102 protein-coding genes and 2 pseudogenes (2 of these 104 running past the window's edge) are annotated in these 114,517 nt (G+C 73.6%); 73 read left to right on the top strand and 31 right to left on the bottom strand.

The genetic code is table 11. The annotated features are described in order from the left end of the window. The 5 genes from opcA to tkt form a co-directional block, all read right to left on the bottom strand. On the bottom strand, positions 1-31 hold the start of the coding sequence (opcA, locus tag ACQP0T_RS19335) for a glucose-6-phosphate dehydrogenase assembly protein OpcA (RefSeq protein ID WP_433869354.1). It extends 926 nt beyond the left edge of the window; only the first 31 of its 957 coding nucleotides appear in the window; its start codon is at positions 29-31; its stop codon lies beyond the left edge, outside the window. After that, positions 28-1,509: a glucose-6-phosphate dehydrogenase gene (gene zwf / locus ACQP0T_RS19330; protein WP_433873775.1), complete on the bottom strand. Its 1,482-nt coding sequence runs from the start codon at positions 1,507-1,509 to the stop codon at positions 28-30. The genes opcA and zwf overlap by 4 nt, the downstream gene beginning before the upstream one ends. A 53-nt stretch (positions 1,510-1,562) precedes the next feature. Further along, a complete protein-coding gene (locus ACQP0T_RS19325) occupies positions 1,563-3,191 on the bottom strand; it encodes a glucose-6-phosphate isomerase (protein WP_433869353.1) in 1,629 nt (542 codons plus the stop codon). A gap of 208 nt (positions 3,192-3,399) precedes the next feature. Continuing rightward, positions 3,400-4,506: a transaldolase gene (gene tal / locus ACQP0T_RS19320; protein ID WP_345362039.1), complete on the bottom strand. Its 1,107-nt coding sequence runs from the start codon at positions 4,504-4,506 to the stop codon at positions 3,400-3,402. A gap of 14 nt (positions 4,507-4,520) precedes the next feature. Further along, positions 4,521-6,620, bottom strand: coding sequence for a transketolase (tkt, locus tag ACQP0T_RS19315; RefSeq protein ID WP_433869352.1), 2,100 nt, complete (start codon positions 6,618-6,620; stop codon positions 4,521-4,523). 438 nt (positions 6,621-7,058) lie between these two features. Here tkt and ACQP0T_RS19310 point away from each other — a divergent pair, with 438 nt between their 5' ends. Both ACQP0T_RS19310 and ACQP0T_RS19305 read left to right on the top strand, forming a co-directional pair. Then, entirely contained in the window at positions 7,059-7,985 is a 927-nt protein-coding gene (locus ACQP0T_RS19310) for a heme o synthase (RefSeq protein ID WP_345362033.1), read from the top strand. Positions 7,986-8,249: 264 nt separating this feature from the next. Further along, positions 8,250-9,182, top strand: coding sequence for a DUF2157 domain-containing protein (locus ACQP0T_RS19305; RefSeq protein ID WP_433869351.1), 933 nt, complete (start codon positions 8,250-8,252; stop codon positions 9,180-9,182). A gap of 36 nt (positions 9,183-9,218) precedes the next feature. Here the strand turns inward: ACQP0T_RS19305 and ACQP0T_RS19300 are convergent, their stop codons facing one another. Further along, positions 9,219-10,187, bottom strand: coding sequence for a quinone oxidoreductase family protein (locus ACQP0T_RS19300; protein ID WP_433869350.1), 969 nt, complete (start codon positions 10,185-10,187; stop codon positions 9,219-9,221). 115 nt (positions 10,188-10,302) lie between these two features. Between ACQP0T_RS19300 and ACQP0T_RS19295 the strand changes: the two genes are divergently transcribed. The 3 genes and pseudogenes from ACQP0T_RS19295 (at position 10,303) to ACQP0T_RS19285 (ending at position 12,044) form a co-directional block, all read left to right on the top strand. Then, positions 10,303-10,620 carry a hypothetical protein gene (locus ACQP0T_RS19295; RefSeq protein WP_433869349.1) on the top strand — a complete coding sequence of 106 codons (318 nt, stop codon included), beginning with the start codon at positions 10,303-10,305 and terminating at the stop codon, positions 10,618-10,620. Next, positions 10,617-11,506, top strand: a pseudogene (locus ACQP0T_RS19290) (ATP-grasp domain-containing protein). The gene ACQP0T_RS19295 and the pseudogene ACQP0T_RS19290 overlap by 4 nt, the downstream one beginning before the upstream one ends. Before the next feature lie 43 nt (positions 11,507-11,549). Beyond that, positions 11,550-12,044, top strand: coding sequence for a GbsR/MarR family transcriptional regulator (locus ACQP0T_RS19285; RefSeq protein WP_345362018.1), 495 nt, complete (start codon positions 11,550-11,552; stop codon positions 12,042-12,044). Positions 12,045-12,321: 277 nt separating this feature from the next. Here the strand turns inward: ACQP0T_RS19285 and ACQP0T_RS19280 are convergent, their stop codons facing one another. From ACQP0T_RS19280 to mptB, 5 genes are all read right to left on the bottom strand, one after another. After that, positions 12,322-13,227: a COX15/CtaA family protein gene (locus tag ACQP0T_RS19280; protein ID WP_433869348.1), complete on the bottom strand. Its 906-nt coding sequence runs from the start codon at positions 13,225-13,227 to the stop codon at positions 12,322-12,324. A gap of 133 nt (positions 13,228-13,360) precedes the next feature. After that, the gene (locus ACQP0T_RS19275; RefSeq protein WP_433869347.1) at positions 13,361-14,209 is read right to left on the bottom strand and encodes an SCO6745 family protein; all 849 of its coding nucleotides are present in this window, start codon (positions 14,207-14,209) and stop codon (positions 13,361-13,363) included. A 108-nt stretch (positions 14,210-14,317) separates the two neighbouring features. Next, on the bottom strand, positions 14,318-15,124 hold the full coding sequence (locus ACQP0T_RS19270) for an ABC transporter permease (RefSeq protein WP_433869346.1): 807 nt from the start codon (positions 15,122-15,124) through the stop codon (positions 14,318-14,320). Beyond that, positions 15,121-16,056, bottom strand: coding sequence for an ABC transporter ATP-binding protein (locus ACQP0T_RS19265; protein ID WP_433869345.1), 936 nt, complete (start codon positions 16,054-16,056; stop codon positions 15,121-15,123). Before ACQP0T_RS19265 ends, ACQP0T_RS19270 begins: the two co-directional genes overlap by 4 nt. 11 nt (positions 16,057-16,067) lie before the next feature. Continuing rightward, entirely contained in the window at positions 16,068-17,651 is a 1,584-nt protein-coding gene (gene mptB / locus ACQP0T_RS19260) for a polyprenol phosphomannose-dependent alpha 1,6 mannosyltransferase MptB (protein WP_433869344.1), read from the bottom strand. Positions 17,652-17,738: 87 nt separating this feature from the next. On the opposite strand from mptB, the gene ACQP0T_RS19255 reads away from it, so the two are divergent. From ACQP0T_RS19255 to ACQP0T_RS19225, 7 genes are read left to right on the top strand one after another with little or no spacing between them, the layout of a single operon-like run. After that, positions 17,739-18,560 carry a helix-turn-helix transcriptional regulator gene (locus ACQP0T_RS19255; RefSeq protein ID WP_369774591.1) on the top strand — a complete coding sequence of 274 codons (822 nt, stop codon included), beginning with the start codon at positions 17,739-17,741 and terminating at the stop codon, positions 18,558-18,560. Then, positions 18,557-20,008 (top strand): Fe-S cluster assembly protein SufB, encoded by a 1,452-nt coding sequence (gene sufB, locus ACQP0T_RS19250; RefSeq protein ID WP_345362003.1) that lies wholly within the window; start codon positions 18,557-18,559, stop codon positions 20,006-20,008. Before ACQP0T_RS19255 ends, sufB begins: the two co-directional genes overlap by 4 nt. A 1-nt stretch (position 20,009) precedes the next feature. Further along, on the top strand, positions 20,010-21,188 hold the full coding sequence (sufD, locus tag ACQP0T_RS19245; protein WP_433869343.1) for a Fe-S cluster assembly protein SufD: 1,179 nt from the start codon (positions 20,010-20,012) through the stop codon (positions 21,186-21,188). A 53-nt stretch (positions 21,189-21,241) separates the two neighbouring features. Continuing rightward, complete coding sequence (gene sufC, locus ACQP0T_RS19240; protein ID WP_433869342.1) at positions 21,242-22,015, top strand: Fe-S cluster assembly ATPase SufC; 774 nt, start codon at positions 21,242-21,244, stop codon at positions 22,013-22,015. After that, a complete protein-coding gene (locus ACQP0T_RS19235; RefSeq protein WP_433869341.1) occupies positions 22,012-23,328 on the top strand; it encodes a cysteine desulfurase in 1,317 nt (438 codons plus the stop codon). The genes sufC and ACQP0T_RS19235 overlap by 4 nt, the downstream gene beginning before the upstream one ends. A 23-nt stretch (positions 23,329-23,351) precedes the next feature. Further along, entirely contained in the window at positions 23,352-23,810 is a 459-nt protein-coding gene (gene sufU, locus ACQP0T_RS19230) for a Fe-S cluster assembly sulfur transfer protein SufU (RefSeq protein WP_345361991.1), read from the top strand. Continuing rightward, the gene (locus ACQP0T_RS19225) at positions 23,807-24,235 is read left to right on the top strand and encodes a metal-sulfur cluster assembly factor (RefSeq protein ID WP_345361988.1); all 429 of its coding nucleotides are present in this window, start codon (positions 23,807-23,809) and stop codon (positions 24,233-24,235) included. Before sufU ends, ACQP0T_RS19225 begins: the two co-directional genes overlap by 4 nt. Before the next feature lie 317 nt (positions 24,236-24,552). Here the strand turns inward: ACQP0T_RS19225 and ACQP0T_RS19220 are convergent, their stop codons facing one another. Then, a complete protein-coding gene (locus ACQP0T_RS19220; protein WP_433869340.1) occupies positions 24,553-27,198 on the bottom strand; it encodes a LuxR C-terminal-related transcriptional regulator in 2,646 nt (881 codons plus the stop codon). Between the two features lie 161 nt (positions 27,199-27,359). Between ACQP0T_RS19220 and ACQP0T_RS19215 the strand changes: the two genes are divergently transcribed. Beyond that, positions 27,360-28,025: an esterase/lipase family protein gene (locus ACQP0T_RS19215; RefSeq protein ID WP_433869339.1), complete on the top strand. Its 666-nt coding sequence runs from the start codon at positions 27,360-27,362 to the stop codon at positions 28,023-28,025. Here ACQP0T_RS19215 and ACQP0T_RS19210 read toward each other — a convergent pair whose 3' ends face one another. Beyond that, positions 28,026-29,774 carry a GGDEF domain-containing protein gene (locus ACQP0T_RS19210; protein WP_433869338.1) on the bottom strand — a complete coding sequence of 583 codons (1,749 nt, stop codon included), beginning with the start codon at positions 29,772-29,774 and terminating at the stop codon, positions 28,026-28,028. Positions 29,775-29,947: 173 nt separating this feature from the next. After that, on the bottom strand, positions 29,948-31,144 hold the full coding sequence (locus tag ACQP0T_RS19205) for a lycopene cyclase family protein (protein ID WP_433869337.1): 1,197 nt from the start codon (positions 31,142-31,144) through the stop codon (positions 29,948-29,950). A 100-nt stretch (positions 31,145-31,244) separates the two neighbouring features. On the opposite strand from ACQP0T_RS19205, the gene ACQP0T_RS19200 reads away from it, so the two are divergent. The 6 genes from ACQP0T_RS19200 to ACQP0T_RS19175 all read left to right on the top strand — a co-directional run bounded on the left by ACQP0T_RS19200 (position 31,245) and on the right by ACQP0T_RS19175 (position 36,838). After that, positions 31,245-32,816, top strand: coding sequence for a deoxyguanosinetriphosphate triphosphohydrolase family protein (locus tag ACQP0T_RS19200; RefSeq protein ID WP_433869336.1), 1,572 nt, complete (start codon positions 31,245-31,247; stop codon positions 32,814-32,816). After that, on the top strand, positions 32,813-33,481 hold the full coding sequence (locus ACQP0T_RS19195; RefSeq protein ID WP_433869335.1) for an acVLRF1 family peptidyl-tRNA hydrolase: 669 nt from the start codon (positions 32,813-32,815) through the stop codon (positions 33,479-33,481). Before ACQP0T_RS19200 ends, ACQP0T_RS19195 begins: the two co-directional genes overlap by 4 nt. A 178-nt stretch (positions 33,482-33,659) precedes the next feature. Continuing rightward, the gene (locus tag ACQP0T_RS19190) at positions 33,660-35,288 is read left to right on the top strand and encodes an ABC-F family ATP-binding cassette domain-containing protein (RefSeq protein ID WP_433869334.1); all 1,629 of its coding nucleotides are present in this window, start codon (positions 33,660-33,662) and stop codon (positions 35,286-35,288) included. Positions 35,289-35,453: 165 nt separating this feature from the next. After that, positions 35,454-35,714, top strand: a complete 261-nt coding sequence (locus ACQP0T_RS19185; protein WP_433869333.1) for a hypothetical protein — start codon at positions 35,454-35,456, stop codon at positions 35,712-35,714. After that, entirely contained in the window at positions 35,702-35,911 is a 210-nt protein-coding gene (locus tag ACQP0T_RS19180) for a helix-turn-helix domain-containing protein (protein ID WP_010310662.1), read from the top strand. The genes ACQP0T_RS19185 and ACQP0T_RS19180 overlap by 13 nt, the downstream gene beginning before the upstream one ends. Before the next feature lie 132 nt (positions 35,912-36,043). Then, positions 36,044-36,838 (top strand): enoyl-CoA hydratase/isomerase family protein, encoded by a 795-nt coding sequence (locus ACQP0T_RS19175; RefSeq protein WP_433869332.1) that lies wholly within the window; start codon positions 36,044-36,046, stop codon positions 36,836-36,838. Between the two features lie 46 nt (positions 36,839-36,884). On the opposite strand, the gene ACQP0T_RS19170 is transcribed toward ACQP0T_RS19175, so the two are convergent. Beyond that, positions 36,885-37,628 carry a sugar isomerase domain-containing protein gene (locus ACQP0T_RS19170; protein ID WP_433869331.1) on the bottom strand — a complete coding sequence of 248 codons (744 nt, stop codon included), beginning with the start codon at positions 37,626-37,628 and terminating at the stop codon, positions 36,885-36,887. Between the two features lie 151 nt (positions 37,629-37,779). On the opposite strand from ACQP0T_RS19170, the gene ACQP0T_RS19165 reads away from it, so the two are divergent. Together ACQP0T_RS19165 and ACQP0T_RS19160 are read left to right on the top strand one after the other, a co-directional pair. Beyond that, a complete protein-coding gene (locus ACQP0T_RS19165; protein WP_433869330.1) occupies positions 37,780-38,406 on the top strand; it encodes a TetR/AcrR family transcriptional regulator in 627 nt (208 codons plus the stop codon). Positions 38,407-38,576: 170 nt separating this feature from the next. Beyond that, complete coding sequence (locus ACQP0T_RS19160) at positions 38,577-39,293, top strand: Imm1 family immunity protein (protein ID WP_345361952.1); 717 nt, start codon at positions 38,577-38,579, stop codon at positions 39,291-39,293. Positions 39,294-39,507: 214 nt separating this feature from the next. Here the strand turns inward: ACQP0T_RS19160 and ACQP0T_RS19155 are convergent, their stop codons facing one another. Next, positions 39,508-40,335 carry a M55 family metallopeptidase gene (locus ACQP0T_RS19155; protein ID WP_433869329.1) on the bottom strand — a complete coding sequence of 276 codons (828 nt, stop codon included), beginning with the start codon at positions 40,333-40,335 and terminating at the stop codon, positions 39,508-39,510. A 159-nt stretch (positions 40,336-40,494) separates the two neighbouring features. Between ACQP0T_RS19155 and ACQP0T_RS19150 the strand changes: the two genes are divergently transcribed. The 4 genes from ACQP0T_RS19150 (at position 40,495) to ACQP0T_RS19135 (ending at position 45,801) form a co-directional block, all read left to right on the top strand. Next, complete coding sequence (locus tag ACQP0T_RS19150; RefSeq protein ID WP_433869328.1) at positions 40,495-42,213, top strand: ABC transporter substrate-binding protein; 1,719 nt, start codon at positions 40,495-40,497, stop codon at positions 42,211-42,213. Between the two features lie 65 nt (positions 42,214-42,278). Continuing rightward, a complete protein-coding gene (locus ACQP0T_RS19145; protein WP_369774592.1) occupies positions 42,279-43,325 on the top strand; it encodes an ABC transporter permease in 1,047 nt (348 codons plus the stop codon). After that, the gene (locus ACQP0T_RS19140; protein ID WP_345361943.1) at positions 43,322-44,218 is read left to right on the top strand and encodes an ABC transporter permease; all 897 of its coding nucleotides are present in this window, start codon (positions 43,322-43,324) and stop codon (positions 44,216-44,218) included. The genes ACQP0T_RS19145 and ACQP0T_RS19140 overlap by 4 nt, the downstream gene beginning before the upstream one ends. Next, positions 44,215-45,801, top strand: a complete 1,587-nt coding sequence (locus ACQP0T_RS19135; protein ID WP_433869327.1) for a dipeptide ABC transporter ATP-binding protein — start codon at positions 44,215-44,217, stop codon at positions 45,799-45,801. The genes ACQP0T_RS19140 and ACQP0T_RS19135 overlap by 4 nt, the downstream gene beginning before the upstream one ends. A 342-nt stretch (positions 45,802-46,143) precedes the next feature. On the opposite strand, the gene ACQP0T_RS19130 is transcribed toward ACQP0T_RS19135, so the two are convergent. After that, positions 46,144-46,767, bottom strand: coding sequence for a uridine kinase (locus ACQP0T_RS19130; RefSeq protein ID WP_345361937.1), 624 nt, complete (start codon positions 46,765-46,767; stop codon positions 46,144-46,146). Positions 46,768-46,829: 62 nt separating this feature from the next. Continuing rightward, positions 46,830-47,756: a S66 peptidase family protein gene (locus ACQP0T_RS19125; RefSeq protein WP_433869326.1), complete on the bottom strand. Its 927-nt coding sequence runs from the start codon at positions 47,754-47,756 to the stop codon at positions 46,830-46,832. Between the two features lie 213 nt (positions 47,757-47,969). On the opposite strand from ACQP0T_RS19125, the gene ACQP0T_RS19120 reads away from it, so the two are divergent. From ACQP0T_RS19120 to ACQP0T_RS19105, 4 genes are all read left to right on the top strand, one after another. Next, the gene (locus ACQP0T_RS19120; RefSeq protein WP_345361931.1) at positions 47,970-48,536 is read left to right on the top strand and encodes a DUF3090 domain-containing protein; all 567 of its coding nucleotides are present in this window, start codon (positions 47,970-47,972) and stop codon (positions 48,534-48,536) included. A 6-nt stretch (positions 48,537-48,542) separates the two neighbouring features. After that, positions 48,543-49,337, top strand: a complete 795-nt coding sequence (locus ACQP0T_RS19115; RefSeq protein WP_433869325.1) for an SCO1664 family protein — start codon at positions 48,543-48,545, stop codon at positions 49,335-49,337. 278 nt (positions 49,338-49,615) lie between these two features. After that, entirely contained in the window at positions 49,616-50,542 is a 927-nt protein-coding gene (locus ACQP0T_RS19110) for an MBL fold metallo-hydrolase (RefSeq protein WP_433869324.1), read from the top strand. 22 nt (positions 50,543-50,564) lie between these two features. Beyond that, complete coding sequence (locus ACQP0T_RS19105) at positions 50,565-51,380, top strand: SDR family oxidoreductase (protein ID WP_433869323.1); 816 nt, start codon at positions 50,565-50,567, stop codon at positions 51,378-51,380. Positions 51,381-51,690: 310 nt separating this feature from the next. Here ACQP0T_RS19105 and ACQP0T_RS19100 read toward each other — a convergent pair whose 3' ends face one another. After that, positions 51,691-52,929 carry a serine hydrolase domain-containing protein gene (locus ACQP0T_RS19100; protein ID WP_433869322.1) on the bottom strand — a complete coding sequence of 413 codons (1,239 nt, stop codon included), beginning with the start codon at positions 52,927-52,929 and terminating at the stop codon, positions 51,691-51,693. 106 nt (positions 52,930-53,035) lie between these two features. Here ACQP0T_RS19100 and ACQP0T_RS19095 point away from each other — a divergent pair, with 106 nt between their 5' ends. The 3 genes from ACQP0T_RS19095 (at position 53,036) to ACQP0T_RS19085 (ending at position 56,839) form a co-directional block, all read left to right on the top strand. Then, the gene (locus ACQP0T_RS19095) at positions 53,036-53,548 is read left to right on the top strand and encodes a nitroreductase family protein (protein ID WP_433869321.1); all 513 of its coding nucleotides are present in this window, start codon (positions 53,036-53,038) and stop codon (positions 53,546-53,548) included. A 66-nt stretch (positions 53,549-53,614) separates the two neighbouring features. Next, positions 53,615-54,853: a cysteine--1-D-myo-inosityl 2-amino-2-deoxy-alpha-D-glucopyranoside ligase gene (gene mshC, locus ACQP0T_RS19090; protein ID WP_433869320.1), complete on the top strand. Its 1,239-nt coding sequence runs from the start codon at positions 53,615-53,617 to the stop codon at positions 54,851-54,853. Positions 54,854-55,042: 189 nt separating this feature from the next. Further along, entirely contained in the window at positions 55,043-56,839 is a 1,797-nt protein-coding gene (locus ACQP0T_RS19085; RefSeq protein WP_433869319.1) for a C69 family dipeptidase, read from the top strand. 53 nt (positions 56,840-56,892) lie between these two features. Here ACQP0T_RS19085 and ACQP0T_RS19080 read toward each other — a convergent pair whose 3' ends face one another. After that, on the bottom strand, positions 56,893-57,780 hold the full coding sequence (locus tag ACQP0T_RS19080; protein WP_433869318.1) for a PAC2 family protein: 888 nt from the start codon (positions 57,778-57,780) through the stop codon (positions 56,893-56,895). Positions 57,781-58,425: 645 nt separating this feature from the next. Between ACQP0T_RS19080 and hppD the strand changes: the two genes are divergently transcribed. The 10 genes from hppD (at position 58,426) to ACQP0T_RS19030 (ending at position 70,027) form a co-directional block, all read left to right on the top strand. Next, positions 58,426-59,541 (top strand): 4-hydroxyphenylpyruvate dioxygenase, encoded by a 1,116-nt coding sequence (gene hppD / locus ACQP0T_RS19075; RefSeq protein ID WP_433869317.1) that lies wholly within the window; start codon positions 58,426-58,428, stop codon positions 59,539-59,541. Positions 59,542-59,659: 118 nt separating this feature from the next. After that, complete coding sequence (locus ACQP0T_RS19070) at positions 59,660-60,682, top strand: prenyltransferase (RefSeq protein ID WP_433869316.1); 1,023 nt, start codon at positions 59,660-59,662, stop codon at positions 60,680-60,682. A gap of 58 nt (positions 60,683-60,740) precedes the next feature. Then, a complete protein-coding gene (locus tag ACQP0T_RS19065) occupies positions 60,741-61,757 on the top strand; it encodes a polyprenyl synthetase family protein (protein WP_433869315.1) in 1,017 nt (338 codons plus the stop codon). Beyond that, the gene (locus tag ACQP0T_RS19060) at positions 61,754-63,415 is read left to right on the top strand and encodes a hypothetical protein (protein ID WP_433869314.1); all 1,662 of its coding nucleotides are present in this window, start codon (positions 61,754-61,756) and stop codon (positions 63,413-63,415) included. Before ACQP0T_RS19065 ends, ACQP0T_RS19060 begins: the two co-directional genes overlap by 4 nt. Beyond that, positions 63,416-64,675 carry an FAD-dependent oxidoreductase gene (locus ACQP0T_RS19055; protein WP_433869313.1) on the top strand — a complete coding sequence of 420 codons (1,260 nt, stop codon included), beginning with the start codon at positions 63,416-63,418 and terminating at the stop codon, positions 64,673-64,675. Beyond that, positions 64,666-66,048 (top strand): NAD(P)/FAD-dependent oxidoreductase, encoded by a 1,383-nt coding sequence (locus ACQP0T_RS19050; protein WP_433869312.1) that lies wholly within the window; start codon positions 64,666-64,668, stop codon positions 66,046-66,048. Before ACQP0T_RS19055 ends, ACQP0T_RS19050 begins: the two co-directional genes overlap by 10 nt. Continuing rightward, positions 66,045-66,848 (top strand): SAM-dependent methyltransferase, encoded by an 804-nt coding sequence (locus tag ACQP0T_RS19045; RefSeq protein ID WP_433869311.1) that lies wholly within the window; start codon positions 66,045-66,047, stop codon positions 66,846-66,848. The genes ACQP0T_RS19050 and ACQP0T_RS19045 overlap by 4 nt, the downstream gene beginning before the upstream one ends. After that, positions 66,841-67,662, top strand: a complete 822-nt coding sequence (locus ACQP0T_RS19040) for an SAM-dependent methyltransferase (RefSeq protein WP_433869310.1) — start codon at positions 66,841-66,843, stop codon at positions 67,660-67,662. Before ACQP0T_RS19045 ends, ACQP0T_RS19040 begins: the two co-directional genes overlap by 8 nt. Next, complete coding sequence (locus tag ACQP0T_RS19035; protein WP_433869309.1) at positions 67,659-68,831, top strand: cytochrome P450; 1,173 nt, start codon at positions 67,659-67,661, stop codon at positions 68,829-68,831. Before ACQP0T_RS19040 ends, ACQP0T_RS19035 begins: the two co-directional genes overlap by 4 nt. After that, positions 68,831-70,027 (top strand): cytochrome P450, encoded by a 1,197-nt coding sequence (locus tag ACQP0T_RS19030; protein ID WP_433869308.1) that lies wholly within the window; start codon positions 68,831-68,833, stop codon positions 70,025-70,027. Before ACQP0T_RS19035 ends, ACQP0T_RS19030 begins: the two co-directional genes overlap by 1 nt. Here the strand turns inward: ACQP0T_RS19030 and ACQP0T_RS19025 are convergent. Beyond that, the gene (locus tag ACQP0T_RS19025) at positions 70,014-70,997 is read right to left on the bottom strand and encodes a helix-turn-helix domain-containing protein (protein ID WP_433869307.1); all 984 of its coding nucleotides are present in this window, start codon (positions 70,995-70,997) and stop codon (positions 70,014-70,016) included. The genes ACQP0T_RS19030 and ACQP0T_RS19025 overlap by 14 nt on opposite strands. A 489-nt stretch (positions 70,998-71,486) precedes the next feature. Between ACQP0T_RS19025 and ACQP0T_RS19020 the strand changes: the two genes are divergently transcribed. The 5 genes from ACQP0T_RS19020 to ACQP0T_RS19000 all read left to right on the top strand — a co-directional run bounded on the left by ACQP0T_RS19020 (position 71,487) and on the right by ACQP0T_RS19000 (position 75,448). After that, the gene (locus ACQP0T_RS19020) at positions 71,487-72,170 is read left to right on the top strand and encodes an HAD family hydrolase (protein WP_433869306.1); all 684 of its coding nucleotides are present in this window, start codon (positions 71,487-71,489) and stop codon (positions 72,168-72,170) included. Next, positions 72,167-73,129, top strand: a complete 963-nt coding sequence (locus ACQP0T_RS19015; RefSeq protein ID WP_433869305.1) for a homoserine dehydrogenase — start codon at positions 72,167-72,169, stop codon at positions 73,127-73,129. Before ACQP0T_RS19020 ends, ACQP0T_RS19015 begins: the two co-directional genes overlap by 4 nt. Positions 73,130-73,196: 67 nt before the next feature. Beyond that, positions 73,197-73,460 carry a phosphoribosyl-ATP diphosphatase gene (locus ACQP0T_RS19010; RefSeq protein ID WP_345361866.1) on the top strand — a complete coding sequence of 88 codons (264 nt, stop codon included), beginning with the start codon at positions 73,197-73,199 and terminating at the stop codon, positions 73,458-73,460. 31 nt (positions 73,461-73,491) lie between these two features. Then, positions 73,492-74,340, top strand: coding sequence for an ATP phosphoribosyltransferase (gene hisG, locus ACQP0T_RS19005; protein ID WP_345361863.1), 849 nt, complete (start codon positions 73,492-73,494; stop codon positions 74,338-74,340). Positions 74,341-74,602: 262 nt separating this feature from the next. Beyond that, entirely contained in the window at positions 74,603-75,448 is an 846-nt protein-coding gene (locus ACQP0T_RS19000) for a VOC family protein (protein WP_433869304.1), read from the top strand. Between the two features lie 39 nt (positions 75,449-75,487). Here ACQP0T_RS19000 and ACQP0T_RS18995 read toward each other — a convergent pair. After that, positions 75,488-76,377, bottom strand: a pseudogene (locus ACQP0T_RS18995) (RecB family exonuclease). Positions 76,378-76,466: 89 nt separating this feature from the next. Here ACQP0T_RS18995 and ACQP0T_RS18990 point away from each other — a divergent pair. Beyond that, the gene (locus ACQP0T_RS18990) at positions 76,467-77,609 is read left to right on the top strand and encodes a site-2 protease family protein (RefSeq protein ID WP_433869303.1); all 1,143 of its coding nucleotides are present in this window, start codon (positions 76,467-76,469) and stop codon (positions 77,607-77,609) included. Positions 77,610-77,715: 106 nt separating this feature from the next. Continuing rightward, complete coding sequence (locus tag ACQP0T_RS18985) at positions 77,716-78,546, top strand: tRNA (adenine-N1)-methyltransferase (RefSeq protein WP_433869302.1); 831 nt, start codon at positions 77,716-77,718, stop codon at positions 78,544-78,546. Between the two features lie 54 nt (positions 78,547-78,600). Here the strand turns inward: ACQP0T_RS18985 and ACQP0T_RS18980 are convergent, their stop codons facing one another. Together ACQP0T_RS18980 and ACQP0T_RS18975 are read right to left on the bottom strand one after the other, a co-directional pair. Further along, positions 78,601-79,341 (bottom strand): Rv0361 family membrane protein, encoded by a 741-nt coding sequence (locus ACQP0T_RS18980; RefSeq protein ID WP_433869301.1) that lies wholly within the window; start codon positions 79,339-79,341, stop codon positions 78,601-78,603. A gap of 42 nt (positions 79,342-79,383) precedes the next feature. Beyond that, the gene (locus ACQP0T_RS18975; protein WP_433869300.1) at positions 79,384-80,019 is read right to left on the bottom strand and encodes an Rv0361 family membrane protein; all 636 of its coding nucleotides are present in this window, start codon (positions 80,017-80,019) and stop codon (positions 79,384-79,386) included. A 486-nt stretch (positions 80,020-80,505) separates the two neighbouring features. On the opposite strand from ACQP0T_RS18975, the gene arc reads away from it, so the two are divergent. After that, positions 80,506-82,287 (top strand): proteasome ATPase, encoded by a 1,782-nt coding sequence (gene arc, locus ACQP0T_RS18970; protein WP_345361845.1) that lies wholly within the window; start codon positions 80,506-80,508, stop codon positions 82,285-82,287. A 112-nt stretch (positions 82,288-82,399) separates the two neighbouring features. After that, a complete protein-coding gene (locus ACQP0T_RS18965; RefSeq protein WP_345361842.1) occupies positions 82,400-83,347 on the top strand; it encodes an aldo/keto reductase in 948 nt (315 codons plus the stop codon). Position 83,348: 1 nt separating this feature from the next. Here ACQP0T_RS18965 and ACQP0T_RS18960 read toward each other — a convergent pair whose 3' ends face one another. Then, complete coding sequence (locus ACQP0T_RS18960; protein ID WP_433873774.1) at positions 83,349-83,786, bottom strand: NUDIX domain-containing protein; 438 nt, start codon at positions 83,784-83,786, stop codon at positions 83,349-83,351. 180 nt (positions 83,787-83,966) lie between these two features. Between ACQP0T_RS18960 and dop the strand changes: the two genes are divergently transcribed. The 4 genes from dop (at position 83,967) to prcA (ending at position 87,621) form a co-directional block, all read left to right on the top strand. Next, positions 83,967-85,466 (top strand): depupylase/deamidase Dop, encoded by a 1,500-nt coding sequence (dop, locus tag ACQP0T_RS18955; protein WP_433869299.1) that lies wholly within the window; start codon positions 83,967-83,969, stop codon positions 85,464-85,466. A 147-nt stretch (positions 85,467-85,613) separates the two neighbouring features. Beyond that, complete coding sequence (locus tag ACQP0T_RS18950) at positions 85,614-85,805, top strand: ubiquitin-like protein Pup (RefSeq protein WP_345361836.1); 192 nt, start codon at positions 85,614-85,616, stop codon at positions 85,803-85,805. 146 nt (positions 85,806-85,951) lie between these two features. Continuing rightward, positions 85,952-86,812, top strand: coding sequence for a proteasome subunit beta (gene prcB, locus ACQP0T_RS18945; protein ID WP_433869298.1), 861 nt, complete (start codon positions 85,952-85,954; stop codon positions 86,810-86,812). Between the two features lie 71 nt (positions 86,813-86,883). Continuing rightward, on the top strand, positions 86,884-87,621 hold the full coding sequence (gene prcA / locus ACQP0T_RS18940) for a proteasome subunit alpha (protein ID WP_433869297.1): 738 nt from the start codon (positions 86,884-86,886) through the stop codon (positions 87,619-87,621). 43 nt (positions 87,622-87,664) lie between these two features. Here prcA and ACQP0T_RS18935 read toward each other — a convergent pair whose 3' ends face one another. Further along, a complete protein-coding gene (locus ACQP0T_RS18935) occupies positions 87,665-89,203 on the bottom strand; it encodes a bifunctional phosphatase PAP2/diacylglycerol kinase family protein (protein ID WP_433869296.1) in 1,539 nt (512 codons plus the stop codon). A gap of 67 nt (positions 89,204-89,270) precedes the next feature. On the opposite strand from ACQP0T_RS18935, the gene pafA reads away from it, so the two are divergent. After that, complete coding sequence (pafA, locus tag ACQP0T_RS18930) at positions 89,271-90,629, top strand: Pup--protein ligase (protein ID WP_345361824.1); 1,359 nt, start codon at positions 89,271-89,273, stop codon at positions 90,627-90,629. A gap of 1 nt (position 90,630) precedes the next feature. Here the strand turns inward: pafA and ACQP0T_RS18925 are convergent, their stop codons facing one another. Continuing rightward, positions 90,631-91,329, bottom strand: a complete 699-nt coding sequence (locus tag ACQP0T_RS18925; protein ID WP_433869295.1) for an SDR family oxidoreductase — start codon at positions 91,327-91,329, stop codon at positions 90,631-90,633. A 247-nt stretch (positions 91,330-91,576) separates the two neighbouring features. On the opposite strand from ACQP0T_RS18925, the gene ACQP0T_RS18920 reads away from it, so the two are divergent. From ACQP0T_RS18920 to ACQP0T_RS18880, 9 genes are all read left to right on the top strand, one after another. Further along, complete coding sequence (locus ACQP0T_RS18920) at positions 91,577-92,557, top strand: helix-turn-helix transcriptional regulator (RefSeq protein WP_433869294.1); 981 nt, start codon at positions 91,577-91,579, stop codon at positions 92,555-92,557. After that, complete coding sequence (locus ACQP0T_RS18915; RefSeq protein ID WP_345361815.1) at positions 92,554-93,525, top strand: helix-turn-helix transcriptional regulator; 972 nt, start codon at positions 92,554-92,556, stop codon at positions 93,523-93,525. The genes ACQP0T_RS18920 and ACQP0T_RS18915 overlap by 4 nt, the downstream gene beginning before the upstream one ends. Before the next feature lie 18 nt (positions 93,526-93,543). Beyond that, positions 93,544-93,744, top strand: a complete 201-nt coding sequence (locus ACQP0T_RS18910) for a bacteriophage holin (RefSeq protein WP_433869293.1) — start codon at positions 93,544-93,546, stop codon at positions 93,742-93,744. 80 nt (positions 93,745-93,824) lie between these two features. Continuing rightward, the gene (tatA, locus tag ACQP0T_RS18905) at positions 93,825-94,103 is read left to right on the top strand and encodes a Sec-independent protein translocase subunit TatA (RefSeq protein WP_433869292.1); all 279 of its coding nucleotides are present in this window, start codon (positions 93,825-93,827) and stop codon (positions 94,101-94,103) included. 18 nt (positions 94,104-94,121) lie between these two features. Then, entirely contained in the window at positions 94,122-95,108 is a 987-nt protein-coding gene (gene tatC, locus ACQP0T_RS18900) for a twin-arginine translocase subunit TatC (RefSeq protein WP_433869291.1), read from the top strand. 45 nt (positions 95,109-95,153) lie between these two features. Continuing rightward, a complete protein-coding gene (locus ACQP0T_RS18895) occupies positions 95,154-96,032 on the top strand; it encodes a diacylglycerol/lipid kinase family protein (RefSeq protein WP_433869290.1) in 879 nt (292 codons plus the stop codon). A gap of 91 nt (positions 96,033-96,123) precedes the next feature. After that, a complete protein-coding gene (locus tag ACQP0T_RS18890) occupies positions 96,124-98,898 on the top strand; it encodes a DEAD/DEAH box helicase (protein WP_433869289.1) in 2,775 nt (924 codons plus the stop codon). Between the two features lie 127 nt (positions 98,899-99,025). After that, a complete protein-coding gene (locus ACQP0T_RS18885) occupies positions 99,026-99,541 on the top strand; it encodes a DUF4333 domain-containing protein (protein WP_433869288.1) in 516 nt (171 codons plus the stop codon). A 63-nt stretch (positions 99,542-99,604) separates the two neighbouring features. Beyond that, on the top strand, positions 99,605-100,813 hold the full coding sequence (locus tag ACQP0T_RS18880) for a GNAT family N-acetyltransferase (protein WP_433869287.1): 1,209 nt from the start codon (positions 99,605-99,607) through the stop codon (positions 100,811-100,813). A gap of 953 nt (positions 100,814-101,766) precedes the next feature. Here ACQP0T_RS18880 and ACQP0T_RS18875 read toward each other — a convergent pair. Beyond that, positions 101,767-102,687 carry a 5'-3' exonuclease gene (locus ACQP0T_RS18875; protein ID WP_433873772.1) on the bottom strand — a complete coding sequence of 307 codons (921 nt, stop codon included), beginning with the start codon at positions 102,685-102,687 and terminating at the stop codon, positions 101,767-101,769. 327 nt (positions 102,688-103,014) lie between these two features. Here ACQP0T_RS18875 and ACQP0T_RS18870 point away from each other — a divergent pair, with 327 nt between their 5' ends. The 4 genes from ACQP0T_RS18870 to ACQP0T_RS18855 all read left to right on the top strand — a co-directional run bounded on the left by ACQP0T_RS18870 (position 103,015) and on the right by ACQP0T_RS18855 (position 105,956). Then, a complete protein-coding gene (locus tag ACQP0T_RS18870; protein WP_433869286.1) occupies positions 103,015-104,166 on the top strand; it encodes a M24 family metallopeptidase in 1,152 nt (383 codons plus the stop codon). Beyond that, positions 104,163-104,633 carry an Lrp/AsnC family transcriptional regulator gene (locus ACQP0T_RS18865; RefSeq protein WP_433869285.1) on the top strand — a complete coding sequence of 157 codons (471 nt, stop codon included), beginning with the start codon at positions 104,163-104,165 and terminating at the stop codon, positions 104,631-104,633. Before ACQP0T_RS18870 ends, ACQP0T_RS18865 begins: the two co-directional genes overlap by 4 nt. Before the next feature lie 49 nt (positions 104,634-104,682). Further along, positions 104,683-105,012 (top strand): putative quinol monooxygenase, encoded by a 330-nt coding sequence (locus tag ACQP0T_RS18860; RefSeq protein ID WP_433869284.1) that lies wholly within the window; start codon positions 104,683-104,685, stop codon positions 105,010-105,012. A gap of 239 nt (positions 105,013-105,251) precedes the next feature. Continuing rightward, the gene (locus ACQP0T_RS18855) at positions 105,252-105,956 is read left to right on the top strand and encodes a class I SAM-dependent DNA methyltransferase (protein WP_433869283.1); all 705 of its coding nucleotides are present in this window, start codon (positions 105,252-105,254) and stop codon (positions 105,954-105,956) included. 195 nt (positions 105,957-106,151) lie between these two features. Here the strand turns inward: ACQP0T_RS18855 and ACQP0T_RS18850 are convergent, their stop codons facing one another. Continuing rightward, positions 106,152-107,231 carry a GDSL-type esterase/lipase family protein gene (locus ACQP0T_RS18850; RefSeq protein ID WP_433869282.1) on the bottom strand — a complete coding sequence of 360 codons (1,080 nt, stop codon included), beginning with the start codon at positions 107,229-107,231 and terminating at the stop codon, positions 106,152-106,154. Positions 107,232-107,352: 121 nt separating this feature from the next. Between ACQP0T_RS18850 and ACQP0T_RS18845 the strand changes: the two genes are divergently transcribed. The 4 genes from ACQP0T_RS18845 (at position 107,353) to ACQP0T_RS18830 (ending at position 112,568) form a co-directional block, all read left to right on the top strand. Continuing rightward, positions 107,353-108,024 carry an FxsA family protein gene (locus ACQP0T_RS18845; RefSeq protein WP_433869281.1) on the top strand — a complete coding sequence of 224 codons (672 nt, stop codon included), beginning with the start codon at positions 107,353-107,355 and terminating at the stop codon, positions 108,022-108,024. A gap of 132 nt (positions 108,025-108,156) precedes the next feature. Continuing rightward, positions 108,157-109,776, top strand: coding sequence for an amidohydrolase (locus ACQP0T_RS18840; protein WP_345361779.1), 1,620 nt, complete (start codon positions 108,157-108,159; stop codon positions 109,774-109,776). A gap of 451 nt (positions 109,777-110,227) precedes the next feature. Continuing rightward, complete coding sequence (lnt, locus tag ACQP0T_RS18835; protein WP_433869280.1) at positions 110,228-111,718, top strand: apolipoprotein N-acyltransferase; 1,491 nt, start codon at positions 110,228-110,230, stop codon at positions 111,716-111,718. A 55-nt stretch (positions 111,719-111,773) separates the two neighbouring features. Further along, positions 111,774-112,568, top strand: coding sequence for a polyprenol monophosphomannose synthase (locus tag ACQP0T_RS18830; protein WP_433869279.1), 795 nt, complete (start codon positions 111,774-111,776; stop codon positions 112,566-112,568). Positions 112,569-112,628: 60 nt separating this feature from the next. Here the strand turns inward: ACQP0T_RS18830 and ACQP0T_RS18825 are convergent, their stop codons facing one another. Next, on the bottom strand, positions 112,629-112,967 hold the full coding sequence (locus ACQP0T_RS18825; protein WP_345361770.1) for an RNA polymerase-binding protein RbpA: 339 nt from the start codon (positions 112,965-112,967) through the stop codon (positions 112,629-112,631). Positions 112,968-113,451: 484 nt separating this feature from the next. Continuing rightward, positions 113,452-114,517: the 3' portion of an MFS transporter gene (locus ACQP0T_RS18820; RefSeq protein WP_433869278.1), read on the bottom strand. Its footprint extends 341 nt past the window's final position; only the last 1,066 of its 1,407 coding nucleotides appear in the window; its start codon lies beyond the right edge, outside the window; it ends in the stop codon at positions 113,452-113,454.

The raw sequence follows: 114,517 nt of genomic DNA, 5'->3' as shown, positions 1-114,517 counted from the left end.
AGGTCGTCGTCGAGGGCAGGTCGATGATCACGGTCGCCTCCAGACGCGTCCGGTGCGGGCCAGCATCTCGTCCGCCGACGGCGGTCCCCAGGTGCCGGCCTTGTAGGGCTCGGGTTTGCCGTGCTCGGCCCAGTGCTCCAGCACCGGGTCGAGGATGCGCCAGGACTGCTCCACCTCGTCGTTGACCGGGAACAGCGACGGCTCGCCGAGCAGCACGTCCAGGATCAGCCGCTCGTAGGCCTCCGGCGAGGACTCGGTGAAGGCGTGGCCGTAGCCGAAGTCCATCGTCACGTCCCGGACCTCCATCGAGGTGCCGGGCACCTTGGAGCCGAACCGCATCGTCACGCCCTCGTCCGGCTGCACCCGGATGACCAGGGCGTTCTCGCCGAGCTCCTCGGTCATCGTGCTGTCGAAGGGCAGGTGCGGGGCGCGCTTGAACACGACCGCGATCTCGGTGACCCGGCGGCCCAGGCGCTTGCCGGTGCGCAGGTAGAACGGCACCCCGGCCCACCGCCTGCTCTCCACCTCCAGGGTGATCGCGGCGTAGGTCTCGGTGATCGAGTCGGAGGCGAAGCCGCCCTCCTCGTGCAGGCCCGGCACCAGCGAGCCGCCCTGCCAGCCGCCGGTGTACTGGCCGCGCGCGGTGGTCCGGTCGAACGGACCGACCGGCTTGGTCGCCGAGAGCACCTTCAGCTTCTCGGCGCGCAGGTCGTTCGGCGAGAACGAGACCGGCTCCTCCATCGCGGTCAGCGCGAGGAGCTGGAGCAGGTGGTTCTGGATGACGTCGCGGGCCGCCCCGATGCCGTCGTAGTAGCCCGCGCGCCCGCCGAGGCCGATGTCCTCGGCCATGGTGATCTGCACGTGGTCGACGTAGTGGGCGTTCCAGAGCGGTTCGAAGAGCTGGTTGGCGAACCGCAGCGCCAGGATGTTCTGCACCGTCTCCTTGCCGAGGTAGTGGTCGATGCGGAACACCGAGTCCTCGGGGAAGACCTCGTTGACGATGCGGTTGAGCTCCCGGGCGCTGTCCAGGTCGTGCCCGAAGGGCTTCTCGATGACCACCCGGCGCCAGTCCTCACCGGTCGGGTCGGTCAGCCCGCTGCGGGAGAGCTGGGTGAGCACCGTGGGGAACGCCGACGGCGGCACCGACAGGTAGAACGCGTGGTTGCCGCCGGTCCCCCGGTCGGCGTCGAGCTCCTTGACGGTGTCGGCCAGCCGGTCGAAGGCCGCGTCGTCGTCGAAGGAGCCCGAGACGAACCGGATGCCCTCGGCGAGCCGGTTCCACACCGACTCCCGGAACGGCGTTCGCGCGTGCTCCTTGACCGCCTCGTAGACGACCTCGCCGAAGTCCTGGTCGGCCCAGTCGCGCCGGGCGAACCCGGTCAGCGAGAAGCCCGGCGGCAGCAGGCCGCGGTTGGCCAGGTCGTAGATCGCGGGCATCAGTTTCTTGCGGGACAGGTCCCCGGTCACGCCGAAGATCGTCAGGCCGCAGGGGCCCGCGATCCGCGGCATCCGCTTGTCCCGCGGATCGCGCAGCGGGTTCTGCCAGCGTCGCCCTGCCGAAGTCACTTCGCCTCCTGCCCGAGGTCTTGGATCGCCTTGACCAGTTCGACCAGACCGGCGGCCCGGTCGGTGAGGTGCAGCCGCAGCACCGGGCGGCCGTGGTCGCTGAGCACCTGCCCGTCGCCGAGCGCCTGCGCCCGCTGCAACCCGGCCAGCGAGTACGGCCGGTCCGGCACCTCGACGTCCTGCTCGGAGTCGCCGGTGAGCTGCAGGAACAGGCCGTTCTGGTGGCCGCCCTTGTGGTACTGCCCGGTGGAGTGCAGGAACCGGGGTCCCCAGCCGAACGTGGTCTGCAGCCCGGTGCGGCGGGCCAGCTCGGGTCGCAGCACGGCCGCCGAGGCGTCGTCCAGCCGGTCCAGGTAGGCCTGCACCGCGAGGTACCCGCCTTCCGGCGCGGCGGCCAGGAACACCTTCAGCGCCTCGCGGACGGTGGCCACCCCGACCGACAGCCAGTTCCCGGAGGGGTGCACCTCGATCGAGCCGTCGACCAGCGTCGGGGTCGCGGCCGGGCCGCCCGCCGGGCCGTCCAGCAGCGCCCGGGCCGCCTTCTTGGCGGCCTCCACGTCGGGCTGGTCGAACGGGTTGATGCCGAGCAGCCTGCCCACCACGGCGGTGGCGAACTCCCAGAGCAGGAACTGGCCGCCGAGCGGTCCCGTGGTGCTGATCGCGGCGCCGGACGCGTCCGGGCCGATGGCCACGGCGGTCGCGTCGTCGCCCGCGTCGGCGAACCCGGTGGAGTCCGGGCCCTCCACCACGACCGGGAGCAGTCCCGTGCCGTCCTTGCCGGTGGACTCGGCGATGAGCTGCTCGGCCCAGTCGCCGAAGCCCGGCAGCCCGGAGCCCGCGTCGGCCAGCACGACCTTCTCGGCGCCCCGGCCGTGCGCGGCGCCCAGGGCCGCCGCCAGCCGCAGCGCCGGGTTGTCCGGGCCGTCGACGTGCAGCGCCTGGTGGGCCGCCGCCGCGTCGTCGAGCAGCGCGGCGATGTCGGCCCCGGCGAGCCCGGCGGGGACCAGCCCGAAGGCGGTCAGCGCGGAGTAGCGCCCGCCGACGTTCGGGTCGGCGGTGAAGACCTTGCGGTAACCCGCCTCCGCCGCCGCGGTCTCCATCGGGGAACCCGGATCGGTGACCACGATGATGCGGGTCACAGGATCGATTCCGTCCTCGCGGAACGCGGCCTCGAAGATCCGGCGGTGGCTGTCGGTCTCCACGGTGCTGCCGGACTTGGAGGACACCACGAGGACGGTGCGCTCCAGGTCGCCGGCCAGCGCGTCGGCGACCTGGCCGGGGTCGGTGGTGTCCAGCACGACCAGCGGCACCCCGGCGGCCGCGGTGATCACCTCGGGGGCCAGCGAGGAGCCGCCCATCCCGGCGAGCACGATCCGGTCCAGGCCCTCGGCCTGCAGCTCCGCCCGCAGCGCCTCGATCTCGGCCAGCAGCGGCCGGGAGGTGTCGTGCAGCGTCGTCCACGCCAGCCGGACGGCCGCTTCGCTCTCGGCCGCGGCGCCCCACAGGGTCGGGTCGTGGGCGGCGAGCTTCCCGGCAACCTGGTCGGCGGCCAGCCGGTCTACCAGCGGTCCGGCGTCGGCGGCCAGCGCCTCATCGGTGATGTCGACGGAAGTGTCGGTTGCCATGCAATTCCTTCAGCCTCTGGTGGGTGTCGTCGCCGGACCACCGAGATGTCCGAAGGACCAGGGCCAGCCCCATCGGGCACCGGGACGGCGCGGCGACCTGTCCGTGGGAACCAGTGCCCCCACAGTGTCGCCGACCCGGACCGGCGCGGCAGGCGCGCCGGTCCGGGTCGGGGTGGGCGGCCCGGTCGCCCGGACCGCCCGACCGGCCTTACTTCGCCTGGTCGAGCTGCCCGCGGACGGTGTCCAGCAGCTCTTCCCAGGACTTCTCGAACTTGTCGACGCCCTCGGTCTCCAGCACCGCGTAGACGTCGTCGAGGTCCACGCCGATCTCGGCGAGCTGGTCGAACACCTGCTGGGACTCGGCGGCCGTGCCGCTGACCTGGTCGCCGTTGATGTCGGCGTGGTCGGCGGCGGCCTCCAGGGTGGCCTCCGGCATGGTGTTGACCGTGTTCGGCGCGACGAGCTCGTCGACGTAGCGGGTGTCGGAGAAGGACGGGTCCTTCACCCCGGTCGAGGCCCACAGCGGGCGCTGCTTGCGCGCCCCCGCGGCGGCCAGCGCCTCCCAGCGCGGGCCGGTGAAGACCTCCTCGTAGGCGGCGTAGGCCAGCCGGGCGTTGGCGATGGCCGCCTTGCCCCGCAGGTCCTGGCCGCCGGGGATGGACTCCAGCCGCTTGTCGATCTCGGTGTCCACCCGGGAGACGAAGAAGGACGCGACCGAGGCGATGCCGGACAGGTCGTGACCGTTGGCCTTGGCCTGCTCCAGCCCCGCCAGGTAGGCCTCCATGACCTCCCGGTACCGGCTGACCGCGAAGATCAGCGTGACGTTGACGCTCACGCCCTCGGCCAGCGTGCGGGTGATCGCGGGCAGGCCCTCGGTGGTGGCCGGGATCTTCACCATCAGGTTCGGCCGGTCCACCGCCTTCCACAGGTCCAGGGCCTCGGCGACGGTGCGCTCGGTGTCGTGCGCCAGCCGCGGGTCGACCTCCAGGGAGACCCGGCCGTCCACGCCGTCGGTGGCCTCGTGGACGTTGCGGAAGACGTCCGCCGCATCGCGCACGTCAGCGGTGGTCAGCTCGCGCACCGCCTCGTCGACGGAGGCGTCCCGCGCCGCCAGCTCCCGCACCTTGTCGGCGTAGTCGGCGGCGTTCGAGATGGCCTTGGCGAAGATCGTGGGGTTGCTGGTGCAACCCACGAGGCTCTTCTCGCTGATCAGCTCGGCGAGGTTGCCGGAGTTGATCCGCTGGCGGGACAGGTCGTCCAACCAGATGGAGACCCCGGCGTCGCTGAGCGCCTTGAGCTTCGGGTTGGTGGTCACAGGTATTCCTCCACTCACGCGTTGCCGCGCGCCTTGTCCAGGCTGCGCCGGGCTGCCGCGACCACGGCGTCGGCGGTGAACCCGAACTCGGTGAACAGGGTCTTGTAGTCCGCCGAGGCGCCGAAGTGGTCGATCGAGACGATCTCCCCGGCGTCCTTGGCGAACCGGTACCAGGTCAGCGCCGAACCGGCCTCCACCGCGACCCGCGCCGCGACCGAGGTCGGCAGCACCTGCTCCCGGTAGCTGTCGTCCTGGGCGTCGAACCACTCGACGCACGGCATCGACACCACACGAGTGGCAACGCCCTCGGCCTCCAGGATCTTCCTGGCCTCCACCGCGAGCTGGACCTCGGAACCGGTCGCGATCAGCACCAGCTCCGGGGCACCGTTCCCGGCGTCGGCCAGGACGTAACCGCCCTTGGCCACGCCTTCGGCGGTGACGCCCTCCAGCGTGGGCACGCCCTGGCGGGTCAGCGCCAGGCCGGCCGGACCGCTGGTGTCCTCCAGGATGGCCTTCCAGGCCGCCGCCGTCTCGTTGGCGTCGGCCGGGCGGACCACGGACAGGCCCGGGATGGCGCGCAGCGTGGCGAGGTGTTCGATCGGCTGGTGGGTCGGGCCGTCCTCGCCCAGGCCGATCGAGTCGTGCGTCCAGACGTAGACGACCGGGGCCTGCATCAGGGCCGCCAGCCGCACCGCCGGGCGCATGTAGTCGCTGAACACCAGGAACGTGCCGCCGTAGGGGCGGGTGCCGCCGTGCAGCGCGATGCCGTTGAGGATCGAGCCCATCGCGTGCTCGCGGATGCCGAAGTGCAGCGTCCGGCCGTAGGGCTGGGCCTGCCAGCTCCGGGTGGAGATGTCGGCCGGGCCGAACGAGTCGACGCCCTTCATCGTGGTGTTGTTGCTCTCCGCGAGGTCGGACGAGCCGCCCCACAGCTCCGGCAGCACCTCGGCCAGCGCGCTGAGCACCTCACCGGAGGCCTTGCGGGTCGCGATGCCCTTGCCGTCGGCCTCCCAGCTCGGCAGCTTCTCCTGCCAGCCGGCGGGCAGCTCGCGGGTGCGCAGCCGCTCCAGCAGCGCGGCGCGCTCCGGGTTGGCCGCCGCCCACTGGTCGAACCGGGCGCTCCAGGCGGCGTGCGCGGCCTTGCCCCGCTCGACGACCTGGCGGGCGTGGGCCAGCACCTCGTCGTCGACCTGGAAGGACTGCTCCGGGTCGAAGCCCAGCGCCTTCTTCACCCCGGCGACCTCGTCGCCGCCCAGCGCGGCGCCGTGCGCCTTGCCGGTGTTCATCTTGGTCGGCGCGGGGTAGCCGATGACCGTGCGCAGCACGATCAGCGTCGGGCGCTCGGTCTCGGCCCGGCCGGCCTCGATGGCCGCCAGCAGCCCGGCGACGTCCTCACCGCCGTCGACGGTCACCACGTGCCAGCCGTAGGCCTCGTAGCGCTTGGCGGTGTCCTCGCTGAGCGCGATCCGGGTGTCGTCCTCGATGGAGATCTCGTTGGCGTCGTAGATCACCGTGAGGTTGCCCAGGCGCTGGGTGCCGGCCAGCGACGACGCCTCGGAGGTCACGCCCTCCTCGATGTCGCCGTCGGAGGCGATCACGTAGATGTCGTGGTCGAACAGGCTCTCCCCGGTGGCCGACTCCGGGTCGAACAGCCCCCGCTCGCGGCGTGCGGCCATCGCCATGCCGACCGCGGTGGCCAGGCCCTGCCCGAGCGGGCCGGTGGTGGTCTCGACCCCGGCGGTGTGGCCGTACTCCGGGTGGCCCGGGGTCTGCGAACCCCAGGTCCGCAGGGCCTTGAGGTCGTCCAGCTCCAGCCCGTACCCGGACAGGAAGAGCTGGATGTACAGGGTCAGGCTCGAATGCCCGGCCGACAGCACGAAGCGGTCGCGACCGATCCACTCCGGGTCGGCGGGGTCGTGCCGCATGACGCGCTGGAACAGCGCGTAGGCGGCCGGGGCCAGGCTCATGGCGGTTCCCGGGTGACCGCTCCCGCAACGCTCCACCGCGTCGGCGGCCAGCACGCGAGCGGTGTCCACCGCGCGCTGGTCCAGTTCGGTCCAGTCCTCGGGGAGGCGCTTGGTGGTCAAGCGGGCAAGATCGTCGGTGACGGACACGGACGCAGCTCCAGTTTTTCCCTCGGCGCGGTGAATGCGGTCGCTGGACCGATTCGACCCGCGGTTATCCCTCGTCCGGTGGTCAGCCTAGTCGTGGCCGATCAGCCGCGCTGCGACCCGTCCGGACTGCTGTCCCTCCCGCTGGAAGGCCGGTCGGCAGGCCGGGTGGCGCCTGCCGGGAGCGGCGGACCAGCCGCGGCGGCGCGCGTCGCGCGCACGGCGGCGGGAGCGCGTCCAGCCTACCGGCGGCACCGTCGGTCGCCGGTGCGGCTCGGTGCGTGGCGGTGCGGCGCGCGGGAACACCCGAGCGACGGGCGGTGGGGTAGCGCGCCTACTATTCGAGGCGGTTCGATTCCGCGCGCCGGACCGGTGCGCGTCGAGTCGCTCGTGGACGTCGACTGGATCTAGGAGTGCCATGCCGCCGGTGAGGGCAGCGTCGTGACCGCCGTCGTCGACGCACCCCGGGGACGGCGCGCCCGGCGTCCCGGTGAGCTGCTCAAGGCCTACCTCGGCCTGATCAAGCCCCGGGTCATCGAGCTGCTGCTGGTGACCGCCATCCCGGCGATGCTGCTGGCCGAGCGGGGCATCCCGTCGCCGTGGCTGGTGCTGGCGGTGCTGGTCGGCGGCACCATGGCCGCGGGCAGCGCGAACGCGCTGAACTGCGTCGCCGACGCCGACATCGACCAGGTGATGAAGCGGACCCGGGCGCGCCCGCTGGTCCGGCACACCGTGTCCAACCGGCACGCCCTGGTCTTCGGGCTCGCGCTGGGCGTCGGCTCGTTCGGGTGGCTGTGGGCGACCACGAACCTGCTCGCCGCCGTGCTGGCGGTGGCGACCATCCTGTTCTACGTCCTGATCTACACGCTGGTGCTCAAGCGCCGCACCGTGCAGAACATCGTGTGGGGCGGTGCCGCCGGGTGCATGCCGGTGGTGATCGGCTGGGCCGGGGTGACCGGCACGGTGGAGTGGCCCGCGCTGGTCATGTTCGGGATCGTCTTCTTCTGGACCCCGCCGCACACCTGGTCGCTGGCGATGAAGTACAAGGACGACTACGAGCGCGCCGGGGTCCCGATGCTGCCGGTGGTGGCCCAGCCGATCGTGGTGTCCCGGCAGATCGTGGCCTACACCTGGCTGATGGTGGTGTGGACGCTGCTGCTGGTCCCGGCGACCGGCTGGCTCTACACCGCGTTCGCGGTCGCCGCCGGGGCGTGGTTCCTGGTGCTGGCGCACCGGCTGCACGTCGCCACCAAGCGCGGCGAACCGAGCAAGCCCATGAAGCTGTTCCACATGTCGAACACCTACCTGATGATCGTCTGCGTGGCCCTCGCGGTCGACTCGGCCCTCAGCCTCCCCACCGTCTTCTGAACCGTCTTCTGAGCCAGGTGAGGGGCACCCTTGCCCGAGTAAGGACCGTTTCAGAATGGCCTGCTTGGCGGTGCGGGTAGCGGGTCCTCAGCGGCCTTCTCGCTCCGGGATCCGCTCCTGATGTACCCACTCACCGCATGCGGCTCCGCCGCATCCTGAAAACTCAGCTCCCTTTCGGGTGACGGCGTTCGACTCGGGGTGTCGGCCGCGGGGCGGTGAGCCGGCGGTTCCCGGTGGGTAACCTCCCGCCGAGGGGTGATGACCATGACGCTGACCGCGCGCCAGCGCACCGCGCTGCGCGGCCTGGTCGATCGGGGCGTGCTCACCGAGGCGCAGGCCGAGGCGGTGACCGCCGAGCTCGGCGGTCACCGCCTCGGCGGACGGCGCGGCACCCTCTGGGAGGTCTTCGGCTACCTCGGCGGGGTCCTCGTGCTCGGCGGTGCGGCGCTGCTCCTGGGCACGACCTGGGACGAGCTCTCCCGCACCGGACAGGTGCTGGTGCTGGCGCTGGCCACCGCCGCGCTGGCCGTCGCGGGCGGCTTCATCGGCGGTGCCCCGCGCGCTTGGCGGCTGCTGGACGGGGTCCGGGCCCGGGTGGTGGCGGTGCTGTTCGCGCTGGCGTCGGTGACCGGGGCGTGGGCCGTCGGCACCGGCCTGCCCGATGACGCCCACGACGTGCTCTGGGCGCTGGCCGGACTCGCCCTCGCGCTCGCCGGGTACGCCGCGCTGCCCGCCGCCCCGGGAGTGCTGGCCGCCGGCGGGTTCAGCGCGGCGGTGGTGCACACCGGGGTGGTCGACCTGGGCGACTGGCCGTACAGCGCGGCGATGCTCGCCCTCGGCGCGGTGTGGACCGGCCTGGCGCTGGGCGGGCTGCTGGCCGCGCGCCGGGTCGGGCTGGCCGTCGGCCTGGTGCTCGCGCTGATCGGCGCGCAGTGGCAGGTCTCCGAGCCGCCGTGGGCGTACCTGCTGACCTTCCTGCTCGCGGTGGTGCTGCTGGCGGGCTTCCTGCGCTGGGACGAGCCGCTGCTGCTCGCCGGGGGAGTCGTCGGGATGACCTTGGCGGTGCCGGAGGCGGTCTGGGACTGGACCGGCGGGCGCCTCAGCGCCCCGCTGATCGTGCTCCTCGCCGGGGCGGTGCTGCTGCTGGTCGGCGGGTTCGGGCTGCGCAGGCACCGCCGCACCCCACCCGCGGCGTGACCAGGGCCCACGACGTGATGAGGGCCCGCGGCGTGATCAGGGCAGCAGCAGCACCTTGCCGGTGGTGCGGCGGCCTTCGAGGTCCTCGTGCGCCCGGCGCGCCTCGGCCAGCGGGTAGGTCGCGCCGACCCGGATGTCCAGGGCCCCGGTGCCGATCCACTCGAAGACCTGGCCCGCCCGCCACTCCAGCTCCTCGCGGGTGAGGATGTGGTGGGCCAGGCTCGGCCGGGTCAGGAACACCGAGCCCGCCGAGTTCAACCGCTGCGGGTCCACCGGTGGCACCGGGCCGCTGGCCGCGCCGTAAAGCGCCAGCAGCCCGCGCGGGCGCAGGCTGGCCAGGCTCGCGTCGAAGGTGCTCGCGCCCACGCCGTCGTAGACCACGTCGACCCCGCGCCCGTCGGTCAGGTCCCGGACCTCCTCGGCGACGTCGACCTCGGTGTACCGGACCACCTCGTCGGCCCCGGCCTGCCGGGCCAGCGCCTCCTTCTCGGCGGTCGAGACGGTGCCGATCACGTTGCCGCCGAGGCTCTTGACGAGCTGGGTGAGCAGCAGCCCCATGCCGCCGGCCGCGGCGTGCACCAGCGCGGTCTCCCCGGTGCGCACCGGGTGCGTCGAGGTGACCAGGTAGTGCGCGGTCATGCCCTGCAGCAGCGCGGCCGCCGCGGTCCGGTCGTCCACCGCGTCCGGCACGCGCACCGCGGACTCCTGCGGGACCAGCGCCCGCTCGGCGTAGCTGCCCGGGGTCATCGCCCACGCGACCCGGTCGCCGACGGCGAAGCCGGTCACCTCCGGACCCACCGCCACGACCCGGCCGGCGCCCTCCGACCCGGGCGTGAACGGCAGCGACATGCGGTAGAGACCGCTGCGCTGGTAGGTGTCGATGAAGTTCACCCCGATCGCGGCGACCTCCACCAGGAGCTGCCGGGCCGCCGGTTCGGGCGCCTCGACCTCGGCGAGCTCCATGACCTCGGGTCCACCGCTGGTCGCCACCCGGATCGCGCGCATGTCCACCTCCACGTCGACGGTCGTCCCCCGAACTCAACTGCATCCACCGGTGGTCCGGCAACAGGGAGGCGTAGGACACGCCCGGAGATCGTCCCGGCTGTTCTACGATCCGGGTGTGGCGGAGGACAAGACGGTCGAGAAGCAGCCCGAGCCCACCGCGAAGGCGATCGCGACGGCGCAGGCGTTCGTGCGCGAGCACGGCGAATCCGCGCGCGCGGTGGTCGAGCACCTGGGCAACGCCGGTGCGCGCGTCGTGCTGGTCGGTGCGGACGGCGCGTTCGGCGACGTGCTGGTGCCCGACGTGGCGACCGGTACCGCGCTGGTCGAGGCGGTCGACGGGCTCGACGCCCACGACTGGGACGCGGAGACCACCGCGGCGCTGAAGATCGGTGCGGCGCACCGCAGGAAGATGGCCGGACCGCGCGCCCGATGACGTCCCGCGTCCTGCTGGCGAGCTGCGCCGGGCTGCCCAGCGCCCACCGGGACGACGCGCCGCTGGTCGACGCGCTCGCGGCCCTCGGCATCACCGCCGAGTGGGCGCGGTGGGACGACCCGGACACCGACTTCGGCGCCGCCGACCTGGTCGTGCTGCGCTCCACCTGGGATTACCCGGAGCGCCGCGCCGAGTTCCTGGCCTGGTGCGACGCGGTGCCGGGGCTGCGCAACCCGGCGGCCGCGGTCCGCTGGAACACCAGCAAGCGCTACCTGCCGGAGCTGGCCGCGCGGGGCGTCGACGTGGTCCCGACGCAGGTGCTCGAACCCGGTGACCCCCGGAGTGGCCGGTCGGCGAGTTCGCGCTCAAGCCCGCCGTCGGGGCCAGCTCCCGGGGCGCCGCCCGCTTCGGCCCGGGGCGGCTCGCGGAGGCCGCGGCGCACCTCGCCGAGCTGCGCCGCGACGGCGGCGCGGTCGTGGTGCAGCCGTACCAGGAGGCGGTCGACCGCGAGGGCGAGGTGGCGCTGGTCTTCCTCGGCGGGGTGTACTCGCACGCCTTCGCCAAGGGCCCCGCGCTGGCCGCCGCCGAACCGGCGGAGTTCCGCGGCGGTGCGCGGCACGAGGTCCCGGCGCCGGGACCGTGGCGGGCGCTGGCCGAGTCGGCGCTCGACGCCGCCGCCGGGATGCTCGGCCTGCCGCGCCGGGCGCTGCTCTACGCGCGGGTCGATCTGGTGCGCTCGGCGCGCGGCGCGCCGCTGCTGCTGGAGCTGGAGCTGACCGAGCCGTTCCTGGGCCTGCGGCTCGCCCCCGGTGCCCCCGAGCGCTTCGCCTCGGCGGTGCGCGCCGAACTCGCGGCCGCTGTGGACAGGGACTTCGCGGTGGTTTAGCGTTTCAGCGCGCATTGAAACCGATCAGCGGGGGATGCACGCCGTGACCGAGTACCTGGACCGGACCGATCGCCCGGCGATGTCGGAGTGGATCGAGCAGATGGCGGCGCACTTCGAGGCCAGCGAGGGGATGCCGCTGATCGCCGGGCGGGTGCTGGCGTTCCTGCTGATCTGCGACCCGCCGGAGCGCACCGCCGCCGAGCTGTCCCTGGCGCTGAGCGCGAGCTCCGGTTCGATCAGCACCAACGTGCGGTTGCTGATGCGCCTCGGCATCGTGTCCAAGACGACCCGGCAGGGCCGGGAGGCCGCGCTCTACCGCGTCGAGGAGGACCGCTGGCCGGAGCTGGTGCAGCAGCGGATGCGCCGGGTCACCGGCCTGGAGGAGCTCACCGAGCAGGGGCTGCGCATGTTCAGCGGCCAGGGCGAGCGGGCCCGCAGGCTGCGCACGGTGCACGAGTTCTACCGCTGGCTGGCCGGGGAGATGCCGGAGCTGTGGCGGAGGTGGGAAAGGGAAGGCCGCCCCCGCCTGCGGTTTTGAGGCTCCCTTTGCGGGGCGGTGCGGATGGCGGAACCTCAGCGGCCTTCTCGCTCCGGGCGCCCTTCCTCATGTACCGAACACGTACACGGCGTCAGGGCGTCCTCGCGAGAAGGCCGCTGAGAACCCGCGGCGGTGCCGGTTGCGAGGGTGGGGCAAGGCGGAAGCGGCTTTCCCCGCTTGCCTGACGGTGGTCGCGAGTTTCACCTGGTGCTGCGCCGGAGGCTGCTGTCCTGCGAAGCGGTGGGACCTCAGCGGCCTTCTCGGTGTGCGAGCGGGATCAAGCCGGGACCGGTTCGGCTTCTTGTCGGTCCTCGGTGGGCAGCGGGCCGCGGTAGCGGGACTCGGCCCACAGCAGGGCGGTCGCGATGATCACCAGCGTCGAGCCGAGGACGTGCAGCACCACCAGCGCCTCGGGGACGCTCAGCGCGTACTGCAGGGAACCGATGGCGCCCTGCACGAGCACCACCGCGCAGGCCGCGGCGTAGGCGCGCAGCAGCGCCTTGGTCGGGCGCGCGGTGCGCAGCCACACGCCGAACACCGCGAGCAGCAGCACGTAGGCCATCACCAGCAGGCCGTGCACCTGGGTGAGGGTGAGCACCGGCAATCCCAGCCGGGGCGTCTCGGGGTCGCCCGCGTGCGGACCGGCGGCGGTGACCAGCGTTCCGGCGACGAGCATCGCGGCGGTGACCGCGGTCAGCGCCACCAGCAGCCTGCGCATCGGGCGGGGCACCACGTCCACCGGCGGCCGGTCGCCCTCGGCGGCGGCCTTGTAGAGCATCGCGGCCAGCCAGATCAGCACCGCGGAGGCCATGAAGTGCACCGAGACGCTCCACCAGGCCAGGTCCACCAGCACCGTCATGCCGCCGATGACGGCCTGCACGACGACCCCGAGCGGCATGATCCAGGCCAACCGGATCAGCCGCGGCCGTCGCGGGCGCACCTTCCAGGCCGCGATCAGGCAGGCCAGCGCCACGAAGCCGACCAGGAAGGTCAGCAGGCGGTTGCCGAACTCGATCACCTGGTGCAGCGTCGCCACCTCGTGGTGGTCGACGGGCACCATGCTGCCCGGGAAGCACTGCGGCCAGGTGGGGCAGCCCAGCCCCGAACCGGTCACCCGGACCGTCGCACCGGTCACCGAGATCAGCGACTGGGTGACCACCACCAGCAGCGCGAGCACGCGCACCAGCCGGGGGGTGGATCGGAAGGTCCGGGAGGAAGAGGACGCCTTCGGCACCCCTCGATGGTATGTCGGCCCGGCGCCGGTGCCGCGCGGTGGGTCGGCGGCACCGGCCCCGGCAGCAGCGGGGACCGGGTGCTCAGCCCCGGCCGAACAGCCCCTGCGGGACCGCCCCGGCGGCCAGGAGCTGCTTGGTCAGCCGCACGCCCGTCGCGCACAGCACCTCGGTGCCGTCATCGCCCAGCACCTCCCAGGGGCCCATCGACATCGCGTCGGTGTCGCGCTCCACGGCCTCCCGCAGCGCGGTGCCCTGCTCGGTGACCCCGCCGTCGGGGTCGACCAGGCCGCGCTCCCGCAGCCGCTGCTCGGCCGCGGTCCACTCCTGCTCGGTCCAGCCGCGGGTCTTGCGGGCGGCGGCGGGGGTGAAGCCGCTGCCGGTGGCGCTGTGCAGCACCAGCGCGTCCAGACCGGGCAGCCCGGCGCGCTGGAGGGCGGCCAGGTGGGCGTCGCCCCGGAACTCGCGCAGCAGCGTCACCGCGTGCCAGAGCCGCAGGTGGGCTTCGGCGGGCCGGTCCAGGTCGGCGTGCGCGGCGTAGAGCGGCTTGCCCTCCGGCGAGCACCCGGTCGCGGCCCGCTCGGCCAGGTCCGCGGCGTCGACGACCGCGGTGGACCCGACCTCCTCGCCGAGCATCCGGCGCAGCGCTCCGTCGGCGGCGCGCAGCCGTGCGGCGAGCACGTCCTCGGGCGCGGCGATGCTCCAGGCGCGCGGGATGACCTCGGCGACCGGGCCGGGCGCGAAGTTGTAGAAGGTCGCGGTCACCGCGCCGGGCCCGACCCGCCCCATCGCCGCCGAACGGCCGGCGAGGTACTGCATCAACCCGCGCTCGAGGCCCAGCGCGTCGAACTCGGCGGTGGGTTCGGGGGCGAAGTAGATCATGGCGTGCACGAGTTCGAGGGCGTCCTTGGCCTGGCGCGCGATCGTCGTCATGCCGTCACACTACGGAGTGAAGCAAGCCGTTCGTGAACGGAGTGAGGGGCACCTTCATCCGGCATGGTCGGATGAAGGTGCCCCTCACTCAGCACGTGTACGGGGAGGTCAGGTGAGTCGGGTGGTGCGGAGCGCGATCGCGCCGGCCAGGGCGCCCCAGCCCAGCAGCACCGCGACCGGCAGCGGTCCCGGCAGCGCGCCGTGCACCAGCGCCGCGGCCAGCGACTCGGCCAGCGCGCCGGAGGGCAGGTAGGCGGCGACGGTGCCGATCGGGCCGGGCAGGTCCGCCAAGGGCAGTGCCAGCCCGCCCGCCAGCAGCAGCACGAACCAGATCGCGTTGGCCACCGCGAGCACGATCTCGGCCCGCAGTGCCCCGCCGACCAGCACCCCGGCGGCGCCGAAGGCGAGGGTGCCCAGCACCAGCAGCCCGGCGGCGGGCAGCAGCCCGGTCGGGTCCGGCGACCAGCCCAGCAGCAGCGCGACCACCGACAGCAGCACGGCCTGCAGCGCGACCACCAGCAGCGTGGCCAGCACCCGGCCGCCGATCAGCGTCCACCGCGGCAGCGCCGTGGCCGACAGCCGCTTGAGCACCCCGTAGCGGCGGTCGAAGCCGAGCGCGATCGCCTGGCCGGTGAAGGCGGTGGACATCACCGCCAGCGCGAGGATCCGCGGCAGCACCGAGTCGACCCGCGGTTCCGGCAGCGTGCCGATCTCCAGCGCGCTGAGCCCGATCAGCAGCGCCAGCGGGATGATCAGCGTCAGCAGCGCCTGCTCGCCGTGGCGCAGGACGAGCAGCGCCTCGATCCGGGTCTGGGCCAGCAGCATCCGCCCGGCCCGGCCGCGCCCGGGTGCCGGGCGGAAGGTGCCCGGCGGGAATTCCGCGCCGCGCGGTGCGGCCTCGGTCTCGGCGCTCACGATCGCAGCTCCCGTCCGGTCAGTTCCAGGAACACGTCCTCCAGGCTGCGCTGGCCGACCCGCAGGTCCTCGGCGAACACGCCGTGCTGGGCGCAGAAGGCGGTCACCGTCGACACCACCTGCGGGTCGACGGCGCCGCGCACCAGGTACTCGCCGGGGCGCGGCTCGGTGGCCTCGCAGCGCTCCGGCAGCGCCGCCCGCAGCAGTTCCAGCGGGAGCCCGCGCTGGGAGCGGAACCGCAGCTCCTGGCTGCCTTCGGGGGCGGCGGTGAGCTCGGCGGCGGTCCCGTCGGCCACCGCCCGGCCCCGGTCGACGATGACGACCCGGTCGGCCAGCGCCTCGGCCTCGTCCATCAGGTGCGTGGTGAGCAGCACGCCGACCCCGTCCCGGCGCAGCGCGGTCACCAGCTCCCAGACCAGCCGCCGGGCCTGCGGGTCGAGGCCCGCGGTGGGCTCGTCGAGGAACACCAGCTCGGGGCGGCCGACCAGCGCGCAGGCCAGCGAGAGCCGCTGCTGCTGGCCGCCGGAGAGCCGCTTGTACGGGGTGCGGCGGGACCCGGTGAGCCCGAGCACGTCGAGCAGCCACTCCGGGTCCAGCGGGTGCGCGGCGCAGGTGGCGACCAGGTGCAGCATCTCGTCGGCGCGCACTCCCGGGTAGGCCCCGCCGCCCTGCGGCATCACGCCGATCCGGGGCCGCAGCAGCTCGGACTGGCCGACCGGGTCGAGGCCGAGCACGCGCACCGCACCGGAGTCGGGCTTCTGAAAGCCCTCGCAGATCTCGGTGGTGGTGGTCTTGCCCGCGCCGTTGGGACCCAGCAGCGCCAGCACGCTGCCGCGCTCCATGCGCAGGTCGAGGCCGTCGACGGCGGTCGACGCGCCGAAGCGCTTGGTCAGCCCGCGCAGCTCCACGGCCGGACTGTCGGCGTTGCTCACGACGTCCAAGCCTATGACGTGGCGGAGCGCACCCGGCCCCGGGGAGACCACGGCCACGGCACCTTCCCGCGCACCAGCCAGAGCAGCAGGGCGAAGGCGATCAGCGCGGCGGTCACCGCCAGCGGGATCTGGTACACGCGCAGCACGTAGCCCGCGCCGGTGGGCGGGACCAGCAGCGACACCGCCGAGCAGATCGCCATCGCGGTGATCCGGAACCGGTTGTCGTTGGTCGACAGCGCCAGCGGCACCACCGCCCACAGCAGGTACCAGGGCCACAGCACCGGCACCGCCAGCGCCAGCGCCAGGAACGTGATGCCCATCGCGGCCAGCGGTTCGACCCGGCCCCGGAAGGACAGCCAGAGCATCCGCAGGCACACCACCGCCACGATGGCGTAGCCGATGACCTTGGTGATGGCCAGCATCGCATCGGTGTGGTTGCCCAGGCCGAGGAGCATGCTGATGCCGCCGCCGGTCATCCCGAACGCGGTCAGCGGCGCCATGAACGTCTTGACCCGGTTGGGCACGTCGAATGTCTCGATCCAGCCCAGCCCCCAGCCGCTGGACAGCGTGATCACCGTCATGGTGGCGAGGAACACGGCGACGAGCAGCCCCGCGACCTTGAACAGGTCGGAGAACCGGCCGCCCCGGCGGAGCACGACGTAGATCCCGAAGAAGCCCAGCGCGATGAACCCGGGCGGTTTGATCGCCCCCGCGATGGTCAGCAGCACGCCGGTGACCACGGTGCCGGGCACCGTCTGCCAGCGCAGGCCCAGCTCGATCGCGGCGAGCATGATGCCGACCATCAGGGCCTCGTTGTGCATCCCGCTGACCACGTGGAACAGCACGATGGGGTTGGCGGCGCCGAGCCACAGCGCGGCGACCGGTTCGACCCCGCAGCGCCGGGCCAGCCGGGGGATCGCCCACACGGCGGCGGCCAGGCCGATCAGCATCACCACGCGCCACAGCAGCACGCCGAAGACCACGTTGTCGCCGATGACCGGGGAGAGCGCCTGGCCGAGCAAGAGGAACAGCGGCCCGTACGGCGAGGGGGTGTCCCGCCAGATGTTGGGCACGTTGCTGACGAACGGGTGCTCGGCGCCGAGCGCGTGGATCGAGCCGATCGTGTAGGGGTCGAAGCCCCTGGCCGCGACCTCGCTCTGGGCGAGGTAGCTGTACATGTCGGTGCTGAACAGCGGGGGCGCCAGGGCCAGCGGCAGCGCCCACATCACCACGGTGCGGGCGAGCTGGGTGACCGAGACCATCCGCTCGCGTCCGGGCCAGGACAGCTTGCCCAGCCAGAGCCAGGCGATGACGACCATCATCATGCCGAGCCAGGCGCAGGCCATCGCCACGGTGGGCATGCGCGCGGGCAGGCCGATCAGCCGGGCGCCCGCGATCGGGTTGACCACCGGGTTGGCCCCGGCGCCGATCGCGCCGACCGCCAGCACCAGCGAACCGGTGGTGCCGAACCGGCGCACCACGTCGAGCTGGCGCCGTTCGGGCGCCTCCAGGGGCGCCGGTCCGTCGCTGATCGCTGGGTGTTCGTCGGCCGTCCGGGTGCGCTCCGACCCGTCGGCTGCCTCGCCTGCCGCCACGATGCCGAAGCGTAACCGCGTGAGTCAGGTCACGTCGGCGCCCCGCGCGGTAGGCCATCGCCGACCAAATTAGGTAACATTCCTGTTGTGAAAAACGCCGGAACGCCGAACCCGGGCGTGGTGGCCGAGCCGGGCCCCGCGGCCCAGCGCGGCGCGTCCGCTTCCGGGGACGGTCGCACCCGGCACGCCGTGGCCCGGTTGCTGCTGGAGCGGGGACCGATCGCGGCGGCTTCGGTCGCCGACGCGCTGGGGGTCAGCCCCACCGCGGTGCGCAGGCACCTCGACGCGCTGGTGGCCGAGGGCGAGGCGTACGCCCGGGAGTCCTCCTCCCGGGGGCGCCGGGGTCGGGGCCGGCCCGCCAAGCAGTTCCTGCTCACCGAGGTGGGCCGGGCGCGCTTCGGGCACGGCTACGACGACCTGGCGGTGGCCGCGCTGCGGTTCATCGCCGACCATGCCGGGGAGCAGGCGGTGCGCGAGTTCGCCGAGCAGCGGGTGGCGGCCCTGGTCGCCGACCACCGCGAGGCGCTGGCCACCGTCCGGTCACCGGCCGAACGTGCGGAGGTGCTGGCCGACGCACTGACCCGGGAGGGCTACGCTGCCACGACGCGGAGCGTCGGGAGCGGCGAGCAGCTCTGCCAGCACCACTGCCCGGTGGCGCACGTCGCTGCGGATTTCCCGCAGTTGTGCGAGGCCGAGACGGCGGCGTTCGCCGAGGTCCTCGGCACGCACGTGCAGCGGTTGGCCACGATCGCCAACGGCGACGCGGCCTGCACGACGCACGTACCGGTCGACCGGTCCGCGCGTCGGAGCGGTGACCACCGCTCGACGACCGACAAGACCCCTGCCGATCCGCTCCCGAAGGGCCGGCAGGAGCACGCCCCGATTCCTGATGGAGGGGAGTCCGTATGACTGCCGCTGCGGAGCAGCGCACACCCACCACCTCTGGCCAGCTCAGCCAGGAGGAGACCCTGGCCACGCTGGGGAACTACGAGTACGGCTGGGCCGACCCGGACGTCGCGGGTGCGAGCGCCCGCCGTGGCCTCGACGAGAGCGTCGTGCGCGACATCTCGGCGAAGAAGGACGAGCCGGAGTGGATGCTCGAGGCCCGGCTCAAGGCGCTGAAGCTGTTCGACCGCAAGCCGATGCCGAACTGGGGCGCCGACCTCTCGGGCATCGACTTCGACAACATCAAGTACTTCGTGCGGTCCACCGAGCAGCAGGCCCAGACCTGGGAGGACCTGCCCGAGGACATCAAGAACACCTACGACAAGCTGGGCATCCCGGAGGCGGAGAAGCAGCGCCTGGTCGCCGGGGTCGCCGCCCAGTACGAGTCCGAGGTGGTCTACCACCAGATCCGCGAGGACCTGGAGGCCCAGGGCGTCCTGTTCCTGGACACCGACACGGGCCTGCGCGAGCACCCGGAGCTGTTCAAGGAGTACTTCGGCTCGGTCATCCCGGCCGGTGACAACAAGTTCTCCGCGCTGAACACCTCCGTGTGGTCGGGCGGCTCCTTCATCTACGTGCCGAAGGGCGTGCACGTCGACATCCCGCTGCAGGCCTACTTCCGGATCAACACCGAGAACATGGGCCAGTTCGAGCGGACGCTGATCGTCGTCGACGAGGGCGCCTACGTGCACTACGTCGAGGGCTGCACCGCCCCGATCTACTCCAGCGACTCGCTGCACTCGGCGGTCGTGGAGATCGTGGTCAAGAAGGGCGGCCGCTGCCGGTACACGACCATCCAGAACTGGTCGAACAACGTGTACAACCTGGTGACCAAGCGAGCCAAGGCCGAAGAGGGCGCCACCATGGAGTGGGTCGACGGCAACCTGGGTTCCAAGGTCACCATGAAGTACCCGTCGGTGTTCCTGATGGGCGAGCACGCCAAGGGCGAGGTGCTCTCGGTGGCGTTCGCCGGCGAGGGCCAGCACCAGGACGCCGGCGCCAAGATGGAGCACATGGCGCCGCACACCTCTTCGACGATCGTCTCCAAGTCGATCGCCCGGGGCGGGGGCCGCACCTCCTACCGGGGTCTGGTCAAGGTCGCCAAGCGGGCGCACCACTCGTCGTCGAACGTCAAGTGCGACGCGCTGCTGGTGGACACCGTCAGCCGCTCCGACACCTACCCGTACGTCGACATCCGCAACGACGACGTGAACATGGGCCACGAGGCCACCGTCTCCAAGGTCAGCGACGACCAGCTGTTCTACCTGATGCAGCGCGGTCTGACCGAGGACGAGGCGATGGCGATGATCGTGCGCGGCTTCGTCGAGCCGATCGCGCGGGAGCTGCCCATGGAGTACGCGCTGGAACTGAACCGACTGATCGAGCTGCAGATGGAAGGGGCCGTCGGCTGAGATGACGAGCACCACCAAGACCGACGGCACCCAGCACGGCCTGGGCGAGCACTCCCACGGGGGGGCTGTGATCCCGCAGTCCTCCCGCGGGGAGCGCTTCACGTCCTACGACGTGGAGGCCTTCGAGGTGCCCTCCGGCCGCGAGGAGGACTGGCGGTTCACGCCGACCAAGCGGCTGCGCGGCCTGCACGACGGCACCGCGACCGCGACCGGCAGCATCCGGGTCGAGGTCGAGGGCGCCGAGGTGGAGACGGTCGGGCGCGACGACTCCCGGATCGGGCAGGGCGGGGTGCCCGCCGACCGGGTCGCCGCCCAGGCCTGGAGCTCGTTCACCGAGGCCTCGATCGTCACCATCCCGAAGGGGACCCGGCCCGAGCCGATCACCGTCACGGTGCACGGCCCGGGCGAGGGCGAGGTCGCCTTCGGCCACCTGCAGGTGCGCGCCGAGCAGTTCGCCGAGGCGGTCGTCGTCCTGGACTACCGGGGCAGCGGCGTGCTGGGCGACAACGTCGAGTTCGTCGTGGCCGACTCCGCCCGCCTGTCGGTGGTGTCGGTGCACGACTGGGCCGACGACGCCACCCAGGTCAGCTCCGAGCACGTGGGCCTCGGCCGCGACTCGGTGTTCCGGCACCTGGCCGTCACCCTCGGCGGTGACCTGGTGCGGGTCAACACCACCGTGAACTACGGCGACAAGGGCGGCGACGCCGAGCTGCTCGGGCTGTACTTCGCCGACGCGGGCCAGCACCTGGAGCACCGGATGCTGGTCGACCACTCGGTGTCGCACTGCCGCAGCAACGTGCTCTACAAGGGCGCGCTGCAGGGCGACTCGGCGCACGCGGTGTGGATCGGCGACGTGCTGATCCGGGCCGCCGCGGAGGCCACCGACACCTACGAGCTCAACCGCAACCTGGTGCTGACCGAGGGCGCGCGGGCGGACTCGGTGCCGAACCTGGAGATCGAGACCGGCGAGATCGAGGGCGCGGGCCACGCCAGCGCCACCGGCAGGTTCGACGACGAGCAGCTGTTCTACCTGCGGTCGCGCGGCATCCCGGAGGACCAGGCCCGGCGTCTGGTCGTGCGCGGGTTCTTCGGCGAGATCCTGCAGAAGATCACCGTGCCGGAGGTCCGGGAGCGCCTCGAGGCCGCCATCGAGGAAGAACTCGCGGTGGTCGGGGCCTGAGGGTTCCCGCGGCAACCACAAGCTTTCGCACAGACCAGGAGAGACGAAGAAGAATGGCCACCCTGGAGATCAAGGACCTGCACGGCTCCGTCGTCACCGACGAAGGGGCCAAGCCGATCCTCAACGGCGTGAACCTCACGATCCGCTCCGGCGAGATCCACGCCATCATGGGCCCGAACGGCTCGGGCAAGTCGACGCTGGCCTACGCCATCGCCGGGCACCCGAAGTACCAGATCGACTCCGGTCAGGTGCTGCTGGACGGCGAGGACGTGCTGGAGATGAGCGTCGACGAGCGCGCTCGCGCCGGGCTGTTCCTGGCGATGCAGTACCCCGTCGAGGTGCCGGGCGTGTCGATGTCGAACTTCCTGCGCTCGGCGGCCACCGCGACCCGCGGCGAGTCCCCGCAGATCCGGCACTGGGTCAAGGAGGTCAAGAAGTCGATGACCGACCTCGACATCGACCCGTCGTTCGCCGAGCGCAGCGTCAACGAGGGCTTCTCCGGCGGTGAGAAGAAGCGGCACGAGATCCTGCAGCTCGACCTGCTGGACCCGGGCTTCGCGATCCTCGACGAGACCGACTCCGGTCTGGACGTCGACGCGCTGCGGGTGGTGTCCGAGGGCGTCAACCGCTACACCGGCAAGGGCGACAAGGGCGTGCTGCTGATCACGCACTACACCCGCATCCTGAACCACATCAAGCCCGACCACGTGCACGTGTTCTCCGAGGGCAAGGTCGTGGAGTCCGGTGGCCCGGAGCTGGCCGACGAGCTGGAGGCCAACGGGTACGTGCGCTTCACCGGCAAGAAGGAGGCCGCAGCCCAGTCATGACCGTCCAGCCTCCTCGCACCGCGGGTGCGAGCTCCGCAGCAGGCGCGACCACTCCGCTGGACGTCGCCGCGATCCGGGCGGACTTCCCGATCCTGGATCGCACGATCCGGGAGGGGCGTCCGCTGGTCTACCTGGATTCCGGGGCGACCTCGCAGCGGCCCCGCCAGGTGCTCGACGCGGAGCGCTCCTTCCTGGAGCGCTCCAACGCGGCCGTGCACCGCGGTGCGCACCAGCTCGCCGAGGAGGCCACGGACGCCTACGAAGGGGCCCGGCAGCGGATCGCGGACTTCGTCGGGGCGCCGCCCGAGGACCTGGTGTTCACCAAGAACGCCACCGAGGGCGTCAACCTGGTCGCCTACGCGATGAGCAACGCCGCGACGTCCGGTCCCGAGGCGGAGCGCTTCCGCCTCGGGCCGGGCGACGAGGTCGTGGTGACCGAGATGGAGCACCACGCCAACCTGGTGCCGTGGCAGCAGGTGTGCGAGCGGACCGGCGCCACGCTGCGCTGGTTCGGCGTCACCGACGACGGCCGGCTCGACCTGTCCGACGTGGACGGCGTCATCACCGAGCGGACCAAGGTGGTGGCGTTCACCCACCAGTCCAACGTGCTGGGCACGATCAACCCCACCGAGGCGATCGTGACCCGGGCGCACCAGGTCGGTGCGCTGGTGGTGCTGGACGCCTGCCAGTCGGTGCCGCACGGGCCGATCGACCTGCCCGGGCTCGGCGTGGACTTCGCGGTGTTCTCCGGCCACAAGATGCTCGGCCCGTCCGGGGTCGGGGTGCTCTACGGCCGCGGTGAGCTGCTGGCCGCGATGCCCCCGTTCATCACCGGCGGTTCGATGATCGAGATGGTGCACATGGAGCGGTCCACGTTCGCCGCTCCGCCGCAGCGCTTCGAGGCCGGGGTGCCGATGACGTCGCAGGCCGTGGGCCTGGGCGCGGCCGTCGACTACCTCGCGGCGCTGGGCATGGACCGGGTCGCCGAGCACGAGCGGGCGCTCACCGAGCTGGCGCTGCGCGAGCTCACCGCGATCGAGGGGGTCCGGATCGTCGGGCCGACCGAGGTCGCCGACCGGGGTGGCGCGGTGTCCTTCGTGATCGACGGGGTCCACCCGCACGACGCCGGTCAGGTGCTCGACGACCAGGGCGTCGAGGTGCGCGTCGGGCACCACTGCGCGTGGCCGCTGCACCGGCGGATGGGGGTTCCGGCCACCGTTCGCGCGTCGTTCTACGTCTACAACGAACTCGACGAGGTCAAGGCGTTGGCGGATGCGGTGCGCGCGGCGCAGCGCTTCTTCGGAGTGGCTTGACCGGGGACGGCCGGAGAGGCTAGATGCAGCTCGAACAGATGTACCAGGAGATCATCCTGGACCACTACCGCAACCCGCACCGGCACGGCCTGCGCGACCCGTTCGACGCCGAGTCGTTCCAGGTCAACCCGGTCTGCGGGGACGAGGTCACGTTGCGGGTGCGGTTGACCGGCGACGGCATGGACGCGATCATCGACGATGTCTCCTACCAGGGCCAGGGCTGCTCGATCAGCCAGGCCTCGGTCTCGGTGATGACCGATCTGGTGGTCGGCAAGCCGTTGCGGGAGGCGATGGGCGCCGAGGCCGCGTTCGGCGAGCTGATGCACGGACGTGGCAAGGTCGAACCGGACGAGGACGTGCTGGAGGACGGCATCGCCTTCGCCGGTGTGGCGAAGTACCCGGCGCGGGTGAAGTGCGCGTTGCTGGGCTGGATGGCTTTCAAGGACGCGGTGTCGCGCGTAGTCGCCGTGGAGGCAACATGAGCGATGAGACGAAGGTTCGGACCGAGCAGGACCCGACCGAGCAGGACGCGGCGGAGCGGGGCGCGGCCGGGATGCCCGAGCCGCCGGCGCCCGCCGCCGAGGTGGCCGCTCTGGAGGACGTCGAGGAAGCCATGCGCGACGTCGTCGACCCGGAGCTGGGCATCAACGTGGTCGACCTGGGATTGGTCTACGACATCCGGGTCGAGCAGGACAACTCGGCCACCGTGGACATGACGTTGACCTCGGCGGCCTGCCCGCTGACCGACGTCATCGAGGACCAGGCGCGGGCCGCGCTGACCGGCGGCCCGGGCGGTGGCCTGGTGAACGACTTCCGCATCAACTGGGTGTGGATGCCGCCGTGGGGACCGGAGAAGATCACCGAGGAAGGGCGCGAGCAGCTCCGAGCGCTCGGCTTCACGGTCTGACCCGCGGCGCGAAAGAAGACCTCGGGGGAATCACCGAGGGTCTGAAAACAGTTCGAGGTCTCACACCAGGTGGAGGGCGTCCCGCACGCGGGGCGCCCTCCGCTGTGCCTCCAGCTACCTGAGCGAGGGGCACCTTCATCCGACTGTGCCGGACGAAGGTGCCCCTCATTCAGTTCACCACCGGGTGTCGGCGCGGTGGACGCCCGGCTCGCCCCACCCGCGGGGCTCCTCACCCTTTCGTGACGTGAGTGAGGGGCAACCCTGTACCGCGTGATGTGGGCCAGGGTCCCCCTCACCTCGTTGTCCTCCGGCGGGGGTCATGCCGGGGTGTCGGCGAGCAGGGCGGTGAGCTCGACCCGGGAGCGCAGGCCCAGCTTGGTGAAGATGTTGCGCAGGTGGTGGTCCACCGTGCGGTGGCTGATGTGCAGCCGCTCGCCGATCTCCCGGTTCGTGGCGCCCTCGGCGACCAGCCGGCACACCGCGGCCTGCTGCGGGGTGAGCTCCAGGCGTCGCGGCGCGCGCGGTTCCGGGGTGCTGACCCCCGTGGCGCGCAGCTCGGCGCCCGCCTTGGCGGCCCAGCCGCGGGCGCCGTGCTCCCGGAAGATCGTCCACGCCTCGTCGAGCAGCTCCCGGGCGCGGCGCGGCTCGCGGTTGCGGCGCAACCGGGTCGCGTAGAGCAGTTCGGTCTTGGCCAGCTCGACCGGTGTGCTGCTGGTGCGGTGCAGCTCGATCGCGGCGTGGAACCGCTCGTCGGCGTCCCCGGCCCGCTCGGCCAGCAGGCCGTGGCAGCGGTGCGACAGCGCCAGCCGCGCCGGGCTGGCCGTGGTGCTGGCCCACTCGTCGAAGACCCGCAGCGATCGGCTCGCCCGGTCCCGCTCGCCGCAGTGCACCGCGGCCTCCACGTAGTGCGGTGTCGCCAGCACCCGCACCACCGGGTTCGCGCCGTTGCCCGGGGTCCGCAGCCGCCGCATCGCGTCGGCCGGGCGGCCGGCGGCCAGCTCGGCGCAGCCCATCGCCCACAGGCCGAACGCGCCGGGCCGCCCCAGCCCGCGGCTGGCGACGCCCTCGCCGAAGGCGTCGGCCAACCGGTCCCACGCCTCCGCCCGATCCCCGCGCAGCGCCGCCACCAGCGCGAGCAGCGCGCGGTGGTCGATCGCGCAGTTGCGCTGCCCGGCGGCGCGGGCCAGCCGGAGCCCGTCGAGGGCGCTGGTCTCGGCGTCGTCGTAGCGGTCCAGCAGCAGCGCCGACAACGACAGGTACACCAGCGCCCACGGCAGCCGCGCGATCTGGCCGCGCGCCCGCGCGTCCACCACCGCGCGGTGCGCCAGCTCGTGCGCCCGCAGCGGATCGCCCAGCGCGAAGGCCGCCTGGCTGGCCAGGATCGACCTCACCGGGTCGGCGGCCCGCTCGACCAGCGCCAGCACCCGCCGCAGGGCGGGGACCGCCTGCCGGTGCCTGCCCTGGAACAGCGCCGCCATCCCGCCGAGGTGCTCGAAGACCAGCGCGGTGCCGGGCGGTTCGCCGCCGTCGGCGGCCAGCCGCCGCCGCAGCCGGGCACCGTCCTCGGCGTACTCGGCGTAGCGCGCGTAGTCCCCGGCCACGCAGCTGGCCTCCCCGGCCAGCACCAGCGCGTGCAGGGCGAGCTCCCGGTCGGTGTCCAGCAGCCGGTCCAGCGCGCCGTGCAACTGGTGGTGCGCGGCGGCGGGCATCCCGTCGAGCAGCTCCGCTTCGCCCAGCACCAGGTCCGCCAGGCCCCGGGTGCGCGCCGACCCGATCAGCGGCCGGGCCCGGCGGGCGAGCGAGCGGGCCCGCCCCGCCCGGCCGTCGAGCAGGGCGTCGCGTCCGGCGGTGAGCAGCAGCCCGGCCGCGACGTCGGGATCGGTGCTCAGCGCGGCGGCCCGCCCGGCGGCCTCGGCGGCCACCGCGTGCCGCCCGGTGCGGCGGGCGCGCTCGGCGGTGCGCACCAGCGCCTCGGTGACCCCCTCGGCCGGTCGGTCCCCGGCGCGCACCCGGTGCCACTCGGCGCGCAGGCCCGTCGTGGCGCGGGCGAGCCGCCGGTGGACCTCCGGGTCAGGTGCCGCGGCGCGCAGGCAGGCGCGGGCCAGCGCGTTCGGCGGGTGCGCGCGGTCGCCGGTGACCACGACCAACCCGGCGCGCTCGGCCGCATCGAGCTCGTCGAGCCCGTCGCAGGCCGCCGCGAGCACGTCCAGGTCGACACCGGGCTCGGCGGCGGTGGTCAGCGCCAGCAGCCGCGCCCGGGGACCGGCGTCGGCCAGCGCGCGGCGCAGCGCCCGCCGGTACCGGCTGCGGGCGGGCAGCAGCGGCGGCACCGGGACCAGCCCGGCCGCCTGCCCGGCGGTGAGCGCGGTGGCGGCGTCGACGAGCGCGAGCGGGTTGCCCCCGGCGCGCGCCACCAGCTCCGCCGCCACCACCGGGTCCAGCCGGTGCCCGCAGCGGTCGGCCAGCAGCCGGTGGCACGCCTGCTCGTCCACGGCGCCCAGCGGCAGCCCCGGCACCCCGGCCAGCGGGCCGTCCGCGGTCTCCGGGTCGGCGGCGAACAGCAGCGCGAACGGTCCGCCCGCCGCCCGGCGCGCGGCGAACCCCAGCGCGTCCAGCGATGCGGCGTCCAGCTCGGCGGCGTCGTCCACGCAGCACACCAGCGGTCGGGCGCCGAGCAGCGCCACCAGCCGGTCGCCGCCGAGCGCGGGCGGTCCGGCCAATCCGGCGGCCCGCAGCAGCCGGTCGAGCCCGGCGAACGGGATCTCCCGCTCCGCCCGCACACCGCCGATCCGCACCGCCCGGCACGGCGATTCGGCGCGCACCAGCTCCAGCAGCGCGGACCGGCCGCTGCCCGCCGCACCGGTGATCACCAGCGCACCACCGGCACCGCCGCGCACCCGGTCGAGGACGTCGCGCAGGGCAGCCGTCTCCCGATCCCGACCGTGCAGCACCGCATCGGACATGACGCCAGTGTGTCCCCGGGATGACCGGCGCGGAACAGGCCCAACGCAGCAATCACCGGCGTCCGGCCGCGCGGAACCGGTGATTTCGCCGATGCCCCGGGCACCTCGCCGTCGCGACGCTGACCGCCGTCCCCCTTCCCCCGAATTCACCAGGAGGGCCGATGCGTCGGCTGTTCGGAGTCCTGTTAGCCGCGCTGGCGATGGTCGTGGTCGGGCCACCGCTGGTCGCCGGCGCCGCCGGGAGCCACCCGGTGGTCTTCGTCCACGGCTACACCGGCAGCGCCTCGAACTGGGCGTTCGCCGAAGCCCAGTTCCGCCTCAACGGCTACGGCTCGGCGGATCTGCACCCGTTCGAGTACGACTGGAGCCAGTCCAACGAGACCAGCGCCGCCGAACTGGGCGCGTTCATCGACCAGGTGCGGGCCGAGACCGGTGCCGACCAGGTCGACATCGTGAACCACTCGATGGGCGGGCTGGTCACCCGCTGGTACATGAAGGAGCTCGGCGGCGTCGAGAACGTCGCGCACTGGGCGTCGCTGGCCGGGGCCAACCAGGGCACCACCTTCGCCAGCGCCTGCCTGCAGTACGCCTCGTGCCGCGAGATGATGCCGAACTCGCCGTTCGAGGTGCGGCTCAACTCCGGTGACCAGACGCCGGGCGACGCCGCCTACGCGACCTGGTACTCGCCGTGCGACGGCATCATCGTCCCCTACACCAACACCCGGGTCGAGGGCGCCGACAACAACCTGGTCGCCTGCGAGACGCACATCGCGTTCCTCACCGACGCCACCATCCTCGGCGAGGTGATCGACTTCTTCGAGTCCTGATCAGCCGCGGTGCGACGCGTCGGGCGCCTGCTCCGGGAACTCCCGGTGGGCGCCCGGCGTGCCGCGCAGCACCTCGACGCGGTCGGTGCCCGGCCGCTGCAGCACCCAGCTCGACCCGGCCAGCGACTTGGCGGAGTGCTTCAGCGGCGCGAGGCGGCGGGAGGCCTCCTCGTAGCCGCTGACGGTCGTCGGGGTGCACACCAGCGTGGCCAGCGACAGCGTGACCTCCACCCCGCCCGCGCTGCGCGGCGGGTCGAGCAACGCCTCCGCCAGCTTCACCAGGTCGTCGAGGTCGGCGATGAGCAGGAAGTCGTCGCCGCCGACGTGCCCGACGTGCACCGACCCCAGCGCGGTCGCGGCGTCGGTGAGGCTGCGGCCGATGGCCCGGATGAGGTCGTCGCCCGCCGAGAAGCCGACCGTGTCGTTGACCGCCTTGAACCCGTCGATGTCCAGCCAGCTCACCGCGAACACCTCGCCCGCCTCGATGCGGCGGGCCACGTCGCGGGCGATGGCGTCGCTGCCGGGCAGCCGGGTCAGCGGGTTGAGCGCGGCGGCCTCCTCGACCTTCAGGTCGGCCATGCCCCGGATCAGGTCGCCGGCCCGGACCGCGCCCAGGCAGCCGCCGGATTCGTCGACCACCACCGCGTCGTCGTACATCCGGTACGGGTCGGCGCGGGTGACCAGGCTCAGCGCCTCCATCGCGGTGGTGGCGGTGGTGACCACCCGCGGCTCGTCGGCCAGCCGGGACGCCGGGCGGGTGGCGTGCAGCGCGTGCCCGTACGGGCCGGTGACCGCGAGCAGGAACCGGTTGCGGTCGATGGTGTGGCGGGGCCGGTTCCGGTCGTCGACGAGCACCACACCGCTGATCTCGGGGTGATCGGCGAGCACGCCGCGCACCTCGTCGGCGGTGACGTCGAGGGACAGCACCGTCGCGGGGGACAGGAACTCGGTGACCCGGGGGCCGGTGGCCAGCACGTCCAGACCGGGGCCCTGCGGATCGGTGACCTCGGCGGCGACGCCGGGCACGGTGGCCGCCGTCGGCGGGCGGCGCGCGGCCGGGGCCAGCAGCTTGCCCTGCACCAGCCGGACGCCGTGCCGCCGCAGCGCGCTGAGCTGGCGCTCGCTCTCCACGCCTTCGGCGACGAGCCGCCCACCGGTGGCCTCGCACAGGTGGCGGAGGGAGTCGACCAGCGCCACCCGGGCCTCGTCGTCGGGCAGCCCGGTCACCACGGCCCGGTCCAGCTTGACCATCGCGGGGCCCAGGTCGGCGATCAAGGTCAGCGAGGCGTCGCCTTCGCCGATGCCGTCCAGCGCCAGCCCGAAACCCTGCTCGCGCAGCGACCCGGCTGCCGCGACCAGCGCCTTCTGGTCCAGCCGCCCGAACGGTGGGCCGATCTCCAGGGTGACGTCCCGCGGGCGGCGCCCGACCTCGTGCAGCCGGTCCCGCAGCAGCTCCAGCCGGGCCAGGTCGGTCGCGACGGTCCCGCCGAAGAGGTTGAGGTGCAGCGGCAGCAGATTGCCGTGGTCGGCCGCCGCGCTGACCGCGGCCCGCGCCAGCTCCACGTCCAGATCGGTGAGCCGCCGCTCCCGCGCGGCGGTCCGGAACAGGTCCTGCACGTGCGCACCCGCCGGGCGCGCGAGCGCCTCCACCGCCACGATGGCGCCCGTCCGGATGTTGATCAACGGTTGGAAGGCGAAGCGCACCTCGCCCACCAGCGCGTCCACGGTGTCGAGGTCGTTCGCGCTCACGACCCGTCCCCGATCACGGCCTGGTCACCGACAACTCACGTCCTCCCCGTCAACGGAGGATTGCCTTCCCCGGGCACAACCTAGCGCGGTTGACCAGCGGGGAGCACCCACCCGGGCGGGGGCGTGTGGTCATGAACACAACGCAGCGCCGCCGTCACCGTCGGTGCCGGTCGTCAGCGCCCGCCGAGCGCGTGCTCCGCGGTCGGCAGCGCGGCGCCCAGACCCGCGGCGGCCAGCCGGCGCCGGAGCCGCCACGGCGCCGCGCGGAACAGCGCCGACATGGCCGCCGCGGTGGCCACCGGGTCGCGCTCGCCGGCCAGGAAGGCGGTGCGGTGCTGCTCCGGCAGGCCGAAGAACGCCTCGAAGAACCCGGGCACCTCCTCCGGGGGCAGGCCCAGCAGCGCGTGCAGCGCGCGGCGCCGCAGCGCGTGCGCGGCCAGCGCGGGGGGCGGCCACAGGATCGACCAGGCGGCGCGCGCGGCGGCGGCCGGTCCGGAGGTCAGCCGAGCGCTGATCGCGGCGGCCACCCACGGTGCCTGCCGCAACGACGTGGCGACGCTGAACCCGCTCGCCGGGTGGACCAGCCCGGCCGCCGCGCCGAACGGGATCACCCGGCCCGGCCGGGGCAGCGGGTCGTCCACCGGGAACCGGACCCGCTCCTCGTCGAGCACCGCCGATTCCGGGATACCCGCCTCGGCCAGCCGACCGGTGAGCCGCCGCCGCAGCACCGCCAGCGGCAGGCCGGGGCGCCGGGCCAGCGAGGTCTCCTCCAGCAGCACCCGGCCGCCGCCGAGCCGCACCCCGTACTGGAACGTCGGCCAGCCGCCCCGGGTGGCGGGCGCCGGCCGCCAGTCCATGAACAGCCCCGCGCCGGGGGCGAGCCGCCCGGCCGCGTCGGCCTCGTCGAGCACCGCGCCGACCGCGGTCTGCTGGGCCGGGGTGCGCGCGGGCCGACCGTCGCTGAGCACCCGGGCGGCCCCGGTGGCGTCCACCACCACGGCCGCGGCGAGCCGCTGCCCGCTGCGCAGCACCAGCGTCGATCCGGTCGGGCCGTGCTCGGCGGTGGCGGCGCGCCCGGTCACCTCTCGCACGTCGGGACGCCACAGGTGCTTCCACAGGCCCGTGCAGTCCAGCACCGCGTAGCGCCGGTCCCACCGGTGCTCGGTGGTGCCCACCAGGTGCATCCGTTCCATCACCGCGGCCACCGCCGAATCGGGCAGCGCCGGGAACTCGTCGACCCAGCCCGCGTAGGTGTGCGGCCAGACCCGTCGCGGCGCCGGGTCCACCAGCGCCACCCGCAGCCCGGTATCGCTGCAGGCCGCAGCCACGGCGCGGCCCGCGGGCCCGCCGCCCACCACCACAACGTCCACGAGGAGAGCCTTTCCAACGACACCGCGTCGCGCACCCCGGGACCGAGCGCGCACCCGCATCAGATCACGGTCCGCCGCCGGGGGCGGCTAACGTGGGCCCATGCACGACGAACCGCTCCGGACCAGCCGCCGCAGCGGTCTGCCCGGACTCCGCAAGCTGCCCGGCGACCTCGCCGCGAGCCCGTTCCGGGGCGACCGGGACCGGGTCTCCGGCTCGGCGTTCTTCGCCCGGCTCGGCGGCGTCACGCAGGTCGTCAGCCCCAGCGGTTCCGGTCTGCTGCTGCACAACCGGCTGACCCACAGCCTCAAGGTCGCGCAGGTGAGCCGGGCCATCGCCGAGCGGTTGCTCGGCGACCCGGCGGACGTGGCGCGGGTGGACCGGCTCGGCGGGCTGGACCTGGACGTGGTGGAGGCCGCCGGGCTCGGCCACGACCTCGGGCACCCGCCGTTCGGGCACCTCGGCGAGGCGGTGCTGGACCGGCTGGCCCGGGACCACTTCGCGCTGCCCGACGGTTTCGAGGGCAACGCCCAGACGTTCCGGGTGATCACCCGGCTGGACGTGCGGGGCAACGAGGACGACGGCCTGGACCTCACCGCCGCGGTGCGCGCCGCGCTGCTGAAGTACCCGTGGACCCGGCTGTCCCGGCCCGACCCGCACCCGAGGCACCTGCCCGCGCCGCCGCGCGGGGCGGGTGAGCCGCCGGAGGCGCCCGGCACCGGCTCGGCCAAGTTCTCCTGCTACGTCACCGAGCTGGGCGACCTGACCGGCGCCCGGGCGGCCTTCGACGGCCGGCTCGAACCGTGGCAGCAGACCGTCGAGGCGTCGGTGATGGACACCGCCGACGACATCGCCTACGCCATCCACGACCTGGAGGACTTCCACCGGGTCGGCATCCTGCAGCACACCACCGTCTCGCACGAGCTCACCGAGTGGCTCGGGCGCGCGCTGGAGTTCGCCGGGCGCTCCGAGGCCGAGCTGATCGGGGGGCGCCCGGGGCAGTCGCTGGAGCTGCTGCGCCGCAGGCTCCGCGACAAGGACTCCTGGATCGCCGACGACGACGCCTTCACCGGCGCGGTGAAGAAGGTGGTCACCAACCTGGTCGGCAAGCTGCTGGAGATGCCGTTCGACCGGTCCCGGCAGGCCGAGCAGGCGGTGGCGGCGTTCTCCGGCGAGTGGACCCGGCGGCTGGTGGAGGGCGTCCGGGTGGAGCCGTCGCCGACCACCCGGTCCGGGCACGTCGCGCTGTCCACCGAGCAGTGGCACGAGGTGCAGGTCCTCAAGTTCGTGCACCGGCGCTTCGTCCTGCAACGTCCCGATCTGGCGCTGCACCAGCGCGGCCAGGACCGGTTGCTGACCCAGCTGGTCGAGGCGCTGGACCACTGGCTGATCGACCGCTCGGAATCGTCCCGGCTGCCGCACCGGCTGCGCGACCTGTTCGACCACGCCACCGAGGAGTTCGCCGAGGTCCGGCGCACCGACCCCGAGCTGCTGGTGATGCCGGGGGAGACGTTGCCCACCGGCCGGGCCGGGGCCGAGCACCTGGAGCGGATGGCGCGCGGCCGGGCCGTGATCGACTTCGTCGCCTCGCTCACCGATGACCAGGCCGAAGCGCTGCTCGCGGCCCTGTCCGGTCGGACCACGCAGCTGTGGAACGACACCTTCGTGCTGTGAGCCGGGTGCGGGAGCTGCCCGGGGGCGGGCGCGCGGTGGAGGTGGAGCCGGAGCGGCTGGTGGGCTGGTTCGAGCGGTTCGCGGCCCGCCACGGCGGGGTGGAGCGCACCGCGCTGACCGGCGCGCGGGTCGAGGTGCGGGCCGCCGACGGTGCCGCGGCCGGGGTGGCGGTGCCGTTCGGTCCGCTGCCCACCGCACCCGCCGAGCACGCCGGGCTGGCCGTCGACGCCCTGGTGGACCACCTCCGGGCGCCGCGGCGGATCGGTCTGGTGCTGGTGCGGCGCGGCGCGCACAGCGTGGGGGTGGCCGAGGGCGGCCGGGTGGTGCGCTCGAACACCGACCGCCACCTGGTGCAGGGCCGGAGCAAGGCGGGTGGCTGGTCGCAGCAGCGCTTCGCCCGGCGGCGGGAGGGCCAGGGCAAGCGCGCGGTGCGCGACGCCGCCGACGCGGTGGCCGCGGTGCTGCTGCCGGAGCGGCTGGACGCGGTGGTGCTGGGCGGCGACCGGGCGGCGCTGGAGTCACTGCGCGCCGATCCGCGCCTGGCCGGGCTGCTGGCCCGCGCCGAGCCCCGGGTGCTCGACGTGCCCGAACCCCGCCGCGCGGTGCTCGACGAGGCCGCCCGGCGGGCCCGCGCCGTCGAGGTGGAGGTCCGGGACCCGGGGTGATCCGGCGCTCGCGGAATTCGTTCGACAGCGGTCGTTACACTGGGGACGTGGTCAGCTCGCGTTTCGCGGTGCGCGTCCCGCGCGACCGCCCGTCCCTCTCCTAGCGCCGCCGCCCGCCCGGCCGTGCCGGGCGGTGTCCGCGTGCCCGCTCGACCACCCCGCGATCCCGGAGTTTCCCTTGATCTCTGCCACCGGCCTGGAACTGCGCGCCGGCTCCCGCATCCTGCTGTCCGACGCGACCCTGCGCGTCCAGCCCGGCGATCGGGTCGGCCTGGTCGGCCGCAACGGCGCCGGCAAGACCACCACGCTGCGCGTCCTGGCGGGCGAGGGCGAGCCGTACGCGGGCGAGGTGCTGCGCCGCGGTGAGCTGGGTTACCTGCCGCAGGACCCGCGCGAGGGCGACCTCTCGGTGGCGGCCAAGGACCGGGTGCTCTCCGCCCGCGGGCTGGACGAGCTGCTGCGCGACATGGAGAAGGCGCAGACCGAGATGGCCGAGCTGGCCGACGACCGCGCCCGGGACCGGGCCATCACCCGGTACGGCCGGCTGGAGGAGCGCTTCGCCGCGCGCGGCGGGTACGCCGCCGAGAGCGAGGCGGGCCGGATCTGCGGCAACCTCGGGTTGCCGGAGCGGGTGCTCAACCAGCCGCTGCGCACCCTCTCCGGCGGGCAGCGCCGCCGCGTCGAGCTGGCGCGCATCCTGTTCGCGGCCGCCGAGGCGGGACCGGGCGGCCGGTCGGCGACCACGCTGCTGCTCGACGAGCCCACCAACCACCTCGACGCCGACTCGATCAACTGGCTGCGCGAGTTCCTCAAGGCGCACGACGGCGGCCTCGTGGTCATCAGCCACGACGTCGACCTGCTCGACGCGGTGGTGAACAAGGTCTGGTTCCTGGACGCGGTGCGCGGCGAGGCCGACGTCTACAACATGGACTGGAAGCGCTACCAGGAGGCGCGGGCCGCCGACGAGAAGCGCCGCCGCCGGGAGCGCGCCAACGCCGAGAAGAAGGCCGGGGCGCTGATGGCGCAGGCCGACAAGATGCGCGCCAAGGCGACCAAGGCAGTCGCCGCGCAGAACATGGCCCGCCGCGCCGAGAAGCTGCTGGCCGGAGCCGAGGGCGAGCAGGCCCAGGACAAGGTCGCCAGGATCCGCTTCCCGGAACCGGCGGCCTGCGGGCGCACCCCGCTCACCGCCGAGGGCTTGTCCAAGGCCTACGGCTCGCTGGAGATCTTCAGCGGGGTGGACCTGGCCATCGATCGCGGTTCCAAGGTCGTGGTGCTCGGCCTCAACGGTGCGGGCAAGACCACCCTGCTGCGGTTGCTCGGCGGCCTGGAGACCCCCGACGCGGGTGCCGTGGTGGCCGGGCACGGCCTGCGGCGCGGCTACTTCGCGCAGGAGCACGAGACGCTGGACCACGACGCGACGGTGTGGGAGAACGTCCGCACCGCCGCTCCGGACGCCGCCGAGCAGTCCTTGCGCACGCTGCTCGGCGCGTTTCTGTTCAGCGGCGAACAGCTCCAGCAGCCCGCGGGCACCCTCTCCGGCGGCGAGAAGACCCGGCTGGCCCTGGCCGGTCTGGTCTCCAGCGCGGCCAACGTGCTGCTGCTCGACGAGCCGACCAACAACCTCGACCCGGCCAGCCGGGAGCAGGTGCTCGACGCGCTGCGCAGCTTCACCGGGGCCGTCGTGCTGGTCACCCACGACCCGGGCGCGGTCGAGGCGCTGGAGCCCGAGCGCGTGATCCTGCTGCCCGACGGCACCGAGGACCACTGGTCGGCCGAGTACCTCGAGCTGGTCCAGCTCGCCTAGGCGGGGGCCGCCCCGCGGGCGGTGGAACCCGCAGCGGCCCCTTCGCTCCGGGTGCCCCGTCCGGCGCACGGCGTCGGGGCCGTCCTCATGGGAACGCCCCCGCGGCGGTGCCGGTCGAGCGGCTGGGTCGCCCGCCCGACGGCGGTCGCGCGGCGCGCGGTTCCGATGCCGCTGCGCTCGTTGCCGATCTTCGCCGGCGGCCGGATCACGTCTCCACCCGAACGGGTGCCTGCCGGTTCGCAGCACCCGCTGCGCCGCGTGGAGCAGAGCGTTCCGGTGATCGCCACGCGCCGAACTCGACTATTGGCCGATCTTTTTTCCATGATCGCCTGGCGTTCGCGGCTTTCCTGTTCGATCATTGCGCTGACAGGGGTCGCGAGGCCCGACCTGCTCGGAGGGAAGGCGGGGACACCGTGGCTGAGCTGAAGAAAGGTGCGCGCATTACGGGAAGCGCACGGGACAAGCTTGCCAGTGACCTGAGGAAGAAATACGAGAAGGGGGCGAGCATCCGCGCGCTCGCGGAAGCGACTGGCCGTTCTTACGGCTTCGTGCACCGAGTCTTGAGCGAATCCGGTGTGCAACTGCGCGGGCGCGGGGGCGCTACGCGTTCCAAGAAGAAGTGATTTCACCCATCGGTTGTCGCGGTTGACGTCTCGCCGGACGTGGCGGTTCGCTCGTCCGGGTGCGGCGTCGGTCCCGGTCCCCGTCGCATACGGTGTCTGCGGGACGAACGCGACAACACAACGGAGGCCCGCTTGGCGGAGTCGACAGTGGACGCCGACCTGATGGATCGTGGCGGTGTGGGGCTCACGATCCACGGGCGGCGGGCCACGATCACCCTCAACCGCCCGGACAAGCTCAACGCGCAGACGCCGCACACGTGGCAGGCGTTGCGCGAGATCGGGCAGCGGCTCGATCCGGAGGTCCGGGTGGTCGTGGTGCGCGGCGCCGGGGGGTCGTTCTCGGCCGGGCTGGACCGGCGCCTGTTCGGGGCCGAGGACGTCGAGGGCGCACCGGGCCTGGCCGCGCTCGCCGGGCGCCCGACCGAGCAGGCCGACGCGGAGATCGCCGGTTTCCAGCAGGGCTTCAGCTGGCTGCGCGAACCGGAACGGGTGACGATCGCGGCCGTGCACGGCCACGCCATCGGCGCCGGGTTCCAGCTCGCGCTGGCCTGCGACCTGCGCGTGCTCGCCGACGACGCGCGGCTGCGGATGGCCGAGACGGGACTCGGCCTGGTCCCCGATCTGGGTGGCACGCTGCCGCTGGTCCGCGCGGTCGGGTACGCGCGCGCGGTGGAGATCTGCCTGACCGGGCGGGAAGTCGAGGCGGCCGAGGCCCTGCGGATGGGCCTGGCCAACGCGGTGGTCCCGGCCGCGGAATTCGACGCGGCGGTGGACCGCCTCGCCGACGCGGTGTCCGCACCGCCGGTGGGCGCGGTGCGGGAGACGCTGGCGCTGCTGGTCCAGGCCGACGAGATGGTCGACCCGGAGCAGCAGCTCGCCGAGGAGCGGGCCGCGCAGCTCCGCCGGATCGCCGAACTGGCCGGGTGAGACCGAGCGCGCGCCCGGTGCCCCGGGCGCGGCTCCCGGCAGTCGCTCAGCCCAGCGCGGGGATGCGCGGCTGGTAGCGCTCCAGATGGGCCCGGTTGGCCTCATCGCCGTCCGGCACGTTGGAACTGCGCCACAGCGGCAGGTCCGCCGCCTCCGCCAGCTCGTGCGCGCGCACCAGCAGCTGGTTCCACAGCAGCACGTTGGCCAGCGAGGACAGCGGCGCGGTCACCGGTTCGGCCGGCGGGTGGCTGGCGTCGCCGCCGGGCACCAGCGTGTCCAGCACGACGTCGGCCTGCGCGGCGAGGGTGCTCGCGGCGCGGGGCGGTGCGGCGGCCGCCGCGGTCGGGGAGGTCACCGCGATGACGGTCGATCCGGCCGCGCGGGCGGTGGCGGCCAGTTCGACCGGGTACGGGTTGATCCCGGAGTTGGAGAACACGACCAGGACGTCGGTGCCGCCGCGGAAGTCCGCCTCGGCGAGCACCCGCTCGGCCAGTCCCGGGGTGCGCTCGGCGGCGGTGCTGCTGGTCGCGCCGTGCAACGGGAGCAGATCCGGGTGGTACAGCGGGCGCACCGCGGCGAGCCCGCCCGCGCGGTAGAAGGATTCGAGCACCCCGGCCAGCGAGTGCCCGGCGCCCGCGGTGTGCACCAGCCCGTCGGCGCGCACGCAGTCGAGCACGCGGGTGGCGGCGGTGGTGATCCGCTCGGCGTTGAGCCGGGCGACCTCGCGCAGGTGGCGCAGGGTGTGCTCGGTGTGGTCGAGGGTGGTTCCGGCGTCGGTGCGGTGCGGCATGGCGGCTCTTCCCGGTGGAGGACCTGGACGAAGAGGTCTATACCAATGCGGTCCGATCGGGTCAAGACACGCCGCGCCCGGTGCCACCACTGGTGTGGTGTCCCGGTTAGCCTGGTGATCAACGTCTGATCATCGAACCGCCAGGGGACGCATGACGCAGCGAGGCAACCGCCGGGAACTGCTCGCCGACGCCGCGATCGAGGTGCTCGCCCGCGAGGGCGGCCGCGGCTTGACGCACCGCGCCGTGGACCGCGAGGCCGGGGTCCCGGAGGGCACGGCCAAGAACTACCACCCGACCCGCAGCGCGCTGTTCCGCGCGATCGCCCGGCAGATGTCCGAGCAGCACGTCGCGTCGCTGCGGGAGCTGGCCGAGCACGCGCCCGCGGAGCTCACCCCCGACGACGTCGCGGCGCTGTACGCGGCGATGTTGCGCCGGATGACCACCAGCGCCCGCGCGCACTTCCTGGCGCTGTTCGAGCTGCATCTGGAAGCGGTCCGCGACGCCGAAGTGCGCGCCGCGCTCGGCGAGATCGCCCGGGCCAACGCCGACACCGCCGTGCGGCTGCACGGCGCGGTCGGCCGCCGGATGAGCCGCCGCGGCGCCGGCCTGCTCGACGCGGGCCTGCTCGGTGCGGCGCTGTCGGTGCTGAGCCTGCCGCCGGAGGTCGTCGCCGACAGCGGTTTCGACGACCCCGAGGTGCTGGCCAGGGCGCTGCTGTCGCTCGGATCGGTGGAGGACGACCCGGTCGTCGGCGTGCTGCGGGGGCACGCGAGCTGACCCAGGGTGGCGCTGCGGGTGCGGCTCGTGACGAGCGGTAGCCTTTCGCGAGGCGTTGTCGCGGCCGGTCCCGCGACCGGTCGGGTCGTGTCGGCGCCGGACGAATCGCGAGCGCGGGGCCGCCCGGTGGGGACCGTCGCGCTCCCGACCGGAGTGGATGCAGGGAAGGCATGTCGAATCCGTCACCGCAAGCCGAACCCGGCCCGTTGGAGCAGCCCGCCGTCGTCTTCGCGCGGCTGGCCGACGTCCCGATCGATGCCCTGGACAAGTTGATCGAGGCGACCCAGGCCGCCTACGGCGAGCTGAACCAGGTGCACGGCCACCCGTACTGGGGCGACCTGGTGTTCCACCAGGGTTCGGCGATCAAGGCGCTGCGCGAGGCGCGGGAGTGCCTCGTCGGGTTGCGGTCCGAGGCCGTCGGCGCGCGCAACACCGAGCTCGGCGTCACCGTCACCACGGCGGTCGTGGACGGCGAGCGGTTGTTCGCGCACGCCGAGGAGGACAAGGCGCAGCTCGTCGACCGGGTGCTGCGCCCGCAGCGGCCCGGGGCCTGCCACCTCTACGTCTGGGACCGGCCGCACGAGAACCCCGACGCGCCCGGCCCGTACCGGCAGATCCGGATCGTCACCGACCACGAGGCCGAGGTGGGGGTCCTGAACTTCACCGAGGAGTCCGAGGACGGCGAGCTGGAGTCCTGGCACACGCACAGCCCGGAACCGCTGCCGGAGGCCCCCGCGCTGGCCTTCGACGCAGGCAGCACGCTGAAGTTCCCGCGCGACGCCGTGCTGCCGTTCCGCGAGCTGCGCGCGGCGCTCGACGAGTTCACCCGGTCGGGGGCGCGTCCGGAGGCGGTCCGGTGGCAATCCGCCCGGTGGGGCGACCTGTGAGGTTTTCCCGCCCGTCGCGGGGAAAACCGCGCCGCTGGGATTCGCGAAAAGCGTTCGGCGGATCCGGCGGCGCGCCGAACGTGAATTCTGGGAATGGAATCCGCCGAACGCCGCCGGATCGGGTTCTCGCCGCTGTTGCCGCGGGAATGGGAGCGGGATTCTTCCGCTTCGAGGAATGGTGGTTCCACTCCGCGTCGGCGAATCCCGCGTCCTTTCAGCCGTAGATTCCTTCCACGGCCCGCGCCGCGATGGTCGTCACGATCTTGAAGGCCTTCATCGCTTCGGTCATGTCCGGGGCGTCGAATCCGACCCGGCGGACGTCGACGCGTTCCACGGTGGGAATGATCTCGGTGGCCGCGGCGAGCTGCGCCGCGTCGAACTCGACCTCGATCCAGTGCGCCCGGACCTCCGGTGCCGCGCGACCGGCGCGGGCCATCGAGCGTCGCGCCGCCTGCTCGACGAGCTCGGCGGTGCGGGCGGGCGGCAGGCAGCTCGCCGCGTAACGGCTGACGCTCTCCTTGACCACCGCGACCGCCACGCCCGGTGCGTAGTCCGCGGCGTCCGCGCAGGCGCGGTCGTCGCCGGTGATCAGCAGCACCGGGACGCCGTGCTCGGCGGCCAGCGCCGCGTTCAGCCGTCCCTCGCTCGCGCGCACGCCGTCCAGCCAGACCCCGGTGATGGAGCGCTCCAGGTAGGTGTGCGCGAGCACCCCCTCCTCGCCCGCGCCCGCGTGGTAGCCGAGGAACACCACGCCGTCCACCCCGGAATCCACGCCCTGCATCATCGACAGCGGCTTGTGCCGCCCGGTGAGCAGCCGCGCGCGGGGATCGAGCTCCTCGATCAGCAGGTTGCGCTGCGCCGAGTGCGCCTCGTTGACCAGCACGTCGGTCGCGCCGGCGGCGAACAGCCCGGCGAGGCAGGCGTTGGTGTCGCCGGTGAACAGGCGCCGGAAGCGCTGGTAGGGCTCGGTGCCGGGCACCACGTCGTCGGTCCAGGTGACGCCGGTGGCGCCCTCCATGTCCGCGGAGATCAGGATTCGCACGGCGGCCAATCTAGGCGCCGACGGGGCGGTGGGCACGCGGGTGGGCCCGAACCGCCTGCCACCGGCCGGGTGGCGCGCTGCGCACCGAGGGTGGCCGGTCATTGACGAAACGCAGGCGGAGGTGGTTCTTTCTTCTCACCCATCGCGAAGGAGGCCACCGTGGGCAGACGTCTCGCCGCCACCTGGGTCGCGCTGCTGGTCGCGTTGACGGCGCCGGCACCGGCCTCGGCGCAGCAGGAGCAGGGCGCGACGCTGCGGATCGGCCTGCAGCAGCAGTTCGACACGCTGAACCCGTTCCTGGGCATCACCCTCGCCGCCACGGATGTCTTCCGGAACATCTACCCGACGCTGACCACCTACCGCGCCGAGGACTTCGCGGTGACGCCGGAGCTGGCGCAGCGGTGGGACCACAGCGAGGACCGGCTGACCTGGACCTTCCACCTGCGCGAGGGCGTGCGGTGGTCCGACGGCGAGCCGGTCACCGCGCACGACGCGGCCTACACCTTCAACCGGATGATGACCGATCCGGCGGCGAGCACCGCCAACGGCAACTTCGTGGAGAACTTCGCCGAGGTCACCGCGGTCGACGACCGGACGCTGGTGATCCGCACCGAGACCCCGCAGGCCACCATGCTGGCCATCGACGCGCCGATCGTGCCCGAGCACATCTGGTCCCGGGTGCCCGACGTCGCCGCGTTCCCCAACGACGAGATGCCGATCGTCGGCAGCGGACCGTTCACCGTCACCGAGTACCGGCCCGGCCAGTACCTCACGTTGCGCGCCGACGAGGACTTCTGGCGGGGACCGCCGCAGATCGACGAGCTCCAGTTCGTGCAGTTCAAGAACAGCGACGCGGCCGTGCAGGCGCTGCGCAAGGGCGACGTCGACGTGGTCCGCGGCCTGACCCCGGCGCAGTTCGACGCCCTGGCCGGGGAGCCGAACGTCGAGCAGGTGCGCGGGCAGGGGCGCCGGTTCTACGAGATCATCCTGAACCCCGGCGCGACCAACAGCGAGGGCGCCCCGATCGGCACCGGCCACCCGGCGCTGCGCGACGTGCGGGTGCGGCGGGCGATCGACCACGCCATCGACGAGCAGGTGCTGGTCGACCGGGTGCTCGGCGGCTACGGCCAGGTCGGCGGCGGCTACCTGCCGCCGATCTTCGAGGACTACCACTGGAGCCCGCCGCAGCGGCGGGCGTTCGACCCGGCGCTGGCCAACCGGATGCTCGACGAGGCCGGTTACCCGCGCGGCGCGGACGGCATCCGGCGCACCGCGGCCGGCGAGCCGCTGCGCTTCGACTTCGTGCTGCACGGCGACGAGTCCACCGACACCCAGGTCGGGCAGTTCGTCGAGCAGTGGCTGCGCGACATCGGGATCGCCGTGGAGCTGCAACCGATCTCGGACAACCAGCTCGGCGACCGCACCACGGCCGGCGACTTCGACATGGTGATCAGCGGCTGGTCGGCCAACCCGGATCCGGACTACGTGCTGCGGCTGCAGACCTGCGCGGCGCGGCCGGACCCGCAGGGCGGCGGCACCCCGGACACGTTCCTGTGCGACCCGGTCTACGACGGGCTCTACGCCCAGCAGCTCGGCGAGTTCGACCCGGCGGCGCGGGCCGAGCTGGTCGCGCGGATGCAGCAGCGGTTCTACGAGCAGGCGACCGGGCTGATCCTGTTCTACCCGAACTCGCTGGAGGCCTACCGCAGCGACCGGTTCGCCGGTTTCGACCTGCAGCCCGCCGAGGACGGTGTGATCGTGTCCCAGCAGGGTTATTGGGGCTACTACGGCGCCCGGCCGACGCAGGCCGCGATCAGCGGGGCGGGGGCACCGACTACGGCACCGCGGCGTGGGCGCTCGGCGGGGCGGTGGTGCTGATCGGCGCGGTGGTGGTGCTGGTGGTCGTGCGCAGGCGCGCGACCGCGGACAGCCGGGAGTGAGACGTGCCGGAAACGACCACCGCGCCGGAACCGGCGCCGACCGGGGCGGGCCGCCGGGGACGTGGGCTGCGCGCCCTGCGGTACGCGGCGGGCAAGCTCGTCGGCGGCGCGGTGAGCCTGTTCCTGGTGGCGGTGCTGGGTTTCTTCCTGTTCCGGGTGATGCCCGGCGATCCGGCCCGGACCATGACGCGCGGCGCCCCGGTCAGCGCCGAGCAGCTCGCCGCGCTGCGCACCCGGCTCGGCCTGGACCTGCCGCTGTGGCAGCAGTTCCTGCACTTCCTCGGTGATCTGCTGCGCGGCGACCTGGGCACCTCCTACACCTACAGCAGGCCGGTGGCCGAGCTGATCGGCGAGCGGTTCTGGCCGACGGTGCTGCTGGTGGGCACCGCGACCTGCCTGGCGGTGCTGCTCGGGCTGTGGCTGGGCACCCGGGCCGCGTGGCGGCACGGCGGCGCCTTCGACCGTTCGGCGACCTCGGTGGCGCTGACCCTGTGGTCGGTGCCGACGTTCTGGCTCGGGCTCATCGTGCTGATGGTGTTCGGCGTCGGTGCCGGGCCGATCCCGGGGCTGTTCCCGGTCGGCGGGATGTCCTCGCCGGACGCGCCGCCGGGGCTGCTGCCGCAGGTGCTCGACGTGGCGCACCACCTGGTGCTGCCCGCGCTGACGATGGTCGCGGTGATCTACGCCCAGTACCTGATGGTGATGCGGTCCTCGCTGCTGGAGGAGATGGGCGCCGACTACCTGACCACCGCGCGCGCCAAGGGCCTGCGCGAGGACCTGGTGCGGCGCAGGCACGCGGTGCCCAACGCACTGCTGCCCACCGTGACGCTGATCTTCCTGCACCTCGGCCTGGTGGTGTCGGGGGCGATCACGGTGGAGACCGTCTTCTCCTGGCCCGGGCTGGGCCTGCTGACCTACGAGGCGCTGCGGGTGCCGGACCTGCCGCTGCTGCAGGGCACCTTCATCGTGCTGGCGGGGAGCGTGATCGTGATGAACGTGCTGGCCGACCTGCTGTACCGGGTGCTCGACCCGAGGGTGCGCGAGTCGTGACCGCCACCGCGAAGCAGATCGTCCGGGCCCGCCGCCGGGCCACCGCCGCCGAGGCGTGGCGGGTGTTCCGCGCCGACCGGGGCGGGCTGCTGGGACTGGTGCTGCTGGTCGTCGTGGTGGCGCTGGCGCTGCTGGCGCCGGTGCTCACCGACGCCGGCGGGCTCGACGTCACCCGGGCGACCGGGCAGGCGTTGCGCCCGCCGAGCGCCGAGCACTGGCTGGGCACCGACGAGTCCGGCCGTTCGGTGCTCCTGCTGACCTGGTGGGGCGCCCGGGTGTCGCTGGTCGTCGGGCTGGCCGCCGCGCTGCTGTCGGTGGTGATCGGGTCGCTGGTGGGCGTGCTGGCGGCGCACTTCGGCGGCTGGACCTCGCGGATCCTGATGCGGGTCACCGACTTCTTCCTGGTGCTGCCCTCGCTGGTGCTGGCGATCGCGCTGTCCACCGTGCTCGAACGGGGGCTGGCGACGATCGTGCTGGCCATCGGGGTCACCGCGTGGCCGACGACGGCGCGGCTGGTGCGGGCGCAGACGCTGACCGTGGAGGCCCGGCCCTACATCGAGCGGTCGATCGCGCTGGGCGCCGGGCACCGGCACGTGATCGGCAGGCACGTGCTGCCCGCGGTGCTGCCGCTGGTGTTCGCCAACACCACGCTGTCGGTGGCCTCCGCGATCATCGCCGAGTCCACGCTGTCGTTCCTCGGGCTCGGCGATCCCAGCCGGGTGTCCTGGGGGTCGATGCTCAAGGCCGCGATGGACACCGGCGCGGTCACCGGCGGCGCCTGGTGGTACCTGCTGCCGCCGGGCCTGGGGATCGTGGTGGTGGTGCTGGGCTTCACGCTCTGCGGTCGCGCACTGGAAGCGGTGTTCAATCCGAGGCTTCGGGGGCGCTCGTGAGTCCGATCCTGCACCTGCGCGACCTGGCGGTGTCCTACCGGGGCGAGCCGGCCGTGCGCGGCGTGGACCTCGCCCTCGACGCGGGCGAAACCCTCGGCCTCGCGGGCGAATCCGGGTGCGGCAAGACGACCCTGGCGATGTCGGTGCTGCGGTTGTTGCCGCGCGCGGCCGAGGTCTCCGGGGAGGTCCTGCTGGACGGCCGGGACGTCCGGGCGATGTCGTTCGGGCAGCTCCGGGCGGTGCGCTGGGCCAGCGCCTCGGTGGTGTTCCAGGGCGCGATGCACGCGCTCAACCCGGTGCGCAGCATCGGCGCCCAGATCGCCGAGCCGATCAGGCTGCACGGCTCGGTCCCGGCGGCCGGGGTGGCCGCTCGGGTCGCCGAGCTGCTGGAGCAGGTCGAGCTGCCCGCGGACCGGGCGGGCGCGTACCCGCACGAGCTCTCCGGCGGGCAGAAGCAGCGGGTGATGATCGCGATGGCGCTGGCCTGCGAACCGCGGCTGGTGATCGCCGACGAACCGACGACCGCGCTGGACGTCGTGGTACAGGCCCAGGTCCTCGGGCTGCTGCGGCGGATCGTCGCCGAGCGCGGCCTGGCGCTGCTCATGATCAGCCACGACCTGTCGGTGCTGTCCACGACCTGCGCCCGGCTGGCGGTGATGCACCGCGGGCGGCTGGTCGAGGAGGGGCCGGCGCGGCAGGTGATGGCCGAGCCGGCGCACGAGCACAGCCGGGCGCTGGCCGAAGCCTTCCCGGTGGTGGGCGACCCCGGGTTCCGCTACGCGGGGACCTCGCGGCGGGCGGCCGAGCCGCGCGAACTGCTGGCCGCCGAGGACGTGCGGGTCCGCTTCCGCAGCCGGACCGGCGACGCGGTGGACGCGGTGCGCGGGGTCGACCTGGCGGTGCGGGAGGACGAGATCCTGGCCCTGGTCGGCCAATCCGGTTCCGGCAAGACCACGCTGGCCCGGACGCTGCTCGGGTTGCAGCGCCCGACCGGCGGGGCGGTGCGCTACGACGGCGCGCCGCTGCCCACCGACGGCGCCGGGCTGCGCGCCTACCGCAAGCGGGTGCAGCTGGTCCTGCAGGACCCGACCGGGGCGCTCAACCCGCGGCACTCGGTGTACGAGGCGGTCGCCGAGGGCCTGCGCATCCACGGTGCCCCCGGCGACGAGCGGGAGCGGGTCACCGCCGCGCTGGAGGCGGCCGAACTGCGCCCCGCCGAGAAGTTCTTCGCCCGGCTGCCGCACGAGCTCTCCGGCGGGCAGCGGCAGCGGGTGGTGATCGCGGGCGCGCTGGTGCTCGACCCGGAACTGCTCATCGCCGACGAGCCGGTGGCGTCGCTGGACGCCACGGTGCGCGGCGAGATCCTCGCCCTGCTGCTGCGGCTGCGCGCCGAGCGGGGACTGTCCACGATGGTCATCACCCACGATCTCGGCCTGGCGTGGAACATCGCCGACCGGGTGGCGGTGATGTACCGGGGCGAGATCGTCGAGCTCGGCAGCGTGGAGCAGGTGCTGCTCGATCCGCGGCACGACTACACGCGCACCCTGCTCGCGGCCGTGCCCACGATCCAACGCTCCCCCTGAGCGGGACGCCGCGCAGGCGCGAACCGGGTGGTTCGTCGAGGTCCGGGTTGTTCTCCGAGGTGAGGGGCACCCTTGACCAAGTATGGACCGCTTTCAGAATGATCTGCGTGGCGGTGCGGGTGGCGGAACCTCAGCGGTCTTCTCGCTGCGCCGATCGCCTCCTGATGTACCCACGACGTACACGGCGTCGGCGCTGTCCTCGCGAGAAGACCGCTGAGAACCCGCCGCGGTGCAAGCTGACGGCCGCACCGCATGCGGCTCCGCCGCATTCTGAAAAGGACCCCTAACGTGGGCAAGGGGCCCCTCACGCCAATCCCGAACGGGTGGTGGCTCCGGGGGTCCTCACCACTGGTCGATGATGGCGGGCTTGTCCGGGTGGTCGGTGCGGACGAGCAGGTCGGCGCGGTGCTGCGGGGCGACCTCGGCGGCGTAGCGCTCGAAGGCGGGCAGCGTCCAGTGCTCCTCCGGCGGCATCCTGCGCCGCAGCGCGGCGGGGGAGAGCCACAGGTGCGCGGCGAAGTCGAACGGGAGCCCGCCGAGCAGCAGCGGACCGTCCACGATGGCCGCGCCGCCCGGGTTCAGCGCGACCCTCGGCAGCCGGGGCGAGCGGTCGTGCTCGGCGTCCCAGAGCGCGGGCAGCACGCTGCCGGTGCCGCCGTCGGCCAGCGGGTCCAGCACCTCGCGGCGCACCGCGTCGAAGTCGAACCAGTCGTCGTGGAAGGAATCCGGGTCGCGCCTGCCGTGCTCCAGGCGCAGCGAAGCCGGGCGGACGTAGTCGGCCAGCCGGACCCGGACCACCTGATGACCACGAGCGCGCAGCGGCTCGACCAAGCCGTCCGCGAACGCCGCGGTGTCCTCGGACAGCGCACCGTCCACCGCGACCCGGTGCCACCGGCCCGGCAGCGCCGCGATCCGCTCGACCGCTTCGGCCGCCAGCAGCGCGGGCGTGATCGGGCGGACGTGCATGGGCCTCCTCGGTGCTGCCGGAGTCCGGTGGCGCGGCGTTCCCGGCCGAGGCTACCGGGCGGCTACGCCAGCGCGGGGCGCTGCACGACCAGGCGCCGCCCCTCGGTGTCGAGCTCGGCGACCGCGCCCAGCGGGACGGTGAGCGCGGCGGGGCAGTGCCCGAACCCCAATTCCCACAGCACCGGGACGCCCAGGCCGCCGAGCCGGTCGGTCATGGTGGCGCGGACCTGCTCGGGCGGCCCGCACTCCACCCAGGAGCCCAGCGCGATCCCGGCGACGCGGTCGAACCAGCCCGCGCGCAGCAGTTGGGTGAGGAACCGGTCGAGCTGGTAGGGGTCCTCGGTGATGTCCTCCAGCAGCGCGAGGGCGCCGTCCGGCGGCAGCGGTGTCCCGGGCGCGCCGAGCGTTCCGGCGAGCAGGCTCAGGTTGCCGCCCCAGGTGGTGCCCCGGGCGCGGCCGGGCACCAGCGAGCCCGTCGCGTCGCCGGACAGGGCGGTGACCGAGGCCGGGTCGAACAGGGTGCGGCGGAGGTGCTCGCGGGCGGGTTCGTCCTCGGCGAAGGCCTTGGTGGCGACCATCGGTCCGAACACGGTGACGAGCCCGAGCCGGTCGCCGACCAATTCGTGCAGTGCGGTGATGTCGCTGGAGCCGACGAACGCCTTGGGCGCGGCACCGGCCAGCTCCTCCCAGTCCAGCAGGTCCAGCACCCGCATGCTGCCGTAGCCGCCGCGGGCGCAGAACACCGCGCGCACCTCCGGATCGCACCACGCCCGTCGCAGGTCGCTCGCGCGTTCGACGTCGGTGCCCGCCAGGTAGCCGAGCTCGGTGCGGCGCAGGTGCTCGCCGAGCCGGACCTCCAGTCCCCAGGAACGGAGCTGGGCGAGCCCGGTGTCCAGCAGCCCGGCCGGGACCGGACCGGCCGGGGCGACCACGGCGACGACGTCGCCCGCGCGCAGCCGGGGCGGTCGGGTGCGTTCGCGGGGGCTCATCGGGCTCCTTCCGGCCGGCGGTGATCTCCGGAAGTCTCGCAGAGCCCGCCGCCGGGCGTCGCCGACGTGTTCGCGTACGGCGAACGCCGCCCCGCGTGCGCTGCATCGGCGCAGCGCAGCGCGGCCGTCGGGGGCTGCGCGCGGGGTGGTGAGGAACAAAACGGGGACCGGTCGCGCACGTCCGGCCCCGGGTGGCCTAGTGTCGGAGGTGCCATGGCTCGTGTCATCCACGTCTTCCGCCAGCCCGACCGGTTCGTCGCAGGGACGGTCGGGGAACCTGGCGAGCGCACCTTCTACCTGCAGGCCACCGAGGACGTGCGCACGGTGAGCGTCCAGCTGGAGAAGCAGCAGGTCACGGTGCTCGCCGAACGCATCGGTGCGCTGCTGGAGGAGGTCCAGCGCCGGTTCGACACCGAACTGCCCGCCGAGGTGCCCGAGGCGATGGTCGACAGCGACCCGCTGGAGGTGCCGGTCGAGGAGGAGTTCCGGGTCGGCACGATGGGGCTGGGCTGGGACGCCGAGACCGAGGCCGTGGTCGTCGAGCTGCTCGCCGTCACCGAGGAAGAGGTCGACGAGTCCGTCGTGCTCGACGACACCGAGGAGGGCCCCGACGCGCTGCGGGTCTTCCTCACACCGGAGCGCGCCCGGGCCTTCGCCGAACGCGCCGAGCGGGTGATCAACGCGGGCCGCAAGCCGTGCCCGCTGTGCTCCGAGCCGCTGGACCCGGCCGGCCACATCTGCCCGCGCCAGAACGGCTACCGCCGTTCGGAAGAGGCATAGGCGCTCGTGCTGGCCGGTGACGCACCGGCGTGCGAACTGCTGCGGCACGGCGCGCTGGAGGTCCGGGGACGCCTGGTCGAGGCGTCCAACGCGACCCTGCTGTGCGGCATCGAGCACGACGGCGTGACCGCCGAGTGCGTCTACAAGCCGGTGCGCGGGGAACGGCCGCTGTGGGACTTCCCGGACGGCACCCTGGCCGGTCGCGAGGTCGCCGCGTTCCTGATCTCGGAGGCGGGCGGCTGGGGCCTGGTGCCGCCGACGCTGCTGCGCGACGGCCCGTTCGGGCCGGGCATGGTGCAGCTCTGGGTGGACACCGAGGAGGACTCCGACCTCGTCGCCCTGGCCCCGCCGGACGACGTGCCGGACGGCTGGCGGCACGTGCTGCGCGCCGAGGACGAGGACGGCGACGTGGTCGCCCTGGCGCACGCCGACCACCCGCTGCTGCGCGACCTCGCGGTGCTCGACGTCGTGATCAACAACGCCGACCGCAAAGGCGGCCACGTGCTGCACCCGCCGGACGGCCGGGTGCTCGGCGTCGACCACGGGGTCAGCCTGAACACGGAGGACAAGCTGCGCACCGTGCTGTGGGGCTGGATCGGGCGCGAGCTGACCGCCGACGCGGTGGAGCGGCTCGGGGAGCTGCGCGCCCTGCTGGAGGGACCGCTGGCCGCCCGGCTGGCCGAGCACATCACGCCCGCCGAGGTGCGCGCCGTCGGCGACCGGATCGACCGCCTGCTGGCCGAGGCCGTCCACCCGGCGCCCTCCGGCAAGTGGCCACCGATCCCCTGGCCAGCGTTCTGAGGCGCAGCCGCTGCCACACCGAGCGCGCCATCCACAACCACCGTCAGGCAAGCCGCGGAGCCGCTTCCGCTTTGCCCCACCCTCGCAGCTTGCACCGCCGCGGGTTCTCAGCGGCCTTCTCGCGAGGACGCCCTGACGCCGTGTACGTGTTTGGTACATGAGGAAGGGCGCCCGGAGTGAGAAGGCCGCTGAGGTTCCGCCACCCGCACCGCCAAGCAAGACGAGTCCGAACCACTTGCCTGTGGTTGGTGTTTCGTGCGCGTGGGTAGGTGGGGTTGATGCGCCGTGATGAGCGGTCCTACCGGGACCGGCTGGAGACCCCGCTACCGCGCTTCGCCGATGTGCTGCGGCTGATGTGGGGCGGGATCCGATGCCAGGAGGTCGACGCCGACCTGGTGCCGGTGCTGCGCCGCGGTTTGGGGCCGGTGGCGCCCCGCGACACGGCGGTGACCTGGGTGGGGCACGCGACGTTCCTGGTGCGCTGCGGCGGTGCCGCGGTGCTGACCGACCCGGTGTGGTCGGCGCGGATCCCCGGCGTGCCGCGTCGCCTCACCCCGCCCGGTGTGGCCTTCGGCGAGCTGCCGCCGATCGACGCCGTGGTCATCAGCCACAACCACTACGACCACCTGGACGCCCCGACGATGGCCCGACTGCCGCGCGGCACCCCGGTGCTGGTGCCCGCGGGCCTGGGGCGGTGGTTCCGGCGGCGCGGGTTCACCCGGGTCGTCGAGCGGGACTGGTGGGAATCGGTGGAGCTCGCCGGTCTGGTGTTCGACTTCGTACCCGCCCGGCACTGGAGCAGGCGCGGACCGCGGGACACCTGCCGCAGCCTGTGGGGCGGCTGGCTGATCACCGGTCCGGACGGGCAGCGGCTCTACCACGCGGGCGACACCGGGTACGGCGCGCACTTCGCCGAGATCGGGCGGCGGTTCCCGGGGCTCGACCTCGCCATGCTGCCGATCGGCGCCTACGAACCGCGGTGGTTCATGCGCCCGCTGCACCTCGACCCGGAGGAGGCGGTCCGCGCGGTCGGCGATCTGGGCGCTTCGGCCGCGGCCTCGATGCACTGGGGCACCTTCGCGCTCACCCGCGAGCCCGTCACCGAGCCGCTCGCGCGCTTCCGCAAGGCGTGGCGGGACGCGGGCCGCGAGCCGGAAGGACTGTGGGACCTGGCCGTCGGCGAAACCCGGGTGCTGTCGGGCTGAGCGATCGCTAGGGTGCGCCCGCATGGACGATCTGCGACGTGATCCGCTGCCGCTGCTGGGGCGCACCGCGCTGGTGACCGGGGTCAGCCGCAGGCAGGGCATCGGGTACGCCCTCGCGCGTCGGCTCGCCGCCTACGGCGCCTCGGTGTTCGCCCACCACCACCGGCCGCACGACCTCGACCAGCCGTGGGGCGGCGACGACCTGGACGCGGTGCGCGCGGGCGTCCGGGAGCAGCTGGGGCCGGAGCAGCGGCTGGCCGACGCCGCAGCCGACCTCGCCGACCCGGACGCGCCGCGCGCCCTGGTCGAGGCGGCGGTGGCCGAGTTCGGGCACCTCGACGTGCTCGTGTGCAACCACGCCCGCAGCGGCTCGGACGGGGCGCTGGGCGAGCTCGACGCGGCGATGCTGGACGGGCACTGGGTGGTCAACGCCCGCTCCTCGATCCTGCTCGCCCAGGAGTTCGCCGCCCGACACGACGGCCGCCCGGGCGGCCGGATCGTGTTCCTGACCTCCGGGCAGCAGCAGGGACCGATGCCCGGCGAGGTCGCCTACGCCGCGGCGAAGGGCGCGCTCGCCGAGATCACCCTCACCCTGGCCGACCAGCTCGGCGACGCCGGTCTGACGGTCAACACCGTCAACCCCGGTCCGGTGGACACCGGCTACCTGGACGAGCCGACCTGGGCCACCATCGCCCCGATGTTCCCGTTCGGCCGCTACGGCCGGCCCGACGACCCGGCGCGCCTGATCGCCTGGCTGGCCACGGACGAGGCCCGCTGGATCACCGGCCAAGTGCTCAACACCGAAGGAGGCTTCGGCCGCTGGCGCCCCAGAGCCTGACCCACCACCAACCGGCGAAAGCCGCTCCCAGCCCACGCCCGCGCCAAACGGAACCACCGTCAGGCAAGCGGCGAAGCCGCTTCCGCCTTGCCCCACCTGAGCAACTCGCACCGCCGCGGGTTCTCAGCGGTCTTCTCGCGAGGACGCCCTGACGCCGTGTACGCGCTTGTACATCAGGAAGGGCGCCCGGAGCGAGAAGGCCGCTGAGGTTCCGCCACCGGCACCGGCATGCAACGGGACCACAACACTTTTCACCGCGAGAAGGCCGCTGAGGTTCCGCCACCCGCACCGCCAAGCAAAAGGACCGACCTCAAACCAGCGCTTGGTAGATGAGTTGGTGCAATTGCGACCTGATCGGATGCGTGCTCGAGGGGATGAGCTGGGTCAGGAACACCACGGTCAGGTCTTCCACCGGGTCGACCCAGAACGCGGTGCTGGCCAGGCCGCCCCAGGAGAACTCGCCGGGGGAGGCGATCACCTTCGCCGCCGCCGGGTCGTCGATCACCGCGAACCCGAGGCCGAAGCCCTTGCCCGCGTTGGCCACCTCGGAGAACGAGCCCATCGCCAGCGATTCCAGGTCGGCGCCGCCGGGCAGGTGGTTGCGCGTCATGTACTTCACCGTGCGGTCGCCGAGGATCCGCTGCCCGTCGAGTTCCCCGCCGCGCAGCAGCATCTGGGTGAAGCGGTGGTAGTCGCGCGCGGTGGAGTAGAGCCCGCCGCCGCCGGAGGCCGCGTTCGGCGGCGCGAGGGCCGCCGCCTGCACCCGCTCGTGCTGCGGGTGCGGTTTGGCTCGGCCTGTCCGGTCGGCGACGTAGAGGGAGGCGAGCCGGTCGGCGTCGTGGGCGGCCACGGCGAAGCCGGTGTCGGACATGCCCAGCGGGGCGAAGATGCGGGTGCGGAAGAACTCGTCGAGGGACAGGCCGGAGACGACCTCGACGAGGCGGCCGAGCACGTCGGTGGCCACCGAGTAGTTCCACGCCGCGCCGGGGTCGAACAGCAGCGGCATCCCGGCCCACGCGTCGCAGCACCCCGCGAGGTCGAGGTGGTCGGCCATGCCGAACTCGAATCCCGCGCCCCGGTAGAGCTCGTCGACCGGGTGCAGGTGGTGGAACGCGTAGGTCAGCCCGGCGGTGTGGGTGAGCAGGTGCCAGATCCGGATCGGCTCGGTCGCCGGGCGGGTCTTCGGCGCCCGTGCCGGACCGCCGGTGTAGACGCGGGGTTCGGCGAAGGCCGGGAGGAAGTCGGCGACCGGATCGGTGAGCTCGAAGGCGCCTTCTTCGTGGAGCATCATGGCGGCGACCGAGGTGATCGGCTTGCTCATCGAGTAGATCCGGAAGACGGTGTCCCGCTCGACCGGCCTACCGCCCGCCACGTCGCGCATCCCGTGCTGGGACAGGTGCGCGATCCTGCCGCCCCGGGACACCAGCAGCTGCCAGCCGGGCAGCTTCCCGTCCTCGACGTACCGCGCGAAGTGCCGGTCGACGCGGGCCAATCGCTGCGGGTCGAAACCCGCCTCGGCCGCCTCGACCTCGATCTGCACCGGATTCACAGCACTCCTCCCGTCGGCGTGGTCCGCGATCGTTTCTAGTCGCGATCGGCGTGCCGGGGCCAGCGATCGTGGCGCGATCGGCACCGCGGGCTAGACTCCCCGCCCCATGACCGACGACCTGCTGTCCGCGCTGTCCTCGTTGCGGGCGACCCGCTGGTTCACCGACCGGGACGTGGACGACGCGGTGCTGCACCGGGTGCTGGCGGCCGCCCGGTGGACCGGTTCGGCGCGCAACCGGCAGCCGTGGCGGTTCCACACCGCCCGCGATCCGGCGACCCGCGCCGAGCTGAGCCGCTGCGGCGCCTACGCGGCCCACCTGACCGCGGCCCCGGTGGTGCTGCTGCTGGCCCTGGACCGCACCGGCGCCGACGCCGAGTTCGACGGCGGCCGGGTGGCGCAGAACATCATGCTCGCCGCGCACCTGCTCGGCCTGGGCTGCTGCCCGGTGACCTTCTTCCCGGAGGACAACGCCCGCCGGGCCACCGAACTGGCCGGGTTGGCCGCGCCGTGGCTGGTCCGCACCGGCATCGCCCTCGGGCACCCCGCCCCGGCGCCGTCCGGCCGGTCGGCCATCCCCACCGGCCGCCTGCCCCTCGCCGACCTCTGGACCGGCGACTGAGCGGCTCACCTGGGACGAAAGGCGGGTGGCGGCGGTCGGGGCCCGGCGACGTTTAAGGTCGGGTGCATGCAACCCTGGTCGTCGATCCCCGTGCCCGAGATCCCGGGCACGCCTCGCCCCCTGCGCCTGTTCGACACCGCCTCCGGCGAGGTCCGCCCGTCCGAACCGGGCCCCGTCGCGCGGATGTACGTGTGCGGCATCACGCCCTACGACGCCACCCACCTCGGTCACGCCGCCACCTACTTGGCGTTCGACCTGGTGCACCGGATGTGGCTGGACAACGGGCACGAGGTGCACTACGTGCAGAACGTGACCGACATCGACGATCCGCTGCTGGAGCGCGCCGACCGCGACGGCGAGGACTGGATCGTGCTCGGGATGCGCGAGACCGCGCTGTTCCGCGAGGACATGGAGGCGCTGCGGGTGCTGCCGCCGCGCGACTTCATCGGCGCGGTGGAGTCGATCCCGGAGATCGCCGAGGCCGTCGGCACGCTGCTGGCCTCCGGCGCCGCCTACCGGGTGGACGACGCGGAACACCCGGACATCTACTTCCGGCACCAGGCCAGCGGGCGGTTCGGCTCCGAGTCGAACTACGACGAGGCGACCATGCGGACGTTCTTCGCCGAGCGCGGCGGCGACCCGGACCGGCCGGGCAAGGAGCACCCGCTCGACGCGCTGCTGTGGCGCGCGGCCCGCGACGGCGAGCCGTCCTGGGAGTCCGAGCTGGGGCCGGGGCGCCCGGGCTGGCACCTGGAGTGCTCGGTGATCGCCCTGGGCACCCTGGGGCTGGGCTTCGACCTGCAGGGCGGCGGCTCGGACCTGATCTTCCCGCACCACGAGTTCAGCGCCGCGCACGCCGAGGCGCTGACCGGCGAGTTCCCGTTCGCCCGGCACTACTCGCACACCGGCATGATCGGGCTGGACGGGCAGAAGATGTCGAAGTCCCAGGGCAACCTGGTGTTCGTCTCGCGGCTGCGCGGGGACCGGGTGGACCCGATGGCGATCCGGCTCGGCCTGCTCGACGGCCACTACCGGCAGGACCGGTCGTGGACGGCCGACGTGCTGACCAAGGGCGCGGGCCGGCTGGACCGGTGGCGCGAGGCGGTCGCGCTGTCCGCCGCCCCGGCGGCCGGGCCGGTGGTCGACGAGGTGCGCGAGCGGCTGGCCGACGACCTGGACTCGGCCGGCGCGCTGGCGGCGGTGGACCGGTGGGCGGCGCAGGCGCTGGCGGGTCGCGGCGAGGACCCGGAAGCCCCGGCCGGGATCCGCGCCGCGGTCGACGCCCTCCTCGGGGTGACCCTCTGACCGGCGACCTCGGCCCAGGTGAGGGGCACCCTCGTCCCAGTTGCTCGGATGAGGGTGCCCCCGCTCACGTCTCGAACGGGGTCGCCTGCGCGGGTGTTGTCCCGGTGGGGCCGCGGCGGATTGTGGTCGTCAGCTGAAGGGTCTAGAAAGGGCGGGCTGATCGTCTCGACGCCAGGAGGTGTGGCCCGTTTGCGGTATCGGATCGGCGCGACCCGACTCGCGGTGGGGGTGCTGCTCGCGGCGGCCCCGATCGCCTCGGCGGCGGAACCGGCGCCCGCGCCCGAACGCCCGATGCCGGACAAGAGCATCGCCTTCTACGTCGGCAAGAACCGCACCGCCAGCGGGGCGACGATGCTCGGCGGGTTCGGCCACGAGCCGTCGAGCCACTGGACGGAGATCGTGCCCCGCAGGCAGCACCCGCCGGGCTCGACGATCACCGTCGGCGCCACCGGCGAGGCCGACCTGCCCGGGCGCCTCACCGAGATCCCGCAGGTCCCGGAGACGGCGAAGTACATCACCTCGAACTACTCCGAGTTCGCCGGTTTCCCGGCGCCGCTGACCAACGGCGGCCTCAACGAGCACCAGGTCGCCGCGCGCGACGTGTGGTCGGACTCCCGCCCGGAACTGGTCGAGATGACCCCGCCCGGCCAGACCGGCCCGAACTACAGCGACCTCTCCCGGATCGCGATGGAGCGTGCCCGCAGCGCTCGCGAGGCCGTGGAGATCCTCGGGCGGCTGATCGACGAGCACGGCTACACCACCTACGGCGGCAACTCCCACCTGTTCGCCGACGAGAACGAGGGCTGGGTGTTCATCGAGTTCGCCGGTGGCCAGGGGATGTGGGCCGCCGAACGGCTCGGACCGGACGACGTGCGGGTGTCCTACCCGGGCTACATCGGCGACTTCCCGACCGACCACCAGCGCGACCCGGACCACCTGGGCTCGGCGAACCTGGTCGACTTCGCCGTCCGGCAGGGGTGGTGGGACCCGGACAGCGGTGAGCCGTTCAACCTCCAGGAGGTCTACGGCACGCCGTTCCCCGGCCACCCCGGCCGGTCCACACCGGACGACGAGGCGCCGTGGCGGCACCCGCCGACGCTGGAGCAGGAGCTGCGCGCGCTCGGCGAGGTGACGCTGACGGACATGCAACGGATGGTCCGCGACCCGCGCTGGTCCGACGACCGTGCCGGCTACGGCCACGTCGCCGAGCTGCGCGACGACCTGCCGCACCCGGACCTGGCGACGCTGTGGGTGGCCAACACGGCGGCGATCACCGCGCCCTACATCCCGTTCCACATCGGGGCCGCGACGGTCCCACCGGAATACTCCCAGCACCGCTACCTGACCTCCGGCGCCGCCGCGGACTACCTGGACCCGGAGTACGCGGCCCAGGAGGCGACCCGCTCGGCGACCTACCTGTCGAAGCGGCTGATGTACTACACCTGCGACCGGCCGGAGGTGTTCCTGTCCGAGGTCACCCGCGCGTTCGAGGGCTTCGAGGCGCGGATCATGGCCGACGTCGAGGAGGTCGAGCGCCGCGCCGCCGAGGCGTACCGGGAGGGCCGCGACGAGCGGGCCCGCGCGCTGCTCACCGAGTGGAGCGGCGACTGGGCGATGGAGGGGCTGGCGCTCACCGAACACCTGGTCGAGGACGTCGAGGCCCGCACCAAGGAGCGCTTCGGCATCCGCGAACCCGAGGTCGAGGTGCCGCCCGGGGTGACCGCGCGCCCGCGCAGCCTGGACATGTCGCTGCCGGAGGACGCCGTCGCCGCCCGCGACCGGGTGCACTGCGACCTCGGCGGCGGCTGGGCCGAGGGCACGACGGTGGACCGCAAGGGCCAGGCGGGCGATCCCGACGCGGTGCCGGACTACCGCGCCGCCGACGAACGCGAGCAGGGCTTCCCGTGGCCGCCGGTGGTGGGGGCGGCGGTCGGCGGCCTGCTGGTCGGCGCCGCGGTGATGTTCTTCGTCCGTCGCCGGGCCTGAAGCGGGCGAGGGCACCCGGCGACCGGGTGCCCTCCTGCCTGGCGCAGCGCTCCTCAGCCCGGCCCGGGGCCGGTCGGGCCCTTGCCGCCGGGGCCGCGCCTGCGCAGGTAGCGCTCGAACTCCGCGGCGATGGCGTCACCGCTGGTCTCGGTCAGGGTCGACTCGGCGTCCCCGCGCTCCTCCAGCGCCCGGACGTAGTTGCGGACGTCCTCGTCCTCCTCGGCCATCTCGCTGACCGTCTGCTCCCACTCCTCGGCCTGCTCCGGCAGGTTGCCGAGCGGGACCTCGATGTCCAGCGCCTCCTCGACCCGGTGCAGCAGGGCCAGGGTCGCCTTCGGCGACGGGGGCTGCGAGACGTAGTGCGGCACCGCCGCCCAGAACGAGATCGCCGGGACCCCGGCCTGCACGCACGCGTCCTGGAACACCCCGACGACCCCGGTGGGACCTTCGTAGCGGGACCGCTCCAGGCCGTACTGGGCGGCCGAGTCGGCGTCGTAGGCCGCCCCGGTGACCGGCACCGGTCGGGTGTGCGGGGAGTCGGCCAGCAGCGCACCGAGGGTGACCACGGTGCTGGCGCCGACCTTCTCCACCTGTTCGACCAGCTCCGCGCAGAACGCGCGCCACCGCATGTTGGGTTCGATGCCGTGCATCAGCACGACGTCGTGGTCCACACCGGGCGGTCGGCACACCGAGAGCCGGGTGGTGGGCCAGTTGATCTTGCGCGTGATGCCGTCGACGAGCTTCACCGTGGGACGGCTCACCTGGAAGTCGTAGTACGGGTCCGGGTCGATCTCGGTGAGCGGAGTGGCGTCCCAGATGAGTTCGAGGTGCTCGATCGCTTGGGTGGCGGCATCGCCCGCGTCGTTCCATCCCTCGAAGGCCGCGATCACGGTCGGGGCGGACGGGCGGGGGTCGTCGGGAGCGGAAGGGCGTTCGGACACGTGGCGAGCGTACTCCCTGCGCGCCGTCGGCAGCGGCGCGGACGAGGACCGCCGGGCACCGGGCGGCGGTCCCGGCCCGGCCGCGCTGACCAGCGGCCCCCGCTCGCCGCCGCGCCCGGTCCGCACCACCGCCCCGGCGTGCCCGTGACCACCGCCGCGCCGCCGGACGACCGCCCCGCCGACGTCACGCCCACCCGATCGCGCCACGCCCGCCGAACCCGCCGGCGCCGCCCGCGCGGCCGGGCCCGGCGGTCGGCCGCCGATGGACCCACCCGCCCCTGCTCGACCCCGCCGTCACCCGTTCGTGACCTGAGTGAGGGTCGTTGGTACATCAGGAACGGCTCCCGGAGCGAGAAGGCCGCTGAGGTTCCGCCACCGGCACCGCCACGCAAGCCATTGGCGAAAGCGGTCCTAACCGGGGCAAGGATGCCCCTCATTCACTTCTCCACCGGGTGACGGTGGAGGAGCCGCGGATGTGAGCGGGGCTACAGATCGGTGGGGGGACCTTTCACGCGGTGGTGAAAGGATTGCCGCTGCGCGCCGGGCTCGTGGACGCTGCGGGACGGCCGAACGCGCGAACCCGCCGAGCGCGTTCGGGCCGATCCGCCGGCTCGAAGCCCCGCCAGGGGCGGAACAGGACCTGACATGGCGCCCACCGAAGACCTGCTCGTCCGCGCCGCCGCCGCACCCGCCGCGACCGATGACCCGTTCCCGGTGCTGGGCATCGACCACCTGCGCTTCGTGGTCGGCAACGCCAAGCAGGCCGCGCACTTCTACCGCACCGCCTTCGGGATGCGCCGCACCGCCTACCGGGGCCCGGAGACCGGTCACCCCGAGCACGTCGAACACCTGCTGGAGTGCGGCGACGCCCGGTTCCTGCTCACCGGTGAGGCCCGGCCGGGCACCGAGATCGGCAGGCACCTGCTCCGGCACGGCGACGGCGTCACCGACATCGCGCTGCGGGTCGCCGACGTCGAACGCGCCCACGCGCACGCCGTCGCGCGCGGCGCCGAATCGCTGGCCGAGCCCCGCGAAGTCGCCGACGGGCTGCGGGTCGCGGCGATCGCCGGGTACGGCGAGGTGCTGCACACCCTGGTCGAGCGCACCGGCGACACCCCGTTCCTGCCCGGTTTCGAGACCACCGACGAGCCCGGCACCGGCCCGATCACCGGCATCGACCACGTCGTCGGCAACGTCGAGCTGGGCCGGATGGACGAGTGGGTCGGCTTCTACCAGCGCGTCATGGGTTTCACCAACATGAAGGAGTTCATCGGCGACGACATCGCCACCGAGTACTCCGCGCTGATGTCGAAGGTGGTCGCCGACGGCTCCCGGGCGGTGAAGTTCCCGATCAACGAGCCCGCCGCCGGTCAGCGCCGCTCGCAGATCGACGAGTTCCTGGAATTCCACGGCGGTCCCGGCGTGCAGCACGTCGCGCTGGCCACCGACGACATCGTCGGCGCGGTGCGCGGGCTGCGCGAGGCCGGCGTCGAGTTCCTGAGCACGCCCGGCGCCTACTACGACGCGCTGGCCGAGTGGCCCGAACCGCTGCCCGTCGAGGAGCTCCGCGAGCTGGGCATCCTCGCCGACCGCGACGAGGACGGGCACCTGCTCCAGATCTTCACCGCCCCGGTGCAGGACCGGCCGACGATGTTCTTCGAGCTGATCGAGCGGCACGGCTCGGAGGGCTTCGGCAAGGGCAACTTCAAGGCGCTGTTCGAGGCGGTGGAGCGGGAGCAGGCCCGCCGGGGCAACCTCTGAGCGCACCCCGCCGCGTCGAGGACCGACGCGCACCGGCCGTTCCTCCCTCATTCCGAAGCGCGGGCAGCCACCGCCCCGCGACGAGTTCGCCGGCCAGGCCCCGAGAACGGGAGTTCCGATGACCGCACCCGCCACCACCGCGCCGTTGCGCGCGTTCATCCGGTTGGGCCGCCCCAAGTTCCTGTTCCAGAGCATGCTCGTGGTCGCGCTGGGCGGCACCATCGCCGTCCACAGCGGACACCAGGCGCAGCTCGGCGGCTACCTGCTGACGCTGGCCTTCGCCTGGTGCACGCACCTGATGACGCACTACTGCAACGAGTACTTCGACCTCGAAGCCGACCGCGCCAACGCGGTGCCGACCTCGTGGACCGGCGGCAGCCGGGTGCTGGTCGACGGCGCCCTCCGCCCGGTGGTGAGCCTCGGCGCGGCGTTCGCGCTGCTGTTCGCCGGGATGCTGCTGCTGGCGCTGCTGCCCGACACCACCACCCGGCTGATCGCCGTCGCCATCACGGCGCTGGCCTGGTTCTACACCGCGCCGCCGCTGCGGCTGAACTACCGGGGGCTCGGTGAGATCAGCTGCGCGCTGGTGCTCTACGGGTTCGGTCCGCTGCTGGCCTGCCTGGTCCACGCGGGCACCATCGGCGCCACCGGGATCGCCGGCATCGCCGTGGTGTGCGGCTTCCAGTTCCTGCGGATGGCCGTCATGAACCTCTCCGACATCGAGGGCGACGAGGCAACCGGCAAGCGCACCCTGGCCGTGCTGCTCGGCGCGGCCGGACTGCGCGCGCTGTACGCGGGAGGTCAGCTGGCGATCCACGCGGCGGTGGTGCTGCTGCTGATCACCGGCGTCCTCCCGGTCGTCGCCGGGCTGCTGGTGCTGGTCACCGGTGCCGTCCCGGCCTGGGTCGCGCGGCAGCTCGCCGCCGGTGCGATGGCGGTGCCCGCCCGGGCGAACGCGGTGACGTTCTGGGCGTCCATGCACATGCCGCTGACCGCCGCCGCGATCACCGCCGGGCTGCTGGTCGACCTCACCGCGCGTTCCGGGGCGCAGTGGCAACCGTGGTTCGCGGTGTGCCTGCTGACCTTCGCGCTGTTCGGCGGCTGGTTCGCCACCGCGGTGCGCGCCCACCGGACGGCATGACCGCGAGCCCGCCGCGCCGCCCGCACGACCGTTCCCGAAGCACCCCTGGAGGCCGACGATGACCGCGATGCAGGACCACGACGTGCTCGTCGAGGTGACCCGGCGGGCCCGCGAGCTCACCGACCCGCTGCTGCGCGCCGCCGTCGACCGGATGGGGCCGGAGCTGGCCGGGATCGGCGGCTACCACTTCGGGTGGTGCGAGACCGGCGCTCCCGGTGGCAAGAGCGTCCGGCCCGCCCTGGCGGTGCTGGCCGCCGAGGCCGTCGGCGGCACCGGCGAGCAGGCCGCGCCCGCGGCGGCTGCCGTGGAGCTGGTGCACAACTTCAGCCTGGTCCACGACGACATCATCGACCACGACGAACGCCGCCGGGGCCGGCCCTCGGTGTGGGCGGTGCACGGGGTGCCCGCGGCGATCCTGATCGGCGACGCGTTGCAGGCCGCCGCGTTCGAGGTGCTGCTCGGCGCCGGTCCGCGGGCGTCGGCCACCGGCGAGCGGCTGGCCGTCGCGCTGCGCGAGGTGGTGGTGGGCCAGGTCCAGGACATCGGCTTCACGGGACGGCCGTGGCTGGGGCCGGACGCGGTGACCCGCGCCGAGTACCAGGCGATGGCCGAGGCCAAGACCGGTGCGCTGCTGTCCTTCGCCGCCTGCGCCGGGGCGGAGCTGGCCGGGGCCGACGAGGCCGCGGTCGCCGCGTTCGACCGGCTCGCCCGCCACCTCGGCCTCGCCTTCCAGTGCACCGACGACGTGCTGGGCATCTGGGGCGATCCGGCGGTCACCGGCAAGCCCGTGCACGGCGACCTGCGGGAGGGCAAGCGCTCGCTGCCGGTGATCGCGGCGCTGTCCACCGGTGGACCGGCCGCGGCCGAGCTGGCGGCGCTGCTCGACGACCCCGAGGCCGACCTGGAGCTGACCGCCCGCATCGTCGAGGACCGCGGCGGACGCCAGTTCGCCGAGCAGGAGGCCGCCCGGCACCTCGCCGCGGTCGCCGCGGCGCTGGACGAGCTGACCGTGCCGCCGCCGGTGCGCACCGCGCTCGACGCGCTCACCGGATCGCTGATCGGACGCACCCGGTGATCGAGGCGATCGACGACGCGCTGCGGGCCGCCGCCGGGGCGCTGCTCGCCGAGGACCACCCCGGTTCCTGGCCGAACCCCCGGCGCCCGGCGGTCTCGGGGGCCGCCGGGGCGGTGCTGGCGCTGCACACCGCCGACCGGCAGCGCTCCGCCGGGCTCGTCGCCGAGGGCGTGGCCTGGTTGCTCGCCGAGCAGCACGAGGACGGCGGGTGGGGCACCTTGCAGGGGCTGCCCAGCGACTTCGTCGCCACCGCGATGGCCACCGCCGCCCTGCACGTGGCCGCACCGGAGCGGGCCGCCGAGGCGGTGCGGCGCGGGCGGGCGTGGCTGGCCGACCGCGGCGGCGTCGACGGACTGGATGACGCGGTGATGGCCCAGCTGACCGGACTGGTGCTGTCGGTCGCCGGGCTGCATGACGCCGACCGGGTGCCCCGGGTGCCGGTCGAGGTGCTGCTGCTGCCCGCCCCGCTGCGCCGCCGCCTGCTGTCCTACCTGACCCCGCCGTTCGCGGCGCTGACCTTCCTGCAGTCCCGCCAACGCGGGCACGGCCGCGCCGCGCGGCTGCTGGACCGCTCGGCCCGCCGGGCGCTGCTGCCGCTGCTGGCCGCGTTCCACGAGCAGGAGGGCTCGGTCGGTTCCTACGGCGGCGACCCGTGGCTGAGCGGCCTGCTGTGCACCGCGTTGTCCCGTGCCGGGGCGGCGCCCGAGCTCGTCGACTCCTCGGTGCGGTACCTGCGGATGACCGCGCAGCCCGGCGGCGGCTGGCACCTCGTCCACGGCGTGCGGCGGGATCGCGTCGAGGTGACCGGGATGGCCTTCTCCGTGCACGCCCTGCAACGCGCCGGGTGCGGCGATCGGCCCGGCGTGCTCCGCGCCCGGGACTGGTTGCGCGACTGCCAGCAGCGGGAACCGTCCGAGGTGTACCGGTCCCCGGCGGGGGCGTGGACCTGGACCGGCCGGACCGGCTGGCCCAACGGGCTGGAAACGGTGCTGGTGCTGCGGGTCCTGGCGAACGGGCCGCGCGACGCCGAGTCCCGGCGGGCGCTGCGCCTCGGGTCGGCCTGGCTGCTCGCCCAGCAGGACCGGCGCGGCTCGTGGAGCACCTTCGTGCGCGACACGCTGGTGCCGCTGGACGGCCCGTGCCCGTTCATCACCGCGCTGGCGGTGGAACTGCTGCACACCGGCGGGCTGCCGCTGCGGCACCCGCGGCTGCGCCGGGCGCTGCGCTGGCTGCGCCGCCACCAGGCCGCCGACGGCTCCTTCGACGCCCGCTGGCACCGGGGCGGGGTGCCCGCCACCGCCGCGGTCGCGCAGTCGCTGACCCGGATCGGCCTCGGGGCCGACCCGGTCGTCGGGCGGGCCCGGGACTGGCTGCTGGCCGCCCAACTGCCGGACGGCTCGTGGAGTTCGGGCCGCGGCGATCCGGTCGGCACCCCGGACGAGACCGGGCACGCGGTGTCCGCGCTGGTCGCCTGCCGGCAGCGCGCGGCCGCGGCGCGCGGGGTGCGCTGGCTGCTCGCCGCGCAGGGCGCGGACGGCCGGTGGGAACCCGGCCAGACCTGCATCTACGTCCGCGACCACGTGCACTACTCGGATCCCCTGATCGCGCAGGGGCTGGCGACCGGTGCGCTGGCGGCGTACCGCGGATCGGAGGCATGAGTGCCGGAGCGCAACTGCGACGCGGTGGTGTGCGGCGCGGGCGTCGGCGGCCTGGCGGCGGCCTTCGCGCTGGCCGCCCGCGGCTTGGACGTGCTGCTGCTGGAGAAGCAGCGGCGTCCCGCCGCCATCGCCAAAGGTGAAGTGCTGCAACCGGGTTCGGTGGACGTCCTGCGCGAGTGGGGGTTGCTGGAGCCGCTGCGCGAGCGCGGTGCGGTGCGGCTGGAGCGGCTGGTGCTGCGCGAAGCCGACGGCCGCGAGGTGATGGTCTTCGACTACCCGGCGCTGGACGGGGGCGGGCACCGGCTCTACAGCCACGACCACCCGGACATCCTCGGGCTGTTCGCCGACCACCTCGCCGACCGGGTGCGCTGGTGGCGCGGCGCGCGGGCGGCGGACCTGCTGCGCGACGGCTCCGGCCGGATCACCGGAGTGCGGGTGGTCCGGGACGAGGCGACCGACGACGTCCGCGCCCCGCTGGTGGTCGCCGCCGACGGCGTGTCCTCCCGGCTGCGCGCCCGGGCCGGGATCCCGGCCCGGCCGACCGAGTACGCGCACCGGCTGGCCTCCTTCGACCTGCGCACCGAGGTGCCCGCCGAGGTCGGCGGGCTGCTCACCGATCGCGGGCTGCGGCTGCACTACCCGCTGCCCGGCGGGCGGACCCGGCTCTACGCGCAGGTCACCGCCGACGAGCTGCGCGGGGTCAAGGGCGCCGGGCTCACCGGCTGGGCCGAGGGCGCGGTCCGCGACGCGCCCGCGCTGGAGCCGCTGCTGCCCGCCTGGCGGGAGGCGCTGGGCAGCAGGCAGCTGCTGCGGCTGTTCCGCTTCACCGCCGCCCGGATGACCGCGCCGGGGCTGGCGATGGTCGGCGAATCCGCCCACGCCGTGCACCCGATGGCGGCGCAGGGCATGAACACCGCGATCGCCGACGCGCACGCGCTCGCCGCCGCGCTCGGCCCGGGTCCACTTCGTCCGTCCGATGTGGACGACGCGCTGGCGGGCTACCAGCGGGCGCGCTCCGGCTGGGTCCGGCACATCGACCGGATGAGCCACGACGCCACCCGGATGATCACGGACACCTCGTGGGCCGGTCGGCTGCTCGGCCGCCGGATGCTGCGCCGCACCAGCCGCAACCCGCGCCTGCGCTACGTGGCCACCTACAACATGGCCGGGCTCGGCATCCGCCCGTTCACCCCGCTGGACCGGCTGCACCAGCTCGGTCTGCCCGACCCGAGGGCGCAGCGGAGGCCGGTGTGGGCGTGACCGCGGTGGTGCTCGGCGGCGGACTCGCCGGGATGCTGGTGGCCTCGGTGCTGGCCGAGCGCGGACCGGTCGTGGTGGTGGAGCGGGACCGCTACCCGGCGGAGGCCGTGGAGCGCAAGGGCGTGCCGCAGGCCCACCACGGGCACCTGCTGCTGCCCGGTGGCGTGCGGCGCCTCGACGCGCTGCTGCCCGGACTCGTCGACGAGCTGCTCGCGCGCGGGGCGCAGCGGTTGGGCCTGCCCGAGGACGTGGTGTCGCTGTCCGCGCAGGGCTGGGCGCCGCGGTTCCCCGCCGTGCAGCACGCGGTGTCGTGCAGCCGCGCGCTGCTGGACCACGCGGTGCGCGCCCGGGTGCTGGCCGACGAGCGGATCGCGGTGCGCACCGGCACCGACGCCGAGGAGCTGCGCGGCGACGCCGCCCGGATCGGCGGGGTGCTGGTGCGCGATCGGGAGACCCGGCGCGCGGCGGAGCTGCCCGCCGAGCTGGTCGTGGACGCCACCGGGCGCGGTTCGCGCGCCCCGCGCTGGCTGACCGCGCTCGGGGTGCCACCGGTGCCGGAGGAGCGGGTCGATCCCGGGCTCGCCTACGCCACCCGGCTGTTCCGGGCACCCGAGGACGCACCCGAGCACTTCCCGAACGTCTCGGTGCAGGCGAGCCCGGGAACCGGGCGGCCGGGTCGCGCCGGGGTGCTGTTCCCGATCGAGGACCGCCGCTGGCTGGTCACCCTCTCCGGCACCCGGGGCGGCGAGCCGCCCGCCGACGCCGACGGGTTCGCCGCGTTCGCCCGGGCGCTGCCGCACCCGGTGCTCGGCGCGCTGATCGCCCGCGCCGACCCGCTCGGCCCGGTGCGCGGCTACCGCAACACCGCCAACCACCGCCGCCGCTACGAGCGGACCCGGCTGCCGTCCGGCTTCCTCGTCGTCGGGGACGCGGTGGGCAGCACCAACCCCACCTACGGGCAGGGCATGTCGGTCACCGCCGCGCAGGTGGTGGCGCTGCGGGCGGCGCTGCGCGAGCACGGCGGCGACACCCGCCGGCTGCAGCGGGCCATCACCGCGCAAGGCCGCACGTCGTGGTCGGCCGCGGCCGGGCAGGACGTGCTCTACCCGGAGGTGCTGGGCAAGCGGCCCGGACGCGCCGACGTGCTGCGGCACCGGTTCGGCAAGCGGTTGGAGCGGGCCGGGGCGCGGGACCCCGAGGTGTTCGCCCGGTTGCTGCGCGGGCACACGCTCACCGGATCGCCCGCCGCCGTGCTGCACCCGAGGGTGCTGCGCGCGCTGTTGCGCGACGCCCCCGCCCGCAGCACCGCCGAACCACCGTTCACCGAGGCGGAACGCGCCGTCCTCGGCAACCTGGAGGAGGACCGCACGTGACCGGACAGGCGTTCACCGCCGACGAGGTCGCCGAGTTCTACGACGAGCTGGAGAAGGTGCTCGCGGCCTGGCTGGGCGAGAGCATCCACTACGGCTACTGGCCCGACGGGCCGGACGAGGACTTCACCGCCGCGCAGGACCGGTTGACCCACCTGGTCGCCGCCGAGCTCGCCCCGGCACCGGGCAGCGCGGTGCTCGACGTCGGCTGCGGCACCGGGCGGCCCGCCGAGCTCATCGCCCGCGCCCGCGGCTGCGCGATCACCGGCATCTCGCTGAGCGCCCAGCAGATCGAGGTCGCCGCCGCGCGGGACCTGCCGCTGCTGCGGTTCGAGCGGGCCGACGCGGTCGACCTGCCCTTCGCCGACGAGTCCTTCGACGCCGCGCTGGCGCTGGAATCGCTGCTGCACATGCCCGACTTGCCCGCGGCGCTGGCCGAGATCCACCGGGTGCTGCGCCCCGGCGCCCGCTTCGCGGTGGCCGACTTCGTCGAGCGGCTGCCCGCCGACCGGGCGCCCGACGGCCTCCCGCTGACCCCGCCGCCCCCGCTGGACGAGCTGGTGGGGCTGCTGCGCGCGGCCGGGTTCGGCGTCGAGCGCGTCCAGGACATCAGCGACGCGACCCGCCCGACCTACGACGTGATGCTGGCCGCGATCGACGCCCGGCGCGCCACCCTCGACGCCATCCCGAACCGGCGCATCGCCGACCAGGTCCAGCACGCCATCCCGGCGTTGGCCGCGCACGCCCGCGAGCACACCGGCTACGCCGTGCTCACCACCACGCGAGGAGATCGAGTTGCCTGAGACCGCGTTCACCGCCGATGAGGTCGCGCTGTTCTACGACCGGTTGGAGGAGTTCTTCTCCGCCGTGCTGGGCGAGAGCATCCACTACGGCTACTGGCCCGCCGACGACCCGGGCGCCGACCTCAGCCGCGCCCAGGACCACCTGACCCGGCTGCTCGGCGGCAAGCTCGGCACCGGCGCGGGCGAGCACCTGCTCGACGTCGGCTGCGGCACCGGGCGCCCCGCCGCGCTGATCGCCGGGGACACCGGCTGCACCATCACCGGCATCACGATCAGCGGCAACCAGCTCGCCCCCGCCGCCCGGCGGGCCCGCGACCTCGGCGTCGCCGACCAGGTGTCGTTCCAGTGGGCCGACGCGATGGCGATGCCCTTCGCCGACGGCTCCTTCGACGCCGCGCTGGCGCTGGAATCGCTGCTGCACATGCCGGACAAGGAGCAGGCCCTCGCCGAGATCCGCCGGGTGCTGCGGCCCGGCGCCCGGCTGGTCGTCGCCGACTTCTTCGAGACCTCCCCGATCCCGCCGGGCACGGTGCCCGAGACCGCGATCGGCGTGCTGCCCAACCACGTGCCGCCGCCGCTGGACGAGCTGACCGGGGTGGTGGCCGGCGCCGGGTTCACCGTCACCGAGGTGCACGACCTCACCGCCGACGCGCACCGCTCCGGCGAGGCGATCCTGGCCGCGATCCACGACTACCGGCCGCGCGGCGGTGACGGCCGCATCGCCGAGCAGGTGCAGCAGGCGATCCCGGCGATCGTCGAGCACGCCCACGAGCACACCGGCTACGTCGCGATCACCGCGGAGGTGGCCCGGTGACCACCGCGCAGGGCTTCTGCCCGTTCGACGTGGGCGAGGAGTTCCGGGCGCTGCGCGAGCACGACCCGGTGTCCCGGCTCGAACTGCCCAGCGGCACCCCGGTCCGGTTCCTGACCCGGCACGCCGACGCCCGCCGGGTGCTCGCCGACGAGCGGTTCGGCAGCGTCGACGCCGCACCGCTGCTGCGCCCCGGCGGCTCCGCGCAGGACATCGCCCCGCCCGCGCCCGGCGTGCTGCTGTTCCTCGACCCGCCGGAGCACACCCGCTACCGCCGGATGCTGGCCGGCGAGTTCACCGGCCGCCGGATGGCCGCGCTGCGGCCCCGGATCACCGCCCTGGTCGACGAGCGGCTGGACGCGATGGCCGCCGCGACCTCCGCCGAGCTCATGCGCGACTTCGCGCTGCCGGTGCCGTCGCTGGTGATCTGCGAACTGCTCGGCGTGCCCTACGCCGACCGCGCCGACTTCCAGCGCCGCACGGCCGCGCAGGTGGACATGGCGCTGCCCGAGGACGAGGCCGCGCGGCTGTGGGCCGAATCCACCGAGTACATGTCCGGGCTCGCCGCCGCCAAGCGCGCCCACCCCACCGACGACCTGCTGGGCAGGCTCGTCGCGGCGCACGGCAGCGAGCTCACCGACGCCGAGGTCGCCGGCCTCGGCACCTTCCTGCTCGGCGCCGGCTACGAGACCACCGCCAACATGCTCGGGCTGGGCACGCTGCAGCTGCTGCGCCACCCCGAGCAGCTCGCCGCGCTGCGCGACGGCGACGAGCAGGCGGTGGACCGGGCCGTCGAGGAGCTGCTGCGCAACCTGGCGGTGGTGAACAACGCCGCGGTCCGGCAGGCCCGCGCCGACGTCGAGCTGTCCGGCACCACCATCCGGGAAGGCGAGTTCGTGCTGGTGTCGCTGGGCTCGGCCAGCCGGGACGACGCCGTGTTCGACGACCCCGACGCGGTGGACCTCACCCGCGTCCCCGGGGCGCACCTGGCCTTCGGGCACGGCGTCCACCACTGCCTCGGCGCGCCGCTTGCCCGGCTGGAGCTGCGGATCGCGCTGCCCGCGCTGCTGCGCCGGTTCCCGGGGCTGCGGGCGGCGCTGCCGCCCGAGGAGATCGAGTACCTGCCGCGCACCCTGGTGCACGGCGTGCGCCGGCTGCCGGTGGAGTGGTGATGGCCGACCTCGCCTTCCCGATGCCCCGCCCGGCGGGCTGCCCGTTCGACCCGCCCGCCGAGTTCGCCCGGCTCCGCGAGCGGGAACCGGTCGCCCGTGCGGTGCTGCCCGACGGCAGCCCGGTGTGGCTGCTCACCCGCTACCACGACGTGCGCGCGGCGCTGCGCGACCCGGCCGCCAGCGCCGACCTGCGGGCCCCCGGTTTCCCCATCGTCACCGCCGCCGAACGCGCCCTGGTGGACCACGGGGTCCACCCCGGGTTCATCCGGACGGACCCGCCCGAGCACAGCCGGATGCGCGCCCTGGTCGCCGCCGACTTCGGCGTCCGGCGGGCCGAGGCGCTGCGCCCGGCGATCGAGCGGCTGGTGGACTCCTGCCTGGACCGGGTGCTGGCCGGGCCCAAGCCCGCGGACCTGGTCGCCGAGCTCGCGATGCCGGTGCCCAGCACGGTGATCTGCTGGGTGCTGGGCGTGCCGGTCGACGACATCGGCAGCTTCAACGCCTGGACCCGCGCGCTGGTCGACGCCGGTTCCACGCCGGAGCAGACCCAGGAGGCCAACGGCGCGATCACCGCCTACCTGGACCGGCTGATCACCGCGAAGCTCGACGAGCCCGGCGACGACCTGCTGTCCCGGCTGGCCGAGGAGCACCGCCGCGGCGGGATCGGTCGCGAGGACGTGCTGGCGACCGCGGTGCTGCTGCTGGTCGCCGGGCACGAGACCACCGCGAACATGATCTCGATGGGCGCGCTGGCGCTGCTGCACCACCCCGAGCGGGCCGCGGAGCTGCGCGCCGACCCGGGGCTGGCCCCCCGCGCGGTGGAGGAGCTGCTGCGCTACCTGTCGGTCTCGGAGTTCGCCACCACCCGCGCGGCGGTGCGCGACGTCGAGGTCGGCGGCCGGACCATCCGGGCGGGGGAGGGTTTGCTGCCGCTGACCCAGGCCGCCAACCGGGACCCGGCGGTGTTCGCCGACCCGGACGCGCTCGACTTCCACCGGCGCTCGAAGCGGCACGTGGCGTTCGGGTTCGGCGTGCACCAGTGCGTCGGGCAGTCGCTGGCCCGGGTCGAGCTCCAGGTCGTCTACCCGGCGCTGCTGCGCCGCATCCCGACGCTGCGGGTGGCCGACGGGGAACTCGGCCTCAAGCAGGGCGAGGGCATCGTGGGGGTGCGGCGGCTGCCGGTCACCTGGGACTGACCTCGCCGTCGGCCACCAGCCGGTCGCCCAGCGCGGTCCGGCAGTGCAGCACCGCGCGGCCCAGCCGGGTGGAGGAGACCAGCCCCGCCTCGCGCAGCACCGCGGTGTGCTGGCTGGCCGAGGCCAGCGACGCCTCGATCCGCTGGGACAGCTCCGAGGTGGTGCGCGGGGTGCCCAGGGCCAGCAGCACCCGGGCCCGGGTGTGGCCGAGCAGCGCGGCCAGCCGCTTCGCGGCCCCGGCGTCCGGCCGCTCCGGGGTCGCGCCGACCGGGTACACCAGCACCGGGGGCAGGCCCGGGTCGATGAACGTCAGCGGGTTGCCGAACCCGAAGTAGGTCGGGATCAGCGTCAGCCCCCGGCCGCCGAGGTGCAGGGTGCGGTCCTCCGGGTAGTTGGTCTCCAGCACCGGCCAGCGCCAGCGGATCGGTTCGGGCAGCGAGGCGAACAACTGCTCGACGCCGCCGCCGGTGAGGTGGTGCGACCGCCTGCCCCGGTCGGCGGCGACCCGGTGGTGCACCTGCCGCCAGTGCGGCCGGACCGCGACGTCGAAGTAGTCCCGCAGCGTCCCGGACAGCGCCACCAGCGAGTCGCGGTCGCCGTGCGCCAGCGAACGCGCCCACGGCGGCGCGGTGCGCCCGGCGAAGGTCCGGGTCAGGTCCTCGCGCAGCCGACCCCGGCCGGTACCGCGGACCAACTCCAGCGCCTCGTCCAGCTCCACGCCGACCCCGGGGGTGAGGAAGTCGGGGAAGTCGCCCTTGGCCGGGACCAGTTCCGCGAGCAGGCGCAGCCGCCGCGCCATGCCCGCCTCGTGCAGCCGGGCGCGGACCTGGCGGCGCCAGGCCCGCTGCTCCGGCCGGTTCGGCCCGCCGCGCAGCACGTGCAGGCTCAGCGCCAGCTCCCACAGCGGGTGCGGCTCCGCCGCGATCCGGGTGCGCAGGATGTCCGTGGCGGTGAACTGGATGCGAAGCATGCGCGTACTCCAACCGGATGGTGCGGGGTTTCCCACCGCCCGCGGCGTCGCGGGACGGCGCCGGGGCGGCGGTGGCCGCCCGCGGCGCGCTCGGGCGGTGGGAACCTAACCCAGCCCACCGGGGTGCGGAAGGGGTTTTCCGCGGTTCGCGGAATGCGCCGGGCAATTCCGCGACGCGATTCGCGGGAACTCCCGGAAAACGTTGAACCCACAACTTCCGCGGCAATTCCGGTGGGCTCTGTTCGGAGTTCCCGGTGCCTGCTGAACGGCCGTGCTGCGCTGCGCCGATCGCCGTCGGAGGTTGCGCCGGTGCCGGCGATTCCCGCGCCGCACCTTTCCCGGTTCGCGGAATTGCGGTGCGCCGTCGCGCCGGTGATTCCGCCGCGGGCGGCGGGGAGGCATCGGACACGTTCGCTGGGAGCGGTGGGCGCTCCGGTGCTGTACTGGAGGGGCTGCCCGCGCCCCGACCGGAACGGAGACCCTCCCGCGATGACCCCCGACGCTCGTCCGGCGGCCGTGCTGTTCGACATGGACGGCACGCTGGTCGACTCCGAGAAGTTGTGGACCATCGCGATGGACGACTTCGCCGCGGCCAACGGCGGGGCGCTCGCCGACGCCACCCGGGAGCGGATGGTCGGCTCGAACATGCCGCGCAGCATGCGGATACTGCTCGGCGACCTGGGGCTGCCCGCCGAGGAGACCGACGTCGTGGTGGCGGGCAAGTGGGTCGCCACCCGCGTCACCGAGCTGTTCGGCGAGGGCCTGGAGTGGCGCCCCGGTGCCCGCGAGGCGTTGCGCGCGGTGCGCGCCGCCGGGCTGCCGGTGGCCCTGGTGACCTCCACCATCCGGTCGATCACCGAGCTCGCGCTGGACACCCTGGGCCACGACACCTTCGACGTCACCGTCTGCGGCGACGAGGTGGAGGGCCGCAACAAGCCGCTGCCCGATCCCTACCTCAAGGCCGCCGCGCTGCTCGGCGTCGCGCCGGCCGACTGCCTCGCCGTCGAGGACTCGCCCACCGGGGTCGCCGCGGCCGAGGCGGCCGGGTGCGCGGTGCTCGCCGTGCCGTGCGAGGTGCCGCTGGAGCCCGGCCCGCACCGCGCGCTGCGCGACTCGCTGACCGAGGTCGACTTCACCGACCTCGGCCGGTTCTTCCCGCCGGAAGCGGCGTGACCACGACCGAGGTCCCGGTGGTGCTGTCCGGGTACGGGCCGGTCGGCCGCGAGTACGCCGGGCTCCTCACCGAGCGCGCCGGGAGCTGGGCCGAGCGCTACGGCGTGCGCCTGCGGCTGGTGGCGGTGCGCGGCCGCCGGGACCAGACCGACGTGTCCGGGGAGGTCCCGCCGCGTGCGCGGTGGGTCGGCACCGAGGACCTCGCCGCGCTGCTGGCCCGCACCGGCGCCGCCGCCTTCGCCCAGGCCGTGCCCTCCGACGGCGCGGGCACCGCCGCCGACGAGGCCCTCACCGCGCTGCGCTGCGGCGCGCACCTGATCACCGCCACCAAGTCGCACCTGCTCACGCACTGGGCGGCGCTGGAGCGCACCGCCCGGGGCGCGGGCCGCGCGGTGCGCCTGTCGGCGGCCACCGGGGCGGCGCTGCCCGCGGGCGACCTGGCCCGCGCGGGGTTGCGCGGCTTCGACGTGCGCGGCGTGCGCGGCTGCCTCAACGGCACCGCCACCTTCGTGCTGGACCGGCTCGCCGAGGGCACCCCGCTGGCCGACGCCGTCGCCGAGGCCCAGCGGCTCGGCATCGCCGAGGCCGACCCCGGCGCCGACCTCTCCGGCGCCGACGCCGCGACCAAGCTGCGGCTGCTCGCCGCCCTGCTGTGGGGCTGGGACCCGGCGGCGGTGGAGGTCGTCACCGAGCCGATCACCGACGCGCTGCGCGGCGGCGCGTTCCGCCAGGTCGCCGCCGCCACGCGGGAGCAGCCGGGCGTGGTCCGGGTCGAGCTGCGCGCGGAGACCGGGGTGCTGGGCGCGCTGACCGGTCCGGAGAAGGCGGTGCGCTACGACTGCGGGGACGCGGGCGAGGTCACCGTCAGCGGCGGCCGGTCCAGCCCGCGCGCGGCGGCGCTGGCGATGGCCAAGGACACCCTGGCCGCGGCGCTGGAGGGCGGGGCCGGACCCCGGTGAGTGATCGAGCCGATAACCGGCGGGTCCGCCGTCCGCGGCGACCGGGCGGGATGCAAGGATCGGGCGCGTGAAGACCTTCGACGAGTTGTTCGCCGAACTGCAGGAGCGAGCCCGCGCCCGGCCCGCGGGTTCGTCGACGGTGGCCGCGCTCGACGCCGGGGTGCACGCCCAGGGCAAGAAGGTCCTGGAGGAGGCGGGCGAGGTCTGGATCGCCGCCGAGCACGAGTCCGACGAGCAGTTGGCGGAGGAGATCTCCCAGCTGCTGTTCCGCGTTCAGGTGATCATGCTCGAACGCGGCTTGTCGCCCCAGGACGTCTACCGCTACCTGTAACTGGAACCGAGGAACGAGGGGAACGAGTCCCATGCTGCGTGTGGCAGTGCCCAACAAGGGCACGCTCGCCGGTCCCGCATCCGAGATGCTCGCGGAAGCCGGGTACCGGCAGCGCCATGAGCAGCGGGACCTGACCGTCCTCGACGCGGCCAACGAGGTCGAGTTCTTCTTCCTGCGGCCCAAGGACATCGCCATCTACGTCGGTTCCGGCGAGCTCGACCTCGGGCTGACCGGCCGCGACCTGGCGGGCGATTCCGGTGCGCCGGTCGCGGAGGTCCTCGCCCTCGGCTTCGGCGGCTCGACGTTCCGCTACGCCGCGCCGGTGGGCGAGCGGGACTGGACGGTGGCCGACCTGGCGGGCAAGCGGATCGCCACCTCCTACGCCAACCTGGTCTCCGCCGACCTCGCCGCGCACGGCGTGTCGGCCGAGGTGATCCGGCTCGACGGCGCGGTGGAGATCTCGATCCAGCTCGGCGTGGCCGACGCCATCGCCGACGTGGTGGGTTCCGGCCGGACGCTGCGCCAGCACGGCCTGGTCGCCTTCGGCGACCCGATCTGCCGGTCCGAGGCCGTGGTCGTCGAGCGCGCCGGTTCCGACCACGACCGCACCAAGGAGCAGCTGCTCGCCCGGTTGCAGGGCGTGGTGTTCGGGCAGCAGTACGTGATGCTGGACTACAACTGCCCGCGCGAGCTGCTGGCCGAGGCGACCCGGGTGACACCCGGGCTGGGATCCCCCACGATGGCGCCGCTGGCCGACGAGAACTGGGTCGCGGTGCGCGCGATGGTCCCCCGCAAGGAGGCCCCGGCCATCATGGACCGGCTGGCCGCCGTGGGCGCCAAGGCGATCCTGTCCTCGGACATCCGCGCCTGCCGGCTCTGAGGCCCCGCCCGCCGGTGTCCTGCTGAGTGAGGGGCGCCTTCATCCGACCATGCCGGATGAAGGTGCCCCTCACTCACCTTCGTCCTCGGCGTCGGGAACGTCCGGTCCTCCCGAGGCGGGGACGTCGGCGGATGATCGGTTCAGTCGCCTGTCTTGTCCGGAAGGTCCGGGCACGTCACCGGTTCGTGTTCCGAACAACCCCACGGCGAGCGGTCGGCGTGCTGATAATGGTGGTGAACGAACGATCTTGGGGGTGGAGCCGATGCCTGTCGTGGTGCCCGGGGAAAGCCCGCCGAGGTGGGAGCTCATCGCGGGGATGCCCTGCTGGATCGAGCTGATCACCACCGATCTCGACGCGGCCCAGGAGTTCTACGCGGGGCTGTTCGACTGGACCTACGAAACCCACTCCGACCCCGAGTCGGGCGAGCACGTGATCGCGCTGCGCGAGGGGTTCCCGGTGGCCAGCCTGCGCGCCGCCTCCGGCGACCAGTCCACCTGGCGGCTCTACCTCGCCACGCACGACTGCACCGAGGTCTCGGGGGAGGCCGTCGGGCTCGGCGCCACCATCACGGTGCCGCGCAACCACGTGCCGAAGGTCGGCGCCAAGACCGTCCTGGTCGGACCGTCCGGCGCCGAGTTCGGGTTGCTGCAACCCGAGGAGTCCTGGCAGTTCGACGTCGGGCTGCCCGGCACCCTGATGTGGGCCGAGCTGGTCACCATCCGGGCGCAGGCCGCCGACAGCTTCTTCCAGGAGCTGTTCGGCTACGAGGCGGAGCAGTTCGGCACCGAGCACCGCTCGGACTACTCGGTCTGGTACCTCGACGGCGAATCCGTGCTGGCCCGGGTGAGCATGATCCGGGAGTTCATCACCGCCCAGACGCTGCCGCACTGGCTGCTCTACCTCGGCGCGGACGACGCCATCGGCACCGACGAGCTGGTCCGCCGCGCGATGGAGCTCGGCGGGCGGATCCGGGTGGTGCCCTACGACTCCAGCATCGGCCGGGTGGCCGTGCTGCGCGACCCCACCGGCGCCCGCTTCGCCGTGGTGGACCCGACGCAGGCCGGCGACTTCGGCACGGCGGCCAACTTCGACCCCTACGAGGACTGAGGGCCGCTCTCGCACCGCCGCGCGAGTTCGCGGCGGTGCTCAGTCGGTGCGGTCGAGGACCGACTCCGGACCGGGGTCCGGTTCCGGCCAGCCCGGGTACGGCGGCGGCGTGCCGCCGAACTCGGGGCACCGGGCCTGGTGGTCGCACCAGCCGCAGAGCTTGCTCGGGTTGGGCCGGAAGTCGCCGGTCTCGCCGGCCTTGCGGATCGCCTGCCAGATCGCTTCCAGCGTCTTCTCGAAGCGCCGCAGCTCGGCCTCGTCCGGCGCGTAGGCCAGCGACTGCTTGTCCGCCAGGTACATCAGCAGCAGTTGCCGGGGGAGCTCGCCGCGGGTGCGCCACAGCACCAGGGCGTAGAACTTCATCTGGAACATCGCCTTGGCCTCGCCGATCTGGCGGGGCGCCGCGCCGGTCTTGTAGTCGACCAGCCGGATCTCCCCCGTCGGTGCGACATCCACCCGGTCGATGAAGCCGCGCAGCAGCACGCCGGAGTCCAGCTCGGTCTCCACCCGCAGCTCGCACGCCTCCGGTTCCAGCCGGCGCGGGTCCTCCAGCTCGAAGTAGGCGTCCAGCAGCGAATCCGCCGAGGACAGCCAGCGGGTGAGCTCCGGGTCGTCGGGACCGTCGAACAGCTCGGCCAGCTCCGGTTCCCGCTCGCGCAGCTCGGCCCACGCGCCGGGCAGCAGCTCGTGCGCCCGCTCCGGCCGCCGCTCGGCGGTCGGCAGCGCGAACAGCTTCTCCAGGACCGAGTGGACCACCGTGCCGCGCGCCTGCGCGCGGGTCGGCGTCTCGGGCAGCCGGTCGACCGCCCGGAACCGGTAGAGCAGCGGGCACTGCTTGAAGTCGCTCGCCCGGGAGGGGACAGCGCGGGGCGTCGGACGGTGCCGCTCGTTGCGCCGTCCGCCGCGGCGGTGCGTACCGGTTCGACCATGACCCGTGACCCTAGACGAACGGGCCGACAGCGCTTCACCCCGTTGGCGGATCACGGCCCGCTCACGCCGCGGGGTCTACTCTGCGCCCATGTCGACCACCTCCGCGCTGCGCGGGCCGAAGCTCACCGACGGCGGCCTGATGCTGTTCCGGGTCGCCGGTGTCCCGGTGCTGCTGTCCCCGTCGTGGTGGGTCGGTGCGGTGATCATCGTGCTGCTCTACACGCCGCTGGTCGGGCGCATCCTGCCCGGCGCCGGGGTGTGGGGCAGCGCCCTGATCGCCGCGGCGTTCACCGTGCTGCTGGCCGGGTCGGTGCTGCTGCACGAGCTGGGGCACTGCCTGGTCGCGCTGCGCTACGGGCTGCCGGTGCGCCGGATCCGGCTGTTCCTGCTCGGCGGTCTCTCGGAGGTCTCGCGCGCCCCGACCAGGCCCGGTCAGGAGGGGCTGGTCGCCGCGGCGGGTCCCGCGGTGTCGGTCGTGCTCGCCGCCGCCACCGGGCTCGGGTGGCTCACCCTGGCGCCGGGCGGGGCGGTGTGGCTGCTGGTCGCCCAGACCTGCGTGGCCAACCTGGCGGTCGCGGTGTTCAACGTGCTGCCCGGGCTGCCGCTGGACGGCGGCCGGATGCTGCGGGCGCTGACCTGGTCGCTCACCGGGCGCCGATCCACCGGCACCACCGCGGGCGTGGTCGGTGCCGGGGTGGTCGCCGTCGGGCTGATCGCCTGGGCGCTGGCCGGGCTGCTCAACGACACCCGCGACCAGTGGTTGCGCCTGGCCGTGTGCGTGCTGATGGCCTGGTTCGTGATCGCCGGGGCCGGGGCCGAGCATGCCGCCGAGCAGCGCAGGCGGTGGCCCGACGGGGTGGACCTGCCCGACCTGATCCGCCCGGTGCTCCAGCTCCCGGCGGAAAGCCCGGTCGCCGACGCGCTGGTCGCCGCCGCCGGGCGCGGCGTGGTGCTGGTCCGCGCCGACGGGATCGCGGTCGGGCTGCTGGACCAGAGCGCCGCCGAGCGGCTGGCCACCTTCACCCCGCACGAGCCCGCCGAGCGGGCGGCCGAACCGGTCGACCCGGACACCATCCTGCTCGACTCCGACCCGCCGGACGCCGTGCTCGAACGGGTGCAGAACGTCCTGGCGTGGCAGTTCCTCGTCATCGACCAGGAGGGCAGGCCCAGCGGCGTGCTGCGGCGCGAGGACCTGCGGGCCGCGCTGCGCGGCCGGGCGCGCCGCGGCTGAGCCACCACCGCCCCGCACGGTGCGCCCGCGGGCGCGCTTGCGACCATGGGACGCCGCGCCTGCGCTGGTCGGCAGCGAGGCCCCGCACGAGGAGGAATGGCGTCACGTGAGCACCGTCAGCGGTGAGTTCCAGCCCGGCGACCGGGTCCAGCTGACCGACCCGAAGGGCCGGAAGTACACCGTGGTCCTGGAGGCGGGGGGCGAGTACCACACCCACCGCGGCGCGCTGGCGCACGACGACCTCATCGGGCAGCCCGAGGGCTCGGTGGTGACCTCGGCGGGCGGCACCTCGTTCCTGGCGCTGCGCCCGCTGCTGGCCGACTACGTGCTGTCGATGCCGCGCGGCGCCCAGGTGATCTACCCCAAGGACGCGGCCCAGATCGTGATGTACGGCGACGTCCGGCCCGGTGCCCGGGTGCTGGAGGCCGGGGCCGGATCGGGGGCGCTGTCCTGCTCGCTGCTGCGCGCGGTGGGCGCCGAAGGCAGCGTCACCTCCTACGAGGTGCGCGCGGACCACGCCGAGCACGCCGAGCGCAACGTGCAGAAGTTCTTCGGCGGCAAGCCGGAGAACTGGGACCTGCACGTCGGCGACCTCAAGGACTACGACGGCGGTCCGGTCGACCGGATCGTGCTCGACATGCTCGCGCCGTGGGAGGTCCTCGACGTGGTGCACGAGAACCTGGCGCCCGGCGGCGTGCTCGTGGTCTACGTCGCGACCACCACGCAGCTCTCCCGGATCACCGAGGCGGTGCGGGAGCAGCAGAACTGGACCGAGCCCTACGCCTGGGAGACCATGCTGCGCCCGTGGCACGTGGTGGGCATGGCGGTCCGCCCGGAGCACCGGATGCAGGGGCACACCGCGTTCCTCATGGTCACCCGCCGCCTCGCCGACGGGGTCACCCCGCCGCGCCCGCAGCGCCGCCCGAGCAAGGGCTGACACGACGGCGGCCCGCCCCCGGCAGGGGACGGGCCGCCGCGCGCGTCGGTGCGGTCAGAAGACGTTGTTCTCCCCGCAGAACCGCCATTCGCCGTTCTCGACGACGAGCTCCTGCTCCTCGTCGACCGGGAGCGTCTGGCTCCGACCACCGAAGCTCAATGAGATGTCGCCGGTGATCCGGGCGTGGGCCTTCTGGTCACCTTCCATTCGAACCGTACCCAGGGCCAGGTTGAACCGGGCGCTGTTGGCGAGTGCCTTCGCCACGTCCGGCGGAGCTCCCTGCCCTTCGAGTTGGGTGGCGAGGTCGTACTCCTCGGGAGTGCGTTGGTCCTCGTCGCACACCATGCCGTTCGCGGTGGCCAAGTCCTTGGCGTTGATCGCCGCGACGTACTCCTGCGCGGTGTCCCGGGGGTCGCCGGGGCCGCTGGTCAGTGCCACGATCAGGGCGATGACGCCGCCGATGACCACCAGGCCGCCGACGCTGCCGCCGATGATCCACGGCGTCTTCGACTTCTTCGGGGCCGGCCCGCCCGGGTACTGCGGGTGGCCGCCGTAGCCCGGCTGCTGGCCCTGGGCACCCCACGGCTGCTGGGCGTAGCCCTGGCCCGGCTGCGGCCCGGTCTGCGGGTACTGCCCACCCGGGTACTGGCCCCCCGGATACTGGCCGGGCTGCGGGTACTGGCCGGGCTGCGGCCCGCTCGGCGGGTACTGGCCGCCGGGCTGCCCGCCCGGGTACTGACCGGGGTACTGGCCGCCGGGCTGCTGGCCGCTCCCCGGTTGCTGCGGATGCGTCACCGCTGTCCTCTTTCCCTCATCGTGTCGCCCGGACCCCCAGGCTCACTGCTCCAACTGGCAGATCTTCCACGCGCCGTCCTCCACGACCAGCCCCATCGTCTGGTCGACCGGATGGGTGGCGCCCCCCATGTCGAACGTGCCGAGCAGCTCGGCCGTGGCCTGCTCCCCGGACTCGGTCACCGCGCCGAGGCGGACGTCGAAGGTGCCCGGTTCCAGGATCGCGAGCTGCTCCTCCAGCCCGGCGCGGTTGGACTGGCACAGGTGCTCGTCGAGCCCGGCGAAGTCGTGGGCGTTGACCTTGTCCACGACCGCCTGGGCGACCGGGCGGGCCTCGCCGGGGCCGCCGCCCAGCCACAGGAACAGCCCGACGCCGACACCGGCCAGCACCACGAGCGCGCCGATGCCGCCGAGGATCCACGGCAGCTTCGACTTCTTCGGCGCGGGCGGCTGGACGTCGCCGAACCCGCCCGGCTCCTGGACCCAGTTCCCGGGGCCGAGATCGCCGCCCCACGGCGCCATCGGCGCCGGCTGGCCTTGCTGCTGGTCCCAGCCGGTGTGCTGATTGCCATACCAGTTGGGCTGCTGCTGCGGCGTTTGCTGCGGTCCGGGCGGGGGAAATCCGTTGCCCGGTTGCTGGCCCCACCCGCCAGGACCCGGTTGCTGCGGCGGATAGGTCATGAGCTCCTCCCCGGAGTGGCTGAAGTGTTGCACCGCCGTCGAGCGGCGGCCGTAAGTAGATCAGAGCGCGGGTATCGGAGTGCGGGGAGTGGACCATTTCGCGAACCCAATCGTCACCGGGTCGATGCGGTCGTTCCAGAACCTGGGAGCACCGCGGGAGGCGCGCGGGCGCCCGACGCCACCCGGTTGTCGCAGCGGGTAACCCGGACGACGGGTCGCCGGGGGGTGCGGGGTGGCGCACCGGAGGTGCCGCGCCCGCGCCGCGCCGCCGCGGCCGGTGGTACGCACCGAACGGCCCTGCGGGGTCAACGCACCGTGTCCGGCTCCCCGTCCGGGTGCCGGGACGCGGGGTGACGAGATGGCGCAATTCGTGGGTATCGGTGGGATTGTGTGGCACGCTGAGCGACCCGGCGGGCATTCACGACGCCGCCGTCGTCGGTGATCGCCGGTACCGTGGTGGTACGAGCACGGGAGGAGGATGCCGACATGGAGCAAGACCGTCCCGGCAACCGACCTGTGGAGGGCGGGGAGCAGCCGAACGCGGAGCTGCGCAGCCAGATCCGCCTCCTCGAGGACGAGGTGGCCCTGCTGCGCAGGCGGCTCAACGACTCGCCCCAACAGGCGCGCCTGCTGGAAAAGCGGCTGGCCGAGGCATCCGAGAGAGTGAGCCAGCTCACCGAACGGAACGCCAAACTCACCGAGACCCTGAAGGAAGCGCGGGGCCAGCTCACGGCGCTGCGCGAAGAGGTCGACCGACTCGCCCAGCCCCCGAGCGGCTACGGGGTCTTCCTGCGCCGCTACGAGGACGAGACGATCGACGTGTTCACGTCCGGGCGCCGGATGCGGGTCGCCGTGTCCCCGAACGTCGAGACCGAGGAGCTCAAGCTGGGCCAGTCGGTGCGCCTCAACGAGGCGCTCACCGTGGTCGAGGCCGGTGCGTTCGAGCAGACCGGTGAGGTCTGCACCTTCCGGGAGCTGCTGATCAGCGGGGTGGGGGAGAGCCCCCGCGCGCTGGTGGTCGGGCACACCGACGAGGAGCGGGTGGTGTGGCTCACCGACCACCTGACCGACACCGGTCTGAAGTCCGGTGACTCGCTGCTGGTGGACAGCAAGGCGGGTTACGCCTACGACGTGGTGCCCAAGGCCGAGGTCGAAGACCTCGTGCTGGAAGAGGTCCCGGACGTGCGCTACCACGACATCGGTGGGCTGGGCGGCCAGATCGAGCAGATCCGCGACGCCGTGGAGCTGCCGTTCCTGCACTCGGACCTGTACGTGCAGTACCAGTTGCGCCCGCCCAAGGGCGTGCTGCTCTACGGCCCGCCGGGGTGCGGGAAGACGCTCATCGCCAAGGCGGTCGCCAACTCGCTGGCCAAGAAGGTGGTGGCGGCCCGGGGCGACGACGACGGGCAGGCGAAGTCCTACTTCCTGAACATCAAGGGACCGGAACTGCTCAACAAGTTCGTCGGCGAGACCGAGCGGCACATCCGGATGATCTTCCAGCGGGCTCGGGAGAAGGCCTCCGAGGGCACGCCGGTGATCGTGTTCTTCGACGAGATGGACTCGATCTTCCGGACCCGGGGCAGCGGGGTGTCCTCCGACGTGGAGACCACCATCGTGCCGCAGCTGCTCAGCGAGATCGACGGTGTCGAGGGGCTGGAGAACGTCATCGTGATCGGCGCCTCCAACCGCGAGGACATGATCGACCCCGCGATCCTGCGGCCCGGCCGGCTCGACGTGAAGATCAAGATAGAGCGGCCGGACGCCGAATCGGCCAAGGACATCTTCTCCAAGTACCTGACACCGGAGCTGCCGATCCACGAGGAGGACCTCAAGGAGTTCGGCGGCGACAAGGCGTCCTGCCTGGAGGCGATGATCCAGACCACGGTCGAGCGGATGTACGCCGAGAGCGACGAGAACCGGTTCCTGGAGGTCACCTACGCCAACGGGGACAAGGAGGTCCTGTACTTCAAGGACTTCAACTCCGGGGCGATGATCCAGAACATCGTCGACCGGTCGAAGAAGGCGGCGATCAAGTCGGTGCTGGAGACCCGGCAGCCGGGCCTGCGGGTGCAGCACCTGCAGGACGCCATCATCGACGAGTTCGCCGAGAACGAGGACCTGCCCAACACCACCAACCCCGACGACTGGGCCCGCATCTCCGGCAAGAAGGGCGAGCGGATCGTCTACATCCGCACCCTGGTGAGCGGGAAGAATCAGGAGTCCGGCCGGGCGATCGACACCGCCACCAACACCGGCCAGTACCTCTGAGGACCCGGTAGCTCCGAGACCGGCACGACGGGCCGGGGACGTCACCGCCCGCGGTGGGGTCCCCGGCCCGGGTCGAGTGTCGCGGCGGCGCGGCAGCGGTTAGGTTGCGGGCATGATCCCCGCTCCACCGCCGCACCGCCTCGGGATCGGACTGGCCGCGCTGGGCCGTCCGGCCTACATCAACCTCGGCCGCACCGACGTGCTGCCGGTCCACCGCAGCACCGAGGTGATGCGCGAGCGCACCCGGGCGGTGCTCGACGCCGCCCACGCCGCGGGCCTGCGCTGGATCGACGCGGCCCGCTCCTACGGCAGCGCCGAGCACTTCCTCGCCGACTGGCTGCGGACCTCCGGGCACGAGGACGTGGTGGTCTCCAGCAAGTGGGGCTACGCCTACGTCGCCGACTGGCAGGTCGAGACCGAGGTGCACGAGGTCAAGGAGCACTCGCTGGAGCGGCTGCGGTCCCAGTGGGCGCAGACCCGGGAACTGCTCGACGACCGGATCGACCTGTACCAGGTGCACTCGCTGACCACCGACAGCCCGCTGTTCGAGGACGTCGCGCTGCAACGGGAACTGGCCCGGGTGCGGGACGCGGGCGTCGCGCTGGGCCTGTCCACCAGCGGCGCCGCCCAGGGCGAGGCCATCGAACGCGCCTGGGAGCTGGAGGTGGGCGGCAGGCAGCTCTTCAGCTCGGTGCAGGCCACCTGGAACTCCCTGGAGCCCTCGGCCGGCCGGGTGCTCGCGGAGGTGCGCACCGGGGGCTGGCGGGTGCTGGTGAAGGAGAGCCTGGCCAACGGCAGGCTCGCCGTCCAGCCGCCCGAGCCGGTGGCCGGGATCGCCCGCCGCCGCGGCACCGCGCCCGATGCGGTGGCGCTGGCGCACGCGCTGCACCAGCCGTGGGCCGACGTGGTGCTCATCGGCCCGGCGAGCGTCGACCAGCTCCGCTCCAACCTCGCGGGCCTGGACCTCGAACTGACCGCCGACGAGCTGGACGAGCTCGCCACCGCGGCCCGCGACCCGGCGACCTACTGGGGCGAGCGCGCCGCGCTGGCCTGGCAGTAGGTCAGCCCCCGCGGGCGAACCACTCCTCGACGAGCCGGCGCCCGTCCGGCACGAACGGCCACGCCGGGTCGGCCAGCCGCTCCCGGAGCTCGGCCAGGCCCATCCAGCCGCCCTCGGCGATCTCCTCCGGCTGGTGCCGGACCGGGCCGTCCCAGCTGGTGCGGTAGCAGAACGCGTGGTAGCGGACGCTGCCCTCCTCGAACGCGAGGCGGAACAGCGGCTGCGGCGCGACGCCCCGGACGTCCAGCTCCTCGGCCAGCTCCCGGACGGCGGCGGCGCCGGGGTCCTCGCCCGCCGCGACCACACCACCGGTCCAGCAGTCGTACCGGCCCGGGTAGACGTCCTTGGTGGCGGTGCGGCGGTGCACGTAGACCGACGCGCCGTCGGGGGACAGCACCAGCACCGAGGCCGCGGCGTGCCACAGCCCCTCCCGGCGCATCCGGTCGCGCCGCACGGCGCCCACGACGTTCCCCCGCGCGTCGTACCGCGCCACCAGCTCCGCCTCCGCTCCCACGTCCCGATGCTCGCACGCGCGGGGAACACCGGAACGGGCACTGAGTAGGTCACAACGGCCGCCACGTCCTCGGTTCCGGCGTCCGCACCCCGTACGCTGCGGGGTATGCGGCGGATCATGGGAACCGAGGTCGAGTACGGCATCGTCGTGCCGGGCGACTCCAGCGCCAACCCGGTGCTGACCTCCACGCACATCGTGCTCGCCTACGCGGCGGCGGCCGACATCCCGAGGGCCCGGCGGGCGCGCTGGGACTACGAGGTCGAATCGCCGCTGCGGGACGCGCGGGGATTCGACCTCAGCGCGTCGCACCAGCACGGCGGCGGGCCCGACGGCGACGACCTCGGGGCGGCCAACGTCATCCTCACCAACGGCGCGCGGCTCTACGTCGACCACGCGCACCCCGAGTACTCGGCGCCCGAGGTGACCAACCCGCGCGACGCGGTGGTCTGGGACAAGGCCGGGGAGCGGGTCATGGAGGAGGCGGCGATCCGGGCCGCCAGCGTGCCGGGCACCGCGCCGATCCAGCTCTACAAGAACAACGTGGACGGCAAGGGCGCCAGCTACGGCACCCACGAGAACTACCTGATGGACCGGAGCACCCCGTTCACCGCGGTCATCAGCGGTCTCACGCCGTTCTTCGCCTCCCGGCAGGTGATCTGCGGCTCCGGCCGGGTGGGGCTCGGGCAGGCGGGGGAGAAGCCGGGGTTCCAGCTCTCCCAGCGCTCGGACTACATCGAGGTCGAGGTCGGGCTGGAGACCACGCTCAAGCGCGGCATCATCAACACCCGCGACGAGCCGCACGCCGACGCCGACAAGTACCGCAGGCTGCACGTCATCGTCGGCGACGCGAACCTGGCGGAGACCTCGACCTACCTCAAGCTGGGCACCACCGCGCTGGTTCTGGACATGATCGAGTCCGGGCAGCGCTTCGACGACCTGCGGTTGGCCGACCCGGTCCGGGCGGTGCACCTGCTCAGCCACGACCCGACCCTCAAGCAGGCGGTGGAGCTCACCGACGGCCGCCGCTTCACCGGGCTGGACCTGCAGCGCGCCTACCACGAGCGGGCCGCCCGGCACGTCGAGGAGCGGGGCGGCGGTCCCGAGGCCCAGGACGTGCTGCGGACCTGGGGCGAGGTCCTCGACCTGCTCGGCGACGACCCGATGAGCTGCGCCGACCGGCTGGACTGGCCCGCGAAGCTGCGTTTGATGGAGCAGTACCGCTCCCGGGACGGCCTCGGCTGGGCCTCGTCCCGGCTCGGCATGGTCGACCTGCAGTACTCGGACGTGCGGCTGGACAAGGGCCTCTACAACCGGCTGGTGGCGCGCGGCTCGATGAAGCGGCTGGTCACCGAGGACGAGGTGCGCGCCGCGGTGACCAACCCGCCGGAGGACACCCGGGCCTACTTCCGGGGGCGCTGCATGGAGCGCTACCCCGCCGAGGTGGCCGCCGCGTCCTGGGACTCGGTCATCTTCGACCTGGGGCGGGAGTCGCTGGTGCGCATCCCGACCCTGGAGCCGCTGCGCGGCACGCGCGCCCACGTGGGTGAGATCCTGGAAGCCTCGGCCAGCGCCGAGGAGCTGGTGGACTCCCTCACGAAGGGCTGAGCAGGCCGGCTCTGCCGGAGGAGCGGGTCGTCGAAGATCGGGAATGCCCCGTGTGGCTGTGGGCCAACAGGGCGTCGGATAGGTAGTGTTCACGGCAGGGAGTCCCCGTGGCGGGGCCTCCCCCGAGGGCAACCACCGGGAGGCGAGATGTCCCAGGAGAAGGTGCACCGGCACGGCGACGGGGACGGTGACGAGGAGCAGGGCTCCGAGGCCGCCGGTCAGGAACGTCGCGAGAAGCTCGGCGAAGACGTCGACGCCATCCTGGACGAGATCGACGACGTCCTGGAGGAGAACGCCGAGGACTTCGTCCGCGCCTACGTGCAGAAGGGCGGGCAGTAACCCGCAGCGCGACCCGTGCGCCGGGACCGGGCCGAGGCCCGCCAGTCCGGCGCACGGGCACCCGCGCGCCGGGCTGGCGGGTCTGGGGCCCGTGGTTCCGGTGAGCATGACGTGGTAGTCACTTCGAGCAGGAGACGATGTCGCCGATGGATTCCAGCTCGGCCCGGGTCTCGACCCCGGCCTTGCCGTCCGCCTACCTCACGCCCGGGTCGTCGTTCACGGACTTCCTCCGTTCCGCGGCGCCCGAGCTGCTGCCGGGCAACCGGCCGCTGTCGGAGGGGGGTCAGAAGTCGGACGGCGCGGTGCGCGCTCCGCACGGCACGACGATCGTGGCGGTGGCCTTCCGGGGCGGGGTGGTGCTCGCCGGTGACCGCCGGGCCACCTCCGGGAACCTGATCGCCCAGCGGGACATGGAGAAGCTCTACGTCACCGACTCCTACTCGGCGGTCGGCATCGCGGGCACCGCGGGCATCGCGCTGGAGATGGTGCGGCTCTACGCGGTGGAGCTCGAGCACTACGAGAAGCTCGAAGGCGTGCCGCTGTCGCTGGACGGCAAGTCGAACAAGCTGGCCACCATGCTGCGCGGCAACCTTCCGATCGCGATGCAGGGCCTGGCCGTGGTGCCGCTGTTCGTCGGGTTCGACGTGGACGCCGAGGACCCGGACCGCGCGGGCCGGATCGTGTCCTACGACGTCACCGGTGGCCGGTACGACGAGGCGGGCGGCTACCACGCGGTCGGCTCCGGTTCGCTGTTCGCTAAGGCGGCGCTGAAGAAGCGCTTCGACCCGGACGCCGACGTCGAGACGGCGATGCGCTCGGCGGTCGAGGCGCTCTACGACGCCGCGGACGACGACTCGGCCACCGGCGGCCCGGACCTCGCGCGCCGGATCTACCCCTCGCTGGTCACCATCACCGCCGCCGAGGGCGCGGTGCGCACCGGTGAGGAGCGGGTCGCCGAACTCACTTCCGAGGTGGTCAACCACCGGATGGAGAACCCCGGCGGCTGACCGCCCGCCACCCGAGTGCCACCGCCACTTCGCCGGCAGGGCGAGCAGATTCGATCCAGGAGTGCACAGCCGTGACGATGCCCTTCTACACCTCTCCCGAACAGCTCATGCGGGAGCGCTCCGAGCTCGCCCGCAAGGGCATCGCCCGGGGCCGCAGCGTGGTCGTGCTGAAGTACGCCGGGGGCGTGCTGTTCGTCGCCGAGAACCCCTCGCCGACGCTGCACAAGGTCGCCGAGATCTACGACCGGATCGGGTTCGCGGCGGTGGGCCGCTACAGCGAGTTCGAGGCGCTGCGGGTGGCCGGGGTGCGGATCGCCGACGTGCGCGGCTACTCCTACGACCGGCGGGACGTGACCGCCCGGTCGCTGGCCAACACCTACGCCCAGCACCTCGGCGCCATCTTCACCGAGCAGATCAAGCCCTTCGAGGTGGAGATCTGCGTCGCGGAGGTCGGCCACACCGCCGAGCACGACCAGCTCTACCGGCTCACCTTCGACGGCTCCATCGTGGACGAGCCGCAGTACGTGGTGATGGGCGGGCAGACCGACACGATCACCTCGGTGCTCAAGGATTCGTTCACCGACGGCATGGAGCTCACCGAAGCGGCGCGGCTGGCCATCGAGGCGCTGTCCTCCAGCGGGGATTCCTCCCGCAAGCTCGGCGTGGGCCAGTTGGAGGTCGCGGTGCTCGACCGGGGCCGTCCGCACCGGACGTTCCGCCGGATCTCCGGTGCGGCGTTGACCGCGCTGCTGCCCGAGGAGTCGAAGTCCGATTCGGACTCCGCCGAGAAATCCGAAGAGGACTCCTGACCCGCACCCGTTCCACCCGCAGTCGCTTGAGTGGGGGGCACCTTCATCCGGCATAGTCGGATGAAGGTGCCCCCCACCCGGTTCTCGAACGGGTGAGGTGGTCGGCTCCGGGGCCCGGGACCGGGCGGTAGACGCGCAGCGCGCCTTCGTGCGCGTCGAAGGTGAAGCGGGTTCCCTTCCGACCCAGTTCGCCGTCCATCGCGATCGTGACGGGTTCCCCCAGCACGGCCACGTCGAGCTCCCGGCTGCGCCGCTCCACGTAGGTCCTGCTGCGCTGCAGCGTCCCGGCCAGCGCGGCGGCCACGAAGCGCAACCGGGACCAGCGCAGGTCGGCTCGGACGTAGCGGACGTCGAGGGTGCCGGTGTCCAGGCTCGGCCGCCACGCGGGGGCGAACCCGCGCGGGGCGTAGGCGCCGTTGCCGACGAACAGCACCCACACCAGCAGCGGTTCGCCGTTGACCACCGCGTGCATCGGTGCGGATTCGTGCAGCACCCGGATCAGCGCCGCGGCGGCGGCGGGCCACTTCCCCCAGCGCGGCGCCCACCGCTCGCGGAACCGCACCATGTCGGGGTAGCCGCCGATGCTCGCGGTGTTGAGGAACCACCGCTCGACCGCGTCGTCGACCCGCAGCGTCCCCAGGTCCACCGCGCACCCGGTGCCGCGCGCCACGGCGTCGGCCACGGCGTCGGCGGTCGGCACCCCGGCGTCGCGGGCGAAGTGGTTCAGGGTTCCGGCGGGCAGCACCGCCAGCGGCAGTCCGCGCCGGGCCGCCACGGTGGCCGCCGCGGCCACCGTGCCGTCCCCGCCCGCGACCCCGAGGGCCCGGACCTGCTCGCGCCCCACCACCGCGTCGAGGTCGGCGACGAGGTCGCCGCCGGGCTCGGGGTAGGTGACCTTCGCGGCGGGCCAGTTCTCGGTGACCCACTGGGCGGGCGGGATGCCGTCCCCGGAGTCGGGGTTGATCAGCACCAGCATCCCGGCGCCGTCCGGCAGCGCGGGCAGCTCGACGACCTCGACCTCCGTGGAGTTCTCCGGCAGCACCGGCCACCAGCGGCGGGTGGACAGCGCCATCCCGGTGCCCAGGGCCGCGCCGCAGACCACGTCGGTCGGCCAGTGCACGCCGGTGTGCACCCGGGAGTACGCCACCGCCGCGGCGACCGGGGCCAGCGCCGCGCCGAGCACCGGTGATTCCATCGCGACGGCCGTGGCGAACGCGGCGGCCGAGGCGGCGTGCCCGGACGGGAACGACGAGGACACCGGCGGGTCGGTGAGCCTGCGGTGCGGGGCGACCAGCTCGGCGGCCGGGCGGCGGCGCGGCAGCAGCGGCTTGCCGACCAGGTTCGTCGTCGCGCTCGCCCCCGCGATGGCCGCCGCGCCGCGCACCGCGGCCCGGCGGGTGCGTCCGCCGCGCAGGCCGAGCACGGCGGCGATGGCCAGCCAGAGCAGGCTGTGGTTGGCGGCGGTGCTCAGCGTCTTCAGCGCCGGATCGGCCGCCGAACGGGGCAGCAGGGCACTGCGGCGGGCCAGTTCGCGGTCGGTGCCGTCGACCCGTGCCATCGCCGCGCGCAACCGGTCGAGCATTCCCGATACGCTACCGTGCCCGAACGGCGGACCGCCGTTTGCCGCGCGAGCGCCTAGTGTGGAGGACATGCAGCGGCGGATCTTTGGCATCGAAACCGAGTTCGGGGTCACCTGCACCTTCCACGGTCAGCGTCGGCTCTCCCCGGACGAGGTGGCGCGCTACCTGTTCCGGCGGGTCGTGTCGTGGGGACGCTCGTCCAACGTGTTCCTGCGCAACGGCGCGCGGCTCTACCTGGACGTGGGGTCCCACCCGGAGTACGCCACCGCCGAGTGCGACGACCTCACCCAGCTGGTCACGCACGACAAGGCGGGCGAACGCATCCTGGAAGACCTGCTCATCGACGCCGAGCGGCGGCTGGCCGACGAGGGCATCGGCGGCGACATCTTCCTGTTCAAGAACAACACCGACTCCGCGGGCAATTCCTACGGGTGCCACGAGAACTACCTGGTCGGCCGGTCGGGGGAGTTCTCCCGGATCGCCGACGTGCTGCTGCCGTTCCTGGTGACCCGCCAGCTCGTCTGCGGCGCGGGCAAGGTGCTGCAGACGCCGCGCGGCGCCGTCTACTGCCTGTCGCAGCGGGCTGAGCACATCTGGGAGGGCGTGTCCAGCGCGACCACCCGCTCCCGGCCCATCATCAACACCCGCGACGAACCGCACGCCGACGCCGAGCGCTACCGCAGGCTGCACGTGATCGTCGGCGACTCGAACATGTCCGAGGTGACCACGCTGCTCAAGGTCGGCGCGGCGCACCTGGTGCTGGAGATGGTCGAGGAGGGCGTGCAGTTCCGGGACTTCACCCTGGACAACCCGATCCGCGCCATCCGCGAGATCAGCCACGACATGACCGGTCGCCGCACGGTCCGGCTGGCGGGCGGGCGCGAGGCCTCGGCGCTGGACATCCAGCGCGAGTACTACGGCCGGGCGCTCGACTACGTCGAGCGGCGCGGGTCGGACCCGATGACGGACCGCATCCTGGACCTGTGGGGCCGGGCGCTGGACGCCGTCGAGCACCAGGACTACTCGCTGATCGACCGCGAGGTGGACTGGGCGATCAAGTACCGGCTGCTGGAGCGGTACCGCGACAAGCACGGCTTGGAGCTGTCCAGCCCCCGGATCGCCCAGCTCGACCTCGCCTACCACGACATCCGCCGCGGTCGGGGCCTGTTCGACATGCTCCAGCGCAAGGACCTGGTGGACCGGGCGACCGAGGACGGCGAGATCGAGGCGGCCAAGGACACCCCGCCGCAGAGCACCCGGGCCAAGCTGCGCGGCGACTTCATCGCCGCCGCGCAGAACGCGGGCCGGGACTTCACCGTCGACTGGGTCCACCTCAAGCTCAACGACCAGGCGCAGCGCACCGTGCTGTGCAAGGACCCGTTCCGGGCGGTCGACGAGCGGGTGGAGCGGCTGATCAGCTCGCTGTGAGCTACGACGCCGGCTGCTGCCCGGTGGGCCGGACGATGATCTCGTTGACGTCCACGGTCGGCGGCTGCCCCACCGCGTAGAGCACGGCCGCCGCGATGTCCTCGGCGCGCAGCTTGGGCACCCCGGTGCGGTCGGCGGTCATCCCGGTCTCGACCATGCCCGGCTGCACCAGGGTCACCCGCACGCCGGTGCCCACGCACTCGGCGCGGATGTTCTGCGCCATCCCGGTGACCGCCCACTTGGTCGCGGAGTAGAGGTTGCCGGGCCGGATGCCGCGCCCGGCGTTGGAGCCGGTGAGCACCAGGTGCCCGGCGCTGCGGGTCAGGGCGGGCAGCGCGGCGCGGGCGGTCAGCGCCGGTCCGGCGACGTTGGCCAGCACCATCGAGCCCCATTCCGAGGGGTCGGCGCCGCCGTCGCCGAGGAACGACGTGCGCAGGCTCTGCCCGGCGTTGGCGAACACCACGTCGAGACGCCCGAAGTGCTCCTCGACCCGGTGCACCGCCTCGCTGATCGCGGGCCAGTCGGCGACGTCGCAGGCCAGCGGGAGCGAGTCCGGCCCGAGCTCGTCGGCCAGCGGGCGCACCGCGTCGGCGGAGCGGGCCAGCAGCGCGGTCCGGTAGCCGGCCTGCGCGGCGGCGCGTGCGGTGGCCGCGCCGATCCCGCGGGAGGCGCCGGTGATCATCATGACGGGAGCGCTCATGCCGCTCACCTTACGGAGATCACCGCCCCAGGTGACGCACCCGGAAGTGGGACGGGGTGAGGGGCACCCTTGCCCGAGTAAGGACCGCTTTCGCCAATGGCCTGCGTGGCGGTGCGGTGGCGGACCCCAGCGGACTTCTCGGCGTTCGCGATCACTTCAGCGGTGAGTGAAATTGATTCACGTTCGGCGCGGGTGCCGGAGGCCGACCCGAACGCGTGATCGAATTCGTGCGAGCTAGAGTTCCGAAGTGGCCACTGTGCGTGCTGAACGCTTGGTGAACCTGGTGCTGTGCCTGCTGTCCACGCGCCAGTACCTCACCGCGGAGCGGATCCGGGCGATCGTGCCCGGTTACGCCGACGCGCCCACCGACGAGGCGTTCTTCCGGACCTTCGAACGGGACAAGGCGGAGCTCCGCGACCTGGGCATCCCGCTGGAGACCGGGCGCAACTCCGCCTTCGACGGGGCCGACGGCTACCGGATCGCCCGCCGCGACTACGAGCTCGGCGACGTCGACCTGGAACCGGACGAGGCCGCCGCGCTGGCCCTGGCCGTGCGGCTGTGGGACTCCCCGGAGCTCACCGCCGCCGCGCGCGGTGCGCTGCTCAAGCTGCGGGCGGCCGGCGTGGAGGTCGACGAGCGCTCCTCGGCCGCGGTCGAGCCCCGGGTGCGCACCGGCGAGCCCGCCTTCGCCCCGCTGCTCGCGGCGGTGCAGGCCGGCCGGGCGGTGCGGTTCGACTACCGGCGGCCCGGCAGCCCCGAGGCGCAGCGGCGCGCGGTCGAACCCTGGGGCGTGGTGTCCTGGCGCGGTCGCTGGTACGTCGTCGGGCACGACCAGGACCGCCGCGCCACCCGTTGCTTCCGGCTGTCCCGGGTCGTCGGCGAAGTGACCGCCACCGGACCGGCCGGGCAGGTACGCCGCCCACCGGACACCGACCTGCTGCGCATCGTCGCGGGCGAGTCGCACGGACCGGTACCGCCGACCCGCGCCCGGGTGTGGGCGGTCGACGGCCGCGCCCAGGGCCTGCGCAGGCGGGCCACCCCGGTCGAGCGGCTGCAGCTCGGCGACGAGGACGGGGACGTGCTCGAGCTCGACCTCGTCTACCCGGAGTCGGCCGCGAGCTGGCTCGCCGGGTACGGACCCGACGTCGCGGTGCTCGAACCCGAGACGCTGCGCAAGACCGTCCACGAGATCCACCTCGGGGTCGCCGAGCCGGGGGAGGAGCGATGACCAGCGCGTCCCAGCGGTTGCCCAGGCTGCTCGCCCTGGTGCCGTACCTGCTGAGCAGGCCGGGGGTCCTCGTCGCGGAGGCCGCCGCGGACTTCGGCGTCACCGAGGCGCAGCTCCGCCGCGATCTGGAGCTGCTCTGGATGTGCGGCCTGCCCGGTTACGGTCCCGGCGACCTCATCGACCTGTCCTTCGAGAGCGACTCGATCACGGTGACCTACGACGCGGGGATGCGCCGCCCGCTGCGGCTCACCGCCTCCGAGGCCACCGCGCTGCTGGTGGCGCTGCGGGCGCTGGCCGAGACCCCGGGGATCACCGACACCGGAGCGGTGCGGCGGGCCCTGGCCAAGGTGGAGGACGCCGTCGGCCAGGCGCGTCCGGCGGGCGTGGTGGTCGGGCTGGAGGGCCGCGAGTCGTTCGTGCGCTCGGAGGTCCGCGCCGCGGTCCAGGACGCGACCACCCGGCGGCGGGCCGCCCGGATCCGCTACTACACGATCTCCCGCGACGAGATCAGCGACCGGGTGGTGGACCCGATGCGGTTGCTGCTGCTCGACGGGCGCAGCTACCTGGAGGCGTGGTGCCGCGCGGCGGGCGGCGTCCGGCTGTTCCGGCTGGACCGAATCGACGACGCGGAGGTCCTCGACGAGGTGGCCCGGCCGCCCGCCGACGCGGAACCGACCGACGTCTCCGGCGGGCTGTTCCGGCCCGATCCGGAGCAGCCCAGCGCGGAGCTGGAGCTCTCCCCGGACGCCCGTTGGGTCGCCGAGTACTACCCGGTGGAGGACGTCGAGGAGCTGCCCGGCGGGTCCAGCCGGGTGCGGATGCGCTACTCCGACCGGTCCTGGATGGTGCGGCTGGTGCTCGGGCAGGGTGGGCTGATCAGAGTCCTCGCTCCGGACGACCTGGCGGTGGACGTGCGTCGTCGCGCGGAAGCGGCCTTGGCACGAGCTGGTCACCTCGCGTCCACCTAGCCGGGTTACCGTGGGCGGGTGCCGTATGTGCTGAGTCTCGTCCTGCTGGTCGTGGGCCTGGTCGGCCTGGCCTGGCCGGTGCTCCGGGTGTTCCGGGGCCTGCGCTCGTTCCGGTCCGCCCAGCGGGAGGTCGTGGGCGGTGTCGCCGACCGCGCCGGGTTGCTCCGGGCGCGGTTCGCCGGTCTGCGGGTCGCCTTCAGCGATCGGTGGCGTGGCTGACGCCCATCAGGCCGGTACTGCCCGGGCCGCGCTCCGCGTAGTATGGCCCCCGCAGCTCTATCAGGAAAGGTTGTGCACCAATGGGTCTGCCAGGTGGCTGGGAGCTCATCCTCATCGTCTTGGTCGTGGTGCTGCTCTTCGGCGCCACGAAGCTCCCGCAGATGGCGCGTTCGCTCGGCCAGTCCGCCCGCGTGTTCAAGGCGGAGGCGCGCGGCATGAAGGAGGACGAGGAGCGCGAGGAGGCCAAGAAGCGCGAGAAGGCCGAGCGCGAGTCGCGCGAGATCACCTCGGGTGATTCCGTGACGCCGTCGGTGACCCCGCCGGTCGAGGACAAGCAGCGCGACGAGTCCAAGAACTGACCAGAACGGGGACACACGGTGGGTGCCACTGCCAGTCCACTGCGCCGCCTGAACCCGTTCCGCAAGGACCGCAAGCGCTGGGGCCGTCGGCACAACCCCGACGGCACCATGTCGCTGGCCGATCACCTCTACGAGCTGCGCTACCGCCTGGGCATCGCGCTGGTGGCGGTGCTGGTCGGCGCGATCTTCGGGTTCTGGTGGTTCTCCGGTTCGCTGTTCGGGCTGCCCACGCTCGGTGACCTCCTGCTCGGGCCGTACTGCGCGCTCCCCGTCGAGCAGCGGGTCTCCCCGAACGGCTCCTGCCAGCTCCTGCAGACCAAGCCGTTCGAGGTCTTCATGCTGCGGCTGAAGGTCGGCATCGCGGTGGGCGCGGTGCTGTTCAGCCCGGTGTGGCTGTACCAGCTCTGGGCGTTCATCACGCCCGGCCTCTACACCAAGGAGCGTTCGTTCGCGCGGACGTTCGTGCTCCTGGCGAGCCTGCTGTTCGCGGCGGGCGCGGTGCTGGCGTACTACGTGGTGCCGGAAGGCCTGAGCTTCATGGTGGGCTTCGGCGGCGAGTCGTTCATGACCGCGCTCACCGGTGGCGAGTACATCAACTTCGTGCTCCTGATGCTGATCATCTTCGGGATCAGCTTCGAGCTGCCGCTGATCCTGGTGATGCTCAACCGGGCCGGCGTGGTCTCCTACGCCAAGCTCAAGAGCTGGTGGCGCGGGTTGGTCTTCGCCCTGTTCGTCTTCGCCGCCATCGCCACCCCGGGGCAGGACCCGTTCTCGATGGTGGTGCTGGCCGCGGCGCTGTGCCTGCTGTTCGGCATCGCGATGCTGATCTGCCGCGCGCACGACCGCAGGCAGGCGAAGAAGCGGGTGGCGGACGGGCTGGAGGGCCTGGGCCTCGACGAGACGTCGAAGGTCGACAGCTCGGCCTCCGACCTCAGCTCGGTCGGCTCGGACCCGGCCGACCTCGGGGCGGGCCGGACGTCGGTGCGGCACGACGACGCGACCTGACCCGCCCTGGCCGGACCGGCGGCCCGTGCACGAAGATCGTTCCTCGTGCGTGGAGTGCTGCTGATCAACCCGGTCGCCGGTGGCGGACTGACGGTGGAGGTGGCCGGGCTGATCGCCCGCCACCTCCGCGCCGTCTGCGAGCTGCGGGTGGTGATCGCCCGCGATGCCCCGGCGACCGCGGCGGCGGCCGACCGGGCCGTCGCCGAAGGCGCGGACCTGCTGGTGGTCGCCGGCGGTGACGGGGCGGCGCACCTGGCCGTGCAGAGCTGCGCCGGGACCGCCACGGCGCTGGCGCCGCTGCCCTGCGGCACCGGCAACGACCTGGCCCGCGGCCTCGGCCTGCCACCGGACCCGCTGGACGCCGTGCGGCAGGTGGTGCGCGCGGTGCGGGCGGGGCGGCGACGGCGGGTGGATCTCGGCAAGATCGCAGGCGGCGGCTACTTCGGGACGGTGCTGTGCGCGGGATTCGACGCCGCGGTCAACGCCCGGGCCAACCGGATGCGGTGGCCGCGCGGCCAGCGCCGCTACGACGCGGCGGTGCTCGCCGAGCTGGCCCGGCTGCGCCCGATGCCGCTGCGGGTGGAGCTCGACGGCATCGCGGTGGAGCTGACCGCCACCCTGGTCGCGGTGGGCAACTCGACGAGCTACGGGGGCGGCATCCCGATCTGCCCGGACGCCGACCTGGGCGACGGGCTGTTCGACGTGACCGTGGTCGGCGCGGTCCGGCGCCGCGACCTGCTGGGCATCCTGCCGCGGCTGCGCACCGGACGGCACGTCGACCACCCGGCGGTGCGGACGGTGCGGGCCCGGCGGGTGCGGCTGGGCGGTGCCAACGGGTGGCTCGCGCACGCCGACGGGGAGCCGCAGGCCCGGTTGCCGGTGAGCGTGCGGTGCGCCCCGGGAGCCCTCGAAGTGGCGGCCTGACCTGCGGCGGAGCGGTCGCGGGTGGGCGAGGTCACGACGCGGCGGGGCCGTGCCCGCGACGTGCGTCGGCTCGATGTGAAAGCCTTGGGGGGTGGCTGCAAGCCGTTCCGACACCGCCAAGCTGACCCCAGCCGAGGCCTACGCGGCGCACAACCGCCGCAGCGCACATCCCGGACTGGCCGACTTCGCCGGGGGGATGGACTTCGAGCTGGACCCGTTCCAGCGCACCGCCTGCCAGGCCCTCGAGGCGGGGCGCGGGGTGCTGGTGTGCGCCCCGACCGGCGCGGGCAAGACCGTCGTCGGGGAGTTCGCGGTGCACCTCGCGCTCGCCGAGGGCCGCAAGTGCTTCTACACCACGCCGATCAAGGCGCTGTCCAACCAGAAGTACGCGGACCTGTGCGAGCGGCACGGCACCGACGCCGTCGGGCTGCTCACCGGTGACACCTCGGTCAACGGCGACGCGCAGGTGGTGGTGATGACCACCGAGGTGCTGCGCAACATGCTCTACGCCGGGTCGCGCAGCCTGGACCAGCTCGGGTACGTCGTGATGGACGAGGTGCACTACCTCGCCGACCGGTTCCGCGGTGCGGTCTGGGAAGAGGTCATCCTGCACCTGCCCGACCACGTGCAGCTCGCCAGCCTGTCGGCGACGGTGAGCAACGCCGAGGAGTTCGGCGAGTGGCTGCAGGAGGTGCGCGGCGAGACCACGGTGGTCGTCGACGAGCACCGCCCGGTGCCGCTGTGGCAGCACATGCTGGTCGGCTCCCGGATGTTCGACCTGTTCGGCGGCGAGTCCGAGGGTCGCGAGCTGACGATCAACCCGCACCTGCTGCGCCGGACCCAGCAGATCACCCGCACCCACGCGCCGCAGCGGCAGCGCGGCGCGCCACCGCCCAAGCGCGGCGGTCAGCGCCCGCCGCGGTTCTTCCCGCCGTCGCGGGTCGAGGTGCTCAGCGGACTCGACGCGGCGGGGCTGCTGCCCGCCATCGTGTTCATCTTCAGCCGGGCGGGCTGCGATGCGGCGGTCGCCCAGTGCCTGCGCGCCGGCCTGCGGCTGACCACCGAGGACGAGCTCGCGGAGATCCGCGAGGTGATCGACGAGCACACCGCGTCGCTGCCCGAGTCGGACCTGACCGTGCTCGGGTACTGGGAGTGGCGGGACGCGCTGGAGCACGGGGTCGCCGCCCACCACGCCGGGCTGCTGCCCGCGTTCAAGGAGACCGTCGAGGAGCTGTTCGTCCGCGGCCTGGTCAAGGCGGTGTTCGCGACCGAGACGCTGGCGCTGGGCATCAACATGCCCGCCCGCACGGTCGTGCTGGAGCGGCTGGTCAAGTTCAACGGCGAGTCCCACGTCGACCTCAGCCCCGGCGAGTACACCCAGCTCACCGGCCGCGCGGGGCGGCGCGGCATCGACGTGGAGGGCCACGCCGTCGTGGTGTGGCAGCCCGGGGTGGACCCGAAGCAGGTCGCCGGGCTGGCCTCGACCCGCACCTACCCGCTGCGGTCCTCCTTCCGCCCCGGCTACAACATGGCGGTCAACCTGGTGCAGCGCGTCGGCCGGGACGCCGCTCGGGACCTGCTGGAGCAGTCCTTCGCCCAGTTCCAGGCCGACCGGTCGGTGGTGGGCCAGTCCCGGCGGATCGAGCGCAACGCCGAGGCGCTCGGCGGCTACGCCGAGGCGATGGAATGCCACCTCGGGGACTTCCAGGAGTACTTCCAGCTCCGCAGGCGGATCTCGGAGCGGGAGAAGTACCTGTCCCGGCAGAACCGCGCCTCCCAGCGCGCGGAGGCGGCCAAGTCGCTGGAGAAGCTGCGCAAGGGCGACGTGATCGCGGTGCCCTCCGGTCGCCGGTCCGGGCTGGCCGTGGTCATCGACCCGGGCGTGGAACACCTCGACGAACCGCGTCCGCTGGTGGTGACCGAGGACCGCTGGTCGGGACGGCTGTCGGTGGCCGACTTCACCTCGCCGGTGGAGCCGCTGGGCAAGCTGAAGCTGCCCAAGCACGTCGACACCCGGTCGCCGAAGTCCCGGCGCGACCTGGCCTCGACGCTGCGCAACACCGGGCTGAGCCCCTCGGAGGGACGTCGTTCGCGCCGCCGCTCCGACGCCGCCGACGACGAGGAGCTGGCCACCCTGCGCCGGGCGCTGCGCGCCCACCCCTGCCACGGCTGCGACGACCGGGAGAACCACGCGCGCTGGGCCGAGCGCCACGAGCGGCTGCGGACCGAGACCGAGCAGCTCCGCCGCAAGGTCTCGGCCACCACGCACTCGTTGGCCCGCTCGTTCGACAAGATCGTCGCGCTGCTGTCCGAGCGGGAGTACCTCGTGCCCGAGGAACCCGAGAAGCCGGTCACCGGTGACGGGCGTCGGCTGTCCCAGCTCTACAGCGAGTCCGACCTGCTGGCCGCCGAGTGCCTGCGGGCCGGGGCGTGGCGCGGGCTGGGCCCGGCCGAGCTCGCCGCGGTCGTCTCCGCGCTGGTCTACGAATCGCGCCGAGAGGGGCTCGCGCCGCAGGTGCCGGCCGGCCCGATCAGCGATGCGCTGGACGAGACCTGGCGGCTGTGGAGCGAGCTGGAGGACGACGAGCGGCGGCACCGGCTCGACCGGACCCGCGAACCCGATCCGGGTTTCGCCTGGCCGGTGTTCCGCTGGGCGCGCGGTGAATCGCTGGAACGAGTGCTGACCACGGCGGAGAGCGCCGGGCACGAGCTCTCGGCGGGCGACTTCGTGCGGTGGTGCCGCCAGGTCGTCGACCTGCTCGACCAGGTCCGGGAGGTCACCGGCAAGGCCGATCCGGTCGGTTCGGCGGCGGCCAAGGCCGTCACGGCGATCCGGCGCGGGGTCGTGGCCGCCGGCGCGGTCTGAAGCGCATCCCGTTCGGTGCCCGGCCGCGCCGTCGTCGGCGGCGCTGAGCCCGGCCGGGCGACGCGAGCGCGGGAGCGGTTGTGGTTGGATCTACCGCGAACGTGTGATGACCGGTGCGGAGGTGTCGATGTCCAGCCCCTACGGTCCGCCCGGCGGTGCGCCCCAGTGGGGTCCGCCCGGACCGGCGTACCCGCAGGGGTATGGCCCGCCCGGCGGCTATCCGCAGCAACCGCCGGGATACGGCTACGGGGGTTACGCGGCGCCGCAGCAGCCCGAAATGTTCGGGGGACGCGGGTTCGGGGGGCCGCAGCCGCCGCGCCGGAAGCGCTCGGCGCTGCCCTGGGTGCTGACCGCCGTGGGGCTCGTGGTGGTGGCGGCCGTCGTCGGCGTGCTGGGGTTCATCGCGCCCGGCTGGTTCAACCGCACCGTGCTCGACGCGTCGAGCGTGGAGAAGGGCGTGGAGCGCACGCTCGCGGAGTCCTACCAGCTCGCCGGGATCGAGCAGGTCCGGTGCCCGGAGGGTGAGCCGGTCGAGCCCGGGCGCCGCTTCGAGTGCCAGGTCCGCGTCGACGGGCAGACCCGGACGGTCGTGATCACGGTGAAGAACGAGCGCGGCGTGTACGAGGTCGGCCACCCGCGCTGAGCGCTCCGGTCACCGCGGGAATTCCGGTCGACGGGCGCGGTCCGGCGGGGCAGGATCGGGGACGTGCACGCACACGAGTTCCGGCCCCTCGCCGACACCGAGTTCCGCCCTGCCCGCGACCTGTTCATGCGCGCGTTGAACCTCCCCCCGGTCACCGACGAGATGTGGAAGTCGGTGTCGCGGACGTCCGAGCCCGGCCGGGTGTTCGGCGGTTTCCTCGACGGCGAGCTGGCGGGGACCGCGTTGACGGGCACCTCGGCGCTGGCGGTGCCCGGCGGGGCGGAAGTGCCGGCCGGGGCGGTCACCGGTGTCGGGGTGCGGGCCGACCGGACCCGCCGCGGGGTGCTCACCGGCCTCATGCGGGCGCAGTTCGACGACACCCGGGAACGCGGCGAGCCGGTGACGATGCTGCACGCCTCCGAAGCGGTGATCTACGAGCGCTTCGGCTACGGCGTGGCGACCCGCTCCCGGACGGTCTCGCTGGACCGGTTCCGCGCGGCGCTGCGCCCGGACGCCCCGCGCGGCGGGCGGATGGACCTGCTGGACCCGGAAGCCGCCCGCACGGTGCTGCCCGACGTGTACCGGGGGCTCGGGCTGGTCCGGCCGGGTTCCATCGTCCGCGGCGACGCGTGGTGGGACATGAACCTGGCGATGGCGCCGCGGGACGCGGTGGCGGTCGTGCACTACGACCCGGCCGGTGTCCCGGACGGTTTCCTGCGCTACGAGCCCAAGAGCCGCGACCACCGGTTCGACGACGGCACGGTCACCCTCCAGGTGCGCGATCTGGTGGCGGGCGACGCCATCGCGGCCGCGGAGCTGTGGCGGTTCCTGTTCGAACGCGATCTCACCGACCGGATCGTGGCGGTGGACCGCCCGCTGGACGAGCCGGTGGAGTGGTTGATGGTGGACCGCCGCGCCTGCCGCACCACCGCGGTCGGCGACGACCTGTGGCTGCGGCTGGTGGACGTGGCGGCGGCCTTGCGCGCCCGGACGTTCAACGCCGCCGAACCGGTCCTCGTCGAAGTCCACGACCGGTTCCTGCCCGACAACGAGGGCACCTACCGGATCGGGCCGGAGGACGTCGAGCGGACCGAGCAGCGCCCCCAGCTCAGCATGGACGTCTCCGCGCTGGCCGCCCTGTACCTCGGTGACGTGTCGGTGTCGGCGCTGGCCGCGGCCGGGCGGGTCCAGGTGCACGAGCCGGCGGCGCTGCCCGGCGCCGACCACCTGTTCACCACCGACGTCGTGCCGTGGTGCGGCACCCCGTTCTGAGCGCACCCGGTGACGCCCTTCGGGGCCGTGGACGCGCGAGTGCGGGGCGCGGTGGCCGGTTCCTCGGGCGCCCACCGCTCCTGGAACGGACCGCCGCACGGGTGCTGGGGCGCGTCGCGCACCGGAACCCGTCCGGGGCCGCGTCGGGCCCGGTCCACACAGGACGTCCTGGCGGTCCGGTTCCGCACGCGGGAACGCGAGGTGGGCCGGCTCGGTGCGGCCACGACTGCGGAGAACGCTCGCGGGCTCGCGGGCCGCACGACCCGTGGGCTCGCGCGTCCGCGCCGCCCTCCCAGGGGTGCCGCACCCACGGGAAGCGATCGCGTGCGGATAGACGTCGGGTCGTGCGGCCCGCTCCCGGGAGGACGTCGCGGAGCGGACGTCACCGCGTGCCGAGCACCCGGAGGAGTTGGTGCTGCGCCGGGCGTCGGCGATGTCCTCGAGCGGGGCGGCTCCTCCGCACCGCTAAACTCGTTCGAGTGAAGTGAGGGCCTGCGCGTGGAACGCGGCGGCCGGTGTCCCGCTTCCCGGCGCTCACGCCCGGACAGCTGCGGGGATGTTCCTCTGCCGTCATCGCCGGGCAACGTTCCCGTCGCGGGAGAACCTCACCCTGAGTGATGTTCGAGTTCCTGGTGGCGCCCGAGCGCCCCCATCGGGAAGGACGAGGAATGCTCCACGTGGTCGGCGTGCTGGCGGTGGTCAGCGCGGGAGTGGTCGGTTTCTGGGTCGGTTATCGGGCGAAGGCGGCACGGCGGACCGTCCCGGCTTAGGGGCTCCGTCGGGAAGCGGCGGAGCCGCTGTGCGCCCGGCACCGCCGCGGGTTCGCAGCGGTCCCCGCGCGAGGAGGACCGCGACGCCGGACAACGGGACGGCTCGGCGCACGGCCATTGAGGTCCAGCGACGCACACCATCGGCGAACGCGGCCCTGGGAGTGGCACCCACCCGGACCAGGCTCAGCCGAGGAGTGCGTCGCGGAGCCGGTCGACGCTCGTGCCGAGCCCCCACCGCCGCTGGAGGTCGGCGAGCCGCTCCAGGTCCACCGCGTCGCGGGGGAGCGCGTCGTCCTCGCGGTCGAGCTCGACCGGTGCGTCGCGCACCACCCGGACCACCGCCGGGGCCGCCGCCAGGTACTCGGCGGCGTCGGCCAGCTTGCCGCGCTGGCGCGGGGTCAGTCCGGGGTGGCGGTCGCGCGCGGCGGTCAGCAACCCGTCGAGCGAACCGAACTGGGTGATCAGCTTCGCGGCCGTCTTCTCACCGATCCCGGCGACCCCGGGCAGACCGTCCGACGGATCGCCGCGCAGCACCGCCATGTCCGCGTAATCGTCCCCCGCTCGCCCGGCCGAGAGCGCGTACCGCTCGGCGAGCTCGTCGGGACCGTAGTCCTGCGCCTTGGCCAGCCCGGCGCCGACGTAGATCACCCGGACCGGCGTGGGGCCGGTCCGCACGAGCTGGAACAGGTCGCGGTCACCGGTGACGACCTCCACCGCATCGCGCTGCTCGCGCTCGGCCAGCGCCCCGATGACGTCGTCGGCTTCGTAGCCGGTCGCCTCGGCGGTGGTGATCCCGGCGGCGTCGAGCACCTCCATGATCACCGGGATCTGGGGGGAGAGCGCGTCGGGCACCTCCTCTTCCGCCGGATCCGCCTCGGCGACCCGGTGCGCCTTGTACGACGGCAGCGCGTCCACCCGGAACTGCGGACGCCAGTCGGCGTCGAGGCAGGCGACCAACCGCCCAGGCCGCCGGTCGGCGATCAGCTTGGCGAGCATGTCGCAGAAGCCGCGCACCGAGTTCACCGGGATTCCGTCGGGCGAGGTCAGCGAGTCCGGCAGCGCGTAGTACGAGCGGAACCACAGCCCCGCCGAATCCACCAGCATCAGAGGACCAGTCACGGTCGACAAGCTTGTCACGCCGCCCCGACATGCGCGCCGCTCCCCAGCGGACGCCCCGCGGGCGCAGCACCGGCCTGGGCGCCGCTGACGGAGGGGACCACCGCCGGGAACCGGTACGGCGCCGGGAATGTCTCCCGAACGGCTTTCGGATTCGCTGCGGGAGGCGGGATTCCGCACGCCGCTTCGGCCCGGGCTCCCGCACCCCGCGGCCCCGGCGCGTCGGGGCGAGGCGAGGCCCCGCGGCACCGTCGCTCGATCGGGTGCACCGCGAGCGGTCCGCCGCTTCCGGAAAGGACCCCTTAGGCTGGGGTCATGGCCACCGTCTCGATGAAGCAGGACCCGTCCGTGCTCGCGGCTCGCCTCGACAAGGCCGCAGACACCGCCGCCGCGGCGAACCTGGATGCGTTGCTGATCTCGCCCGGTTCCGACCTGCGCTACCTCATCGGCGCCGGTGGTGAGTCGTTCGAGCGGCTGAGCTGCCTGGTGCTGCCTGCCGCAGGGCGGTCGGCGGCGCCCGCGCTCGTGGTCCCGAAGCTGGAGGAGCTCGGCTACGCCGACGTCCCCGCCGAGGAGCTGGGCATCGAGGTCGTCACCTGGGTGGACGGGCAGGACCCGCACGCCATCGTCGCGGAGCTGCTGCGCCGTTCCGGCGCGCCGCGCCGCCTCGCCGTCGCCGACGCGATGCCCGCGCTGCACACGATGCCGCTGCGCGACGTGATGCCGGACGCCGTGCAGCTGCTGGCGGGACCGGTGCTGCGCCAGCTCCGGATGCGCAAGGACGCCGCGGAGATCGAGGCGCTGCGCACGGCAGGAGGCGCGATCGACCGCGTGCACGCCCGGATGGCGGAGTTCCTCACCGCGGGCCGCACCGAAGCCGAGGTCGGTGCCGACATCGCCGCGGCGATCGTCGCCGAAGGTCACACCCACGCCGACTTCGTCATCGTCGGCTCCGGGCCCAACGGGGCGAGCCCGCACCACGCCCTGTCGGACCGGGTGATCGAACGCGGCGACGTGGTCGTCGTCGACATCGGCGGGCCGATCCCCGCCGGCTACAACTCCGACTGCACCCGCACTTACTCGATCGGCGCGCCCGCGCAGTCCGACGTCCGCGACACCTACGCGGTGCTGCAGGCCGCCCAGCGCGCCGCGGTGGAGGCCGTGCGCCCCGGGGCGACCGCGGAGTCGATCGACGCCGCCGCCCGCGAACCCATCGCCGCCGCCGGATTCGGCGAGTTCTTCGTCCACCGCACCGGACACGGCATCGGCTTGGACGTCCACGAGGAGCCGTACGTGGTGGGCGGGAACCGGTTGCCGCTCGAACCCGGCATGGCGTTCAGCATCGAGCCGGGCATCTACCAGCCGGGGCGGTGGGGCGCCCGGATCGAGGACATCGTGGTGGTGACCGACGAGGGCGTCGAGAGCGTGAACAACCAGCCGCACGAGCTGGTGGAGCTACCGGCGTGAGCGACAAGTCCGGCAACGCGCCCGAGCTCGAGGCCACCGACCGCGCCATCCTGCGCGAGCTCGCCCGCGACGGCCGGTGCAGCTTCACCGACCTCGCCGAGCGGGTCGGGCTGAGCGTCTCGGCCGTGCACCAGCGAGTGCGGCGCCTGGAGCAGCGCGGCGCGCTGCAGGGGTATGCGGCCAGAGTGGACGGTGACCAGATCGGGCTGCCGATGACGGCGTTCATCTCGCTCACCCCGATCGACCCGGCCGCGCCGGACGATTACCCGCAGCGCCTCGAACACCTGCCGCAGATCGAGTCGTGCTATTCGGTGGCCGGGGACGAGTCCTACATCCTCCAGGTGCGGGTCGCGTCCCCGCTGGGCCTGGAGGAGCTGCTGCGGCAGATCCGGGAGGCGGCCAAGGTCTCCACCCGGACCACCGTCGTGCTGTCCACCCCGTTCGAGAACCGCCCGCCCGCGATCTGACACGACCAGGCATCGCGGACGTGCACCACGCATCAGAGGAGGGATCCCGATGATCTTCATCACCGCCAAGTTCCGGGTCAAGCCGGAGGACGCCGACCAGTGGCCCGAGATCACCGCGGAGTTCACCCGGGACACCCGGGCCGAAGCCGGCTGCCTGTGGTTCGACTGGTCCCGCAGTCTCGAGGACCCGAACGAGTACGTGCTCGTCGAGGCGTTCCGGGACGGCGAGGCCGGTGCCGCGCACGTGCAGTCCGACCACTTCCGCAAGGCGCAGCGGACCTTGCCGCCGCACCTCGTCGAAACGCCCCGGGTGGTCAACGTCAACGTGGACCAGGAGGACTGGTCGCTGCTCGGCGAGATGGCCGTCCCCGAGAGCTGACCGTCCCCGGGGAAGGCCGGCCGTCCCGAGGGGCTGACCGACCCCGGAGCCTGATCTGGTCCGGGAGGCTGACGGGGCCCGCCCCGCCGCCGGATGTGGTGGTACCGATCCGGTCGGCGGGGCGGCGTACCGCATCGACCGACGGCGCGGGACGGCGCAGGTGACCGCCCCCGGGCCGGTGCGGTGCGGCGGTCGTCCGGGGCTGTCCGGGCGGACCGGGACTGACTAGTGTCCCGCTGGTGCTGACCAACGCGGTGTACGACGACTTCGCCGAGTCCTACGCGAAGCACTCCGAGGACGGACCCGTCAACGCCTACCTCGACCGCCCGGCGATCCTGGGCCTGGCCGGCGATCTCGCGGCTGTCCCGGTGCTGGAACTGGGCTGCGCCGCCGGGGTGCTCTCCGAGCAGCTCGTCGCGCGCGGTGCGGACCTGATCGCGCTCGACCGCGAACCCAGGATGGTCGAACTGGCCCGGCGCCGGGTGGGTGCGGCTGCCCGGTTCGCCGTGACCGACCTGGGACGGCCGCCGGTCCCGGTGCCCACCGGCTCCGTCGAGCTGGTGATCGCCTCGCTGGTGCTGCACTACGTCGAAGACTGGGGCCCGCTGCTCGCCGAGCTGCGCCGGTGCCTGGCACCGGGCGGGGCGCTGGTCTTCTCGATCCACCACCCGTCCTTCGACTGGCGGCGCCACGGGGGCGCCGACTACTGGTCGACGGCACTCGTCGACGAGACCTGGACCATCGGCGGCGAGCGGATCGAGGTCTCCTTCTACCGCCGGCCTCTGGCGTCCGTGTTCGGCGCGCTGCGCGAGGCCGGGTTCGCGGTGGAGGCCGTCGAGGAGCCCCAACCGCTGCCGGAACTGCGCGAGCTCGATCTCGAGACGTTCTCGATGCTCACCGCCGAACCGCTGCTGCTGCACGTCCGCGCGGTCGCGCCCGGCTGAGGCGGTGGAACGCCCGACCGCGCCGCCTGCGACCGCGCCGCCTGCGACCGCGCCGCCTGCGACCGCGCCGCCTGCGGGCGCGCCCACCCGCGGGCGTCCGGGTCGGATGTGCCACCCGCGCAACCCGTGGGGCGCAGGGATGCCCGCGTCGTGGTTCCGCAGTCCCGGGCGGGTGGGCCCGTGGTGCCCCCGCTCCTAGGGGTGCGTCCGTTCGGCGGCGACGTGACCGGGCACCGCCTCCAGCCCGCCCTGGCCGTCGTCGAGGCACACCGCGTGCTGCTCCTCGTTGCGGAGGAACTCGCTCAGGCAGTCGCCGAGCGCGGCGTGCCCCGCGGCGTTGGCGTGGTAGGACTCCTGCATCGCGTGCCCGGCGCGGCGCTCGTCCTGGAGGCTCTCCCAGTCCACGGTCAGGCGCGTGAACCACTCGCCCTCGGCGGTCTGCGGATCGCCGCTGCACGCGTGGTGCCCGGCCGCCGAGCGGGAGAGGTCGAGGAACCGGGCCCCGGCACCTCGGGCGACTTCGTGCAGCGCCTCGGAGAGCTGCGGAACGCCGGTCTGCTGGATCCAGCGCAGGTCCTTGGTCAGGAACGGGCAGCCGGACAGGTTCTGCAGCTCCGGGTGGATGTCGGGGCCGACCGGGGAGGCGTAGGACTGGACGACGAGGGAATAGCTCTGCGGCAGGTACCCGGCGTCGTCCATGGCGGCGCGGATGTCGGCCAGCGCGGCGGCGACCTTCGGCTGCATCCGCTCCAGCCGCTCCGTCCACTGCCCCCGCATCTGCTCGGAGCAACCACCGGGCGCCTGCCTCGCCCACGCCTCGACGCACTTGTTGACCACGTTGATGAAGCCCGGGTCGTCGTTCGCACCGATCTGCACGATGACGTCGGTGACCCGGTACTGGCGCGCGACCTCGGCGAGCTGCTTGATCTGGGAGCCCTCCGCGTGGCCCGGCACCGGCTCCGCGCGCAGCAGATCGGTCTTCGCACCGGAGCAGGCCAGGTTGATCCTGGTCACCGTGCTGGGCAGGTCGAGCTGGTGGACCGGCGCCGCGGGGGAGCGGTGGCACCAGTTGCCGTTCTCGCCATTGGTGCCGGGCTCGTAGTTGCCGCCCCCTTCGCCTGCGAGGGTGCTGTCCCCGATCGTCACCACGGCTTCCGGGAGCTGTTTGGGTTGCAAGGGAACGCCGGGGAGATACCGGTCGCTGACCAGCAAGGCGAGCGCAAGCACGCTCCCGACCAGGAAGAAGCTGAGGGTTCTCGTCGTCTGCGCCCGCATCGGCTAGGAGTCTATTGTGCTGGCCCGGGGGCGTGTTCAGCGCCTCGTCCAGAACGGGAGCATTTGTCGGGTCTCCGACGTTGTACCGGGTGCAAGCCATCGACAGGAGGGTGCCGACACCGTGCCGATCCTCGTAATGCTCCTCGTCGCCGGTGTGGTCGAGATCGGCGTGCTCGTGGGCGTCGGCCAGGCGATCGGCCTGCTGCCGACCCTGGGCCTGCTGGTGCTCGCCGCAGTGCTGGGCACCTGGCTGCTGCGCCGGGAAGGCCGCCGCACGCTCGCCGAGATGCGCGACGCGGCTCGCGCGCGCCGACCCGTGGACCGCGAGATGTCCGATGGCGTGCTGATTGCCGCGGGCGGGCTGCTCATCATCCTCCCGGGCCTGGTCAGCGACGTCGCCGGGCTGCTGTTCCTCTTCCCGCCCACCCGCGCGCTGGTGCGCAAGCGGATGCTGCGGGCCGCCGAGCGGCGCAGCAAGCAGATGCAGGACCAGCTCTGGCTGCACGGCCAGCGGGCGCAACGTGAAGGCTTCGGGCGTGAAGGGTTCGGGCAGGCCGGCTTCGGGGTGCCCCGCCAGGGCGGCGCCACCGGGAGTCCCGGGGCCACCGGGAGTTCCGGTTCCGCCGCCGGTCGGAGCGACGTCATCGACGGCGAGGTGGTCTCGGTCACCGAGGACGACGAGTCCGGCTCCGGCAGCGGGAAGTCCGGTCCGGAGCGGTCCGAGGCACCTCGGGTGCTGCCGCCCGACTCGTCTGCGCAGGCAGGGCGCTCGGAGGGCGAGCGGCGCCGGTAGAGGGGTCGGCGTCGCGTCGGCGTCCGAGGGCAGCCGGGTAAGCTCGTCAGAACGATCGCGGCCGGACCTCGCACGCCCCGGCCGTCCACGACTTGCGCTGACGAACACCCGGAACAGGGAAACACCAAGGACATGTCGGACACCACGTTGTTGCTCGGTGGTCGGATCCACTCGCCCGCCGACACCGACGCCACCGCGATGGCGGTGACCAACGGCGTCATCGCCTGGGTCGGTTCCGATGGGGTCGGCCGAGCACTGCACCCCGACGCGGAGGTGGTCGATCTCGCCGGGGCGTTCGTGGCACCGGCCTTCGTCGACGCCCACGTGCACGCCACCTCCACGGGGTTGCTCCTCAACGGGCTCGACCTGACCGGTTGCGCCTCGCTCACCGAGTTCCTGCACGCGTTGCGCGACCACGTGGCCGAGTACCCCGGCACGCTGGTGTGGGGGCACGGCTGGGACGAGACGTGGTGGCCCGAGCGCCGTCCGCCGACGCGGGCCGAGATCGACACCGCCTCGGGCGGCGCCCAGGTGTACCTCTCCCGCATCGACGTCCACTCCGCCCTGGTGTCCACCGCGCTGGTCGAGCAGACGCCGCTGGCCCGCGAGGCCGAGGGCTGGAGCCCGGACGGCCCGCTGACCCGGGTCGCCCACCACCACGTCCGCCGCGCCGCCCGCGACGCGTTGGAGCCCGGGCAGCGCCGGGAGGCGCAGTCGGCGTTCCTGCGGCACGCGGCCTCGCAGGGCGTGGCCTGCGTGCACGAGTGCGCGGGCCCGGACATCTCCGGCGCCGACGACCTCGCGGACCTGCTCGCGCTGTCCCGGCGCGGCGGTGTGCCGGAGGTCGTCGGGTACTGGGGCGAACTCGGGGCGGTGCACCGGGCTTCCCAGCTCGGCGCGCACGGCCTCGCCGGTGATCTGTTCGTCGACGGCGCGATGGGCTCCCGCACGGCGGCCCTGCGCGATCCCTACGCCGACGAACCGGCGACCTGCGGGGTGCTCTACCTCGACGCGGCCGCCGTGTGCGAGCACCTGGTGGCGTGCACCCGCGCCGGGATGCAGGCCGGTTTCCACGTCATCGGGGACGCGGGCGTGGCCGAGGTCTGCGAGGGCTTCCGCCGGGCGGCCGACATCCTCGGGGTGCCCGCGCTGGCCGCCGCGCGGCACCGGTTGGAACACCTCGAGATGATCGACGCGGACCAGGCCGCGCTGCTGGGGAAGTTCGGCGTGGTCGCGTCGGTGCAGCCGCTGTTCGACGCGACCTGGGGCGGACCCGGCGACATGTACGCCCGGCGGCTCGGCAGCGAGCGCGGCGTCCGCCTCAACCCGTTCTCCCGGTTGGCCGCCGACGGCGTGCTGCTGGCGTTCGGCTCCGACGCCCCGGTGACGCCGCTCGAACCGTGGGCCGCGGTGCGGGCCGCGGTGCACCACCGCACCGAGGGGCACGGCATCTCGCCACGTGCGGCGTTCAACGCCCACACCCGCGGCGGCTGGCGTGCGGCCGGGGTGGACGACGGTCTGACCGGCACGCTGGTCCCCGGGGCTCCGGCCACCTACGCGGTGTGGGAGGCCGGCGAACTGGTGGTGGCGACCTCGGACTCGCGGGTCCAGCGGTGGTCCACCGACCCCCGTTCCGGAGTGCCCGCGCTGCCCGACGTGTCGCCCGAGGCCCGGCTGCCCCGGTGCCTGCGGACGGTGCTGCGCGGCGAGACCATCTTCGTGCGGGAGCCCGAGGACGACGACATCGTCTGATCTGCCCGGTGGTGCGGGCCCGGTGCGCGCACCCGGTGGTCGGTCCCGCCTCGTCGGCGCGGAGACGTCGGGGCGGGGCGCGTGGTGCGGAGGCGCGATCGGGCGGCGGGAGCGCTGCGGGAGGCCGGTACCGGCGGTTCTGGTCATGGCTCCAGAGTGACCTCTTCGAACACCTTTTCGCATCACTCGAACCGGTGGAGATCGGCAGGAGCGCGCGCCCGGGCTCCCGCCGCCGGTAGCGGAGGTCACCGCCCGCGGCCTCCGCGCACCGCACCGGCGTACATTTGGCGGGTGCGCACCGCGCACGTCGAGTTGCACGTCCCGGCCGGGCGTCCGCCCCCGGCCCGCAGGTACCGAGTAGGTTGATCGGGTGGTTGTCCCCACGGCGAGTGCCTCCCGCCGCGCGCAGTCAGCAAGCGGGTCCGGAGGACGATCCCCCTTCGCGTTCGCGGTGCGCCTGCTGGCGGTCGCGGTGGCGGGCTTCGCGCTCTACGCCGGTTCGCCGCCGCGGGAGCTGTGGTGGCTGGCCCCGCCGGCGTTCGCGGTGCTGGCGTTCGCGGTCGTCGGACGGCGGGCCCGGGCCGGCTTCGGCTTCGGCCTGCTGTTCGGCGCGGCGTTCCTGCTGCCGCTGCTGGGCTGGTTGCAGGACTTCCTCGGGGCCGACTTCGGACCGTGGCCCTGGCTCGGGGTGGTGCTCGTCGAAGCGCTGTTCTTCGGCCTCGCCGGAGCCGCGATGGCCCGGGTCAGCAGGCTGCCCGGAGCCGCGGTCTGGATGGCCGCCGTCTTCGTCGCCGCCGAGGCGCTGCGCTCCAGCGCGCCCTTCGGCGGTTTCCCCTGGGGGCGCTTGGCATTCACCCAGGCGGAGGGCTTGTTCCTGCCGCTGGCCTCGATCGGCGGAGCTCCGCTGGTGACCTTCGCGGTGGCGCTGTCCGGGAGCGGGATCGCCTTGGTGGCGCTGCGGATCCGGCAGTCGCCCCGCCGCTGGGCGGGTGGGCTCGCCGCCGCCCTGGTCCCGGTCGTCGGCGGGCTCGCCGTGTTCCCCTCGATCAGCACCGCCCCGCAGGAGGGCACCGCGCGCGTGGCGGTGGTGCAGGGCAACGCACCGAACCTCGGGCTCGGGCTGCTCTACGCCGACGACGAGCTGCGGGCCAACCACCTCCGGGCGGCGCACCGGCTCGCGGACGACATCGAGGCGGGCCGGGTGGCCAAGCCGGACCTGGTCGTGCTGCCGGAGCAGATCGGGGACTGGGGACCGCAGCGCGTCGATCCGGAGCTCGACGCCCTGGCGTCCCGGCTGGGCGTCCCGCTCGTCGTCGGCGGTCTCAGCGAGGACGCCGACGGCGGCTTCCGCAACCGCGTGGTGGAGTGGGAGCCGGGGAGCGGAGCCGCCGAGGAGTACGTCAAGCAGCACTTGGTGCCCTTCGCCGAGACCATCCCGATGCGCCCGGTGGCGCGGTTGGTGAGCCCGTTCGTCGACCGGTTCCGGGAGGACATGGTGGCCGCTGACGAGCCGGGCGTGTTCGACGTCGGACCGGTCCGGCTGGGCGTCGGCATCTGCTACGACGTCGCCTACGACGACGTCTACCGGGGCGCCGCGCGGGAGGGCGCGACGCTGCTCGCGGTGCCGACGAACAACGCCTGGTACGGCCACTCCGAGATGAGCTACCAGCAGCTGGCCATGTCGCGGCTGCGCGCGGTGGAGCACGGCCGGGCGGTGGTCGTCGCGGCGACCAGCGGGGTCAGCGCGATCGTCCGCCCGGACGGCACCGTCGCGCAGCAGACCGAGCTGTTCACCGCGGAGAACCTGAGCGCCGAGGTGCCGCTGCGCTCCGAGCGGACCGTGGCCACGATGCTGGGCAGCGCACCGGGTTGGGGACTGGTGGCGCTGGGCGCGGGCGCCCTGCTGTTCACGTGGCGGCCCCGGCGCAGCGGTAAGGGCTGAGCGCAGCCGAAGCGAAGCGAGCGGGCCGACCGGGTGGTCGGCCGGGAGGACATGCATGGCGATCCGGCGAGCCCACGAAGGCGCTGCCGCGGCCGTTCCGGACTCGGTGCTGGTGGTGATCCCCACCTACAACGAGCGGGACAACATCGAACCGGTGGTGCGGCGGTTGCTCGACGCGACCCCCGCGGCGCACGTGCTGGTCGTCGACGATGGCAGCCCGGACGGCACCGGGGCGGTCGCCGACCGGCTCGCCGCGGCCGACGAGCGGGTCACCGTGCTGCACCGCACCGCCAAGGCCGGGCTCGGCGCCGCGTACGTGGCGGGCTTCGAGTGGGCGCTGAGCCGTTCGTACGAGGCGGTGGTGGAGATGGACGCGGACGGCTCGCACGCGCCGGAGGACCTGCCGAGGCTCCTGGAGATGCTGGGGCCGGACGGGGCGTCGGCCGACGTGGTGCTGGGCTCGCGGTACGTGCCGGGCGGGCAGACGGTGAACTGGCCCTGGTACCGGGAGTTCCTGTCCCGGGGCGCGAACGTCTACGCCAAGCTGGCGCTGGGCGTGGGCATCCACGACATCACCGCGGGTTACCGGGTCTACCGGCGCGAGGTCCTGGAGGCGGTCGAGCTGCACGACGTCGCCTCGCAGGGTTACTGCTTCCAGGTGGATCTGGCGTGGCGCGCGGTGGCGGCCGGGTTCCGCGTGGTCGAGGTGCCCATCACGTTCGTGGAGCGCGAGAACGGCAGCTCGAAGATGAGCGGTGAGGTGGTCCGCGAGGCGCTGGTGCGCGTCACCCAGTGGGGTGTGCAGCGGCGCGGCGGCCAGGTGTGGGGCCTGCTGCGCGGTCGGCGGTAGGGCGCCCAGCACGAAGCGCCTGGGTCGTCGACCCAGGCGCTCCACGGTGGTGGGAGCCGGTCAGGCGCCGCGCCGTGCGCGCAGCAGCTCCAACCGCTCGTTGAGCAGTTCTTCCAGTTCCGGGATGGTGCGCCGCTCCAGCAGCATGTCCCAGTGGGTGCGCGGCGGCTTGGCCTTCTTCTGCTCCGGCTCGCTACCGTCGATGATCTTCGACTCGGTGCCGTGCAGGCGGCACTCCCAGGTCGGCGGGACCTCGGCGTCGTCGGAGAACGGCACCTCGAACTCGTGGCCCTTGGGGCAGGCGTAGCGCACCGTCCGGCGCGGTGCGAGGTCGTGGTTACGGTCGGTCTCGTAGCTGACCGCTCCGAGCCGGCTGCCACGCAGAACGCGATCGGCCATGACGGTTCCTTTCACTTCGGCCCGGGCGGCGTACCCGGGCGGTTGTGCTCACCGAGTGCAACGACGGCGGGCCCGGCGTCTGTTCCCGGTGTGATGCGTTTGGTAGCCGTCGGTGACGTTGTTCACCCGTCAACGACGTCCTTCTCCCTTGAGATGCTGTCGTCCGGCGTTCGTGACGCGTTATCCCACGGGCAATCTCAACGTGCGTTCGAACGGGTGATAGTGCCAGACGAAGTGTCACTTAAGCCAAACGTGGGTGGGTAGTTGTTGGGCTAGTGGGATGGAAATCACGATCACGCACGTGTGACAACGAAGTGAACTCACTACGCCGCGTAACGAATCTCGCTGTGTTGCCGCCACGACGCAGCGTACCGGCATATTCCGCCAGCACAGATGACCTCTGTTGATCACGTCACCAGCATGGAGCAACGCATCCCGACGGGCACGGTGAGCACGCCCGATTACCCAATGCGCATGACCCCCGTCAGAGGATCGTGGGCGGCCGGTTACCCACCGCTTCGATCGCCCGCCGCACCGGCACCAGCGCGACCAGCACCAACCCCACCGCGAAGAACACCACCAGGGAGATGATGGCCAGCCGGAACGAGCCCGTCGCCTGGCCGATCCCGGCGAAGACCAGCGGGCCCAGCCAGGACGTCGAGCGCTCGCCGACCTCGTACAGCGAGAAGTACTCGGCCTCCTTGCCCGGTGGCACCATCTGGCTGAACACCGAGCGCGACAGCGCGTTGGTGCCGCCCAGCACCAGGCCGATGCCCACGGCCAGCCCGTAGAACTGCAACTCCTGCCCGGCCTGGACGAAGTAGGCGGCCACCAGCACGACCAGCCACAGGCACAGGCTGATCATGATGGTCTTCTTGGCGCCGATCCGGCGCGCCGCCATCCCGTGCAGCATCCCGCCGACGAACGCGATGAACTGCACGATCAGCAACGTGATGATGAGCGAGTCCTGCGGCAGGTCCAGCTCCAGGTTGCCGTACTGGGCCGAGACCTGCGTGACGGTCGAGATGCCGTCGGTGTAGATCCAGTAGGCGCCGAGGAACGCCAGCGTCAGCGGGTACAGCCGCGCTTCCCGCAGCGTCGTGGCGAGCTGGCGGAACCCGCCGGTGATCGCCGAGGCCGCCGGTGTCGCCCCGGGGGCCGGCCGGTGGCCCTTCAGCGCCGCCAGCGGCAGCAGCGTGAACAGCGCCCACCACACGCCCGAGGACAGGAACACCAGCCGCACCGCGGCGTCCTCGTCGAGCCCGACCGCGTCGTGCCCGAGGTAGATCATCAAGTGCGTGCCCAGGGCGAGCCCGCCGCCGAGGTAGCCGAAGGCCCAGCCGCGCGAGGAGACCCGGTCGCGCTCGTCGGCGTCGGCGATCTCGGGCAGGAACGAGTAGTAGACCACCACCGAGGCGCCGAAGCAGATGTTGGCGAGCACGAACAGGACCACGCCGAGCTGCCAGTTCTGCCCGGCGACCAGCGCGAGCAGCCCGGTGGTCAGCGCCCCGCCGAAGGCGAACGCGGCCAGCATGGTGCGCTTGCGCTGG

The organism is Saccharopolyspora sp. CA-218241 (genome assembly GCF_050954615.1).
Lineage (GTDB): Bacteria > Actinomycetota > Actinomycetes > Mycobacteriales > Pseudonocardiaceae > Saccharopolyspora > Saccharopolyspora cebuensis.
Note: the sequence above shows the minus strand (reverse complement) of the source record. Positions and strands in the feature narration are given on the sequence as shown.

Excerpts from the sequence above, each read along its gene's own strand:
- zwf (WP_433873775.1), bottom strand. The coding sequence starts at position 1,509 with ATGCCGCGGATCGCGGGCCCCTGCGGCCTGACGATCTTCGGCGTGACC.
- ACQP0T_RS19325 (WP_433869353.1), bottom strand. The coding sequence starts at position 3,191 with ATGGCAACCGACACTTCCGTCGACATCACCGATGAGGCGCTGGCCGCC.
- ACQP0T_RS19305 (WP_433869351.1), top strand. The coding sequence starts at position 8,250 with ATGACGCTGACCGCGCGCCAGCGCACCGCGCTGCGCGGCCTGGTCGAT.
- ACQP0T_RS19300 (WP_433869350.1), bottom strand. The coding sequence starts at position 10,187 with ATGCGCGCGATCCGGGTGGCGACCAGCGGTGGACCCGAGGTCATGGAG.
- ACQP0T_RS19275 (WP_433869347.1), bottom strand. The coding sequence starts at position 14,209 with ATGACGACGATCGCGCGCCAGGCCAAGGACGCCCTCGAACTCGTGCAC.
- sufB (WP_345362003.1), top strand. The coding sequence starts at position 18,557 with ATGACTGCCGCTGCGGAGCAGCGCACACCCACCACCTCTGGCCAGCTC.
- sufD (WP_433869343.1), top strand. The coding sequence starts at position 20,010 with ATGACGAGCACCACCAAGACCGACGGCACCCAGCACGGCCTGGGCGAG.
- sufC (WP_433869342.1), top strand. The coding sequence starts at position 21,242 with ATGGCCACCCTGGAGATCAAGGACCTGCACGGCTCCGTCGTCACCGAC.
- ACQP0T_RS19235 (WP_433869341.1), top strand. The coding sequence starts at position 22,012 with ATGACCGTCCAGCCTCCTCGCACCGCGGGTGCGAGCTCCGCAGCAGGC.
- sufU (WP_345361991.1), top strand. The coding sequence starts at position 23,352 with ATGCAGCTCGAACAGATGTACCAGGAGATCATCCTGGACCACTACCGC.
- ACQP0T_RS19225 (WP_345361988.1), top strand. The coding sequence starts at position 23,807 with ATGAGCGATGAGACGAAGGTTCGGACCGAGCAGGACCCGACCGAGCAG.
- ACQP0T_RS19220 (WP_433869340.1), bottom strand. The coding sequence starts at position 27,198 with ATGTCCGATGCGGTGCTGCACGGTCGGGATCGGGAGACGGCTGCCCTG.
- ACQP0T_RS19215 (WP_433869339.1), top strand. The coding sequence starts at position 27,360 with ATGCGTCGGCTGTTCGGAGTCCTGTTAGCCGCGCTGGCGATGGTCGTG.
- ACQP0T_RS19200 (WP_433869336.1), top strand. The coding sequence starts at position 31,245 with ATGCACGACGAACCGCTCCGGACCAGCCGCCGCAGCGGTCTGCCCGGA.
- ACQP0T_RS19185 (WP_433869333.1), top strand. The coding sequence starts at position 35,454 with ATGCCGCTGCGCTCGTTGCCGATCTTCGCCGGCGGCCGGATCACGTCT.
- ACQP0T_RS19170 (WP_433869331.1), bottom strand. The coding sequence starts at position 37,628 with ATGCCGCACCGCACCGACGCCGGAACCACCCTCGACCACACCGAGCAC.
- ACQP0T_RS19165 (WP_433869330.1), top strand. The coding sequence starts at position 37,780 with ATGACGCAGCGAGGCAACCGCCGGGAACTGCTCGCCGACGCCGCGATC.
- ACQP0T_RS19160 (WP_345361952.1), top strand. The coding sequence starts at position 38,577 with ATGTCGAATCCGTCACCGCAAGCCGAACCCGGCCCGTTGGAGCAGCCC.
- ACQP0T_RS19130 (WP_345361937.1), bottom strand. The coding sequence starts at position 46,767 with ATGCACGTCCGCCCGATCACGCCCGCGCTGCTGGCGGCCGAAGCGGTC.
- ACQP0T_RS19125 (WP_433869326.1), bottom strand. The coding sequence starts at position 47,756 with ATGAGCCCCCGCGAACGCACCCGACCGCCCCGGCTGCGCGCGGGCGAC.
- ACQP0T_RS19120 (WP_345361931.1), top strand. The coding sequence starts at position 47,970 with ATGGCTCGTGTCATCCACGTCTTCCGCCAGCCCGACCGGTTCGTCGCA.
- ACQP0T_RS19110 (WP_433869324.1), top strand. The coding sequence starts at position 49,616 with ATGCGCCGTGATGAGCGGTCCTACCGGGACCGGCTGGAGACCCCGCTA.
- ACQP0T_RS19105 (WP_433869323.1), top strand. The coding sequence starts at position 50,565 with ATGGACGATCTGCGACGTGATCCGCTGCCGCTGCTGGGGCGCACCGCG.
- ACQP0T_RS19095 (WP_433869321.1), top strand. The coding sequence starts at position 53,036 with ATGACCGACGACCTGCTGTCCGCGCTGTCCTCGTTGCGGGCGACCCGC.
- mshC (WP_433869320.1), top strand. The coding sequence starts at position 53,615 with ATGCAACCCTGGTCGTCGATCCCCGTGCCCGAGATCCCGGGCACGCCT.
- hppD (WP_433869317.1), top strand. The coding sequence starts at position 58,426 with ATGGCGCCCACCGAAGACCTGCTCGTCCGCGCCGCCGCCGCACCCGCC.
- ACQP0T_RS19070 (WP_433869316.1), top strand. The coding sequence starts at position 59,660 with ATGACCGCACCCGCCACCACCGCGCCGTTGCGCGCGTTCATCCGGTTG.
- ACQP0T_RS19065 (WP_433869315.1), top strand. The coding sequence starts at position 60,741 with ATGACCGCGATGCAGGACCACGACGTGCTCGTCGAGGTGACCCGGCGG.
- ACQP0T_RS19030 (WP_433869308.1), top strand. The coding sequence starts at position 68,831 with ATGGCCGACCTCGCCTTCCCGATGCCCCGCCCGGCGGGCTGCCCGTTC.
- ACQP0T_RS19025 (WP_433869307.1), bottom strand. The coding sequence starts at position 70,997 with ATGCTTCGCATCCAGTTCACCGCCACGGACATCCTGCGCACCCGGATC.
- ACQP0T_RS19020 (WP_433869306.1), top strand. The coding sequence starts at position 71,487 with ATGACCCCCGACGCTCGTCCGGCGGCCGTGCTGTTCGACATGGACGGC.
- hisG (WP_345361863.1), top strand. The coding sequence starts at position 73,492 with ATGCTGCGTGTGGCAGTGCCCAACAAGGGCACGCTCGCCGGTCCCGCA.
- ACQP0T_RS19000 (WP_433869304.1), top strand. The coding sequence starts at position 74,603 with ATGCCTGTCGTGGTGCCCGGGGAAAGCCCGCCGAGGTGGGAGCTCATC.
- ACQP0T_RS18990 (WP_433869303.1), top strand. The coding sequence starts at position 76,467 with ATGTCGACCACCTCCGCGCTGCGCGGGCCGAAGCTCACCGACGGCGGC.
- ACQP0T_RS18975 (WP_433869300.1), bottom strand. The coding sequence starts at position 80,019 with ATGACCTATCCGCCGCAGCAACCGGGTCCTGGCGGGTGGGGCCAGCAA.
- arc (WP_345361845.1), top strand. The coding sequence starts at position 80,506 with ATGGAGCAAGACCGTCCCGGCAACCGACCTGTGGAGGGCGGGGAGCAG.
- ACQP0T_RS18965 (WP_345361842.1), top strand. The coding sequence starts at position 82,400 with ATGATCCCCGCTCCACCGCCGCACCGCCTCGGGATCGGACTGGCCGCG.
- ACQP0T_RS18960 (WP_433873774.1), bottom strand. The coding sequence starts at position 83,786 with ATGCGCCGGGAGGGGCTGTGGCACGCCGCGGCCTCGGTGCTGGTGCTG.
- dop (WP_433869299.1), top strand. The coding sequence starts at position 83,967 with ATGCGGCGGATCATGGGAACCGAGGTCGAGTACGGCATCGTCGTGCCG.
- ACQP0T_RS18950 (WP_345361836.1), top strand. The coding sequence starts at position 85,614 with ATGTCCCAGGAGAAGGTGCACCGGCACGGCGACGGGGACGGTGACGAG.
- prcB (WP_433869298.1), top strand. The coding sequence starts at position 85,952 with ATGGATTCCAGCTCGGCCCGGGTCTCGACCCCGGCCTTGCCGTCCGCC.
- ACQP0T_RS18935 (WP_433869296.1), bottom strand. The coding sequence starts at position 89,203 with ATGCTCGACCGGTTGCGCGCGGCGATGGCACGGGTCGACGGCACCGAC.
- pafA (WP_345361824.1), top strand. The coding sequence starts at position 89,271 with ATGCAGCGGCGGATCTTTGGCATCGAAACCGAGTTCGGGGTCACCTGC.
- ACQP0T_RS18925 (WP_433869295.1), bottom strand. The coding sequence starts at position 91,329 with ATGAGCGCTCCCGTCATGATGATCACCGGCGCCTCCCGCGGGATCGGC.
- ACQP0T_RS18915 (WP_345361815.1), top strand. The coding sequence starts at position 92,554 with ATGACCAGCGCGTCCCAGCGGTTGCCCAGGCTGCTCGCCCTGGTGCCG.
- tatA (WP_433869292.1), top strand. The coding sequence starts at position 93,825 with ATGGGTCTGCCAGGTGGCTGGGAGCTCATCCTCATCGTCTTGGTCGTG.
- ACQP0T_RS18885 (WP_433869288.1), top strand. The coding sequence starts at position 99,026 with ATGTCCAGCCCCTACGGTCCGCCCGGCGGTGCGCCCCAGTGGGGTCCG.
- ACQP0T_RS18875 (WP_433873772.1), bottom strand. The coding sequence starts at position 102,687 with ATGCTGGTGGATTCGGCGGGGCTGTGGTTCCGCTCGTACTACGCGCTG.
- ACQP0T_RS18870 (WP_433869286.1), top strand. The coding sequence starts at position 103,015 with ATGGCCACCGTCTCGATGAAGCAGGACCCGTCCGTGCTCGCGGCTCGC.
- ACQP0T_RS18860 (WP_433869284.1), top strand. The coding sequence starts at position 104,683 with ATGATCTTCATCACCGCCAAGTTCCGGGTCAAGCCGGAGGACGCCGAC.
- ACQP0T_RS18850 (WP_433869282.1), bottom strand. The coding sequence starts at position 107,231 with ATGCGGGCGCAGACGACGAGAACCCTCAGCTTCTTCCTGGTCGGGAGC.
- ACQP0T_RS18840 (WP_345361779.1), top strand. The coding sequence starts at position 108,157 with ATGTCGGACACCACGTTGTTGCTCGGTGGTCGGATCCACTCGCCCGCC.
- ACQP0T_RS18830 (WP_433869279.1), top strand. The coding sequence starts at position 111,774 with ATGGCGATCCGGCGAGCCCACGAAGGCGCTGCCGCGGCCGTTCCGGAC.
- ACQP0T_RS18825 (WP_345361770.1), bottom strand. The coding sequence starts at position 112,967 with ATGGCCGATCGCGTTCTGCGTGGCAGCCGGCTCGGAGCGGTCAGCTAC.